The organism is Achromobacter pestifer (assembly GCF_013267355.1).
Taxonomy (GTDB): Bacteria; Pseudomonadota; Gammaproteobacteria; order Burkholderiales; family Burkholderiaceae_B; genus Achromobacter; species Achromobacter pestifer_A.
This window is the reverse complement of sequence record NZ_CP053985.1, coordinates 1806637-1918671: the sequence shown is the minus strand read 5'-3', so window position 1 is coordinate 1918671 and position 112035 is coordinate 1806637. Positions and strand designations below refer to the sequence as shown.

Here is a 112035-nt window from a genome sequence, read left to right as displayed (position 1 = left end):
GGCGATGGCGATCTTGTTGGGTTCGAACCCGACCACCGAGCCATTGCGGCGAATGATGTTGTAGCTGGCCCATTGCCCGCCATTGGCGTCGGCAGGGGAATCGGTTTGCGAGGGCGGCACGGCCGTAGGCCGGGTCACAGAGGCGATCGAAGTCTGCATGGAAGCTCCTGTGCGAAAAGCGCGTAGATAGCGACATGACGACGTCATGTCAGGTACGAAATCGGTTCTTTTGAGGGGGTCGTAACGCTAGGACGGCTTAGTCCAAAAGGCGTGGCCGACGGGAATCAGCGCTTAGGCGACCACAACATATAGTGTAGCACCCCTCGTTGGACACTAATTCTAGTGATCGAGTACGACAGGGACAAGAAAAAAATAAGACGAAGTTCACAAAAGGTTGTTACTAAATGCACTAGGCGCGCCCAGCAAGGCGCGCCCAGGAAGGTGCCGCTCGGAGCGAATGTTTATGCGGTTTTCCGCAGGGGCATATCGCGCGGGGCAGGCGCCGTATAGGTTTGCATCAAGCGGCCTAACTCCGTCCGATATTTTTCGACGTTTGCAGCCTTCACGTGGCCGAAGCCGCGGATGGTTTCTGCAAGGCCGGCGATTGTAGCCGCTTGGGCCAGCTTGTCGCGGGTCAACCCTGCCAGCAACTGGTCTATGGTCTGGCGGTACTCGCGCACCAGCGCCCGTTCCATCTTGCGTTCGGCGGTGTGGCCGAAGGGATCGAACCAGGTGCCACGCAGGCCCTTCAGGCGCGTCAGCATTTTCAGCGCGGTCATGGTGCGCGGGCCCAGCGTCATCTTGCGCGGCACGCCGGTGCGCGGATCCTTGCGGGCAAAGATGGGCGGGGCCATGTGGAAGCGCAGGCTGTAGTCGCCTTCGAACTGGCCCTGCAACTGCGCCTGGAAGGAGGCGCCGGTGTAGAGCCGCGCGACTTCGTATTCGTCCTTGTAGGCCATGAGCTTGAAGAGGCCGCGCGCGACCGCCAGCGCCAGGCGCGGGGTCTTGGCCTCGGGCGCCAGTTCGCGCTCGCGTGCCGCGACGGCCGCGACTACGTCCTGGAATTGGCGCGCGTAGGCCGCATCCTGGTAGGCGGTCAGGTCTTCGATGCGGCGGGCGACGGCGCGTTCGAACGATTCGGGCACGTGCAGCTGCACGACCTGGGCGCGCGGGCGCAGCGCGCCTTCCAGCGCGTCGGGCTGGTGTGCCGCCAGCCGGCCGCTGTCGAAGGCGGCCCGGTTGGCGGCCACCGCCACGCCGTTGAGTTCGATGGCGCGGTTGATGGCGGCCTGCGACAACGGCACGCCGCCGCGTTGCCAGGCATAGCCCAGCATGAACATATTGGACAGGATGCTGTCGCCGAACAGGGCCAGCGCGGCTTCGTGCGCGTCGATCGCGGCGGTGTTGGCGTCACCCGCCGCGTGGCGGATCTTGGCCAGCAGCGCTTCGGGCCGCATGGCGGCATCCGGGTTGCGGGTGAAGTCGGAGACCGGCGCCACGTAGCTGTTGACCGTGACCTGGGTGTGGCCGCGGCGCAGCGCGCCTAGCGAATCGGGCGCCACGGAAGCGACCGGGTCGCAAAGGATCGCGGCATCGGCCTGCTGCCAGTCCAGGCGCACCGGGCCTGCCGGCGCGCCGGCAGGCGCCAGGCGGATATGGCTGACCACCGTGCCGCCTTTCTGCGCCAGGCCGGTCAGGTCGAGCACCGCGGCGGACAGGCCTTCCAGATGCGCCGCCATCGATACGATGGCGCCGATGGTGATGACGCCGGTGCCGCCCATGCCGGCCACCAGCAGGCGGTAGGGATGGTCCAGCGCCGGCATGGCAGGCAGGGGCAATTGCGCGATCAGTTTCTGCAGGCGTTCCTGGTCGGCCTTGGGCGCCGCGCTCTTCTTGGGCTTGCCGCCCATGACGGAAACGAAGCTGGGGCAGAATCCTTCGGCGCAGGAATAGTCCTTGTTGCAGCTGGACTGGTCGATGGCGCGCTTGCGGCCATAGGGCGTTTCCAGCGGCACCACCGATAGGCAGTTCGATTGCACGCCGCAGTCGCCGCAGCCCTCGCAGACCGCGCTGTTGATCAGCATGCGGCGTGCCGGGTCCGGGAATTGGTTCTTCTTGCGGCGGCGGCGCTTTTCGGCGGCGCAGGTCTGGTCGTGGATCAGCACGGTCACGCCTGGGATCTCGCGCAGCTCGCGCTGCAGCGCGTCGAGTTCGCGGCGGTGGTGCACCTTGATGCCGGCGCCCAGGTCCATGCCCTGGTATTTTTCGGGTTCGTCCGTGGTGACGACGATGCGCGTCACGTTCTCGCCGCGCAACTGCTGGCAGATGCTGGGCACCGAGATCGGGCCGTCGATGGGCTGGCCGCCCGTCATGGCCGTGGCGTCGTTGAACAGGATCTTGTAGGTGATGTTGGCCTTGGCGGCCACGGCCTGGCGGATGGCGAGATAGCCGGAGTGGTAATAGGTGCCTTCTCCCATGTTCTGGAAGATGTGCGGCATCTTGGTGTAGCGCGACAGGCCGATCCAGTCGACGCCTTCGCCGCCCATCTGCGTCAGGCCGCCGGTGTCGCGGTCCATCCAGGCGGCCATGTAGTGGCAGCCCACGCCCGACAGGGCCTGGCTGCCTTCCGGCACCTTGGTCGAAGTGCTGTGCGGGCAGCCCGAACAGAAGTAGGGGCGGCGGCGCATGCCGTCGGCGTCGTTGGAAAGCGGCGCCTGGCAGGCGAACGCGGACAGGTCCGCGGCCAGCGGCAGGCCGGCAGAGCGGCTGAGCCAACTGGCCAGCGGCTGCGCCAGCAGGGACGGGCGCAACTGGCCGGCCGAGGGCACCAGCGCTTCGCCGTCGAAGCCTTTCTTGCCGATGACCGAGGGGCGGTCCGGCAGATTGAACAGCAGGTCCTTGATCTGGCTCTCAACCACCGCGCCCTTTTCCTCGATCACGAGGATATGCGACAGGCCGCGCGCGAACTCCAGCAGGCGTTCGCTATCCAGCGGCCAGGTCAGGCCGGGCTTGTAGATGCGCACCGGCGCGTTGGCGGTGACGGTGTCCACGCCCAGCCGCGACAGCGCTTCCATGGTGTCCAGGTGGGCCTTGCCGACCGTGACGATACCGACAGCGGCCTTGGGCGCCGGACAGGTCAGGCGGTCGATGCTGTGGCGGCGCGCGAACGCAGCCACGGCCTTCATGCGCAGGCTCATGCGCGTTTCGATCGCCAGCGACAGGAAGTCGCGTGCGGAATATTCCAGCGATTCGGGCGGCATGTCCGGGTCCGCCGGCATGTCGTAGCGCTGGGCGGGGGCGGGGACGAAGGAATGTCCGCACTCTATGGTTTCGGACACGGCCTTGAAGGCGACCCAGGTGCCCGAGTAGCGCGACAGGGCCCAGCCCCACAGCGCGAAGGTTTCGTATTCGTCGATGGAGGCGGGATGCACAATGGGCATCTGCCAGCCGATCAGCGAGGCCTCGCTGGAATGCGGGATGGAGGACGAGACGGCGGTGTGGTCGTCGCCCACCACCACCAGCACGCCGCCGTTGCGCGATGCGCCCGCGGCGTTGCCGTGATGCAGCGCGTCGCCGGCGCGGTCCACGCCCGGGCCTTTGCCGTACCACATGGCGTAGACGCCATCGACGTTGCGGTCGGCGCGCACGCCGGCCTGCTGGGTGCCCATGACGGCGGTGGCCGCCATGTCTTCATTGATGGCGGGCAGGAAGGTGATCTGGTTGGCGTCCAGCGCCTTCTGCGCCTTCCACATGGCCATGTCGACGCCGCCCAGCGGCGAGCCGCGGTAACCCGAGACGAAGCCGGCGGTGTTCAGGCCGCGTTCGCGGTCCATCCGGGCCTGGGTGAGCATGATGCGCACCAGCGACTGGGTACCGGTCAGGAAGATGCGGCCGGAGCTGCGGGTGAGGTTGTCGGCAAGCTGATACTCGAGGTCCAGCTGGGGTTCGGCGGCGGGGGTACCGTCCATGGTGAATACTCCTGGTTTCGGCACCATGATAGGTTCGCGAGCCATCAGGTTTATTGCGTTTTTGGATCGTGCTATCCCTATAATTCGCAATGAACGTTTCGTGTTCGATAAAAACCAGGAGACTAAGCGATGGACAAGACCGATATCGGCATCCTCAAGGCCTTGCAGGAGGACGGCCGGGCCTCGGCGCAGCAGCTGTCAGAGAAGGTCGGCCTGTCGGCCGCGCCGGTGTGGCGGCGGGTGAAGGCGATGGAGGCCAGCGGGGTGATCCAGGGCTATAGCGCCCAGGTGGACCGCAGCAAGGTGGGGTTGGGCTGCATGTTCGCGCAGATCAGCCTGGAGCGGCATTCCGCCAATACGGTCGAAAACTTCGAGCGCTCGGTGCGCGACGCGCCCGAGATCCTGGAGTGCTATGCGGTCACGGGGGACTCGGACTTCCTGCTGAAGATCCTGGTCGAAAGCCCGGAGGCCTACGACCGGTTCCTGCACCGTTTCCTGTTCAACATGCCCGGCATACGGCAGACGCGCACCATCGTCGCGCTGCGCGAAATCAAGCACGAACAGCGCCTGCCGCTGTAGGCGGGCGGGCCCTCTCTATATAGATATAGGGAGGGCGGCGGATTTATTGGGGTTGGATACCCGAAATCCGGATCCATTCCTTCCAGCGCGCGGTGTCTTCCTTCACGAAGGCATCGAAGCGCGCCACGTCCATCGATTCCGGCGTCAGGCCCAGGGCGCGCAGCTTCTTCGCGGTGGCTTCGTCCTTGACCGCCGCCTGCATGTGGGCGTTCATTTTTTCCACGATGTCTTGCGGCGTGCCCGCCGGGGCCGACAGGCCGAGCCAGCCGGCGACGACGAAATCCGGATAGTAAGTGGCCATGGTCGGCACGCTGGGCCAGGCCGCATGCGGCTGGGCGCCGGTGACGGCGATGGGGACCAGCCCCTTGCCGTCGATCTGGCCCATTGCAGTCAGGTAGTCGACGAAGGCGAAGTTGATCTGCTTGCCGCGCAGGTCGGTGATGATCTGCGTAATGTTCTTGTAGGCCGCGCCGGTGATCTCAATGCCGGCGCGCTGCTTCAGCAGTTCGGACGGCACTTGCGAGGACGAGCTGTAGTAGCCGAAGAAGACCTGTCCGGGATGCTGCTTGGCGTAGGCGACGAGGTCCGGCACCGTGCGGTACGGGCTGTCGGGCGACACCACGCCGACCGTGCCGAAGGTGCCCAGCATGCCGACCTGGCGGAAGTCCTTCTGCGCGTCGTAGGGCAGGCTCTTGTAGAGGAACTGGTTGGCGGAGTGGGTGGAGTTGGTGGACAGCAGGAAGGTGTAGCCGTCCGCCGCCGCGTTCTTGGCGGCGTTGGTGCCGACGATGCCGCCCGCGCCGGGCCGGTCTTCGACCACCACGGTCTGGCCGGTCTTCTCCCCCAGGTACTGCGCCAGGGTGCGCGCCGTGAGATCGGCCGCGCCGCCCGCGGCGGACGGCACGATGAGGGTCACGGGCTTCTCGGGCCAGCCGGCGGCGTGCGTAGCCGCGGCCAGCAGCAGGCCGGCGCCGATCAGGGCCGGACGGATATAGCGGGGTATGGACATGGTTGTCTCCTGATGGCGCGGTTGCGCGTCGTTGTCGTTGTTGTGGTGGGTTGTGCGGGGCGCTCAGCCGAACTGGCCGCGGTGCCAATCCAGAATGGCGGCGGCGCTGACTTGCCATTGGTCCGCGTACATCATGCAATGCGGCTGCCCGGCAAGCACCGCGTGTGAAAAGCCAAAGCGGCGCGCAATCGCCAGGTCCTGGCCAGGCGGGTGGCGGTCATGCGTGTCCAGCCCGGCTTCCAGGCACAGGCCGGGCGCGCCGATGGCGGCGGCGTCGACGGGCACGCGCAGCAGATAGCGGTCGTTGAGTACTTGCGGGCTTTCGGCGCACAGGCGGCGCGAGACCGCGCAGACGTCGCGGTCGGGCGAGGTCGCCAGAAAGCGCGCGCGGATTTCCACATCGTTCGGCGCGCGGCGCAGCGCGCCCTCGGGGACGGGCGGCAGCGCTTGCGCGCCGGGCAGGTCGCCGGGCGGCGACGGCGCCAGCAGGACCACGCCCGCCACCGTCCGTTGGCTGGCGGCCAACAGCGCGGGCAGTGCGCCCATGCTGTGGCCCACGACGACCGTGGGGTGCGCCAGCGCGTCCAGCGCGTTGACGACATCCTGGGCCAGATCCGCGATGGCGGCCGACAGGAACGCGTCGTCCTGGGGCAGGGCACCGTGGCCGCGCACGTCCAGCGCCGCGCAGGCCAGGCCGGCGCGGGCGAAATAGTCCAGATAGTGCGCATAGCACCAGGCGCCGTGATAGGCGCCCGGCACGAACAGCAGGCCGGGCCTGCCGTCTTGCGGGGCGGCGCCGAGGATCAGGCGGCCCTGGCCGGCGGGGCGGTCGGGCAGCCGATCGATCAGGCTGAAATCCAGCGGGTCGGTGCGGGCGGGCGGCGGGAAGAGCAAGGAGTCAGCATTCATGATGCGGCCATCTTAGGTGGGGCGATGCGATCAGAAAACTTTATTTTTCATATGATTGGATAAGTTTCACTAATCGAAGCCAGCCATGCGCCCCTTGCCCGAGATTTCCATCACGCATTACCGCCACTTCCTGCTGGTGGCCGAGCTGCGCAGTTTCCGCGCGGCCGCGGCCCGGGCCTTCCGCTCGCAGCCGGCCCTGTCGCTGTCGATCCGCGAAATGGAGCAGCGCCTGGGGCAGCCGCTGTTCGAACCGGGCAACCGCGGCACGCTCACGCGTTTCGGCCAGGACTGCCTGCCGCTGGCGCGCGAGCTGGTGCAGCACCATGACCGCGTGGCGGGCGCGCTGTCGGGGCTGGCGAGCAACGAGGCCGGCACCTTGACCATGGCCTCGGTCGCCACCGTGGCCACGCATTGGCTGCCGGAACTGGTGGCGGTGTACCGCGAGCGCTATCCGGCGGTGGCGCTGCGCCTGTTCGACGACAACTCGGAAGGCGTGGAGCGCATGGTGCTGGCGGGCGAGGCGGAGCTGGGCGTATGCAGCCCGGTGTCGCAGGACCGGCGGCTGTCGTTCGAGCCCTTGCTGCGCGACGCCTTCGGCCTGGTCTGCCATCGCGGCCATCCGCTGGCCAGGCGTAAGTCGGTGACCTGGCGCGAGATCGAGGACCTGCCCCTGGTCGGCACCATCGCCCATCGCCAGCTTGCCGGCTATCCGCAGGCGGCCTTCATGCTGGACCGGCAGGTCTTCGTGTCCAACATGATGTCGCTATTGGCCATGCTGGAGCGCGGCGTCGGCGTCACGGTGCTGGCGCGGCTGGGCGTGCCGCCGGACTCGCGCGGCCTGGCCTTCGTGCCGCTGTCCGGCCCGCGCATCGAGCGCGAACTGGGCATCACCCGGCTGGCCGGGCGCAGCCTGTCTCCGGCCGCCGCGCGCATGGAGGAAATGCTGCGTGCGAAGGCGGCGAAGCGCGGCCGCACTGTCGCTTGAAACCAACGCATTTTTGCGATTTACGGCCATAAAACAGGCCAATTCCGGGGCCTACTGTTGCGCAATTGCACGCGGCGCGGATCGCCGTTGATTCTTCGCAAACGCCTCTTTAGAGTGCGTGATGTTTGCTGCGCGAGGGACGTGCCGGGGTGATCGGCGCGGCGCGTCGACAGACGTGTTGAGGAAGTCATGAGCAGTGTGTATTTGCGTACGGCGGGCGTCGCCTGCGCCGTTCTGATCCTGGCCGGGTGCGCCGCCAGGAAACCCGCCGCCATCACCGAGGCCCAGCCCGCGGAACCGCCCAAGCCGGTGGCCTGCGTGCCCGCCAAGGCCGGCGATCCCATGGTAGGCACCTGGCTGTCGAACAGCCGCCCGCGCGACGTCAGCGGCGATCTGCAATCGCTGATCGTGCTGTCCGCCGATGGCACCATGGCCTTTGAATCCCTGCTGAAGATCGGCCGCAAGACGCGTCCCGCCTTGCGCGAGACCGGCTGCTGGAGCGTGGCGGACGGCATCTACACGATGCAGACCACCAAGTCCGCTGGCGAACTGGTGGACGCCAACGATCCGATCTACCTGAACCGCTATCGCGTCGAAAAGGTCGAGAAGGCCCGCCTGACGATGCGCGAGCTGAAAAACGGCGGCCAGGTCATGACCGCGCGCCGCATGCCCACGGGCTATCGTCTGCCTTATTGAGCGTTGCGCGGGGCGGACACTCCGCCCGGCGCCAAAGCCAAGTTGGCCGGGCTGCGGTAAGGTGCGGTCTTCACCCATCGCCCCGCAGCCGGTCATCCATGCCTGCCCTGTCCTCCGAAGCGCGCGCCATCGCGCTGCTTGCCCTGGCCGCCTTCGTCAGCGCCAGCGCCTTCCGCATCTGTGATCCCATGTTGCCGCAGCTCGCGGCGGAATTCGGCACCACCACGGGCCAGGCCGCGCGCGCCGTGACCGCCTTCGCCGTGGCCTACGGCGTGCTGCAGATGTTCTTCGGCCCCCTGGGCGACCGCTACGGCAAATATCGCGTGGTCAGCATCGCGACCTTTGCCTGCGCGCTGGGCAGCGCGGGCGCCGTGGCGGCCGGCTCGCTGGACATGCTGGTGTTCTGCCGCGTCCTGTCGGGCGCCGCGGGGGCGGGCATCGTGCCGTTGTCCATGGCCTGGATCGGCGACAACGTTCCTTATGAACGCCGCCAGGCGACCCTGGCGCGCTTCCTGACCGGCACCATCCTCGGCATGTCGGCGGGGCAGTTGGCCGGCGGCTTGTTCGCCGACACGGTGGGCTGGCGCTGGGCCTTTGCCGCACTGGTCTGCGGCTATCTGATAGTGGGCGTGCTGCTGTTGCTGGAAGTGCGGCGCCAGCAGGTCTCGGGCCTGGGCCGCGTGGATCCGGGCGCGGTCCGCCAGGGGTTCGTGGCGCAGGCGCGCTTGGTGCTGGGCACGCCCTGGGCCCGCATCGTGCTGGCGACGGTGTTTGTCGAAGGCCTGCTGGTCTTCGGTGCCCTGGCCTTCGCGCCTTCCTACCTGCATGAACGCTTCGATATCTCGCTGACCGCCGCGGGCGCGCTGGTGGCCGTCTATGCCGTGGGCGGCCTGATCTATACGGTGGTGGCCGGCCGCATCCTGAAGCGTCTGGGCGAACGCGGCCTGGCGATCGCCGGCGGGCTGGTCCTGGGCGTGGCGTTCCTGTCGTATCTGCTAGGGCCGGTCTGGATGTGGAGCCTGCTGGCCAGCGTGCTGGCGGGCTTCGGCTACTACCTGCTGCACGCCACGTTGCAGACCAATGCGACCCAGATGGTGCCCTCGGCGCGCGGCACGGCGGTGGCGTGGTTCGCGTCCTGCCTGTTCATGGGGCAGGCGGCTGGCGTGGCCTTGGCGGGCGCGGTGGTCGACGAGATCGGGCCGGGCGCGCTGTTCGGCGGCTCGGCCGCGCTGCTGCCGCTGCTGGGCGCGTTCTTTGCGCGCGCGTTGAAGGCGCGCGCGGCGATCCAGCAGGCCTGAGGGCACAGCCTAAAACACCGCGGGCCTTGCTCATCCAGGAATGAGCAAGGCCCGCGGTACTTTTGAGACGCGCGTTTAGATCGCGGCCAGGCGCTTGAGCACCGTCTGCTTGCCCAGCAGGGCCAGCACCGCGTCCACGGCCGGGGTCTGGGTCTGGCCGGTGACGGCAACACGCAGGGGGATGGCCAGTTGCGGCATCTTCATGCCGCGATCGGCCAGCACGGCCTTGATCAGGGCGGACAGGGCCTCGCGGGTCCAGTCCGCGTCCTGGGCGCGCTGGGCGAAGTCGGCCAGCGCTTCGCGCGCGGGGGCCGTCAGGTGCTGTTCGGCCAGTTCGGCGGGCGCGCCCTTGAACTCGGCGCAAAACAGCATGGCGCCGTCGGCCAGTTGCTCCAGCGTTTCGGCGCGGTCCTTCAACAGGCCCATGACGCCCGGCAGGTCGATCTTTTCCGGATGGCCGCCGCGATTCGCGATGCGCGGCGCCACGCGCTCGGCCAGTTCCGCGTTGTCCATCTGCTTGATGTAGTGGGCGTTGACCCAGTTCAGCTTCTTCGGATCCCACTGCGAGGCCGACTTGGACAGGTGCTTGGTATCGAACCACGACACCAGCTGGTCGCGCGAGAAGAGTTCGTCGTCGCCGTGGCTCCAGCCCAGGCGCGCCAGGTAGTTGACCATGGCTTCGGGCAGATAGCCCTCGTTGTCGTACTCCATGACGTTGACGGCGCCGTGGCGCTTGGACAGCTTTTCGCCGTCCGGGCCCAGGATCATGGGCACGTGGCCGTATTCGGGCAGCGTGGCGCCCAGCGCGCGCAGGATGTTGATCTGGCGCGGGGTGTTGTTGACGTGGTCATCGCCGCGCAGCACGTGGGTGATGCCCATGTCCCAGTCATCGACCACGACGCAGAAGTTGTAGGTGGGCGTGCCGTCCGGGCGCGCGATGATCAGGTCGTCCAGCTCGGTGTTGTCGAAGCTGATGGTGCCCTTGACCATGTCGTTCCAGGAAGTCGCGCCTTCCTGCGGGTTCTTGAAGCGCGCCACGGGCTTGCGGCCTTCCGGGATGGCCGGCAGGGTCTTGCCGGGCTCGGGGCGCCAGGTGCCGTCGTAGCGCGGCTTGTCGCCGCGGGCGCGGGCGGCTTCGCGCATGGCTTCCACTTCCTCGGGCGAGCTGTAGCAGTGGTAGGCGGTGCCGGCGGCCAGCATCTGCGCGACCACTTCGCGGTAGCGGTCCATGCGCTGCATCTGATAGAAGGGGCCTTCATCGGGCTGCATGCCCAGCCAGTCCATGCTGTCCAGGATGGCCTGCACCGCTTCCGGCGTGGAGCGTTCGACGTCCGTGTCTTCGATGCGCAGCACGAACGTGCCTTTGTGGTGGCGCGCGAAGGCCCAGGAGAACAGCGCGGTGCGGGCGCCGCCCAGGTGCAGGAAACCCGTGGGCGAAGGCGCGAAACGGGTACGAATGGGGGTAGAGGCGTTGGAAGTCATAGGTGGCAATGATAGCGGCTGCGGCGCCACAAATCGGCGTCAGGCTGGGCCCGCGTCAAACGTAGAGCGGGATTGTCTTGTTACGATGAGGGGTATTTTAGATTAGGGTGCGCCACCCCATGCTGCGACACGCTCTCGCCCCGATGTTCGAGCCCGCCTCGCTGGTGGTCGTCGCCGACCGGCCGCTGCCGGCGGCGGTCTCGCTGCCGCCCGCGCTCAAGGGCAAGACCACGGTAGTGGCCTGCGAGGTCGGCATCGCGCCGGAGCTGCCCGACAGGCTCGAAGGCCTGGCGCCGGGCGAACGGCCTGATCTGGCCCTGGTTTGCGTGTCGCCAGCAGTCCTGCCGGAAACGCTGCGCCGCCTGTCGCCGCTGGCGCCGCGCTCGGTGATCCTGCTGCCGCACGAATTGCCCGATCCCTATCCGCGCGGCACGCTGGCGCTATGCCGCGCCTGGGCCAAGGAAAACCGCTGCGAACTGCTGGGTCCGCGCTCCTTCGGCGCCCAGCGGCCGCACGCCGGCCTGAACCTGAGCCAACACCCGGTGCTGGCGCGCGCCGGCCGCGTGGCGCTGCTGGCGCAGTCGCGCTCCATCATGGCCGCGGTCATGGACTGGGCCGAGGACGTGCATATCGGCTTTTCCACCGCCGTGTCGCTGGGCGACGAGGCGGTGGTGGGCCTGTCCAAGGTGCTGGACTACCTGGCCAGCGATCCGCGCACGGACAGCATCGTGCTCTATCTGGAAGACGTGGGCCCGGCCCGCGAATTCATGAGCACCCTGCGCGCCGCGGCCTCGGTCAAGCCCGTGATCGTGCTCAAGGCCGGCCGCGCGGACACCGATAGCGCCGACGCCATCTTCGACGCCGCCTTGCGCCGCGCGGGCGCGGTCCGCGTGCGCTACTTCGTGCAGCTGTTCTCGGCGGTCAAGGTGCTGGGCTACACGCGCCGTCCCAAGGGCCGGCGGGTGGCGCTGATCTCCAACGGCAGCGGGCCTCCCCAGCTGGCCATGGACCTGATCGGCCCGGACGCCGCCGTGCTGCGCGCCGAACTCGCGCCCGCCACCCAGCGTGCGTTGGCGGCCATGCTGGAGCCGGACGCGGCCACCGTCAATCCGGTCATCACCTTCACGCCGCTGACGCCGGAACGCATCCGCGCCATGCTGGATGCGGTGCTGGACGATGCCGGCGTGGACGGCGTGCTGGTGCTGCTGGCGCCGGATGCGCTGGCGGACATGCCGGCGGTGGCGCGCGAGCTGGCGCAGATCGCGCCCAAGGCGAAAAAGCCGGTCGTCACCTGTTTCATGGGCGACGCCGGCATGCGGCCGCTGCGGCGCATGCTGGACGACGCGGGCACCTCGGCGTTCCGCACGCCCGAATCGGCCGCGGACGCCTTCGGCGTGCTGGCGACCCATCACTACAACCAGCAACTGCTGCTGCAGACGCAGCCGCCGGAGCCCGCCAGCCACGTGCCGGACCTGGCGGCCGCCCGCGAGATCCTGGCGCGCGTGCGCGCCGAATGCCGGCGTGAACTCAACACCTCCGAAATCCGCAGCCTGCTGGCCTTGTTCTATGTGCCGCTGCGCGATACGCCCATGGACGTGGCGGCCGCCGAACCGGAGTCCCGCCCCATGGCGATCCGGGTGCGGCGCGATCCGCAGTTCGGCCCCGTCATCCGCTTCGGCGCGGGCGGACCCGACGCCGTGCTGTCCCAGTCCGACCGCGGCGTCGACCTGCCGCCATTGAACGGCTTCCTGGCGCGCCAACTGATCGAGCGCAGCCGGCTGTGGCGCCGGGTGCTGGCGCCGCGCATCGGCCACATGGCCGCCGAGGCGTTGCAGCAGGCGGTGGTGCTGGTGTCCGAGCTGGTGTCGGAGCTACCCGATATCGAGTCCCTGGACATCGATCCGCTATACGCCGGCGAAACCCATCTGCGCGCCGGCGGGCTGCGCATGACGCTGACCGAGAAGCCGGGCTGCGAAACGCCGCAGACCGCGGGCTACCCGCATATGGCGATCCACCCGTATCCGGCCCGGCTGGTGCAGGTGCGCCGCTTCGCCGACGGCATACCTTGGGTGTTGCGCCCCATCCGTCCCGAGGACGGCGAGGCCTTGCAGGAGTTCATTCGCGGCCTGTCCGAACGTTCACGCTACATGCGCTTCGTGTCCATGATGCGCGAGCTGACGCCGCGCATGGTGTCGCGCTACACGCAGGTGGACTACCACCGCGAGCTGGCCCTGGTGGCCGCCACGGAGGTTCCCAACCCCGCCAACCGCGGCCATCCGCGAGAGGTGCTGGTGGGCTTCGCGCATTACCTGCGCAATCCTGACGGCAGGGGGGCGGAGTACGCCCTGGTGATCGGCGACGACTGGCAGCGCCGCGGCCTGGGCCGCCAGCTGATGACGGCGCTGATAGCCGCGGCGCGCGAGCAGGGGCTGGAATACATCGACGGCCTGGTGCTGTCGACCAACCGGCCCATGCTGTCGCTGATGACCAGCCTGGGCTTCACCAACGACGCGGATCCGGAAGACCCGACGATGCGCCGGGTCTGGCTGAACCTGTCCTGATACCCGGCCCGTTCAGGCGGTCTTCCTGGCCGCCTGGGCCGGCTTGAGCCGGGCGATCGACTCGTCCACCGACAGCACGTCGCCGAAGAACAGCATCCAGCCGTGCAGCGCGTGCTCGTGCTCGGCCGGCGTGACCGCGGCCAGCGCATCGTCCACCATGATGGTGCGGAAGTCGCGCATCATCGCGTCGCGCGCAGTGGATTCGCAGCACACGTTGGTGACCGTGCCGGCGATCAACAACGTGTCCACGCCACGCCCGCGCAACAGCGGCTCCAGCTCGGACGATCCCGGCGCCATCGCGCTGTAGAAGCGCTTGGTCACCCGCAGGTCGGCGTCGTGCGCGTGCAGGTCTTGATGCAACGCGTATCCGGGGGCGTCGCGGCGCAACGTTTCCAGGCGCCGGGCGCTGCGCTCCGGCGTCAGCATCACGCCGTGGTGGTGCGACCAGAACAAGTCGGCGTTATCAGAGGCGGTCTGCACCCAGACGATGGTGCCGCCGGCGGCGCGCACCGCGTCGCACAGGCGGTTGATGGGGGCGATGATCGCGCGCGCCGGCGCGCATTCGCCCTGATAGCCGGGCAGCGTGAAGTACTGCTGCATGTCCACCACCACCACCGCGAGGCGGGCGGCGGGCAGTTCATCATAGGGGTGCAGGCAGCCCTGGCGGGCGATCACGCGGTCCTGTACCCATTGCGGGAATTCCATGGCGGCTCCTTATCCGTAGCGCCGCGCGATGGCGGCTTCGATGCGGTAGACGATCAGGTACATCACGCTGGAGATCACGGCCAGGATGGCAATGGCCGTCATGACGATGTTCAGCTTGAACACCTGGCTGCCGTTCATGATGAGAAAGCCCAGGCCGGAATCCGCCGACTGGAACTCGCCCACGATGACCCCCACCAGCGCCAGGCCGATATTCATCTTCACGGCCGCGATCAGCGTGGGAACGCTGCCCGGCAGCACCACCTTGGTCAGCACCTGCCAGCGGCTGGCGCCAAAGGTGTGTGCCAGCTTGACCTTGTTCAGGTCTATGCCCCGGAAGCCCGCGTAGATCACCATGATGGTCACGAACACCGCGATCGCCACGGCCATGCCGTACACCGCGTAATCCGAACCCAGCCACAGATAGAAGATCGGCACGAAGGCGATCTTGGGCATGGCGTTGGCCACCACCAGGAAGGGGTCCAGCACCTTGTAGAGGAAGTCGGACCACCATAGCGCGGCGGCCACCACGATGCCGATCGCCATGCTCAGGCCGAAGCCCACCAGCGTGGCGCTCAGCGTGGTCATGATGTGCTTGCCCAGGTTGCCGTTGTTCCAGAGTTCGATGAAGGTCGGCCACAGCGCGCTGGGATAGCTGGTCAAGAGCGGGTTGAGGATGTGCATGCGCGGCAGGATTTCCCAGGCGCACAGAAAGACCACCAACAGCAGGGCTTGCGCGATGCGGATGTGCCTGCGGCGCGCGCGGTCGCGCCGCAGGTAGTTCAAGTACTTCTCGCTGGGTGCGCGCACGGCGCGCAGCGGAACGGTGTTGGCGACGGGCGCGTTCATGGGTCAACCCTCCACGTGGACATCGAGCTCGTCCCACAGCTGTTTGAAGTAGGTATTGAATTCCGGCCGCGAGCGCGCCTGGAACGGCGTCGGCCGAACCTGGCCATCGCCGTAGTGGATGCGGTACTGGCTCTTCAGGCGGCCGGGCCGGCGCGACAGCACGATCACGCGGTCCGTCATGGCGATGGCTTCGCCGATGTCGTGCGTGACCAGCACCACGGTCTTGCCTTCGCGGCGCAGGATGTCCACCACTTCATCGGAGATCGCCAGCCGGGTCTGCGAATCGAGCGCCGAGAAGGGCTCGTCCAGCAGGATCACGTCGGGCTCGGTGACCAGGGTGCGGGCCAGCGCGGCGCGCTGGCGCATGCCGCCCGACAACTGGCGCGGCGTGTGCGACAGGAACGCGCCCAGTCCGCATTTTTCCAGCAGATGCACGGCGCGCGCCTCGCTGCGCGCGTCGCGCCGGCCCTGGATCTCCGCGCCCAGCATGACGTTGTCCAGGATGGTGCGCCACTCGAACAGGTAGTCCTGCTGCAGCATGTAGCCGATGCGCGGATTGGGTTTGGTCACGGCCTGGCCGTCTATCATCACCGCACCGGAGGTGGGCGGGATCAGCCCGGCGATCAGGGACAGCAGCGTGCTCTTGCCGCAGCCGCTTTGTCCGATCAGGCTGACGAATTCGCCCGCCGCCAGCGTGAACGACACGTTAGCCAGCGCCTCGGTCTCGCCTTCCTGCGTGAAATAGGAAAGACAGACCTCGCGCAGTTCGATCTTCGCCGTGGCGGTTTCCGGCTTCAGGTTGTGGACGACGGCGCCCATCATTGGGCCTTCTTGGCGAAGTCGGCCACCACCACGTCTTCGTACTTCACGCGGGCGCTGTCCTTCATGACGGCGCTGGCGATCAGCATGTCCTGCAGCTGGTTCATGGCCTCGGCCGTCACCAGCGGCGTGGTCTTCCAGATCTGGTATTTCTTGTAGCGCTCGATGGCTTCGGTCACCGCGGCCTGGTCCATGCCGGGGAAATAGCTCATGATCTGCGGCGTCAGCGTGGCGGCGGGCGTGTCCTTCACGTATTTTTCGGCGCGGGCCACCACGTTGGTCCAGGCCTGGATGACCTTGGGGTTGTCGCGGATGTATTTGTCGGTGGCCGTGAACACGGTGTAGTCCACTTGGCCGACCTCATGGCCCACGGAAGCGACGATGTAGCCCTTGCCGTTGCGCACCAGTTCGCCGGCCTCGGGTTCAAGAAAGATGCCGTATTCGCCCTGGCCGGCCATCCACGCGCCAGCGCGCGCCGGGATGCCGATGTTGTTCAGCAGCTTCACGTCCTTTTGCGGGTCCACGCCATGCTTGCGCAGCGCCGTTTCCAGGAACACGATGGGATTGGACCCGGGCCGGAAGCCGATCACTTCCTTGCCCTTGAGCATGGACCAGTCGAACTTTTCCACCGGCTTGCGCGCCAGCAGGAAGAAGCCGTCGGTGGCGGTCAGTCCGGCGAAGATCTTGGGCTTGACCGGCGATTCGCTGTTGTGGACGTAGATGGAGGCCTCGGGGCCGATCAGCACGATGTCGGCGCTGCCGGACAGCAGGGCGGTCATGCCCTTGTCGGTGCCTTGCGAGGTCTTCATGGACACGTCCAGGCCGGCGTCCTTGAAGTAGCCCTGCGACAGGGCCACGTATTTGGGCACGTAAAGAATCGACCGCACCACTTCTTCGTAGCGGACCTTCACGGGGGGATTGAGGGCTTCGGCCTGGGCGGCCAGGGGGGCGAACAGCGCGAACAGCGCCGCAGCCGCCAGACGGGGCGATGGCAAGGATTTCACGGGACTTTCTCCTGCGTCTTGAATGCCACGCCGAAACCCGGCGCAACACGGCCAATGGGATGGATCGACAACAACAACAGGGAAGCCCGAACTGGTCGCCCGGGCCGGTAAGGCTTGGATCGAATACTATATTCAATACAAATAGGCGACAAGCTTTTTGCAGTTGGCGTTTTTCTCTATGGACGAGCGAAAGCCAGCCCACGAAAATTCCAGGCGGGGATACCAGTTGGTATACAAAATGAAATCGCAGGCCGCCAGGGCCTGCGAGTGACGGGGCAGGGCGCGCGGCGCCCCTGCGCCGGGATCAGGGCCGCCTTGCGCGGCCCCGCCTGGTCCTCAGATCAGGACCTGGTTCAGGAATTTCGAGATGTCAGCCACTTCCTCGGCGCAGACCGAGTGAGGCATCGGGTAGGTGTGCCATTGCACGTCGTAGCCCAGCCGTTGCAGTTCGGCCAACGAGGCCTGGGCGCGCGGCAGCGACACCACCGGGTCATATTGGCCGTGGGCCAGGAAGATGGGCGTGTCCTGATTGGCGCTGTTGCGTTCGGCCTCGGCCGTATCCAGCAGCGGCAGATAGCCCGACAAACCCATCATGCCCGCCAGCTTTTCCGGCAGGCGGATGCCCGTGTGCAGAGTCATGGCGCAGCCCTGCGAAAAGCCCGCCAGCACGATCTTGGCGGTCGGAATGCCGCGCGCGTTCTCGCGCGCGATCAGCTTGTGGATCGCGGCTTCCGAGGCGCGGATGCCGCGGGCGTCCTCGACGCGCACCAGGTCCATGACCAGGATGTCGTACCAGGAACGCATCGCCATGCCGTTATTTATCGTGACGCGCTGCACCGGCGCGTTCGGGAACACGAAGCGCACCGATGCGCCGGCCGGCAGGTCCAGCTCCGGCACGATGGGCGCGAAGTCGTTGCCGTCGGCGCCCAGGCCGTGCAGCCAGATCACGGCGTGCGTGGGATTGGGGGCGGTTTCGATCTCGATGCAATCGAGCAGGTCGGGAGCGTTCATGGACGGCGGACGGTGAAAATCAGAGGGTGAGGGTCTTCAGGGCCTGGAACAGCGCGCGGTAGTGCTTCTTTTGCGGCTCCTGGCCTTGCAGCAGGGCAGCGTTGCCCTGCCTTTCCTTGCGGGCGGCCCGGATCAGGGCGCGCATTTGCTGGGCATCCGCTTGCGGATTATTGAGCAGCAGCTTGGTCAGGGCGTCGTCGTCATCCAGCAGGCGGTCGCGCAGCGTCTCCAGCCGGTGCATGGCGGCGGTTTCCTCGCGCGATCCGTTTTCCCAGACGTCGAGCTGGGCGCGGATCTCGTCGGCCGGCGCGTCGCGCATCAGCTTGCCCACAAAGTGCACCTGGCGTCGCTTGCCCTCGCGCCCGGTGGTGCGCTGCGCGGTGCGGATCGCCTCATAGAGGCGCTCGGCCAGCGGCAGCTGCTTGAGGCGTTCGGGGGACAGTTCGATCAGCTGTTTGCCCAGGTCCAGCAAGGCGTGCATGTCGCGCTTGACCTGGGACTTGCTGGGACGGTCGTAACCGTTCTCGTCGTAACCGTCGTCGACGGATTCTTCTTCAGTATGGGAATTCATGGAAAACTGCGCAATGACAGACTTGGCTATGATAACCGTCTCTGCAAATTGGACTGCAATGGTTAAAACCTCCTCATCCTTGCCGCTGGCGGCGAATCACGCGCGTTTTTCCGAACTCGTCGAACAAACCCTCGCCTACGCGCGCCAGATCGGCGCCTCCGACGCCGCGGCGGAAGTCTCGGAAAGCCTGGGCCTGTCGGTCTCCGTGCGCAAGAACGACATCGAAACCGTCGAACAGACCCGCGACCGCTCGCTGGACCTGACGGTCTACGCCGGCCAGAGCCGCGGTTCCGCCTCCACCTCCGACTTTTCCGAAGCGGCCTTGCGCCAGACGGTCGAGGCCGCCTGGCACATCGCGCGCCATACCGCCGCCGATCCGGCTGCCGGTCTGCCCGACGCCGATCAACTGGCCACCGAATTCCCCGACCTGGACCTGCACCGCGCCTGGAGCGTGTCCACCGAAGAAGCGGCCGAACTGGCGCTGCGCGCCGAGCGCGCCGCCCGCGAAGTCGATCCGCGCATCACCAATACCGATGGCGCCACCGTGGGCACCTACGAAGGCCAATTCGTGATGGGCAACACGCGCGGCTTCCTCGGCGGCTACCCGTATTCGCGCCACAGCCTGTCGGTCGCGCCCATTGCCGGCCGCGGCAACGGCATGCAGCGCGACTACTGGTACACCTCCGAGCGCGATCCGGCCAAGCTGGCTTCGCCCGAGGCCGTCGGCCGCTACGCCGCCGAGCGCACGCTGTCGCGCCTGTCGGCCCGCCGCATCCGTACCGGCAAGTTTCCCGTCCTGTTCGAAGCGCCGCTGGCGCTGGGGCTGGTGGGTGCCTTGACCCAGGCCGCCAACGGCGGCGCGCTGTACCGCAAGGCCAGTTTCCTGCTGGACGCGCTGGGCAAGCCCATCTTCCCCGAACACATCAACCTGACCGAGGATCCGCACATCCGCGGCGCCATGGGCAGCTCGCCCTTCGACGACGAAGGCGTGCGCACGCGCCGCCGCAGCGTGGTGTCGGCCGGGGTGCTGGAAGGCTATTTCCTGTCGTCCTACACCGCCCGCAAGCTGGGCATGACCACCACCGGCAACGCCGGCGGCTCGCATAACCTGGTGTTCAGTTCCACGAAGACCCGCCGCGGCGACGATTTCGAAGCCATGCTCAAGAAGCTGGGCACGGGCTTTCTCGTCACCGAACTGATCGGCCAGGGCGTCAACTACGTCACCGGCGACTACTCGCGCGGCGCGTTCGGCTACTGGGTGGAAAACGGCCAGATCCAGCACGCGGTGCAGGAAATCACCATTGCCGGCAACCTGGCGGACATGTTCAAGCAGATCGTGGCGGTCGGCGCCGACACCATCTCGCGCGGCACCAAGACCACCGGCTCGATCCTGATCGAGCAGATGGCGATCGCCGGGACCTGATCCTGCGCACGGCCGCGGCCTGATGCGCCGCGGCCGTCTTGCGGATCCCCGCAGTCGTTCCGGTCTTTGCAATCCCTTACCTGACTAGTGTGGCAAGGCAGGCCAAACTCAGCGTGTAATATCCGGCGGGTATCGCTTGATGTCCCAGGTGTTGCTGTAAAGGAGCAAAGAGATGCAACGACGTTCGTTCTTGAAGCACGCCGGTCTCGGCGCTGTCGCCACCGGAGCCGCCGTCAGCGCGCCCGCGTTCGCGCAGGACATGCCGTCATTGAGCTGGCGCCTGTCGTCCGGTTTCCCCAGCACCCTGGATCTGCGCATCGGCGCCGGCGAAAGCTTCTGCAAGTTCGTCTCGGAAGCCACGGGCGGAAAGTTCAACATCCGCCACTTTCCCGAGGGCGAAATCGTGCCCGCCGCGGACCTGATGGAAGCGGTCTCCACCAAGAAGGTGGAATGCGGCCATGCCTCGTCCCGCGCCTACTACGCCAAGAACCCCGTCTTCTGCTTTGACGCCGCCGTGCCCTTCGGCCTGAACGCCAGGCAGATGAACGCCTGGATGAGCGAAGGCGGCGGCCTGAGGCTGACCCGCGAACTCTTCAAGCCTGAAAAAATCATCAACTTTCCCTTGGGCAATACCGGCGCCCAGATGGGCGGCTGGTTCACCAAGGAAATCAAGCGCGCCGGCGACCTGAAAGACCTGAAAATGCGCGTCGGCGGCCTGGCCGGCGACGTGCTGGCCAAGCTGGGCGTGGCGCCGCAGCAGGCCGATCTCGCCAAGCTGACCGAGGCCTTCGAGAAGGACGGCCTGCAGGCGGTGGCGGGCGCGGGCCCCTACGACGACAACAAGCTCGGGCTCAATAAGGTTGCTAAGTATTACTACGCACCCGGCTGGTGGGCACCGGGCGAACAGCTGTCGCTCTATATCAATGACGAGGCCTGGAACGCGTTGCCCAAGAACTACCAGGCCGTGGTGGACGCCGCCGCGCAGGCCGCGCATGCCGCCACCATCGCCCGCTACGACGCGCGCAATGCAGCCGCCCTGACCCAATTGACGGCAAGCGGCGCCCAAATCCGTACATTCCCGCGGTCCATCATGGATCTGGCGTTCGAGGCCACGCAGCAGCTCTACAAGGATTTGGCTGCCAAAGACGCCAGATTCAAGGCGATACATGATAGTTACATGGGTTTTCGCGACAGCGAAATGCCATGGTTCCGCCTGACTGAAAGCGCGTACGACCAATACTTGGGCGTAGCGTTATCGGCCAGAACGTAGGACACTTACGCCTGCCGAATAACATTCGGTGAACGTTAGGGTTTTTGCTAGTAACCACGCGTTTTTTACAAAAAAATGGGCGGTTTGTAGGCTTTTGTTGAATGGCGTTCGAGTAGCCGCCTGATACAAAGGAGTAATATCCCGGGTCTTGACGCGCAAACATGGCGCCTTTAGGCGGCATCCGACGTCAATCCGGCAGGATTACATCAGCCCGGATACCAATATTCCGAGACAGACTTTAAGGTGGTAACAACCATGCAATCCAAGACCAAGAAGCTGCTGGCCGCGCTGATCGCTGCCGGTATCGTCCCGGCTGCCCACGCGGCTGACATCAAGATCGGCGTGGCCGAAGCCCTGTCGGGCGGCGCCGCCCAGTACGGCGTGTCGATCCGCAATGGTTTCCAGCTGGCCGCTGATGAAATCAACGCCGCCGGTGGCATCAACGGCAACAAGATCGTGCTCGTGGTCGAGGACGAACAAGGCAAGAAAGAAGAAGCGATCAACGTCTTCAAGAAGCTGATCTTCAAGGACAACGTCCTGATGGTCTTCGGCCCGACGCTGTCGAACTCGGCCCAGGCCGCCGACCCGATCGCCCAGGCTGCCAAGACGGTCGCCTTCGGCACCTCCAATACCGCCGACGGCATCACCTCCATCGGCAACTACGTGTTCCGCAACTCGGTCACCGAAGCCGACGTGCTGCCGGCCACCATCTCCACCGTCAAGGCCAAGACCGGCCTGAAGAACGTGGCGGTGCTCTACGGCAACGACGACGTCTTCACCAAGAGCGGCTACGACAACTTCAAGAAGGCCCTGGAAGACCAGAAGATCCCGGTCACCACGACCGAAACGTTCGCCAAGGGCGACGTGGACTTCAAGGCCCAGCTGACCAAGATCAAGGGCACCAACCCCGACGCCATCGTGCTGTCCGCACTGCTGGCCGAAGGCGCACCGATCATGGTCCAGGCCCGCCAACTGGGCCTGAACGTGCCGGTCATCGGCGGCAACGGCATGAACTCGGTCAAGATTTTCGACCTGGCCCCCGGCGGCGCGTCGAACAATCTGTGGATCGGCAGCCCCTGGTCGATCGAGAACAAGGCCCCCGAGAACGTCAAGTTCATCGGCGCCTACAAGGCCAAGTTCAACGGCGCGCCCGACCAGTTCGCGGCCCAGTCGTATGACGCCATGTACATCGCCGCCCAGGCGCTGAAGAACGTCAAGCTCTCCGGCGATCTGCCCAAGGATCGCGCGGCCCTGCGCGATGCGCTGCCTTCGGTGACCTGGACCGGCGCCACCGGCCCGTTCAAGTTCCGCCAGGCCAACGACCGCGCCGGCAAGCCCGCCGGCTACGACGCCGACCAGGCCCCCATCGTCAGCGTGACGAAGGACGGCAAGTACGTCATCGAGAAGTAAGCGCTACGCATCCCCGCGCGGGGGGGATGCGCCTTGCGGACGGCGTGGCCGTCCGCAAGGCGCTTTTTATCGCAGGGCCCTCACCCTAGAAGAAGCGCCTCCCTGCCGGGAGGCTCAAGGCCATGCAGTGGGCACTGCATGGGGCCCTCACAGCTTTGGAAAGTCCCATCATGTTCGAACAACAATTCGTCAATGCCTTGTCGCTGGGCTGTGTGTATGCACTGTTCGCGCTGGGCTTCACGCTGATCTTCGGCGTGCTCGGGGTGATCAACCTGGCGCATGGCGCCGTCTTCATGGTTGGCGCCTACGCGGCACTGTTCGTCGTGCAGCAATTCAGCCTGCCCCTGTGGGCCGGGCTGATGGCCGCGTTCTTCGTCGCGGGCTTCACCGGGGTCATCATCGATTACCTGGTGCTCAAGCCGCTGCGCAAGCGCAACGCGCCCCACTTGATTCCCATGATCGCCACCATCGGCGTAGGCATCATCCTGAATAACGGCGCCCAGAGCATTTTCGGTGCCAGCAACCTGCGCTTCCCGCACGGCACCGTGCCCGAGGAAGTGATCGAGGTCGCCGGCCTGCACCTGACGGTGATCGAGCTGGGCATCATCTTCCTGTCTTTCGCGCTGATGGCCGTGCTGATGTACGTCATGCGCCGCACGCAATTCGGCCGCGCCCTGCGCGCCATCGCCGAATCGCCCAAGGCCGCCTGGCTGCTGGGCATCAACGTCGAAAAGCTGTTCGTCACCACCTCGTTCGCCGCGGCCGCCCTGGGCGGCGTGGCCGGCGTGCTGATCGGCCTGTACTCGAACGCGCTGTTCCCCCTGATGGGCCAGCCGATGCTGCACAAGGGCATCGCGGTCATCATCCTGGGCGGCATGGGCGACATCCGCGGCGCCATGCTGGGCGGCCTGTTCCTGGGTTTCGCCGAGGTGCTGTCGGTGGCCTACATCGGCTCCACCATGCGCGATGCGGTGGCTTTCGGCCTGCTGTTCCTGATCCTGCTGGTGCGCCCGCAAGGTCTGTTCGGCAAAGTGGTTCAACGCAAGGCTTAAAGAATGAGCGGATTCGAAAACTTCTGGGCCATCTACGGCAACTTGGTGCTCACGCTGGGCACCAACGCCTTGCTGGCTCTCTCCATCTGGCTGACCCTGGCTTGCGGCATGCTGGCCATGGCCAACGCAGCCTTCATGGGCATCGGGGCGTACGCCGCCGCGCTGCTCACCATGAACTACGACGCGCCGTTCTCGGTCGCCCTGGCCGGCGGCATGGCGGCGCCCGCGCTGGTGGCGGCGCTGATAGGTTTGCCGACCTTACGGCTGTCCGGGGTCTATCTCGCCATGGCCACGCTGGGCTTTGGCGAAGTGGTCCGCGTGACCATCCTCAACACCGAGTCCGTCACTGGCGGCGCGCTGGGCCTTAACGGCATCCCGCAGCTGACGCAGTGGTGGCATGTGGTGCTGGCGGTCGTCATCGTGCTGTTCGTGCTGTGGCGCGTGCGCGCCTCCAAGATCGGACGCTCGTTCGACGCCATCCGCGGCGACGAAACCGCGGCCGGCCTGATGGGCATCGACGTGCGCGCCAACAAAATGCTGGCCTTCGTGGCCGGCGCCATGATCGCGGGTCTGGCCGGCGCCCTGAACGCGCACCTGACCTTCTTCATCGGTCCCAATGAATACGGCTTCGACCGTGGCGTGGAAATCCTGACCATGGCCATCCTGGGCGGCATCGGCGGCCTGGCCGGTCCTGTGCTGGGCAGCTTCATCATTACCGTGTTGCCCGAGATGCTGCGCGGTTTTGCCGATCTGCGTCTGATCGCGAACGGAGTGATTCTGGTGGTGATTGTGTTGTTCCTGCCGCAAGGCATCTGGGATCCGGCGCGCTTCAAGCGCTGGATGCGCCAAGGACGCCAGGGAGGCAAGCGCCATGCTTGAGCTTTCTTCCGTCTCCAAGAGCTTCGGCGGCCTGCATGTGCTGCATGACGTCAGCCTGTCCGTGCCCGAGGGCGCCATCTTTGGCCTGATCGGCCCCAACGGCGCCGGCAAGACCACGGTGTTCAACCTCATCACCGGCCTGCTGCCGCCCAGCGGCGGCACCATCACGTTCAACGGCCAGAGCGTCCTGAACACGAAGCCGCACCGCATCACGCGCATGGGCATCGCCCGCACGTTCCAGAACATCCGTCTCTTCAAGGAGATGACGCTGCTGGAAAACGTGGTGGTGGGCGCCTACCGCCATATGAACTACGGCTTCCCCAGCCTGCTGCTGGGCCTGCCGGGCTACCGCGAGCACGAGCAGCGCGCCCGCGAGCGCGCGCACGAACTGCTCACCTGGATGCGCCTGGACCACAAGGCCAACGATCTAGCCGATAACCTGTCCTACGGCGAACAGCGCCGCCTGGAACTGGCGCGCGCGCTGGCCACCGAGCCCAAGCTGTTGCTGCTGGACGAGCCGGTTGCCGGCATGAACACCGGCGAACGCGCCGAGCTCATGCACGAGATCCTGGCGATCCGCGACCGCGGCTACACCATCCTCATGATCGAGCACGACATGCGTTTCGTCATGGGCCTGTGCGAGCGCATCGCGGTGCTGAACTTCGGCAAGATCATCGCTTGCGGCGGCCCCGAAGAGATCCGCAACAACGAACAGGTCATCGAAGCCTATCTGGGCCGCGAAGACGACGAAGACACCGAACAAGCGGGGGCCGCCAAATGAGTCGCCGGGCCGCTCCCAAGACGAATACCGTAGCGCATTGCGCGGAGGCTGCACAATGAGCGCCATGCTGGAAGTCCGCGGCCTCGAGGTCAATTACGGCCACATCGAGGCCGTCCGCGGCATCGACCTGGACCTGAACGCCAAGGAAATCACCGCCCTGGTCGGCGCCAACGGCGCTGGCAAATCGACCACGCTGCTGGCGTTGTCGGGCCTGTTGCCCAAGGCGCGCGGCAAGATCATCTTCGAAGGCGAGGACATCACCAACCTGCCGCCCCATCAGCTGGTGGCGCGCGGCATCGTCCAGGTGCCGGAAGGGCGGGCCATCCTCACCACCATGACCGTGCTCGAAAACCTGGAGCTGGGCGCCTACCGCCGCGGCCTCAAGAACGTCGACTCGGACCTGGAATACGTGTTCAACCTGTTCCCGCGCCTGAAGGAACGGATCACTGGCATCGCCGGCAACCTGTCCGGCGGCGAACAGCAGATGCTGGCCATCGGCCGGGCCTTGATGGCCAAGCCGCGCCTGCTGCTGCTGGACGAGCCATCCATGGGGCTGGCGCCCATCGTGGTGCAGGAGATCTTCCGCTCCCTGCGCGCGATCAACGCCGACGGCCTGACCCTGTTCCTGGTCGAGCAGAACGTGCGCCAGGCGCTGAAGATCGCGCAGCATGGTTATGTGCTGGAGAACGGCGCCATGGCGCTGACGGGCACGGGCCGTGAACTGCTGGGCCACCCCCGCGTGCTGGAAGCCTATCTGGGCGCCTGATCGGGGCGTGTGTCCCTGATATTGGCAGATGTGGCGGCGCCTCAGGGCGCCGTCGCCGCATTTCCCGAACGCGAATGAGTTGCCCACTTTTTGAGCAGCTGTGGTAGAATCGCAGGCTTTCCCTCATTTTGGCCAATGCACGGGCGGGTAATAACGCTTAGGCAAGACGCTGATATCGACTGAATCTGTCGAAAACCCTAGTGGTTTTTTCCGGGATTCGGTCCAGTTCAGGGAAAAAAACTGGCTGGATGGTCCAGCCAGGGAAATTTTTATTCTTAGGAACCATCATGAAGACCTTTGTGGCCAAGCCGCATGAAGTCCAACGTGACTGGTTTGTGATCGACGCCAAGGGCAAAGTCCTCGGTCGTGTGGCCAGCGAAGTCGCACGTCGTCTGCGTGGCAAGCACAAACCTGAATTCACGCCGCACGTTGATACGGGTGACTACATCGTCATCGTCAACGCTGCCGATATCGTTGTTACGGGCGCCAAGGCGAAGGACAAGAAGTACTTCCGCCACACGACGTACCCGGGCGGTATCCGTGAAACGAACTTCGAGAAGATGCAAGAGCGTTTTCCCGGCCGCGCCATCCAGAAGGCTGTCAAGGGCATGCTGCCCAAGGGTCCTCTGGGCTACGCCATGATCAAGAAACTGAAGGTGTACGCCGGTGCCGAGCACCCGCACACCGCCCAGCAGCCCAAGACGCTGGATATCTAAGGAAACGCCATGATCGGTAACTGGAATTACGGAACCGGCCGTCGCAAAACCTCGGTGGCTCGCGTTTTCATCAAGAAGGGCACGGGTAAGATCGTTGTCAACGGCAAGCCCGTCGACGACTTCTTCGCCCGCGAAACCGGCCGCATGATCGTGCGCCAGCCGCTGGAATTGACCAGCCACCTGGAAACGTTCGACATCAAGGTCAATGTGCACGGCGGCGGCGAAACCGGCCAGGCCGGCGCAATCCGTCACGGCATCACGCGTGCCCTGATCGATTACGACGCGACCCTGAAGCCCGCACTGTCGCAAGCTGGCTTTGTCACCCGCGATGCCCGCGAAGTCGAACGCAAGAAGGTCGGCTTCCGCAAGGCACGTCGGCGCAAGCAGTTCAGCAAGCGTTAATACGCTGCTCAAAAAAGCCCGCTTCGGCGGGCTTTTTTTCGCACCTTCAGTTCCAGCGCCGGACTTCGTTCGGCCGCTGTGCGTCCCGCGCGGAACTCCGCGCATTCCGCCCGGTCGGAAAGAAGGGCTGCGGTGCCATTTCGGGCTCTTAGCCGCAACACCCGCTTTCCCGAGCGATACAATCGATCCTCGTTCTACGAAGAGCACACATCATGGCCCAAGCATCGAACACCCGCATCAAGGTTGGTATCGTCGGCGGCACCGGTTACACCGGCGTCGAGCTGCTGCGCTTGCTGTCGCAGCATCCCAATGTGGAATTGACCGCCATCACGTCCCGCAAGGAAGACGGGCTGCCGGTGGCTGACATGTACCCGAACCTGCGCGGCCGCGTGAACCTCGCCTTCTCGGCGCCGGAAAAGGCCACGCTGACGGATTGCGACGTCGTGTTCTTCGCGACGCCCCACGGCGTGGCCATGGCCCAGGCCCAGGAACTCATCAATGCGGGCACCAAGGTCATTGACCTGGCCGCGGACTTCCGCCTGCAGGACATCCCCACCTTCGAACGCTGGTACAAGATTCCCCACACCTGCCCGGACATCCTGGCCGAGTCCCAGTATGGCCTGGTGGAGCTGAACCGCGAGGCCATCTCCAAGGCCCGCGTCATCGGCAACCCCGGCTGCTACCCCACCACCGTGCTGCTGGGCCTGGCCCCGCTGCTCGAAGGCGGCAAGAAGCTGATCGATGCCCAGACCCTGATCGCCGACTGCAAGTCGGGCGTGTCGGGCGCTGGCCGCAAGGCCGAAGTGGGCTCGCTCTTCTCCGAAGCCTCCGACAACTTCAAGGCCTACGGCGTGGCCGGCCACCGTCACCATCCTGAAATCGTCGCGCAGCTGGAAAAGATCGCTGGCGGCCAGGTCGGCCTGACCTTCGTGCCGCATCTGGTGCCGATGATCCGCGGCATGTTCTCCACCCTCTACGCGCGCATCCTGCCGGAAGCCCGCGACACGGACTTCCAGGCCCTGTTCGAACAGCGCTACGCCGACGAGCCCTTCGTCGACGTGATGCCTGCCGGCAGCCTGCCCGAAACCCGTTCGGTGCGCGCTTCCAACAACCTGCGCATCGCGCTCAGCCGTCCGGGCAATGGCGATCAGCTGATTGTCCTGGTGGTCCAGGACAACCTGGTCAAGGGCGCCGCCGGCCAGGCCGTGCAGAACATGAACCTGATGTTCGGCATCCCCGAATCGACCGGCCTGGACCAGGTCGCGATCCTGCCCTGATGTACGCAGGCTTGCAGCCATAAGGCCGCAAGCCGCCGCTCTTTATGCCCGCCGATTCCTCCACCACGCCCCAGTCTCGCCCCGCCGGCGGGTTGGCACGCGTACTCGTGGGCTTGCTGATCGGCGTGCTGCTGGGCGGCTCCGCCAGTTTTTTCTACGCCCGCAAGCTGTACCGGCCGCAGGACGCCGTGGTGATCAGCGCCCGGCAGGCCGAGGTCGCGGAAGAGGCCAGGCGTCAGCAGTCGACGCAGTTGCGCTACACGCAAGGGCAACTCGACACCGCCGATGGCGAACTCGTCATCGAACGCGCGGCGCGCCAGGAGCTGGAAACGCAGCTGCGCGCGGCTCAAGCCGAAGTCGGCAGGGTGCGCGATCAGCTGGCGTTCTATGAGCAGTTGTTGCCGCCGGGCCCCGAGGGTTCGGTGGATATCCGCGGCGTCGAGATCGACCGCAGCGGCGGCGGCCTGCGCTACAAGGTCCTGTTGATGCGCAGCGGCCGCAACGGCGCCTCCCCGTTCTCGGGCGCCTTGCGGTTCCAGGCCACCGGCATCCTGAAGGGCGAAACCGTGAAGGTGGATCTGGCGCCCATGCAGGTCAAGGCCGAGTCCGGCTCCGTCGCCATCCCTGGCGACAGCGCGCCGACCTCGCCGCTGGCCCTGCAGTTCGATCAATACCAGCGCAGCCAGGGCATCCTGGCGCTGCCGGAGGGATTTGTCCCCGAAAGCGTGACGGTCAGCGTCCTGGAGGGCGATACCGTCCGGGCGTCAAGAAGCGTCAAGCTCGAACTTTGAGTCTGCGCAAGCCCTGCGCTATAGTGACACTATGCGAGCGCCGTTGCCGCTCACCGAAATATGGCCGAACCGGCCAGGAGTGAACCATGAATGCAGTGACCGAAACCGTCGACCTGCAGGCCGCCCCGCCTGCTCCCCTGGTGTTTACCGACTCGGCTGCGGCCAAGGTGAAGGATCTGTTGGCCGAAGAAGGCAATCCTGAGCTGAAGCTGCGCGTTTTCGTGCAGGGTGGAGGCTGTTCGGGTTTCCAGTACGGCTTCACCTTCGACGAAGTCGTGAACGATGACGACACCGTGCTGGACAAGGCCGGCGTGCAACTGCTGGTCGACCCGATGAGCTTCCAGTACCTGGTCGGCGCAGAGATCGACTACAAGGAAGACCTGGAAGGCGCGCAGTTCGTCATCCGCAATCCCAACGCCAGCACCACCTGCGGCTGCGGTTCCTCGTTCTCGGTGTAATCATCCGGGCAGGAAAAGAAAAAGCCCTTCGGTTTGCCGAAGGGCTTTTTTGCATGGGCGCGCGGCTTTCAGGCGGGATAGAGCGCGCCCAGGATGCGCGGGCCGTGCGCGCCAGTGACGGCGGGCAGGCCTGCCGGCCTGCGCTGCACGAAGGCTTGCGCCAGCCAGGCGAACGCCAGGGCCTCGACTTCCTGCGCCGGCACGCCCAACGTATCCGTGGCGTACACGGGCCGTTGCAGGCAGTACGCCAGCTCGCGCATCAAGCCCGCGTTGCGCGCGCCGCCGCCACAGACGAAGACTTCCTGCGTGCCTGCTGCCGCGGCATCGACGGCGTTGGCCACCGTGCGCGCCGTCAGGCGCTGCAATGTGGCCTGCACGTCTTGCGGCTCGGGCTTGGGGCCGTCGAACGCGGCCAGGCGATCGTCCAGCCATTGCATGTTGAACAGGTCGCGTCCGGTGGACTTGGGCGGGGGCAGGGCGAACCAGGGCTCGCTGGCCAGGAGCTGCTCCAGCAGCGGCGCCAGGACCTGCCCCGTCGCGGCCCAGCGGCCGTCCGCGTCATACGGCAGGCCCAGGTGACGCTGGCACCAGCCGTCCAGCAGGACGTTGGCGGGGCCGGTATCGAAGCCGCGGGGCGCGTGTCCGGGTTCCAGCAGTGTCACGTTGGCGATGCCGCCCAGATTGAGGACGGCGCGGCCTTGCGGCGCGCCGAAAATGGCGGCATGGAAGGGCGGCACCAGCGGCGCGCCCTGGCCGCCCGCCGCCACGTCGCGGCTGCGGAAATCCGCCACCACGTCGATGCCAGCCAATTCCGCCAGCAGGGCGGGGGCATTGAGCTGCACGGTGTAGCCTAGATCGGGGCGGTGCCGGACAGTCTGGCCATGCGCACCGATGGCGGTCACATCGCCGGCTGGCACACCGGCTTGCTGGAGCAGGGCGGCCACGGCCTGAGCGTACAGGCGGGCGAGCCCGTTTGCAGCCAGCGCGGCGCGGGCCAGTTCGTCGTCGCCGGACTGGTTCAGGGCCAGCAGTTCGCGCCGCAGGTCCGCCGGCATCGGGAGGCTGGCGCTGGCGAGCACGGCCGGCGCCTGGCCGTCGGCCAGCCGTACCAGCACGCCGTCCACGCCGTCGACGCTGGTGCCCGACATTAGCCCGATAAAGAGCTGCGCGTTAGTGGTGGAAGGATTCACGGGGGCCTCGAAAAAGAAAAAGCGGCCGCGCAGCTGAAAGTGCGGGGCCGCTTTTGACGGGACGTGGGGCCGGCTTTAGCGGCTGGCCACGTTGGTCAGGGCGTCGGGCAGGGTCTGCTGGAATTCCGTCAGCAGCTGGATCTGCGCCTTGTACGGTCCCACGGCTTGGTTGAAGGCGCGGACTTCGGCGGGTTCCAGGCTGCGGGCGACCGGCAGGTCCACCGACAGCGGATCGATAGGCTGGTTGTCCACGCGGAATTCGTAGTGCAGGTGCGGGCCGGTGGCCCAGCCGGTGGCGCCGACATAGCCCAGCAGCTGGCCCTGCGAGATCTTCGAGCCCTTGGTGATGCCTTCGGCGATGCGGCTCTGGTGGGCGTACAGCGTCGTGTACTTGCCGTGGTGCTTGACGATGACGACGTTGCCGTAGCCGTTCTGCCAACCGGAGAATTCCACCGTGCCGTCGGCCGTGGAGTGGATCGGCGTGCCCGAGGGCGCGGCGTAGTCCACGCCCTTGTGTCCCGTCCAAGTCTTGTGGATGGGGTGCATGCGCATGCCGAACGTCGAGCTGATGCGGCTGAACTTCAGGGCGGTGCGCAGGAAGGCGCCGCGCAGGCTGGTGCCGTCGAAGTCGTAGTACGAGCCGCTCTTCTCGTCGGGGCTGAACCAGACGGCGTTGTAGGTCTTGTCGCCGTTGATGAATTCCAGAGCCAGCACGCGGCCAGCGCCCGCGTAGCGGCCGTCGTGCGAACGCACTTCGTAGACCACGCGGAACTGGTCGCCTTGGCGCAGGTCGCGCAAGAAGTCGATCTTGGCGCTGAGGATGTCGGCCATCTGCATGGTGACCGAGTCCGGGATGCCGGCGGCGTCGGTGGCGCCGAACAGCGACGAGCGGATCGTGCCCACGGCGACGCGGGTCTGGCGCTCGGTGCTTTCGGTGATTTCCTCGGCCTTGTAGCTGTCGCCCGCGGGCGCGACGTGCAGCATGCGCGTCACGACCTGGCCATCCGTCTCGTTGCCGGGGGTGTGGATGTAACGCAGCCAGATCAGGTTGCCGGCCTCGTCCGTCGCGGCCTGCACTGAGCGGCCCGGGTACAGCTTGTAGATGCTGCGGGCGCTGGCTTCGTGCGTCAGGAAGGTCTGCAGGCTGGGCACGTCCAGTTCCAGGCGCTGCAGCACCGCGGCCAGCGTGTCGCCGGCGCGGATCCGGGTTTCGCTGATGTAGGGGGCGGCGCTGGGGGTGCTGACTTCGACTTGCTCGGCGCTTAGCGGCAGGACGCTGCTGATGATGCGCGAAGGGGGGAGTTCGGTGCGGTCGGGTTGCTGCACCATGCCTAGGGCGGCGGCGCCTGCGAACAGACCAATGGCGGTGACGAGAATAGTGCGGCGGAAAAGTCCCGAGCGCTGGGGCTTGGGCTCAACGGGCGCAAACAGGGCAGCAACTTTGCGCTTGATGCTACTCGCCAGTTTGTGGAGGCCACGATTCATCGTGAAGATACCCTCTCAGGTGGCTTGAGCTCGCAGGGTGCGTGACACGAACGACCCTCGCGCGCACATATCTGGGGCAAGGGCTGTGGCGCGGGGCGCATCTTGTGAACAACGGGGTGTAAACCGGACCGCAACTGCGTATACATGGCAATTGCGTATGATTGGGCGGTATCCTAGCTGATTCGGCTAGAATTTTCGATAGTTTTCGTCACTTTTTACACCTTTTTATCGGCTGAAGCCGAGTTGGTCCCCCTGCCATGTCATCCTCAGAAGCCCCGATTACCCCTGAAGTCGAAGCAGACCTGCGTATAGCGAAGCGCGGCTGCGACGAGTTGCTGGTTGAGTCCGAATTCGCCCGCAAGCTTGCCAGGAGCCGCGCCACGGGCGTGCCGCTGCGCATCAAACTGGGGCTGGATCCGACTGCACCGGACATCCACCTGGGCCATACGGTGGTGCTGAACAAGATGCGCCAGCTGCAGGACATGGGGCACAACGTCATCTTCCTGATCGGCGACTTCACCTCCACCATCGGCGATCCCAGCGGCCGTAATAACACTCGTCCGCCGCTCACGCGCGAGCAGATCGAGTCCAACGCCAAGACCTATTACGCCCAGGCCAGCCTGGTGCTCGATCCGGCACGCACCGAGATCCGCTACAACTCCGAATGGTGCGATCCGCTGGGCGCGCGCGGCATGATCCAGCTCGCCTCGCGCTATACGGTCGCGCGCATGATGGAGCGCGAGGATTTCACCAAGCGCTTCAAGGGCGGCATCCCGATCTCGGTTCATGAATTCCTGTATCCGCTGATGCAGGGCTATGACTCGGTGGCGCTGAAGTCCGATCTGGAGCTGGGGGGCACCGATCAGAAGTTCAACCTGCTGGTCGGGCGCGAACTGCAAAAAGAGTATGGCCAGGAGCCGCAGTGCATCTTGACGATGCCGCTGCTGGTCGGGACGGATGGCGTAGAGAAGATGTCCAAGTCCAAGGGCAACTACATCGGCATTTCGGAGTCGCCCGATTCGATGTTCGGCAAGCTCATGTCGATTTCCGACACGCTGATGTGGCGCTACTTCGAGCTGCTGTCGTTCCGCACACTGGAAGACATCGCCGCGCTCAAGCAGGAGATCGACGGCGGCCGCAACCCGCGCGACGCCAAGGTCATGCTGGCCCAGGAAATCATCGCGCGCTTCCATTCCGCGAAGGCGGCCGACGAGGCGCTGGCCTCGTTTGAAGCCCGTTTCCGCGACGGCGCGATCCCCGATGACATGCCCGAGGTGAACATCGGCGGGGCGCCGGTGGGCATCCTGAAGCTGCTGCGCGAAGCCGGCCTGGTCGCGTCGGGCTCGGAAGCGCAGCGCAACGTGGAGCAGGGCGGCGTGCGCGTCAACGGCGATCGCGTGGAAGACAAATCGTTGCAATTGCCGGCGGGGACTTACGTCGTTCAGGTGGGCAAGCGCAAATTTGCGCGTGTTAACTTGAACCCATGATTGCGAAGTTTTGATACGCTGAGGGTACAGACAGGGGCAGTGGGGCCTTTGCGGCACATCAAGGAGCACGACATGAAACTTTCGAGTTTGTCCTTTTCCGATAACGAGTCGATTCCCGAACGCTACGCCTTCGGCAGGATCGATGCGCAATCGCACGTCGCGCTGGCAGACAACTTCAACCCGCAGTTTTCCTGGGACGACGTTCCGGCGGGCACGCAGTCGTTTGCCCTGATCTGCCACGATCCCGATGTGCCCTCCGAGCCCGACGACGTCAACCAGGAAGGCCGCGAGGTACCCGCCAGCCTGCCCCGCGTGGACTTCTTTCATTGGGTGCTGGTCGACCTGCCGGCCGACCTGCGCGACATCGAGGAAGGCACCTTTTCCAGCGGCATCACGCCGCGCGGCAAGGGCGGCCCGCTGGCGCCGATGGACGCGCGCCAGGGCATCAACTCGTACTCGTCATGGTTCGCCAATGACCACGACATGAGTGGCGACTACTTCGGCTATGACGGCCCGTGCCCGCCCTGGAACGACGCCATCGTGCACCGCTATGTATTTACCCTGTACGCGCTGGACGTGCCCACGCTGAATCTGCAGGGATCCTTCACTGGCGAGGACGCGCTGCGCGCCATCCAGAAGCACGTGCTGGCTCAGGCGTCGCTGACGGGCACCTATACGCTCAATCCGAAGCTGGCTCCCAAGCAGATCGGCGCCACCTCGGCCTGATCCGCCGCGCCACGGCAAGGCCGCAGTCTTGCGACTGCGGCCTTTTTCCATCTCCGAAAAGATTCAGCCCATTGCGCGCTTGAGCCGCAGCAGCGTCAATCCAAAAGTGATGAAGATGGCGCCGACCAGACGGTTGATCCAGGTCACGCTACTACTAGCGAGTAGGTTATGAGCGTGGCGCTTTGCATGAAAGTTTCTCAAGTCGGGTTGAGACGGGTTTTCCGGCCGCGGAGGATGGCGTGGTTTTCGCGCCCGTGCCTGGAATTTTGCCCGGGTTCCCGGCATTTTGAGCGCAATTGATTCTGCCCGCCGGGGTAAACTATCCATCATTCTCCGGGTTTACCCACCCGGGCGCAGTTTTCTCCTCTCTTACCGCCTCAGGAACCCCCCGTCATGTTTGACCGCAACCTCACCTTGTCCAAGGCTGACCCGGACGTTTGGGCCGCCATCCAGAAGGAAGACGTCCGCCAGGAACAGCACATCGAGCTGATCGCCTCGGAGAACTACGCCAGCCCGGCCGTCATGGAAGCCCAGGGTACGCAGCTCACCAACAAGTACGCCGAAGGCTATCCGGGCAAGCGCTACTACGGCGGTTGCGAATACGTGGACGTGGTCGAGCAGCTGGCCATCGACCGCCTGAAGCAGATCTTCGGCGCCGAAGCCGCCAACGTGCAGCCCAACTCGGGTTCGCAGGCCAACCAGGGCGTGTACATGGCCGTCCTGAAGCCGGGCGACAAGGTGCTGGGCATGAGCCTGGCCGAAGGCGGCCACCTGACGCACGGCGCGTCGGTCAATGCCTCGGGCAAGCTGTACAACTTCATCTCCTACGGCCTGGACGAAAACGAAGTCCTGAACTACGACCAGGTCGAGCAACTGGCCCGCGAGCACAAGCCCAAGCTGATCGTGGCTGGCGCCTCCGCCTATGCCCTGCACATCGACTTCGAGCGCATGGCCCGCATCGCCCGTGAAAACGGCGCGCTGTTCATGGTCGACATCGCCCACTACGCGGGTCTGGTCGCCGGCGGCGCCTACCCCAACCCGGTGCCGCACGCCGACTTCGTCACCTCGACCACGCACAAGTCGCTGCGCGGCCCGCGCGGCGGCGTCATCATGATGAAGGCCGAGCACGAGAAGATCATCAACTCGGCGATCTTCCCCGGCATCCAGGGCGGTCCGCTGATGCACGTCATCGCCGGCAAGGCCGTGGCCTTCAAGGAAGCGCTGGAGCCCGCCTTCAAGGACTACGCGCAGCAAGTGGTCAAGAACGCCAAGGTGCTGGCCGACACGCTGGTCAAGCGCGGCCTGCGCATCGTCTCCGGCCGCACCGAAAGCCACGTCATGCTGGTGGACCTGCGTTCCAAGGGCATCACGGGCAAGGAAGCGGAAGCGGTGCTGGGCCAAGCCCACATCACGGTGAACAAGAACGCGATCCCGAACGATCCGGAAAAGCCCTTCGTGACCAGCGGCATCCGCCTGGGCACGCCGGCCATGACCACGCGCGGCTTCACCGAAGCGGAAGCCGAGCTGACCGCCAACCTGATCGCCGACGTGCTGGACAATCCGCGCGACGAAGCCAACATTGCCGCCGTGCGTGCCCGCGTCAATGAACTGACCTCGCGCCTGCCGGTCTACGGTAAGAAGTAAGCGAGCATCCCTGCGGCGGGCTGCGGCCTGGCCGCAGCGGTCCACAAGGGACGGCCCCGCAAGGCGCCGTCCCTTTGCTTTCGGGGCGGCCGGCGCCGGCCTGGTAAAAAATACGGGGGCGGATTAGCCTGTATTGACGCTGGCGGCCGGGCGTCTCGTTACAATATGCTCAAATATTGCCCTTTCAGCGCCTTTAGGGATCACACATGCGGTGTCCATTTTGCGGCAATGCCGAAACGCAGGTCGTAGACAGCCGGGTCTCCGAAGAAGGCGACGCCATACGCCGTCGCCGTCGCTGCCTGTCCTGTGACAAGCGCTTCACCACCTATGAACGGGTGGAGTTGGCCATGCCTTCCATCGTGAAGCGCAATGGCAGCCGCAGCGATTACGATCCCGGCAAGCTGCGCGCCAGCTTGAGCCTGGCGTTGCGCAAGCGCCCCGTCAGCACGGAAGACGTGGACGCCGCGGTCGCACGCATCGAAGAGCAACTGCTGGCCAGCGGATTGCGCGAAGTGCCCAGCGAACATATCGGCGAGCTCGTCATGAACGAACTGCGCAAGCTCGACAAGGTGGCGTACGTGCGTTTCGCTTCGGTCTACAAGAGCTTCGAGGACATCGGCGAATTCGTCGAGGCCATCCGCGAGATGCAGGGTCCGTTGCTGCCGGGCAAGCTGCGCAAGGACTAGCGGTTCGGCTCAAGGTCCGGGGCCGGCTGGCGCCACGGAAGCAGGAAAACGACGGCGCTGCGGCGCCGTCATTGCATGGTGGGCGCCGAACGCGCGAGGCTGGGCGTAAGCGGCTGGAATTTGCGCCAGACACGGCGCATGTGCTGCGCCGACCCGAATCCCGACTTCTCGGCCACGCGCTCCAGGTCCAACCGGGTATCGCGCAGCAGGTCGCGCGCTAGCGCCACGCGTATCTGATAGAGGTAGTCCATCGGCGTGCAGCCCGCGTGTTCGCGGAACAGCCGGGTCAGATGGCGCGCGCTGGTGTGCGCCTGGTCCGCCAGCGATTGCGCCGACCAGGGCGCCGCCGGATCGCGGATGACCGCGTCCTGCACCCGGTGCACGCCCGGATGCAGGTGGCTGCGGTGGTCCAGCCAGGGCGACAGCGTGGAATCCGTGCCGGCGCGCCGCTGGTAGACCACCATGTCGCGCGCGGTTTCGCTGGCCACGCGTGGTCCGCAATGCCGCGACACCATGTGCAGCGCCAGGTCGATGCCGGCCGTGATGCCGGCGCTGCTGACCAGTTTGCCGTCCTCGACGAAGATGCGGTTGTCATGCAGCCGCGCGCTCGGGTCGATGCTCGCCAACTGTTCCAGGCAGGTATGGTGGGTGGTGCAGTCGCGCTGCCGCGTCAGCCCGGCGGCGGCGGCAAACAGGGCGCCGGCGCATACCGTCATCAGCGTGAAGCCGTCCGCGGGATGGCGGACGGCCAGCCAGTCGATGATGGCGCGCGAGTCGGGGTCGTCCAGACGCGTGGGTTTGCCCACCACGCCTGAAATGATGACCAGGGCTTCGGGCGGCAGACTGGCCGGCAGGGCCTGGATATGTGCCAGGTGCAGGCCGGGCAGGCCGCTTTCGACCTCCCGGGACGGGCCGCAGAAATGCTGTTCGAAGGCGCCCGGAGCCAGCTTGTTGGCCACGCGGAAGGCCTCCGCCGGGCCTGCGACGTCCAGCAGCACGATGCCCCGCGTCAGCACGAAATACACCGGAACCATGCGGCTCTCCGCCAGCGTCAGGCCGCCAGCGCGTCGGCCGCGCGCGCGATACGGGCAAAACGCCCTTGCAGCACCAGCTCGGTCCGGTCGCGGATCTCGGCCGGCGTGTAGTGCTGGCCGGACGGGCTTTGCATGGCGAAGGTCAGGGTGGCGTCGGTGGGGAACACCACCTTGTAGCCGGCGTCGCTGGCATGGCGCGAGGTGGTTTCGCAGCACTGTTCGGTGCGGATGCCGCTGACGATGATGCCTTCGATGCCGTGCTTCACCAGCCAGTCCTGCAGGCTGGCGCCGTCCGCGTCCTTGGCGTAGAGCGAGGAATGCACGGTCTTGTGGAACACGGCGGTGGGGGCGATGCGCAATTCCTTGAGCGTCTTGACGTGCCCGGAGGCCAGAGAAAAGGGGTTGGCGGGGTCGTCCGACACGCTGGTGTGGAATACCTGCAGCACCGGAATGTCGCGGGCCTGGGCCTCATCGATCAGGGACTGGATCCGTTCCACGAAGGCGGGGTACTCCGTTTCATCCCAAAACGGACGTTGCCGGAAAGAGTCTTGTACGTCGATGACGATCAGTGCTTGTTTCATGGACCACGCTCCTGGAGCGAGAATTGTAGAGGGTGTGATGCCATTTTTACTGCAATCCGATGCTGCGGCGAGCGCGGCGAAAGACGGCTGTCGGCCTAAAACGGACATGAGTGGCTGGCGCGGCCGAGCGCCACCGTCCGGCCGCCTGCCCGACCCGCGGCGGACATACAATCCTGGACATGATGATTCCCAGCGACAACGACGACATTCTCTGGATGCGGCGCGCCCTGGCGCTGGCGCAGACCGTCATGTACACCACCGCGCCCAACCCCAGGGTAGGCTGCGTGATCGTGCGCGACGGGCGCGTGCTGGGCGTAGGGGCGACGCAGCCTCCCGGCGGCCCGCACGCGGAAGTCTGCGCCCTGCGCGACGCCCAGGCGCGCGGCGAATCCGTGGCGGGCGCCACGCTCTACGTCACCTTGGAGCCTTGCAGCCATTTCGGCCGCACGCCGCCCTGCGTGGACGCCGTGCTCGCGGCCCGGCCGGCGCGGGTGGTGGTGGCCATAGGCGATCCCAATCCGCTGGTCAACGGCCAGGGGCTGGCGCGCCTGCGCGATGCCGGCATCGCGGTGACCACCGGCATCTGCCGCGCGGAGGCGCTGGCCATCAACGCAGGCTTCATCTCGCGCATGAGCCGCGGCCTGCCATGGGTCTGGATGAAGATGGCGGCCTCGCTGGACGGGCGCAGCGCGCTGCATAACGGCGTCTCGCAATGGATCACCGGGCCCGACGCCCGCGCCGACGGACACCGCTGGCGCGCCCGCGCCTGCGTCGTCCTGACCGGCATGGGTACCGTGCTGAAGGACGATCCGCAGCTCAACGCCAGGGGCGTGGATACGCCTCGCCAACCGCGCAAGGCAGTGGTGGACGGCCGTTTCGAGATCCCCGAGGACGCCCGGCTGTTCGATGGCGCCGAGGTCATCATTTTTACGGCCCACGATGATGCGGCCAAGGCCGGGCGTCTGCAGGCCCGGAACGCCCGCGTGGTGCTGCTGCCTGGCGAGGCGCCCGGCCGGGTCGACCTGCCGGCGATGATGCGCTGGCTGGCGCAGGAACAGTTCAACGAGGTCCACGTGGAAGCCGGTGCCGGCCTGAGCGGCGCGTTGGTCGCCGCCGGCTGCGTGGACGAATTGCTGCTGTACCTGGCGCCGGTGCTGCTGGGCGATGCGGCCGGCATGGTCCGCCTGCCCATGCTGGAGCATCTGGACGGTGCCCGGCGTTACGAATTCATCGAGACCGCGCCGGTGGGCGCGGATCTGCGCGTGCGCGCCAGGGTCGCCGATACCTGGGATCAGCTGACGCAGCGAGTGCAACTGCCGGAGCTGTCCTAGGCCCGGCGCCGATCTGTGCGCGCCGCGGTGTAGCGCCAGGCCAGGATTGCGGCGGCGCCGCCGGCCAGGGCCAGCAACGCGGCTGCCAGCAGCAGGCCGGGATGGCTGCGGCGCAGGCGTTCCCACGATTTCTCGGCCTGCGCGTAATGGAACCAGGCCGCCGCCTGGAAGTCGGGCGCGGCGCATTCGCGGCCGAAGGAGCCGCTGAACGGCACCTGCGCACCCTGTTCTATATAGCGGCGGTAGATCGCCGAGGCCAGTTCCGGGGCGTCATCGATGATGTAGCGGGCGCCCTGGCACAGCACGGCGGCGTAGGCTTGCGAGCGGTGCGGCAGCTCGTCGGCCGCGCGCAATGCGTGATTGGCCGCGATTTCGCGGTAGTGGAAGCGGGCATAGGGCCGCGCTTCGCTGGCGGCGTAGCGGCGGCGTTCCTCTTCGGTGACGAACGGGCCCGGCAGCGCGGCCGCGGCGCGCAAGGCCGGCGTGTCGGGCGTTTCGGGCGTGCTGGCATCGCCGTCGTACGCCTTCCAGCCTGGGATCGCGCTGCGCCCCGCGCCATAACTCGTGTTGCCGCCATAGACCGCGAAATCGGGCTCCTGTTCGTAGCCCATGATCTCCATCCCGTCGCGCCGCGCCAGCCGCGAGGCCTCGTACCAGGCTTCGGCCCGCGACGTGCGGCCCCAGGCGTGGCCGGCACGGCGCAAGGCCGCGCCGTATTCCGCGGCGAGCCGGCGGGTTTGCGGCAGCCGCATTTCCGATTTGCCGTCGACGCTTTCCAGCGTGGCGTAGCGGGCGTCCGAATCGGCCGGGAAATAGGGCAGCGCCTGCTCGATCGAACCGTCGCGCACCAGGCGGCGAGCCAGCAGCAGGCGCAGGCGGTCGGACGCGGTGATGGGATGCTGCCTTACCCATTCATAGAAATTCTGCAGGTCGCGCGGCGCGGATGCGGCAGGTGCCGGCGCGGCGGGCGCATGCCGGTCCACATAGGCCTTGAGTTCGGCGGTTGTCAGCACACGTTCGGCGACGTAGGCCGCGTCGTTCCAGTACGGGGTGGAGAGCCAGAAGCCCTGGGTCGAGTCGTCCGTCACGGTGGCGTTCAGCAGTTGATCCAGCGCCTCGACGTACTGGCCGCGCGACAGCGTCAGCACGCCTTGCTCGCCCAGCAGGCGCGCCGCGCCGGTAGCCTCCACGCTGCCGTCGGCGCGCGGAAACGCGCGGGCAGCCTGCGCATAGGCCTGGGCCGCCGCCAGCGTGTCGCCTTGCCGCAGCGCCAGCTTGGCGCGCACCCACCACGCCAGCGCCGTGTCCAGCCGCGCGGCCAGCGTTTGCGCCAGGTCGTAGCGGCCGATGCGGTAGGCCAGGGCAGCCACGCGGTCGGCGTCCGGCACCTGTTGCAGGTCCTGGGTTTCCAGCGCGGCAACCAGCGATTGCAGCGCCGGATTCGGCGTGACCTCGTGTCCCTGCGCGGCATCGGCAAGCCCGATCTGGCCGGTCGTGTCATAGGCGGCAAAGGGATCGCTGGCGCTGTCCGGCCTGCCGTCCACGATGTCGCCGACCCGAGCCAGCGCATAGGCCACCAGCAGGCGTTGCGCGACCGGATCGTCGATCAGCCGGCGCGTGCGCGCCGGATCTTCCAGGGCCCATTGCGCCAGCATGCGCAGCGATGCATTGCCGCTGCCGGACTCGCGCGCGGCCTGTTCGGCATAGAGGCGCAGCGCGTGCTGCAGCGAGGCCGCGGGGATGGCGTCCATGCAGGGTTCGGCGTTGACCAGCTCCATATAGCTGCATTGCCCTTGCGGCCCGGCCAGGAACAGACGCGCCTCCTGGCCGTAGCTGGCCACGGCCAGACCCAGCGGATCCGGCGCGCCGTCACGCGCCAGTTGCCGCACGCGGGCATAGGCTTGCGCCGCGGCCTGCCGCTGCGCCTCGGCGTCGCCAGCGGTCAGCTCTGCCTCGTCCCCGATTTCTGCCAGCATGTAGGCGGCCCAGACGCTGCGCGCCGTGGCCTGCTGCGGCGGCAGCTGGAGGATGGCGCGGTAGCGGGCGCGCGCCTGCTCCAGCAGACGGTCGGCATCCGGCCCGCGAGCGGCCTGCGTGTCGACCGCGGCGGCGGTGTAGAGCCGTACAGCTTCAGGCAAACCAGCGCCCACCGCATAGGCCCGGTCGCCGTCGGGTTGCGCGCGCATGGCGCGAGCCGTGGCCCGCTGCGCCGGCGTCAGCGCAGGATCGCGGTCTTCCGGCAAGGCGTTCTGCTGATAGCTGCCGTCTGGCAATTCGTAGGCTTCGCGCGCCTGCAGCCCATCGCTGGCCTGCACGAGGCGGGCTGCCTCATAGCCGAAAGAGTTGGCCGGCGTGGCGCGCAGCGTGGCCGCGCGATCGTCGAGCAGCTGGGCGGGGAACTCCGGCCCGCAGGCGATAACGATGCCCGCGCCGGCCAGGAGCAGCAGCGCCGCCAGCGGTTTACGGTTGTACTTGGAAGCTCGAGGGCCCGTTTTCACAGCGTATCCAGCCTATGTTGCGTTGGCCGCCGGCGCGCAGCAGGCCGTATTGGGAGCGGCGCAGGAAGGCGCCGGCGGAATCATGTTCGAGGGTATAGCCATTGATGCCGTCGGCCGCGCGGCAGGCGCCGTTCCAGCGGATCGCGAAGGGCAGGGCCGCGTCCGCATTGCCGCCGTTGGACAGTATCAGGTCCTGCGCGCCGCTGCCGCCCGCCGCGCGCGCCGTGACCGACAGCGCCGGCAGCAGGGGCTGGCGCGTCAGCACCGCGCGCCAGGTGGCCAGGCTCCAGGCGCGTTCGTCGCGCGCGGTGGGCAGGCGGAACCAGACGATGCCCGCCAATCCGCGCGGACGGGAGCGGTGGATCTCGTCGACGAAAGCCGCCATGGCTGCAGGCGTGGCCACCAGTTCGCTGGCGCGGCCGCCTGGCAGCAGGGCGGAACGCTCGCTTTCGACCGCGGCGATGCTGCCGTCGTCGTTCCAGCTCACGCGGCTGCCATAGGTCGCCAACGCCACGCGCCATGGCCGCTGGGTGCGGTCCGCGAAAGCCGCGAGCCAGGTGTTTGCGCGCTTGGCGTTGAACAGCCCTTGTTCGGGACTCAGCACGGCATGGACCTGCAACACGGCTTCATCGGGAATCCGCAGCAGCGCGTCGAGCCCGGATCCGTTCAGCCATGTGGGCAGCGCGGTTATCGACAAAGGCAGATCGGGTCCCAAGCCGCGCTTTACCTCCTCCAGAAAGGCCGCGTAGGCAGGCAATTTGGAGGTGGGGCAGTCGTAATCGATTTCGATGCCAGCCAAGGCGATGCCCGCGCTTTCCCATGCGCCGCGCGCGGTCTTGATCCGCGCAAGCACATCCGGCGCCGGCAGCGCATCGACGCGGCCGTCCAGGCGAAAAACCATGATGACGGGACGCCTGGCCGCCGCCAGGGCAGCCAGATCGGGCGCCGCAGTGAACCATCTGCCATCCGGGTTCATTTCCGCCATCAGCACGCGCCATGCCCGCACCGCGTCGGCGCTGTCGGCCAGCGCCTGGCTGACCGACGGCGTCCAGACTCGCTGCCAGACATAGGCATCGCCGGGCAGATCGGCCTGCTTGCCGCAAGCGGCCAGCAACAGCAGAAAGACGCCGCAAAGCGCCGCGGAACAGCGTTTGGCAAGGATGTTCATGCGGCTGGCCAGGATCGGAAAGACATGACGCGGCGACGGCGAGGGGCGGATGGAAAGAAACGCGATGGATGCGCGGCGCGTTTCGAATGCGTGATTCTATCGCCGCCGCAAGGGGTACTAGCACTCTGTGCTTGCGGCTGCCAATCGCGCATAGGTCCGTAATCCGCGGCCTGCGAGCAATCGCGATGCGCAGGCGCCATCGAATTGCAATCAAGTTTGCGCATGTCTGCGTGCTTGCCGTGCGCGTCCGTCGCATGAATTCAAAAGCGCGTGGCGCGACTATTTTTGGCATTGCGCTAAATGAATTGCCACAAAAACGTCAATTGGCTTTAGCATAGTCACATGACTTGGCGCCACGCACTGATGGACTACACCGTGCAATGCCACGCGCCCTCGTCACCACGGATCCTCGTGCTGCGTCATCGGTGCTTTTCACAACCGAACCAGCACGCTGCTGAACGAAGACGCAACGCGCCGTTCAGACCGTCCGCTGCCATCGCACAGCGGGCGCATCGGGTTTATAGCCCGCATCATAAAAATCCCTGGGACATCGCTCTTCCCTTCAAATCATTGCTGAGCATTTCATGTGCGGACGCATCTTGCACGCGCATACGGCGATATGCTGAAGTCGGACGAGTGAACTTATTCACTTAAGTTGCATTCCCTGACGGAACTTGTATCCGAAGAGTGCAGCCTAATTGGAAAGGGCCTGATCATGCCTTTGGTTGATGTGTGGCGAAAGCAACATACCATCCGGCCGACAGTGCTTATCGCGAGATTGTCTAGTAAAGCGCGAGCGCTGAGGCACAATGGGGGCAGGTAGGGACGTATTGGATTTTTCGCGTGTTGTAGGAGGTTTCCGTGCAAAACATCGTCGAAGGCTTCAAGTCGCAGTATGCAAGAGAGCAGGAATCGGAACTCTCTCTCGAGGAGTACCTCAACCTCGCCAAAAGCGATCCCATGGCGTACGCCAGCCCCGCAGAACGCATGCTGGCGGCGATCGGCGAACCCGAAATCGTGGATACGCGCAACGACCAACGTCTTTCCCGATTGTTTTCCAACCGGACCATCCGGCGCTATCCGGCGTTCCAGGAGTTCTACGGCATGGAGGACGTGATCGGGCAGATCGTCGCGTTCTTCAAGCACGCCGCTCAGGGGCTGGAAGAGCGCAAGCAAATCCTTTATCTGCTGGGCCCGGTGGGCGGCGGCAAGTCGTCCATCGCGGAGCGGCTCAAGTCGCTGATGGAGGCCTACCCCATCTACGCCTTGAAGGGTTCGCCGGTGAACGAATCGCCGCTCGGGCTGTTCCACCCGGAACGCTTCGGCGACACGCTTGAAAAGGAATACGGCATCCCGCGGCGCTACCTGAGCGGCATCATGTCGCCCTGGGCCGTGAAGCGCCTGAAGGAGTTCGACGGCGACATCTCGAAGTTCCGCGTCGTGCGACTGAACCCGTCGGTGCTGCGCCAGATCGCCATCGCCAAGACCGAGCCGGGCGACGAGAACAACCAGGACATTTCCTCGCTGGTGGGCAAGGTCGACATCCGCAAGCTCGACCGCCACTCGCAGGACGATCCGGACGCCTACAGCTACTCCGGCGGGCTGTGCCTGGCCAACCAGGGGCTGCTGGAATTCGTGGAGATGTTCAAGGCCCCGATCAAGATGCTGCACCCCTTGCTGACGGCCACCCAGGAAGGCAACTTCAAGGGCACCGAGGGCTTTTCCGCGATCCCGTTCAACGGCGCCATCCTGGCCCACTCGAACGAATCGGAATGGCAGACCTTCCGCAACAACAAGCACAACGAGGCGTTCCTCGACCGTATCTATATCGTCAAGGTGCCTTACTGCCTGCAGGTCTCGGAAGAGGTCCGCATCTACGAAAAGCTGCTGCACCACAGCTCGCTGTCCACGGCGCCGTGCGCGCCGGGAACGCTGGACATGATGGCGCAGTTCTCGGTCCTGACGCGCCTGAAGGAACCCGAGAACTCCAGCCTCTATTCGAAGCTGCGCGTCTACGACGGCGAAAGCCTGAAGGACGTGGACCCCAAGGCCAAGGCCCTGCAGGAATACAAGGACTATGCCGGTACCGACGAAGGCATGACCGGGGTGTCGACGCGTTTCGCGTACAAGATCCTGTCCAGCGTCTTCAACTACGACCAGACCGAAGTCGCCGCCAACCCGGTGCACCTGATGTACGTGCTCGAGCAGCGGATCGGCCGCGAGGATTATCCCGAGGAAATCCGCCGGCGCTATCTTGAATTCATCAAGGGCTACCTGGCGCCGCGTTATGCGGAATTCATCGGCAAGGAGATCCAGACCGCCTACCTGGAGTCGTACTCGGAATACGGCCAGAACATCTTCGACCGCTACGTGACCTTTGCCGACTGCTGGATCCAGGACGAGGAATTCCGCGACCCGGAAACCGGCGAAAGCTTCGACCGCAGCGCGCTCAACGACGAACTGGAAAAGATCGAGAAGCCGGCCGGCATCGCCAACCCGAAGGATTTCCGCAACGAGATCGTCAACTTCGTGCTGCGGGCGCGCGCCAACAACAACGGCCGCAACCCGACCTGGACCAGCTATGAAAAGCTGCGCGAAGTGATCGAAAAGAAGATGTTCTCGAACACGGAAGACCTGCTGCCGGTGATCTCGTTCAACGCCAAGGCGTCGGCCGAGGACAAGTCCAAGCATCAGAGCTTCGTCGATCGCATGGTTGAAAAGGGCTACACGGAAAAGCAGGTCAGGCTGCTGTGCGAGTGGTATCTCCGTGTGAGGAAGTCTTCCTGAGCGAGGTGAATCATGAATTCACTTATCGATCGCCGTCTTAACGGGCGCAATAAAAGCGCCGTCAACCGGGAGCGTTTTCTCCGGCGTTACAAGGACCAGATCCGCAAGGCGGTACACGGGATGATCCGCGACCGCTCCATCCAGGACATGGATCAGGGCGGCGAGATCAACCTGCCCGCCCGCGACATCTCCGAGCCGACCTTCCACCATGGCCAGGGCGGCGACCGCGAGATCGTGCACCCCGGCAACCGCGAGTTTGCCAAGGGCGATACCTTCGACCGGCCGCAGGGCGGGCAGGGGGAAGGCGGGTCCGAGCCGGGTGAAGGTGAATCGGTCGACCAGTTCACCTTCAGCCTGTCGCGGGCCGAGTTCCTGAACCTGTTCTTTGAAGACCTGGAACTGCCGCACATGGCGCGCACCCAGCTGGGCGAGGTCAGCCAGAAGAAATGGCAGCGCGCCGGCTACACGACCACGGGCTCGCCCAGCATGCTGAGCATCAGCCGTACGCTCAAGTCGTCGCTGGCGCGCCGCGTGTCGCTGGGCGTGAAGGCACGCGCCGATCTCGAGGATGCCGAGGAACGCCTGGCCAAGGCGCTGGAAGCTGGCGCTGCCGCCGACGAAATCAAGGCGCTGGAACAGGACGTCGAGGATTGCCGCGAGCGCCTGGCCCGCGTGCCCTTCCTGGACGACCTGGACCTGCGTTACCGCAACCGGGTGTCGGTGGCCATCCCCATGGCGCGCGCCGTCATGTTCTGCCTGATGGACGTGTCGGGCTCCATGGACGAGAACAAGAAGGACTTGGCCAAGCGCTTCTTCTCGCTCTTGTACCTGTTCCTGTCGCGCAAGTACGAGCACGTGGACCTGGTCTTCATCCGCCATACCGACAACGCCGAGGAAGTCGACGAGCACACCTTCTTCTACGATCCCAAGAGCGGCGGCACCATCGTGCTGTCGGCGCTGGAGCTGATGCGCGAGATCCTGGAGAAGCGCTATCCGCCGACCGCCTGGAACGTGTATGCGGCGCAAGCCAGCGACGGCGACTCGTTCGGCGCCGACGCGGGCAAGAGCGCGCGTTTCCTGGCCGAGCACCTGTTGCCCGCCACGCGCTACTTCGCCTACATCGAAGTGCCCGACTCGCAGGAGGCGCGCAAGAGCAGCCTGTGGGCGGAATATGAACAGAAACTGGAGCCGCATTTCGTCATGCGGCGCATCTGCGAACGCGGCGAGATCTTCCCCGTGTTCCATGACCTGTTCAAAAAGGAAACCGCATGAATGCCATCGTGGGAGCGCTCGTGGAACCGGAGGCCGCCGGCAGCGCCCGGCCGATCTCCCAGGGTTCTGAATGGACCTTCGAACTGATCCAGTCCTATGACGAGGCCATCTCCAAGATCGCCGCCGAATACGGGCTGGACACGTACCCGAACCAGATCGAGGTGATCACCTCGGAACAGATGCTGGACGCCTATGCGTCGGCCGGGCTGCCCATCGGCTATCCGCACTGGTCGTACGGCAAGGAATTCATCCGCAACGAGCAGTTCTACCGCCGCGGCATGCAGGGGCTGGCGTACGAGATCGTCATCAACTCCAATCCTTGCATCTCCTATCTCATGGAAGAGAACTCCATGACGATGCAGGCGCTGGTGATCGCCCACGCCTGTTACGGCCACAACTCGTTCTTCAAAGGCAATTATCTGTTCCGCCAATGGACCGACGCGGACGGCGTGCTGGACTACCTGGTCTTCGCGCGCAAGTACGTCATGTCCTGCGAAGACCGCTACGGCATCGACGCGGTGGAAGCCTTGCTCGACTCCTGCCACGCGCTCTCGCACCACGGCGTGGACCGCTACAAGCGTCCGACGCCCATTTCCTACAAGGAAGAGGCCGCACGCCAGGCCGAACGCCAGGAGCATGCCCGCCTGCAGTACAACGACCTGTGGCGTACCCTGCCGCGCCTGGAGACCGACAAGGACACCCACGTCGCAGCCTCGGTGTTCCCGCCGGAGCCCGAAGAGAATCTGCTCTACTTCATCGAGAAGTACTCGCCCAAGCTCGCGCCCTGGCAGAAGGAACTGGTGCGCATCGTCCGCAAGATCGCGCAGTACTTCTATCCGCAGACCCAGACCAAGGTCATGAACGAAGGCTGGGCCACGTTCTGGCACTACACCATCCTGAACCGGCTGCATGAAAAAGGGCTGGTCAACGACGGCTTCATGATGGAATTCCTGCAAAGCCACACCAACGTGGTCAGCCAGCGCGGCTTCGACGAACGCGGCTACGGCGGCATCAACCCCTACGCGCTGGGCTTTGCCATGATGTCCGACATCCGCCGCATCTGCGAGGCGCCCACGCCCGAGGACCGGCGCTGGTTCCCCGACATCGCCGGCGGCGACTGGCTGAAGACGCTGGACTTCGCCATGCGCAACTTCAAGGACGAGTCCTTCATCTCGCAGTACCTGTCGCCCCGCCTGATCCGCGAGTTCCGCCTCTTCGCGATCTCGGACCATCAGGCCAACCCCAAGCTGGAAGTCGCCGCCATCCACGACGACGAAGGCTACCGCGACATTCGCCGCCTGCTGGCCGCGCAGCACAACCGCGACAACATGGTGCCGGATATCCAGGTGGTCCGCTTCAACCGCGACTCCGACCGCTCGCTGGTGCTGCGCCACCTGAAGAGCCGCGGCCGCCCGCTGGCCGGCGATGACGCCGAACAGGTCATGAAGCATCTTGCGCGGCTGTGGGGTTTCAGGGTGCGGCTGGAAGAAACCGAGCCGGACGGCACCATCAGCTCCTATCGGGAACAGGATCCGCCGACATCGGCCTAGCGTGCCTGACGGGTAAGGAAGGGGGGCGATGTGTCGTCCCCTTTTCTTTGCCTGCTTGTCGGCCATATGCGAAATCTGCTAGAATCGCGGATTCGCAATTTCTGCAGCGGCTTGCCCGCAGCAAAAATCGCAGATAGGACAGGTGGCCGAGCGGTTGAAGGCGCACGCCTGGAAAGCGTGTATACGTCAAAAGCGTATCGGGGGTTCGAATCCCCCTCTGTCCGCCAAGAATGCATCTAAGCCCTTGATTTCGTTGAGAAATCGAGGGCTTTTTGTTTGCCGCTTACAAAACGACTATCAAAAATTTGCCGGTTGGCTCTGGAACATTCTGGATTTTGCTGGAAAATTAGCATAAAATAGGGACGTATCAAATAGTCTGTGCAAGTTCTTTGCCCTGACTCTTGCAAGGCTGACGTCGTTACGTCCTCAGCCCGCCTCAAGGGCCTCTCGCGCCCGTTCTCCCTTTCCCAAGAAACTTCCCCGAGCCCGATCTGTCGGCGTCGCCATGGCGCGCGTTCGCTCGTCCATACAAGGAATCATCCTATGAATCGCCAGAGCCGTTCATCGTTCTGTCTTGGCCGCATCGTCGCAACCAAAGGCGCGCTCGCCGCTTGCCAGAATTATTCCGTCTCGCCTTTGGATCTACTTCGGCGTCATGCTGCGGAAGATTGGGGCGACCTCTGCATCGAAGACTTGCAGGCGAATAGCCAAGCAATTAGAAGCGGGGAACGTTTGCTGTCTGCGTATCGACTTTCGCCACAGGAGCGGATTTGGATCATCACCGAGGCCGATCGAAGCGCGACAACGCTTCTCCTGCCCGAGGAGTACTGAACAGATGCCCAAGACTTCAGCAAAGCGGAGCAGGGTGACGGCTGCAAGAGATCGACCAGATGAAAGGCTGCAAAAAAACCTAAGCTATTGTGCTTTGAGCTCCGATTCGGCATGGTGGTTCGACGAAGAACATTTCGGGCAAGCTCATTTTCCCCAAGGCGTCTATGCAGGATCGTGCGGGATCTGCTGCCTGAGCTCTGTGCTTGCATTGCATGGCCTTGTGCCGCCGCGTTCGTTACGTGACATGGCCTATCGAACTCGTGGGCTGCCCGCGAGAATATGGCGGGCCCTGGGAGGCTCGTTCTTTACAGGGCTTGGCGCGAAAGAACTGATAGCGGCGTGCTCGGAGTTGGACCTTCCTCTTCAACTGCGTAGCTCGTTCGAGGCTGGCCCGCCGAAATGCGCGTCAGCGTTCGCGTTGGAACAACTGCTAGAGGGTAGGCTGACGATGATTCAGTTGGTGAGCACGAGTGGAGCCTTCATGAATCATTGGAGCCTCGGTGTTGGCATTGCGACGATTGGTGCAATGTCGGACATTCGGCTAACACAAATCCTGCTCATGGATTCAAGCGCCGAGGCCTCGAAGTTTGGCCATTACAACGCGTGGCTGACGACGATGCCGCGGTTGCGGCGAGGGATGAAGGCTCAGCATCCAAGATGGATCTATCGAGTGCCATCCTCTCACCGGGCTCAGGTAAGAATTGCCACGGCAGTGTCGTTCGAATACGTGGCCTCTTGACTCACTTGCTGCTATCAAGCGGCGCAAGCAATTCACCCATAGAGACGTTCAATGCAATGGCGATCCGCTCGATGTTGCAGATGGAGATATTGCGTTCGCCGCGTTCTACCGAACTGATGTAGTTCACATGTAAATCCGCCGCTTCAGCCACCTTTTCCTGGGTGAGCTTCTGCAGCAAGCGGATGCGTCGCATGTTGGCGGCGAACAGGTGTTGCGCCCCACACTTATACGTTGGGTTGACCATGCCGGCAGTGTTTCCGACTGGCCACCCCATTTCCACACACTTTGAGTTTAGTTTGGTGTAAATTCGCCATTCAACCAAACTCAAAGTGTGTAATTCAACCAACTGGAGATTTTATGAAGGCATCCCATGTCCTGATTGCCCAAGGCGTCGTCGTATTCGCTGGACTGATCGTAGCCCTCGAATGGTTTGATCGAATCCGCTGCCCGGAGATTCATGGTCAGGCTATGTGCGTCCTGTTTGACCATCAAGCCGACAAGGCCGCAGCGCTCAAGAAGGTACTCACGGAAATTCCAAAGGAGTTGAAATGAAGTCGTTCAGATACGCAGGGGCAGGAAAGCTCAACATGGTTGCTCTACTGCTCTGCATGATTCCGGCAGCAGCCGAGGCGACAACTTCGACGCACTGTTTGCCGGCAGAGCAGGTGATCTTCTCGTGTAGCGTGGGCAAGAAGGTTGTATCGATCTGCGCGAGCGATGCCCTTGGCCCGGCCTCGGGGACGGCCCAATACCGCTTCGGTGCTTTAGGGAAGATTGAGCTCAAGATCCCCGCTCAACCACAGCACCCCACGACGTTCAGCCGACTAGGCGTGATGCGTGGGCCGGCGTGGGTAGACACACACATACGGGTAGCTAACGGTGAATACGCCTATACCGTCTATGAAGGGGAGGGGAAGGGATGGCAGCGCGCCGGAGTGCTGGTATCTAAGCAGGATGGAACACTCGCGAATCTTTCTTGCGTTGCGCCAACGTCGGGCATATTCTCAGATGTTGTCTATTCCGACGCGCCCGCGTTTGCTGTTGATACGGACGATCAGATGGCCCGTTGGCTAGATGTGATAAATGCTACCCAAAATGCAGAAGATCCAAGCAGAAAGGCCCTGCCGGTCAGGGCTGCGCCTGTGGGGAGCATACGTTCGGGACGAGGCAAGGATTTTGTATTGGATGCCGATTTCAATCCTGGGATTATGCTGCCGGTCGCTGCATCGGCTGGATGCACTGTAGAGTCACCGCCGCGCTTTTCGTTACAGACGTCAGAGGGAACGGTACACGTAGACGAGTACAGGTTCCCCTACGGCTGCTTTGGGGACAAAAAGAACGATGCGACTCTTGGTGTTGGGTACGTAATCCCTCAGAATGGCTCGCCGCCGCTGGGCTTTCGTTATCGCAAAGGTGGGCGTGCTGAATTACTTCGATTCTTGGGAGCGCAATGAACATGGCAGTCAGACTCCAGCGTTCCTCGGAATAGATGGTCGTATTTGCTAGCGTGGAGCGGCTTCCTGGAGTGCTCCGATGATCTGTTCTTCGGCGAATCGCTTTTTTCATTGCCGTTCCTCAACGGCCTCCACATCGCTTTCGTACTAATCATGGGGAGCAGGACAGACCGCGCGCAAGCAGCATAGGCTGCCGACTGTCAAAGAGCGAAAGAACGGCTAGTACCAAACTTTCTACGTGACCTTCGTTTTCACGATCTGCGTCATGAAGCAGCATCGCGACTGGCCGACAAGCCGACTAATGTGCTCGAACTATCGGCTGTCACATGGCATCGCGACATAAGCATGCTCAAGCGGTACTACCTGTCGCCCAAGGGCAGAACACTTGGCGAAAAAGTTGGGTAACTTTTATGAACAGATCGAGCAAGCAGTGCCTACTATGCGTATTGAGGCTGCGACCGCTACTTCCTAAATAGCGCTTGCAGATGCTCTTCCATGAGTTGGGTCATCTCATTTTCCAAGATGTCTGCATCTGCGTATAACCGTGCAGCGCTTTCGGCAAGATCCGCAATCTGGTCTTCTTGGCCCTTTGCCAGCCTTACAACTTGCAGACTATTAACATCCTCCACCTCGATTTCCGGAATACTAGAACCGTAAGCCAACGCTTTCACGAGTGGGCGTCCGAGCGTAGGATGCGAAAGCGCGGTGTAGATATACCCAACCCGACTATTGAAGCCACTCTGAGGCCTCATCCGAATCACGTGATCGGAAATGATCTTCTCTTCGAGAAATTGATTGGCAATGGCCAGAGTCCCGTTCAGACCATAGGTCTGCCCCGAACGCGCAAGCAGAAGCCAGCCTTCTTTAACGCGCCCTTGCGCCACATCCCCAAAGTCAATGTCAGCAATTCGTTTGGGCAAATCGGGATTAACCTCAAAGAGGTCAGCACTGCCCACAAGCTCTATACCTTCTTCTGCAGGAATACGCTGAAAGCGCCCGGGCAACCAACAATCCAACCCAATATCGCTAATCTTTTCGGTCTTGAGCCCACTCTTTGTAAAGTGATCATAAAGTGAACGGACAACAGGGTTGTGAAAGACTCCTTCAAAACGTCGTCGTCCCGACATCAACGACGACGACGGTACACTGAAACCCGTTTGGCTTGAAAATCCCGGAGAAGGAGGAATACCAACATACCTTTCGAAAAGCGCCTCCGCCTCGAGAAACCGCTTATAAGCTTGGTTACGCTCATCCACGATTCGATCAGTAGTCTCGCCGAACTTTTCCGCTAATTTCTTATTCGGCTTGGGAATGGGCAAAGCATTTAGATGCGCTGGCTCCAGGTGCTTGATGATGTGGCCATATTGCGCAGATGTCATCATTGCTCGAGCCATGGGGGACCGTAGGAACGCGTAGACCCAACCACGATGCTCAGGATTGGCAACCTCAATCCTTAGCAAATCATGAGAAATCAGCACCCCCTTAACCGCGCAAGTGGCAAGCGTAGCCCTTCCCACCGAACCGGAACATGTGAGCACTATGGTTCCCGATTCGATAAAGCGATGCTTGGAACTATCAGTACGATCCAGCGACAAGAATTTTCGTGAGACCGGGCGCTGGTCAAAGACCTGAGTTGCTGCCAAGAATGGCGTGCCGAAATCCTCGCTAACAGTAATGCCCTTCAGGCGTGATGGCTGCCAAACACGAGCGAACGATCCAAGCCTCTCTTCAGGCGCAAGCGCTGCGAGAAGTGCAAGTCGGAACCCATAACCACCTGAGAGGTAGTTCTCGGCCTCCATACGGCGCTCTTTGCCCCAGATTGCGGAGACAGGCAAAGCGAGGCTCTTGGCCTTGTGCCAAGGCCATTGCTCTTGCTCTTCACGCGGCGCGCTTAGTCTTGCTCTGAGAGCCATTTGCGAAACTCCTGAGCGATTTGCAAGGTATTGTCGTCAACCACTTTTCGTTGAGTTTTCTGCCTCTTGTAGACAATTTGGCCGCTTTCATATTCCTTGAAGCTTTGCTCAATTTCCTCTACAACTTCATTGCCTTTCCGATCCCGGACATATGTTGTATTACCACGTTTGTCGTGACCGACGTGGTTGGCGACAGCCATAAAGACATGATAATCATTCATTCGACCCGCAGCTTCCTCCAGGGCAACTAGTTCATCAGTCTTGCGCTGAAGTATTAGCACGCTAGTCTGAATACTGACATTCGGTTGGAAAGTATCAGGATGCAAGTCGATCGAAGCCAATACGCGGGTATGTTTGAGAATCCACTGACGAACGTAGCCCAAGCCGGGCGAACCCAGAATTCCGTCAGGCAGCACCATGGCCACGCGCCCCACGCCCGGCTTGAGAAATCTAACGCAACGCTCGATGAAGAGAATCTCAGGCGGCTGAGACTTTTGGATTCCGCTATTCATCACCCAGATATCAGAATCCTCGTTATAGGTCCACGAATGGCCGAGGTCATATTTCTCGAGAATAGCGGGATCATCGACAGGGATCTTGGAGCCGAAAGGCGGATTGGTAAAGATCAGATCGACTTTGCCCATGAGAGGACGATCACGCAGATCGTCCTCCCACGTGGCCGGGCTGGCCAATGAATTTGCTTGGTATAAACCTCCAGCCCCATCATTGTTCATCACCATGTTCATTTTGGTGGCTTTGACAAGTTCAGGGTTAAAGTCAAGTCCCACAATGCATGAACCAGCGAACTTAGCGATCCGATTCACGACCTTTAGCTCCGCTCGCTTAAGGTCGCCCTTCCACTTCTCCGTTTCCGCAATGCGAATCTTCTCAACTACGTGATTCATCGCAGCAATCAGGAATCCTCCCGTACCGCAGGCGGGGTCTAACATCAACTGCCCCTCTGACGGATCAAGCATAGCCACCGCCATATTGCAGACGTTCCGGGGGGTGAAAAATTCCCCTCTATCACCCCGTAGGTTAGAGCCTACAATCTCTTCATAAGCATGACCCTTCACATCCACATCGCTCTCAAGAAGCGAATACATCTGAAGCTGGCTAACCAGATAGGCCAACACTGAAGGTTTCAGCTCAATGGCATCCTTAGGTGTAAAGATAGCCGGAAAATCGCCTTTCACTTCTTCAAAAAGGGCATCAAGACGCTTCTTTACCTTCAGTGGGCCGTTAATGCCCGCACGCTCATTGCCCGCAGCATAAAACTCTACAGCTTTGCTATTTCGCTCATCATGAATCTTGCAGAATATGAGCTTGAGGAGTTCCCAAAAAGCCTGTGGCTTTTGCAAACCTTGATTGCCCGCAATGTAGTTGTGGCAGCGACGGAAAGCGAAAAGCAGCGCGTCCGAAGAGGCGGGTTTAAGCTGATCAAACTCCGGACGCTCTGCCTCATCAGCTAGCTGGCCATAGCTTGGCAGGTCCGGAAGCTCTTCAAAACCGACCTTGCCTTTATTGTCGATCCTGCGATAGCAAAAGCGCTCAATCCCATTGGTCCACATTCCGTAGATCACGTTGGGACATGCCGACATGTAACTATGAAGCTGCCCGACCCCTTCTTTCCGGTCGTTTGACTTCACCCGTTGCTCTTTGCATTCGATGACGATGTACGCATTGGCTTGGTCGTGATTCTCGTCCGCGCCAAACACTATCAAATCCGCTCGGGGCTTCCGAGAACCGAGGCGCAGGGTGTATTCGACGGCGATATCTTTCTTGGGATATCCGTATTCACGAACGAGAGACTTTGCGATCTCCTGCCGCACGTATTCCTCGGGCGTCTCATCTCGCTGCGTATGCCCGTCGATAAAGTCCAGTACTTTGCCCTGCTGGACGATCACCGCAACAGGCTTTAGGAGCGAGACAGCTAACGTATCTGCCATGTTCAACGCCTTCAAAAAAGCTAACCTTCGCACACTTCTTAGGAAGTGGAGAATTCTTTGGAAAAAGCTTTCAAGTCTACCACCAGCAAGGTGTGCACAGAGAGCTTTCGTACGAGGGCCTCGTCAATGCCATCGCTGTCCCCCTTGAAGAACACGACCAGCCGGCGCAGACGCCACCGGTGATCCCGGCATTCGCTCCTCTGTATCAAAAGCGGAGCAGACGTCACTTCGACCATGGGCACGAAGCCACGGCCGTCCATTTGTAAGAAATTTGACAATGGAGCATGGGCTATGGCTCATCCAAAAGTCAGTTAAATCATTGATTTTTATAAGAATATGGATGGATCATCGTCCACATAGCGTACTTGTTTGCGCATGGATGCAGATGTCACAATTGATTATCAAGCACACGCGCTACGGGGAGGGCGGTGCGCAGCTTTGTCGCCATCGTAGGGCGGTCGGCGCGAATGGACAACTGGGCGCAGGAAGGGAGATCGCTTAGTTATGTCTGCGGAGGTGAAGCATTTCGTCGTTGCAGCTAATGGTGTGAGTGACTTTACCCACTTTGCGGCCAACGTTGTAGAGCGGGGCGCGCTGGGCTTGGTAGTGGCTGAGGATTTCCCGGGAGCGCTCGGGGACGAGATCGAGATGCGCGGACTGCGCGCTTTTTCGAGGGTTGATCTGCTGCGCATCGTGTCCTTGTGGGATCCGCTCAAGCAGCGTGCCGCTCTAAATGCGTTCCAATGGGTGGTAGTTCATAAGGAGCAGAACTCAGGATAGATCGATCGAATCCAGCACTTTCTTGACTCCGCTGGCTACGGGCCGAGTAGGAACCAGGCAACAGGTTCCCACGCTGAATAGCCCTAGGCGATGCGTGAGGACTACTCCGCTCGCCAGTTGCCGGAAAGAGGAAAGCCGCCAATACTAGTCGTGTGAGGGGCCGCATGGCAGGGGAGAGCATCCATGGTAAGCACCTGATATGTGTGCTGGCCGGAAGCGGATCAAGAGATCGCTCAGCGCAAGCTGTACGTCGCCAATCTACCTTGGCTCTGGAGTCGAGCGGCCCTCCGCCTAAGGCTCTCCACTCAGGGCGCTAGGAGCCGTAACTGTGCTAAATCGCTGAAAAAGGCCTTGTAAACATTGAAGATAACGAGCCGCAAGGCCTAGAAAGGTTGGCCATTCGCGGGTCACTTTTCTAGCGAGACGGTCTGAACAATGCGTTCAAACTCGGCTAGCATGCCCTGTTGGTGTCTTCCCAAGTACCGCCGAATGGTCTCGTTGCCCAGAAGCTTGGCAAGGAATCCTTTGGCAAGTACCAGATTCAGAACGTCTTGTCCGTATGACTGTTCAAACAGCTTGAACTGGCCGAAGACATTGCTCATTTCTCGCTCCATTTTGTCGGCTTGCTCGGGCGTAAGGCCAGCCAGTTTCTTCGGTTTCGTCTCGCCGACGAGCATCTCTTTCGGAGTCGCGGCGATCAGCGCTTGAGCGTAAGCAACAGTCATGTTGTTCGCGGCTACCATCAGCTCGACACATTCGATCTGTCGGGTGGGTCTCATCTTGCGCAGAACGGCCCCGAGATTCGCGGAGAAGTGTTGCTCCTTAAGGAGTTCTGCGGCCTCTTTGCAGACACCATCTAGCAAGTTCATTTTCTTCACGATCGACGTGATATCAACATTAAGTGCCTTTGCAAGGCGCTCCTTGGGCACGCCGCGATCGACTGCCCTTCGGATCATGAGATGTTCCTGGATAGACGACAGTCGATTTAGGCGATTGTTGTATGTGTAGTTTTCATCGTCTATCGCAACAAGGCATGGGGCGACGTTGACGCAGAGCCGTTGGAGGGCGAGCATCCGGATATGGCCATCCAAAAGGACGTGCATATCACCAGGGGGTACGGCCTTGCCAACCGTTAGAGGTTCGATCAATCCGATTTCTTCAATTGAGGAGAGAATTTGTTTGAACTTGCGTGTTTCGAGCATTCCGTCCTGGACCTTATGCGATGGCAGGATCCTTTCTAGAGGCAGGGTTATGGGTTCAGGGATGAAGCCAAGCATAGGTAGATTCATGTCACATGTCCTCCGGGCCAAACACGATCCGCAAGGTACTTGGGAAGCGTATCCAGATTCTCTGCCCGTAGTAGGGTTGTGAAGTGCTCATCGTTCAGAAGCTCGCGGAGAGCTTCGACTATGAAGAGCAGCCGTTGTTGAGAGAATTCTGCCTTTCTTATCATCAGCTTTTGACGCTCGACTTCGCGCTGATAGTTGCGGACTAGACTTGAGGACGTGACGGTGGTTTTCGATTGTGAACGTCCATGAGAAACCGTGCGGCCGAAGGTGCGACGCCGATCAATTATCCGTCTTGCTTGTATCAACTGATTGCCGCGAAGATGCCCTGATTCGTATGCATCTTGAAGCGCTGCTTGAATCGCTTTGTCGTCATTGCCGGCGCCCGCTATAGCAATAGCTGCATTGAGGGGTATTCGTCCGGTTTCGACGGCGGCAAGGAGCCGCTCTTCACCGTTTTTTAAGAGGTAGAGAATCCCCTGAATGTAGTCGGCACCAAGTCCGGTTTTCTGTGCAATCGCGCGCTTATCGTAGCCCTGGTCGTGAAGGCGTTCTATCCCCTTCAACAGCTCTAGCGGATGATATTTTCGGCGAGCGATGTTCTCTGCTAGGCTCATGATGAACGCATCCTCATCGTTCACGTCGACTACCAGAGCAGGGATAGTGGCCTCGCCCAGGCTTCTGAACGCCTTTAAGCGCCCCTCGCCACAGATCAGCAGATATCGCTGCCGTCCATCAGACGCGAAACGGGGTGTGACAGTGATCGGCTTTTTGAGGCCGATGTCCCGAATGTTCGTCAAAATTTCTTGGAAGACGCGGCCGTTGCGTTCTCGCGGGTTGAGGATGTCGATCTGGTCGACAGGAATCATTTGCAGGTCGGGCAAGGGTGGCGTCTTCATCATGCCGCCCTTCGCACGCGGCTGCGCTCAGCCATTCCGTAAAGATAATCCAGATCGTCAAACCGGTAGCTCTCAAATTCAATCCGGTTGTGGTCTGCAAGGTTGAGGGTTGGCCAGCACAGGTCCAAGCTTGGCAGTACATAATAATCTTGCGTCGACTGATTCGACTCATTAAGGCGTACGGCCACCGTGATGTCCGGAGCAAGGTTGGTGTCAAACCGAATCTTCCAACGTCTGTGGCCTGTCTCAAGCGTCTGGCAACGGGCCAAGACTATGGAGACTGTGAACTCGGCATTCACATCTAATAGGTCGGTCGCAGGATCGCGCCGGACAACTCCGCCCAGGGCGCAGATCATCTGCTCGGTATGGCTCACGATGCTTGGATGATACTGTCTAAGGAACTGATTGATCTCGAGATATTGATAGCTTCGATCAGGTGTGAAGCCGACGGCCTTGTATGCGCGAAGGAGGCTTCCAAATCGATGCGCGTAAGCTGCGGAAGACGGCATTCCTTCCGTTTCATCGATGATCAGACCCGTGAGATATCCGCGGCGTTGGTAGAGGCCGCGCAGCTTGTTAAGCAGCTCTTCATTGCTGTAGCGATGCGCGCGTGCACGAAGTATTCCTTGGGCGGTATAGAAGAGCTCGCTGGGCACGATGGACTCAAACGCCCTATCCTTGCGGATCCACATGTCTGGCTGGTTGACGATGCGGATTTTCTTAAGCTTGAACGATACGCGGTTGTAGACGTTGTTGCCGATGTACTTCTCGTTGCTTAGAACTTGACGAATAGATGCTCGAGTCCACTTTCGTCCTAGATCGGTCTGAATCCCTTCGAGATTCAGACGGGTGGCAATTTCTTGCTCGGAGGCTCCGTCATTGACAAACCATCTGTAAATTTGATTGACGGTGGCAACTGCTGTTGCTGATCCGGGCTTGAGGATTACCCTGTCGGTCTGGAGGCTCTTGTGCTCGCCACGCGCTAGTTCGCTTTTCACTGTTCCGACTTGGTCGATCAGCACGCGTGTCAGGCCGTACCCAGCAGGCCCACCCTGCCGAAAGCCGAGTTCGATGAGTCTACATTGACCGGCGAAAACTTTTGCAGAGAGTTCGCGGCTGTACTCGCCAGCCATGGCTCGCTTCACGCCTTTGACGATAGTAGACACAGGTGAGCCATCGTTTTCAAACTGCTCAGCACAGTACTCAACCTGGATACCTGCACGTCGGCAGACATATTCGTAGTACGCGCTCTCATCTGCGTCTTGAAATCTACCCCAACGGCTGACGTCATAGACGAGGATGATTTGGAAGTCAGCCTGGTGTGATTCAACGTCTTTGATGAGCTGCTGAAGCGCTTGTCTGCCGTCTATGCGCAATCCACTTTTGCCTTCGTCCGCGTAGGTCTTTACGATCTCAATGTGGCGCCGCTGTGCGTAGTCGCGGATTCTCATTGCTTGATTCTCAGTGGAGTACTTTTGATGATCGGTCGACATTCGGACATACTCTGCCGCGCGCAGTGTGACATGCGATGCAGGGGTACCAATGAGGGGATCTTCCGCTTCCATGAGATTGCGCGTTCAAGGCGATTGGGTTTCGATACTTTGGAGAAATTGCAGAAGGCGTTCGATGGGACGATTCGTGAGGTGCTTGTGGGCCTTCTGTAGTCTCATCTGCTTGGGGGCATAAGATGTAAGCCTTCCGTCAAGACAACGGTAAGGACTCGTTAGCGACCTGTCGATTACATCCTCTATTTGCAAGCATCTTTTTTGCAAGGGCAGTGGTCGCAGACGGGAACCAGTTCCACGATCCAACAGGCGCGATTTTCGAGAGGACGCGCAGCGACGATTCGGAGTTGGTATATGCCATCGAGCGGCGCTGACGTGTCCATCTTTGCAATTGTTGATGTGGACAGACGTGAGGGCTTTAATCGTTGGCGGTCACGGTTGCGCTCCGCATATGCAGGGTGGGTTTCGCGATAGTCCCTCCAGTAATCCGGATGACGCTCTTGCCATGCCCGTTGAGCGTCGCGCTGATTGGCTCGATATGCTGCATCGCTTTGCAGTTTGACTTGCTGCCACTGTCGCTTTCTGGCACGTTGGCATCCCTTGGAGGCGCAGTACGTCTGGTCAGGAACTTGGGGGCGAGCCTGAAACAACTCGCCGCAGTAGGCGCAACGTTTGGTTGTCATCGGCGTTTCTCCTAGTGCCACTCCGGAAGCTAGTTGGCGATGTTCTTAATTTGGCTTTCTTCCTAGCAGCTTAGCGGTAGCGGGTCTGGATGAGCACTGGCTCTTAAGTGCCAAGGCCGTTGGGACGGTAGTTCCCTTAACGCCACCACACAGGATGCACCCCGAGGGTTCCTCTTTCCCGTCGAAGCAAGACAAATGGAGGGCGAACGCCAACAAACAGTGGGGCGGCTGTGGCCCCGCTGTTTGCCGAGCCGGGCTATCGTCTACTGATCATGCTGCAGTTGGTTCGCCTTGAGTTGGCTTGGCTAGGCTTGGCGCGGCGCCCAACCTGCTTCCATGAGCCACTTGGGCGTTTTCACGACGCGGTCAGGATCAGACATGAGATCCACCAATCTCATGGTTCGTTGCTCACGATTAGGGCAGCGCAGGTCAAGGTGTTGCTTTTCTCGAAAGCTCTTGCGGAAACGCTGAGTTGATCGCTCCGTAAACAACAATCGCATCGGCGCACCGAGTTTGTGAAAAGCGAGGTAGCGTTTTTCTGCCGGTGACAGACCTTCGAGCTCCTCGGCGGTAAGGGACCCGGAGGTTACGTTCCAGATCGGCATGCGTGCAAAGTAACGGCAAAAGGCGTTCGTCATGCTTTGGCGTGTCCAGTCGGTCACCCGAGTCATGCACAGCTTTTGGAGCTCTGGACGGCGAAACCGAAGCTCCACCCGGAGCATGCCCACAGTTTGCTCGAGCATACGTTTGAGGATTGGATTGTCGTCCTTGCGGCGGTCATGCGTTGCTTGCAGTTCAGGCCCCTTCGCATACAGTGCGATCAGGTAATCCTTGCCGAGACGTGGATTCCAGTACAGGGTCGTTGCCTGCATGAACATGGAACGTTGACGGGCAGCGAATTGCTGGCCAAGTTGAACAAGTGCCGAATTGGCATCCTCGTCGCTCCCCAAGTTCAGATTCATTGCTAGATCAAGCCGATCCACCACTATTTGAGCTGCACTCCATTGGGCGAGTTGCGTTTCGGGAAGCGACAGCTTTTCGGCAACCTTCTTCAAAAAAAGATGGTGTGTGATCCATGGGAGGTTGATTCCCGTGAAGACATTTTGTCCATACAGAAAACCATATGCTGAGCCCTCAATTTGAAGCTCATTGCGTTGTTGGTCGTGTCGAACTTTGACTGTGTGTTGCCCGGCTTTGCCCTTTATGCACACGGCATAACTACCCATCTGTATTACTTCGCCATCAGGCGTAAGTCGCTGAGTGTACTGAGTACGTAGTTTTTCGCCGTGGTAGGGAACGCGTAGGATGACAGTATCAATGCCTATCGCTTCGGGAGATGAAATCTGGAGCTTCAATTCAGGATTCCTTGGATGCTTCTGTCGTGACTCTGGCCATTGGGTCGCTAGGGGTACGACAGAATGTGTATCTATATAAGGTAATGACTACCTCGCAAAGCGTTAGGCTGAGCGAGGCCCGCACGCCGGCAAATCGGCGGCGTGCAGTTTTCTTGCGTTCTAATCGGTGATGCGTCTTACGGTGCTACGAGATGCCGTGAACAGTAGCGATGCTGGGAGTGACGAACGGCGTTGGTAGGTGTGTGGAGCGCTGTTTTATGGCCTGAAGTGGCCTATCCGCGCTGGGCGGTGCGCTCAGACATCCACGACAGAATTTCGCGGCTGGACCAGCGGACGGCTTTCGGCCCGATCGGAATCGGTTTGGGGAATAGATCCCGCGCCATGAAGCTGTAGATCGATGAGCGACTGAGGCCGGTCATCTGTTCGACAGATTGTCGCCGCAAGAATGTCGTCCCGGCCTCTGCGTTTGCGGGAGAGCGCGTTGAGTCGGGAGACGCTTGGTTCAAAGGGAGCGACATTTATGTTCCTTAGAGTCGTGGTTGGAAAGCGCACGACTACTATAAGGAGACCAAAACGTCTCGTATAGATTGGCACATTACAGTACTGACGTGCTCCCCCTTATGTGCGCGTCAGGTTTTCGAGGGGAGTACGTTGCGGTTCAACGTGAGCCCTCCCCTCGCGTGATTTTATTGCCCGAATGTTGTTCATCTCAGATAAGGGCTAGAGTCAAATAGTCCTTGCTGGAAAGTCTTCGTGCTGTCTTAAAACGATCTTTCTCTCTCTGTACTTTGGTATGCGCATCCAGTTCCTTATCCTCGCTTGGGTAAACCGTTTTAAAGCGTTCAGCAGGATTCAGCCTGTCCTCCTTTGCTTGACCCCTTAAGTCTAGTATCCGGAGGTGCGCAATGAGATCTTCAGACTTGTTTATCTTCGGCTTGCGGGAAACCGGCTTTTCTAGTTTGTTTTTTTCGGCATATTTTCGCAGTCTTTCCTCTAGCTGCTTGTAGGCAAAGGTCATTCGCTTTTGAAGTAATTCGAGATCGTCGAGGCATGGAAGGATTTCTAAAAGAATTAGAGCTTGTCCTTTCTCCAGTGGAGGTATGTCAGAAAGATCCATGGGGTCTTCCTTTAGGTTGGCTCGAATACGAACGCCATCGAAGATTGGTTGGTTATCTCGCCCAGAACCATATTCCTCTTTCCAGTGTTTGAATTGAGTCAACCCGTAATTTCTGATTAATTTTTTCAGCTTGAGAATGCGATCCTCCCTCTCTTGAGGCAAGCTATCACAAGCCTTCTGGAATTCTTTATTCCTGCGTAGAAATTCCCAAGCCCAACGACTGGCTTCCCACGTTTCGTAGTCAACGTAGGCTGTCAGCTCCCTCCCGTTTGGAAGCTCAGAATGAGGAGCTGGAACTACAGACCATGTCCCCCTTAGCTTTCGCTTCGAGGACTTTTGCTTTTTGGGGGCAATGACTTCGTTCACCTAGGATTCCTTGGAAATGTGTTCATGTCTTGGTGTTTATAAGAATAAAGGTAAATAAAGTGCATTCGATTTGAAGCTTATTGGGTCAAGAGGAAGGTGGCCCAATCGTCCATGAGAGCCATTCGCTTCATGAATAGATCGCCACGAGCGTAGGCGGCCTCGGATTTGTCTTTAATGGTGTGCGCCAACGCAGCCTCGGCGATTTCTCGAGCGTGAGCAGTGGTTTCCCCCACCCAGTCCCGAAAGGTAGAGCGGAATCCATGCGCAGTGATGTCGCCGCGGTTCATCCGTTTCAGCAGCTGGAGGAACGCCATATTTGAAAGAGGGCGCCCCACCTTCTGCCCGACGAACACATAGTCATCACCGGTCGCGTGCTCCGTCCGCGCTTCATGCAGAAGCTCAAGCGTAGCTTTGGACAGAGGTACACGATGCTCTTTGCCCGCTTTCATGCGCTCAGCAGGAATTGTCCAAGTGCCAGCCGACAGATCGATCTCCTTCCATTGAGCCCCAATCGTTTCGTTGGTACGGGTCGCGGTCAGGATGAGGAAGGCCAAAGCCTTTTGCGAGTTGCTGGATTGGGCTCGCAGCGTTTGAAAGAACGCAGGAGCATCCTTGTACGGCAATGCAGGATGATGTTTGACGCGTTGCACTTTGGATCGCTTGGGCAGCAGATGATCCAGGTGTCCCTTCCAGCGTGCGGGATTCTCGCCAGTCCGATAGCCGCGAACGGTCGCCCAGTCCAGGATGGATTCGATCCGGCCGCGTACCCGCGTGGCGGTTTCTGTTTTCGTTTGCCAGATCGGCTCAAGTACCTTGAGTACGAGCGGGGTATCGATGAGGGAGACAGTTGCTGTACCGAAGACTGGGCTTGCGTATGTCCTCAGCGTGTTTGTCCACTGATCAGCATGTTTGGCATTCCGCCAGCCCGCCTGGTGGGCTGCGATATATGCGTCGGCGCATTGATCGAACGTGATCGAGTTGGCCGCAGAGAGCTTTTCCGCTATCTTGGCGGCGCTCTTGGCCTCCAGGGGATCGATCCCTTCGAGCAGTTGCTGACGGCAGGCGAGCGCCTTGGCGCGGGCCTCGGCAAGGCTGATCGTATGAAGAGGCCCTAGGCCCATCCCTCGGGCACGCCCGTTGCGCATATAGCGCAGTAGCCAGGACTTCACGCCAGCCGCTGTAATCTGCAAATAGAGGCCGCCGCCATCGCTATACAGCCCCGGCTTTTCCAGGCGGGCTGCCCCAATGGCCGTGAGCCTGTTGATTGATCGCGCCATTTATTCAACTCACAAATTGACTATCAAAATTATAACGGATTTGATAGGAATTCATTGGAATCCGGCGGACAGTATTTTCCGAAATATTGTTGTTTTTAAAGGAAAATTTTGTATTTCCTGGACTGTCTCGGAATTAATGTTGGCGGCCCCTCTGTCCGCCAAGAATACTTATGGATCGTCGCTTGGAACAAAGCGACGAGCACTCAAGCCCCACACGTGATGCACGGTGGGGCTTTTTCATGCCTATTTGTCAGACGGTTTCATCCGGGGGAAGTCGATAGCCCGGTGCTAAATTCGTTCGGATATCTCTCAGTCCTTCCCATGTGCGACGGCACCGGCATGTACTCGCTGCGGGAAGCTACTAGGCTAGTCCAAGCACAGTCTCGCGACCTCAATCGCTGGCTTTTCGGGTATCACTACCAAAAAGGCCGGGGCGAGAAAGCCGTACGTGCATTTTCCGCGCCGTTGTGGAAAACGCAGGTAGATTTGGCGACTTACGATGAACCCGTCATTGGCTTTCGCGATCTGCTGGAGGCGCGCTTTGTGCAGGCGTTCATCGCTCATGGTGTGCCCCTAGCCGTGATTCGTCGATACCTGGAGAACGCTCAGGCGATCTATGGCGTGGAGTATCCATTCACCACCCTGCAGTTCAAGACCGACGGCAAGACCATATTCGGGGATGCCATAAAGCAGGTCGAGAGCGAGGGGGCGATGGTCGGCCTGCGCAGCAGGCAGGGCGTCTTTAAAGACATCATTCACCCGTCTCTGTACGCTGGAATCGAATACAGCGGTTCCCAGGCAACGAGATGGTATCCGGCATCTCGGCGTGATCGAGTCGTACTCGACCCTTCCCGGCAGTTCGGCAGTCCAATCATTGAAGATACGGGTATGCCCACGGATGCGCTGTGCGCTTCTTTCCTGGCGGAAGGGGCAAGCGACCGCGCGTTGCACATCACGTCTGAGGCCTACAACGTGGCGCCGAGGTATGTCCGTTCCGCCGTCAAGTTCGAAGAGAGCTTGCGGCGGACCGCAAATTGAACTTTCTGTTCGACAATAATCTGCGGCCTGGTTGGGCGGGCATATTCTCTGCCGCGAGTAAACGCATATTTCTTGATGCCGAGCTTGGCCAGGTATGCCATCTACGCGAGAAATTCGCGGCGGATACCAAAGACGAAGAATGGCTGGCCGCGTTGGGTAACGCCGGACATTGGGCGATCGTATCTTGCGACAAATTTCGCAAGCAAAGCGGCGCCGAACGTCAGGTCATCCGGCAGCGCGGGCTATCTGTGTTCGTACTTCAGCGGAGGCGGCCTCACGGTGTTTGCTCCAGCAGGCCTGCCAGCGCCGCGACCGGCACCGGTTTGACTGGGGCCCGAGCGGTGAAGGCGCCCGCCGCGTCGACCTCCATTTTGCGCGTCGCGGCCACCATATGGGCGACGGTGTGCTGGCAATAGCGCCCCTGGCAGAATCCCATCCCCGTGCGGCAGGCTAGCTTGACGCTGTTTACGTCGCTGGCGTGCGGGTTGTCCGCCAGGAATGACTGCACGGCTCCGGCCGTGACTTCCTCGCAGCGGCAGACGGTGGTTTGCGGCGTGGCGAGTTTTGTCAGGGCGTCCAGCCTGGGTTCGAAGAATCGAAGCACGGCTTCGCTGAAGCGGCTTGCCTTGCGGCGCGCGTTGTCTTCCTGGCGCAAGGATGCCTGGATGGCTTGATCGGGTGCGCCGCCGCGCAGATCCAGCACGGCCTGCAAGGCGGCAATGCGCCCTTCGATGGCAGCCATTTCGGCGCCGCCTATCCCGGCAGGTTCTCCCGCCACGAAAACCCGCGGCCGGCTGGTTCGCATGCGTTCGTCGTGCGATACGATCCAGCCGCCTTGCCCTGGCCGCCATACGGTTGCGCAGCCGGCCTGGCGAGCCAGTTCAGTGGAGGCGAGCAGCCCGTAGCCAGTGACCAGAATGTCGGTCTGCAGCGCGCGTTCGGTGCCGGCAATGGGCTCCCATTCCGGCGTGGCGTTGCTCAGCACAACCTGCTCCACCGCCCCATTTCCCGAGGCACGCGTCAGCAGCGTGGCAAAGCGTATCGGGACCCGATGCCGCCGCAGGTTGCGCAGCGCGCTGGCCGCCTGCCGGAACAGGTCGAGGTGCCCGGGCAGCGCCCGCCAGGAGGACAGCAGCTCGGCCAGCGACGGCTTCGGACGCGCGATGGCAACTTCGGCGACCTCCGCGCCGGACTCGACCAGAAGGTCTGCGACCAGCAGCAACAGGGGGTGGGAGCCGGCCAGGACGAAGCGCCTCCCCGGCCGAAGAAACTGGCTCTTCATCAGGGTTTGCACGCCGCCGGCGGACATGACGCCCGGCAGGGTCCAGCCGGGGAAGGCCACGGGCAGGTCGTAGGCGCCGGTGGCGATCAACAGCGCGGCGCCGTCAATCATTGCCGCGTGGCTGCCGCAGTTGATGCCGACCCTTACGCCGGGGTGATCCGGCCTGCGGAACACGCCCCAGGCGGTGCTGCCGAAGCGCCATTGGATCTGCGTCGACTGTCGCGCCTGTTCAAGCAGCTTCCGGCCGAAGGGATAGCTTTTGAAGGCGCTGCTGGGCTCGCTCTGGAAGGTGCTGGGCGCCTGCCTGAAAATCTGGCCGCCGACGTCGTGTTGTTCGTCGATCACCACGACGCGCAGTCCGTGGTCAGCCGCGGTCAATGCCGCCGACAGGCCTGCGGGTCCAGCTCCCACAATGATGAGATCAAACTGCGTATCCGCCTGCTCGGCGGTGTTCTGGTTGGCACTATTCAACATTCGAAGGAACCTCGATGCACATGTCTTCCTTTACCAAGGTCATGCAGCTGCGTACCGACTGGCAGCCGTCGATGGTGACCAGGCATTCGAAGCAGACGCCCATGTTGCAGACCGGTGCGTGCGCCGCGTGGCCGTGGCTGCGGCGGAAGACCGAGACGCCGGCCGCCAGCAGGGCGGTGGCGACAGTCTCCCCGGGATAGGCCGAGGTCTCGCGGTCATTGATGTAGATGCGGATCCGGGCGGGTCTGGCGACCCGGTCCTGCAGTCGTGTGGCGTCAGGCAAAGGTCAGGCTCCCGAAGCGTTTGGGGTCGTAGGGAGAGGCGTCGAACGTCCGGGGCCGGCCGAGTATGTCGTCGGCCAGGATTTGCGCATAGGTGGGCCCCAGGGTGAAAGCCGATCCGCCTGTGGCGATGAAAAGGCCGGCGGCCTTGGGAACGGCGCCAATGAGCGGCAACTGGTCGGAAACCAGCGCGGTGGCGCCGGTCCAGACGCGCAGCACCGGCAGCTCCCCGACGGCAGGAATGACGGCCGTGGCGGCGTGCAGGTTGCCTGCCAGCGAGGGCAGCAGCAGTTCTGGCTGACGCTCGAGGTCGAGAATGCCGGCGCTCTGGGGCAGCGCGGCGGGCCAGCCGCCGCCGATGAGCACATTGCCTTCGGGCGTCTGCTTCATGGACAGGCGCCGCCCCGCATGCTGGATCAGGTGCTTGATGAACGGTTGGGTTCGCGCGGTGGCGGCCATGGTCAGGCCGACGGCGCTTACTGGCAGCGTCACGCCCGCCATTTGCGCGATCCGGCCCGACCATACGCCCGCGGCAAGCACCACGTTGTCGGCCTGGCAGGATACGCCGCCGTCCAGCGCGATGCGCCAGGTCCGTCCGTCGCGTTGCAGCGAGCGCACGCCAGTTGCGCTGCGGATGCGCGCGCCCAGGCGGGCGGCCGCCCGGGCATAGGCCAATGCGCTGCGCCTCGGATCAGCCTTGCCTTCGCCAGGGCAGAAAGCCGCCGCCAGGATGGCAGGGCTCAGGTAGGGCGCCCGGCTCCGCACCGCGTTGCGATCGAGCAGCTCGATCTGCAAGCCGGCGGCTTGCTCGAGCGCAACCTTCTGCTCCAGCCGTTCCACTTGCTCGCCGGTTTCGGCCACCATCAGCCCGCCATGCTGGACCACGCCGAGATCGTCCTGCAGTTCGGCGGCAAGGCCGCTCCAGGCGCGCTGGGCGTGCAGGTGCAGGGGAATGGCTTCGGCGGCCTTGCGCGCGCTTTCCAGGCCGTGCTCGATCATGCGGTACTCGAGCTGGAAATGGAGGCTGCCTGCGTTGCGGCCAGAGGCCTGGCTGTTGATCTGGCTTTTTTCGGCCAGCACTACGTCGACGCCGGCCTTGGCAAGGTAGTAGGCGATTGCGCAGCCCAGCAGGCCGCCGCCGATGACCAGCGTGGAGGCGCGAACGCAGGCGTTCGCATCCGCGGGTGTGGCAGGAGTCACGATTGTTCCAGCGGCACCGTCGCGATGCCCAGCCCTTCCAGCGTGGCGCGGACCTTGTCGACTTCGGCCTCGGTCAGATCCAGCAAGGGGCGGCGGACATATCCGGCGGGCACGCCGCGCAGCCGCAGCGCCGTCTTGAGTATGGCCTGGGCGCTGCCGAAATTGCCGGCGAAATCCTTGTTGAACCAGGCGCCCATGATGACCCGGTCGCGCTCGCCCAGCATGATGGCCGCCGCTTTGTCGCCGGCCGCTATGCGGCGCCAGAAGTCAGGGTGATCCGAGCCCAGCACGCCGCCGGCGCCCATGAGGCCGTCGGCCACGCCCAGCGCGGACAGGTCGGCGCCCAACGCCGAGGTGGGCATGTTGAAGTAGCGGACCTTGTGGCCCAATTGATACGCGCCCTTCAGGAACATGCCGAAGTCGGGCGTGGAGTTCTTGACCGCGACCACATGGTCGATATCGGCCAGCTCGTCCAGGAGATCCACGTCCATGTCGACGACGCAGCCGCGCGGCCAGTTGTAGATGCAGATGGGGATGTCGGTGGCGTCGGAGACGTCCTGGTAGAACTGAACGAGTTCCCTGCGGCTGGGCACGATGTAGGGGGGCGGCGTCAGGATGATGCCGTCCAGTCCCGCGCGTTGCGCGGCGCGCGCATGCTGGATGGCTTCCGCGGCGGTATAGGCATTGCAGCCGCCCAGGACGGTGATGCGGCGGTTGATCGCGCGGCTCGATTCCTGAAACAGCAACGCGCGCTCCGCTTCGTTCATGCTGAACCATTCGCCCGAGGTCCCGGCAAGAATCACGCCGTGCATGCGTTCCTGCACGTACCACTCGAGTTGTTGGGGCAGGGCTGTCCAGTCCAGGTCGCCATCGCGCTTGAAGGGCGTGGTGATGGCGGGGATGTACCCGGTCCAGTTGATGTCGTTACGGTTCATGCAGGGGTTCCTTGATCCAGTGCCGCGTCGGCTTCGATTTCGATGAGGAATTCAGGCAGGGCCAGCGCCTGAACGCCGATGAAGGTGTTGGCCCCGGGTATCGCGTCGCCATAGAAGGCGCTGATTTCCGCGCATATCGGTCCCAGGTTCTCCGGCCTGTGATTGACTACGTAGGTGCGCAGGCGCAGCACGTCAGCCGGCGTGGCCCCGGCGGCGGCCAGCACTTGCTTTAGGTTGTCCAGCGCCTGGCGTGCTTGCGCGACCACGTCGCCCGTGCCGATCAAGTTGCGATCCTTGTCCCATGCGACCTGGCCGGCCAGGTGCAGGCTGCGCGCGCCTCGCTGTTCAGTGGCATGCGAGAAGCCGAATGGCAGGCTCGCGTACAGGGAGTCCGGGTTGATGGCGATGCGTGTCATGATGGGTTGCTCCAGGAGTGTGCAAGAGAGACTGCCGCCTGTTCAGGCAGGCCGGGCATGGGCTGCAAGTTCGAAGATGTTCATCCAGGGGTCCAGAAAGCGCTGAAATTGCGAGCCCGACGTGGGCCCGTCGGAGAAGGCGATGCGTTCGAAGACCGTGCATCCGTTGTCGCGCAGCACTTGCGCTGCCGCGTCCAGATCCTGCACCTCGATGCTGAGGTGGTAGCTGCCTACCCGGTCACAGGAGGCGGGGCCGCCGCCATGGTCGGGGGTCTTCTCGTATTCGAAGATCTCGATCCTGGCGCCGCCGGGCAGTACAAGCATGGCGAGCTCGAGCCCGGCGCCCTTGACGCCCAGATGCGCCTCGGTCCAGTCGCGCCCATCCGCGGCGCCCGGCAGTTGCGTGGCATGGACCGGGCCAAGCCGGTACAGCACCCGCGCGCCGAAAACGCGCTCATAGAACGTGACCACCGGATCGAGTTTTTCGACGGTCCAGGACACGTGATCGATACGAGAAATTCCCAAGGGATTGTTCTGCACGGCGTTGCTCCATGAATGGCGGGACGAGCGCCGTCGCGCCGGGGCGCGGCGGCGTATGGAACCTGCGTAGTCGGAGCCCGGTCAGGGGCTGGGGGGGGTGATGGAAAGCAGGATTTCGGTCGTTGCGGTGGAGTCGTTGCGGTAGCGGTGCGCAAGCCTGGCGTCGAACGAGATGCTCTCGCCGCTGGCGACCAGGTAGTCCACGCCAGCGATCTGTGCGATCAGCTCGCCGTGGATGACGTAGACGCATTCGGTCGACGGGTGGCCGCGGGGTTCGTCCGCGGAAACCTGTCCGGGTTCGAGCACCGCCCGCAGCACTTCCAGATCGCCTTGGCCGGCGGTCAGCCGTTCATAGCTGACCTGTCCCGCTGGGGCGGTCAATTTCGTGCGATTGCCAGGACGGCTGATCCAGACCGAAGGCGCGCTGGGTTCCGCAAAGAGCGAAGTGATGGATTCGCCGAACACCGCGGCCAAGCGGCGGATGGTTTCGAGGCTGGGGTCGGTGACCGAGCGCTCCACCTGGCTCAGCAGGGTTGCGGAAACCCCAGCCTGGGCCGCCAGGTCGCGCAGCGACAGGTTGCGCGCCGTCCTCAGCTCTTTCAAGCGTTCACCAATCATGTTGCCTATTCCGTTTCTGCTGGATCTTGGTGTGCAATGGTAGTGCACATTTCTTGTTCGTCTGTATGGATTTAGTTTACAGCAAAGATAGCCTTGCCTCCTCGGAAATGGAAAATTGTAGAGTAGTGGTAAACACTAGTGCGCCTTTCAAGGTGGATGTGCGTAGAATTTCTGTGCAGTATGGCTATACAAAAAAGCCTCAGATCGTGCAGTTAAACTTTACGTGAGTCCACAATGGAAAATCTGGTTCAACCGGCTCGCCGCCCTGGGCGGCAGCTGCATCGATGGCTGCTCATCCTTCCCTTCATCTGGCAGGCGGCGCTCGCTCCGCTGGTGAACGAGGTGGCATACCGGCCGCTGGCCCTGCCGTTCCCGATGGCCTGGCAGATGGCTGGAATCGTGTTGGCCAGCATCGTGATCGGCCTGGTGTTCCGGCTGGACCGGCTTGCCGGCGTCGAGGACGAGGAAGCGGCTTTCTTGGCGGCGACCGTCGCGCAGAACGGGAGCCATCCATGACGCTGGGCATCGTATTCGTCATCCTGCTCGCGACGCTCGCCGGCGCGCTGGGCTACGGCCGTCGGGCCAAGCGCGGCAAGACCCTCGCGGAGTGGGCGGTCGGCGGCCGCAGCCTGGGGACGCTGATCTTCTGGTTCATGAACGCGGGAGAGGTCTACACCACCTTTGCGGTGCTGGGCATCTCGGGCTATGCATGGGCGCTGGGCGCGCCGGCCTATCTGGCGTTCTGCTCGGTGTCCTTGAGCTACGCGCTGGGGTACTGGCTGATGCCCAAGATCTGGCGCGCCGGGCGGGCCGGCGGCTTTGTCACGCAGGCCGACTACTTCGCCGCGCGCTATGGCGCGCCGTGGTTGGGCGTCTTGACAGGCGTGATAGGCATCGCCTCACTGGTCATTTATGTGCAGATCCAGCTCATCAGCCTCGGGCTGGTGGTGCAGCTCACGCTGGATGGCCGTGTTTCGACCGTGACCGCAACCCTGGCCGCGGCCGCGCTGATGATCGCGTTCGTGTTCGCGGCCGGCATGCGTTCGGCGGCGTTTGCCGCGGGCGTCAAGGACGTGTTGATGATCGTGGTCGTGGTGGTGCTCAGCGCCACGGTGGCGGGCACGGTCGGGGCCGCCTCGCTGCTTGATATTTTCGACATGGCTGAAGCCGCCTATCCGGGAATCGGCAAGTTTCCGGGTATCGATCCGGCTTCACCGACGACTTCAATCTGGCTCATGACTTCCGCGCTGAACATCGCGCTGGGCAACTGGGTCTTTCCGCATCTTTTCCAGATGTGTTATTCGGCGCACAGCGCAACCGTGATCCGGCGCAACGCCATCTGGCAACCGCTGTATTCGCTGGCCTACTTTTTCATCATCCTGCTGGGATTCGCGGCCTTGCTCGCCGGGACGCTGCCGCCAGGGAACAACCTGAACGCCGCGCTGCTGCAATTCGTCGCGACGTCCTATCCCTCGTGGGTGGTGGGGCTGGTGGCGGGCACGGGCTTCCTGCTGGCGCTGGTGCCCGGTTCGCTGCTGCTCCTGTCGGCGGGCACCATCTTCACGCGCAACATCGTGCAGCCGTTCTGGAAAGGAATGCCAGAGGCGATGTCATTGCGCCTGTCGCGTGCGTCGCTGATTTGCTTTGCCTTGATCGCGGCGTTCCTGTCCATCCATCAGGGCAGCTCGCTGGTGCGGATCCTGCTGAATGCCTATGCCGCGATAGGCATGCTGGCGCCGCCGGTGTTCCTCGGCTTCCTCTGGAAGCGCACCACTGCGGCAGGCGTGCTGGCCGGGCTGGTTGCGGGGTTCGTGGCGCTGCTTGCGCCGTTCGCATCGCAGTACTGGGAGGCCGTGGCGCCTGAATGGGAGCCTGGCCTCATTGCGATGGCGATCAATGCCGTTGCCGTGGTCGTGGTCAGCTTTCTGACCCCCGCTCCCAGGCCCGCCGCGATCGCGGTCGGCGTGTATCCCGGCGTGCTGTCGCCCTCGGCCTCCCTTCGCGACCAGAGACCCTAGCGCCGCACACAACCTCCATGAGGATGGAGGCTGCTTCCCCTCAACAAATCGATGCCTGCCCATCCGGCCGCCACGCAGCCGGGTGCGGCCCCGTGCGCTCCTGTCCATCTCCGTTTGAGAGCTATTCATGAAGAAGATCGGCTTGTCCTTGTCCCTGCTGGTTGTCGCCCCGCAGGCCTTTGCGGCCCAGAGCAGCGTCGAGCTGTACGGCATGCTTGACTCCGGCCTTACCTATGTCAGTGGCGGGGGCAAAGGCAGTTCCATCCACACCGACATTTGCGGTCCGCAGGGCTGCAACCGTTTCGGCTTGCGCGGCCGCGAGGATCTGGGCGATGGCGTGTCCACCGTGTTCGTCCTGGAGAATGGCTTCAATCTGCAGAACGGCAAGCTCGGCCAAGGCGGTTTGCTGTTCGGCCGCCAGGCCTATGTCGGCTTCTCCAGCGAACGCCATGGCGCTCTGACGCTCGGACGACAATACGATCCTCTGTCGGATACGGTCGGCATGTTCCCGTCCAGCAACAACTTCGCGACGGGCTATGGTTCGCACTTCGGCGACCTGAACAACCTGAATCAGTCGATCCGGATCAACAATGCCGTGAAGTACGTGAGCCCGAACGCCAACGGTCTGCGTTTGCACAGTATGTACAGCTTCGGCGGGAAGACGGGCGATTTTGCCGCGAACCGCTCCTGGGCATTGGCTGGCTCGTATGCGAACGGGCCTCTCGCGATGGCGGTGGGCTATCTGGACATTCATCCGCCCGCCACCCGCGCCAATGGCACAGGGGGCGTGTACGAATCCAACGGCAACTATGTTGGCGCGCTGGGTCAGTACGTGGGTTTGCAGGATGCCGATGCGATGAAGGTGCTCGGCGTCGGGGCGTCCTACCAGTTCGGTGCGGCAACCGTCGGCTTCACCTATGCGCGCACACTGCTCAGGAACAGCCAATACTTCGTGGTAAACGGATTTCCCGGCGCGGGCAATGGCGGCGACTTCACGATGGACAGCTATGAGGTGATGACGACCTATCGGTTCACGCCTGCGTTTTCCTTGGGCGTGGCGTACATCTACAACGCCGGCCGCGCGGACTACCAGAAACTGAAGCCGAAGTTCCATCAGGTCAATCTGGGCGCCAGCTACACCCTTTCGAAAAGGACCGAGCTCTACAGCGCGGTCATTCTGCAAAAGGCGGGCGGGGATGGTATCGCGCCCGTGCTGGGCGCGGGCGGCGCCGTCGTCGGACGCTCCGCGATCGCGGAGATCCCTGGGGCAGGGGCCGATTCGGGATCCAGCAGGCAAGCGCTGGTGACGATGGGCTTCAGCCACCGGTTCTGACGGTGGCTGACCGGGAGGCCAAACCGTCTTGCGGCGCCGCCCGGCATGTGCGGCCGGGCGGCGTCCAACGCCAGAACGCTTACGCGCCCACCGGCTTCCCATCAGTGCGCCGCACCACCACCGTCGCGGAGCGCGCATCGCCGCCGCCTGCGCGCACGGCGTTCCAGGCCTTGTCCGGATGCTGGATATTGATGAAGAACGTGGTCAGGTCCGGCGTGTAGGCGATGCCGGTGATTTCGCAGCCCAACGGGCCGACCAGGAAGCGCTTGGATTCGCCGGTCTTCTGGTCGATGTAGTACATCGAGTTGTTGCCGAAGAAGTCCGTGGTCGAGGCGCTGGTGCCGGCGTCGGTCTGGACCCACAGGCGGCCCTTGGGGTCGACGCGGATGCCGTCGGGGCTGGAGAACGTATCGCCGTTGACGTTGCCGGTCAGGTTGGCGGCCACGCCGTCAGTCTTGTCGCGGCCGGCCAGCAGCAGCAGATCCCACTCGAAGGTGGTGGCCAGGGGAGAATCGCCGCGCTCGTGCCAGCGGATGATGTGGCCGTGCGAGTTGCTGACGCGCGGGTTGGCGGCGCTGGTGCGCTTGCGGCTGCCGTTGTTGGTCAGCGTGCAATACAAGGTCTTGTCCACGCCCACCGTGATCCACTCGGGGCGGTCCATCAGCGTGGCGCCGGCGACGCGGGCCGCGGCCCCGGTGTTGACCAGCACGTCGGCCTGCGTGTTGAAGTTGACGAGCTTGCCGGTGATCACGGTGCCGCTGGCGACCTGGGTGAAGTTGCCGGGATCGGTGGCGCCGGCGGTCAGGTTGTTCTTGCCCACCGTCAGTTCGATCCAGTTGCCGCTGCCGTCGTCGTTGAAGCGCGCGGCGTAGAGCGTGCCTTCGTCCAGCAGGCCCATGTTGGCGGCGCGGTTGGCCGGGTCGTAGGGCTTGGTGGGCACGAACTTGTAGATGCAGCCCGGCGTGGTGTCGTCGCCCATGTAGAAGGCGACGCGGTTGTTGGCGTCCAGCATGAAGGCCGTGTTCTCGTGGCTGAAGCGGCCCATCGCGGTGCGCTTGACGGCGGTCGAGTCCGGGTTCTGCGGATCGATCTCCACCACCCAGCCGTAGCCCTGGTCGGCCGGCTTGCCGGCGTCGCCGGTCTTGTAGTGGTAGTTGTTGAGCGTTTCTTCGCAGGTCAGGTAGGTGCCCCAGGGCGTGTCGCCGCTGGAACAGTTGTTCAGCGTGCCGACGACGGTGTCGCCGACCACGGCCTTGGCCGGGCCGCTGACGTTGTAGACGGTGTTGCCGGTGTAGCGCTTGTTGTAGCGGGAGTCGGTCTTGACGGTCCATGCGCCGTTGGCGCCGCGGGCGATTTCGACGACGGACACGCCGACGTTGGACAGACGGGTCTTCACGCCTTCGACGCTCTGGTCCAGGGTCTCGTCGTCCAGCGCTTCGTGGTTCAGCACCAGCAGGCCGCCCTGGTTGGGGTCCACGCCGGGCAGGGCATAGAAGTGCATGCCGTCGTGCTGGCCGCCGGATTGGGTTTCCGTGGCGGGATAGGACTGCGGCACGCCAGCGTAGCCCACCGAGCCGATCATGCACTTGTCGCCGGCGGAGTAGAGCACCTCGGCCACGTAGCCCGCGGGCACGGTGACGGTGTCGGCGACGATCTTGTCGGCCAGCGGGGTGAACGTGACGGAGTAGTCCGGGCCGGGGGGCGGCTTGGTGCCGCCTTCGCCCGGTTCGTTGCCGGAGGTGTCGTCGTCGTCATCGTCGCTGCCGCCACAGGCGGTCAGCAGGGTCGATGCGCCGAACACGGACAACATTGACAGGCCGAAGCTGTTCTTCAGCAAAGTGCGACGCTGGGGATTCGCGGCGACGATCTCGTCGAACATTTGCCCGGGCACGGTGACTTCGCCCTGGGCTTCGCGATGGGGGGCGCGCAATTTATCAGTCAAGTAGGACATTCCAACCTCATAGTGTCGCGAACGGGTCGCTCAGTTATCTGTAAGCAAAACGCAAGCGAGATTAAAGGTCGGTCGTTACAAAGGGGTGACGATAGTGTGAAGTCCTTGCGCTGGCGTGGGTAGTCCGCCGCCTGGCCGAGTCGCGGTTTGAATTGCGGTAGAAGCGGCGGCCGAGGCGGCGGGGCGCGGCTTAGGCGCGCGGCCCGACGATGGACGTGACGTCCAGCACATACATCTGCCGCTCGCCTTCATGCACGGAGTCGATGCAGACCTGCGTGCCGTCGCGGCTCCAGCGCGGATGCAGGTCGCAGCGGTTTTCCTTGGACAGATGGGGATCGGCGTAGAAGCTGCCCAGCGAGTGGCGCAGGCCGGTCTGCATGTCGTAGAGGAACAGGATGCGTTCGTGCGTGGTCGAGTCCGGATAGGTGTCGCTCAGCAGCCAGCGCGTGTTCACCGGCGAGTAGGTCATGTGGCCGTTCTCCGTCAGCACGCCGTCGCCCACGACCTGGACCGCGCCGCCGGGCGCGTCGCGGTAGAGGTGATAGTGGATGCTACCCTCATGCGGACCCCACACGATGATGGTCTGGTCGTCGCGCCACAGCGGATGCGAGATCTGGTATTCGGATTTCTCGTAGTCGAAGGTGCCGACCGCGCTGGGGTCGAAGCCGTCGGCCAGTTGCGGCAGGGGATGGTCGGAGCATTCCAGCAGGCGCATGTCGCTGCCGTCGGCGTTCATGGTGATCAGCCGGTGCAGGAAGCAGGTCTCGTCCTTCACGCGCTCGGTCCAGCGGTGCAGGAACAGGATGCGGGACGACGAAGGATTGATCTCGATGTGGCTGACCCAGTGGATGGCGCGTTCCATCGAGTCGCGCGGATGGAAGTTGCGCAGGTCGGCGTAGCTGACCAGCAGGCGATGCGCGCCGCTCTCCAGATCCATGCTGTGGATGCCGTCGTCGGCCGGGGCGTAGTCCACGGGGCCGGGCGCGTGTTCGCTGTAGCCGATGGTCTCGTGCGTGATGTAGAGGCGGCGGTAGTCGACGCAGAGCGCATAGCGGCTGTTGGGCGCGGCGACGTAGATGGGCAGCGGCAGGTGGCGCGTCTGGCCGGTGGCGATGTTGTGGACGGCGGAACGCAAGCCCGGATAGAAGCCGCTGTCGTCGTCGCGGCGGCAGTTGTAGATCATCTGCGGCTCGGCCTCGCCGTCCAGCCATTGCAGCTGGCAACCCATCTGCCAGTTCCAGGCCGTGGTGCTGCCCACGGCGTGGTATCGGTCGCCGTCCTGCAGGTCGAAGTAGCCCACTTCGGCGCGCAGCGCGGGCGTGAGCCGCGCGTCCTTGAATGGCGTGCGGTTGGCCAGCAGATAGCGGCCGTCGCGGTGCCAGACGGTCTTGTTGTAGTAGCCGAAGAAATGGTGCTGCGGTGTGGCGCCCAGGCGGCGGCAGGGGATGGGCGTGGCGAGCATGCGGTTCATGGTTGGCGGAGCAAGGATAAGGTCGGAAAAAAAAGGGCGGCGCCAGCGCCGCCCCGGGCAGGCGTTCAGCCCGCGGTGATGTGTTCGGTCTCGATGACCTTGTTCCAACGGGCGCGTTCGCGTTCGACGAAGGCGCGCGCCTCGGCGGGGCTGTTGCCCACCGGGGTCATGCCCAGGCGCTCCAGGCCTTCGCGGAACGCCGGGTCGGCGTAGATGCGGCGTAGGTCGGCGCTGATCTTCTCGATCAGCGCGTCCGGCACGTCCTTGCTGGCGGCCAGCGTGGTCCAGGAGGTCACCGTCAGGCCGGGCAGGCCGGCCTCGGCGGCGGTGGGCACGTCGGGCAGGGCCGGCGAGCGGGTGGCGCCGGTGATGGCCAGCGCCTTCAGCTTCTTGGCCTGGATGTAGCCGATGGTGGTGGGCACGTTCTCGAACAGCAGCTGGATCTGGCCGCCCAGCAGGTCGTTGGTGGCGGCGGAGCTGCCGCGGTACGGGATATGCACGATGGGCGCCTGCGCGGCCATCTTGTAGAGCTCGCCGACCATGTGCACGGACGAGCCCACGCCGGCCGAGCCGAAGTGCAGGGTTTCCGGTTTTGCCTTGGCCAGGGCGGTGAGTTCGGCCAGGGTATTGGCTTCCAGCCCGGGGTTGGCCACCACCACGTGCGGCATCTCGGCCACGATGGTGATCAGCTTCAGATCGCGGGCGGGCTGGTAGTTGAGGTTCTTGTAGACCCCGTAGGTGGCATGCAGGCCGATGGAGCCGAGCAGCAGGGTGTAGCCGTCCGGCCCGGAGTCGGCGACGAACTTGCCGCCGATGTGGCCGCCGGCGCCGGGACGGTTTTCCACCACGACTGACTGGCCGTAGAGTTTGCCCAGATGTTCGGCCAGTAGCCGGCCCTGGATGTCGGAGCTGCCACCCGCGGTGAAGGGCACGATGATGCGCACGGGCCGGTCGGGATAGTTGGCTTGCGCGTGCGCGGCCAGCGGCAGCGTGGCGGCCGTCAGGCCCAGGCACAGCGTTTGCAGGAGTTGGCGCCAGGAGCGGCGGAGGTTCATGTGGTTTCCCCTGGAAGGTTGGGTCGTGCGGGGGCGCATCTGGCGGCGCCCTTGGGAAAACCAGTGTAGGAGCCGGCATGTATTTGAAAAAATTCTTTTTTCGACATAGGCTATGCAGGTTTGCTATACATTGCCGCGCTATGAGCCGACCCCTGAATTTCCGCCAGATCGAAGCCTTCCACGCGGTCATGCTGGCCGGCACCACCACGGGCGCGGCGCAGATGCTGCGCACCACCCAGCCCTCGGTCAGCCGGCTGCTGGCGCAGGTGCAGCAGGCCAGCGGCCTGAAGCTGTTCGACATGGAGCGCGGACGCTTGCGACCCACGCGCGAGGCCAAGGATCTGTTCGACACCGTACAGCGGCATTTCGTGGGCCTGGAACGCATCGAGGACCGCGTCGCGGCCATGCGGCGCAGCGGCAGCGGCGTGCTGCGGCTGGCCTGCACGCCGGCGCTGGGCCTGGGCGTGCTGCCTGCCGCGATCGAGACTTTCGCGCAGCGCTATCCCGAGGTCCACATCAACATGCAGACCGTGGGCAGCCAGTATCTGCGGGAAGGGCTGCTGCACGGCACCTACGACCTGGTGGTGACCACGGCGCCCATGGATGGCGCACAGCTGGAACTGCAGGGCTTGCATGACAGCGCGGCGGTCTGCGTGATGCGGCCGGACCATCCGCTGGCCGCGCAGCCATCGGTTGGCATCATGGACCTGGACGGGCGCCGCCTGCTGGTGCTGAACGCGGATGACGACGTCTATCTGCAGCTGCGCGGCGCCATGCAGGAACACCGGGCGCAGCCCGCCTCGGAGATCGAGACCACGTATTCGTCCACCATCTGCGCGCTGGCCGCCGCCGGCAGCGGCCTGGGCGTGGTCAATCCCTACATCGCGGCCGTATTCGCGGACCGCTTGGCGATACGGCCATTCACGCCGCGCCTGCCGGTCCGGGTCAGCATGGCCTATCCCGCGCAGACGGCGCCGTCGTCGGTGACGGAGGCCTTCGTGGAGATCCTGGCGCGCGGATTCCAGGCGCAGCCGGGCGCGGCCTGAGCGCGGCCCGGACCGCGCCCGGGCTCGCGTATCATCTCGCCATCGCGCGGGGCGCGGACTCAGCTCTTGCGGTTTTCGTAGGAAGTGTCCAGCACGTCATCTTCGGGGGTGATGATGCCGGGCTCGCCGGGTTCCGCGATGGCGCGTCCGCGCCGCGGCATGCCGGCGACCTCCTTGCTGTGGTCCGCCATCGGCAGGATTTCGGTGCCTTTGCGCGGGTCGATGGCGACGGTTTGTTCCGTTTCGGCGGTCTTGGCCGTCTGTGGATCGGGGGCGGTTTTCAACATGATGTCTGCTCCGCTTGCGGGCGTCCCGGGAGGGCGACGCGCCTGATTGCCACTTCCATCTTAGGACGGTGCGCGGGTCCGGGAGCATGAATGCCTGTCACGTTTGCAAGGGGCTGTTGCAGCAGCCCCAACCTTATAATTTCCAGCGCCTCGCGGTTTGCGGCAAAGCGCCCGGTTTCTCACTTTCCATACGCCTACCTTGACTGAATCCGTCGAACGCTCCGTCCATGCTGAACTCGTTGCCGTGCTGGTCGCCGTCACCAACGGCGAGCCGCGGGTGCTGACGACCGACGATGCGCGCGCCTTGCCGGCCGGTCCCTTCAAACTGTCGCACCGTTCGCTGCAGGCCGGTCTGCGCGCCTGGGTGGAGGAGCAGACCCATCATCCTCTGGGGTATGTGGAGCAGCTCTACACCTTCGCCGACGGCGACCGCTCCGATGAATCGGGCGCGCGCGTGATGTCGGTCAGCTACCTGGGCCTGACGCGCGAGGCCGGCGAAACCGGCGTGGCGCAAGTCGGCTGGCAGGACTGGTACCGCTATTTCCCCTGGGAAGACCAGCGCACGGGCACGCCCGCGCTGGTGGCAGAACTGATCGTGCCGCGCCTGGCCGCCTGGTGCGAAGACAGTTCGGATGCAGCGGTGCGCACGCGCCGCCGCCAGCGCGCCGCCATCACCTTCGGGCTGGACGGCTCGCCGTGGAACGAAGACATGGTGTTGCAGCGCTACGAACTGCTGTTCGAAGCCGGGCTGGTGCCCGAGGCGGCGCGGCGCGGGGGCAAGGGCGCGGTGGTGCCGGGCGAACCGATGCGCCACGACCACCGCCGCATCCTGGCCACGGGCATCGCGCGGCTGCGCGCCAAGATCAAATACCGGCCCGTGGTGTTCGAATTGATGCCCGCGCAGTTCACCTTGCTGCAATTGCAGCTGGCCGTGGAAGCGCTGGCCGGGCGCGGCCTGCACAAGCAGAATTTCCGCCGCCTCATCGAGCAGCAGGCGCTGGTCGAAGAGACCGGCGAAATGGCCACGGGCACGGCTGGCAGGCCGGCCAAGCTGTTCCGTTTTCGTCGCGATGTGCTGCTGGAGCGCGCTATCGCGGGGAGCAAGTTGCCGTTGTCGCGGGCCATGTGACGCTTGACAAGCTTTATGCTCGTCTCTAGCATAAGTGGTGCGCAATCCTCGCGCGCCTTTTTTTAACTGGTAAATACTCAAAATGAGCATTAAAGCCGAAGCGCCTCTGACCATTGCCCGACTGCCCGTTCCCCCTCTGCCGGAAGTCATGCTGGAGCCGTTGGTGCGCGCGGCCTTGCTCGAAGACCTGGGGCGCGCAGGCGACCTGACCACCGATGCCATCGTGCCCGCCGACGCCACGGCGCAGACCCGCCTGGTGGCGCGCCAGGAGGGCGTGCTGGCCGGGCTGGACCTCGCGCGCCTGGCGTTTCGCGCCATGGATCCGGCCATCAAGTTCGAGGTCGCGCTGCGCGACGGCAGCGAGCTGCAGCCGGGGACGGAAATCGCCCGCATCAGCGGCAACGCGCGCGCCATGCTGACGGCCGAGCGCGTGGCGCTGAATTTCCTGTGCCATCTGAGCGGCGTGGCCAGCGCCACCGCTTCCATCGCCCGCGCCATCGAAGGCTACGGCGCCCGCGTCACCTGCACCCGCAAGACCATGCCGGGCCTGCGTGCCGTGCAGAAGTACGCGGTGCGCGTGGGCGGCGGCAGCAATCATCGCCACGGCCTGGACGACGCGGTGCTGATCAAGGACAACCACATCGCGCTGGCGGGCGGGGTCGCCACGGCGGTCGAGCGGGCGCGCGCCGGCGTCGGCCACATGGTCAAGATCGAACTGGAAGTGGACACGCTGGAACAGCTGGAAACGGCCCTGTCCCTGGGCGTGGACGTGGTGTTGCTGGACAACATGAGCCTGGACGATCTGCGCCGCGCGGTGGCCATGGCGCGCGGCCGCGCCATTACTGAAGCCTCGGGCCGCATCACGCCCGAAACCGCCGCCGCGGTGGCGGCCACCGGGGTGGACCAGATCGCGGTGGGCTGGATCACCCACAGCGCCAAGGTGCTCGACATCGGCCTGGACGCTTGATCTTTCCGCCGGCCGCTGGCCGGCATTGCCCATGTCCGCGCGCGCATGCCGCGCAGGGACGCTTGCAAGCCCGCATCATGAATCGCCTGCTCAGCTCTGTTCTTGCATTTCTGGTTTTGCCCCTGGCCGCCTGCGGCAACTCGCCCTCGGGCGAAGCGCCCAAGGACGTTGCGTATCCCTCGCACCCGATCACCATCGTGGTGACGTTTCCGCCGGGCGGCGGCACCGACCTGCTGGCGCGCCGTATCGGCGCCAGCCTGCAGGAACAACTGGGCATGGCGGTGGTGGTGGAAAACCGTCCAGGGGCCAGCGGCAACATTGGCGCCCGCGTGGTGGCTGAAGCGCCGGCCGATGGCCATACGCTGCTGATGGTCAACAGTTCGTTTGCGATCAATCCGGGGGTCTACAGCAACCTGGGCTTCGCGCCCAAGCAGGATTTTGCGGCGGTCATCAACGTGGCCTTCGTGCCTTCGGTGTACGTGGTGCCAGCGGTTTCGTCCTGGCGCAGCCTGGACGATGCGCTGGCCGCCGCCACGCCGGACCGGCCGCTGCCCTTCGCGTCCTGCGGCAACGGCACGCCGCAGCACCTGGCCGGCGAAATGCTGGCGCGCGCCACGGGCGCGCCCTTGCAGCACGTGCCCTACAAGGGTTGCGGGCCGGCGCTCACCGACGTGACCGCGGGCCAGGTCGGGATGGGCGTGGTTACCGCGTCCAGCGCCGCGCCCCTGATCGCAGCCGGAAAATTGCGGGCCTTGGCGGTGACGTCGCCCGCGCGTTCGCCGCTGTTGCCGTCGGTGCCGACGGTGGCCGAGCAGGGCGTGCCCGGCTACGCGTTGGACCAATGGCATGGCTTGCTGGCGCCGGCGGCCACGCCGCCCGCGGTGGTGGCCAAGCTGAATGCGGCGGTGGCGAAAATCGTCCAGCGCCCCGATGTGCAGGCGGCGCTGCGCGAACAGGGCTTTACGCCCGCCAGCAGCACGCCGCGTGAATTCCAGGCCATGATCGATGCGGATATCGACCGCTACACCGCCTTGACGCAGGCGATCGGCCTGCGCGCCGACTGAGCGGGGCGCAGGCTGGCCTCAGGCCGCGGCGGCCCGGGCGTGCTGTTCCAGCTGTTCCTTCAGGCCCGGCTGCAGCTTGAGCTGGCGCGCCAGTTCGTCCAGATAGGCGCGCTCCATATAGCTTTCCTCGTCCACCACCAGCAGGCTGGCCAGGTACATCTCGGCCGCCATTTCCGGGGTCTGCGCGGCTTGCGCGATCACGGACGGATCCAGTGGGCGCGACAGCTCGGTCTCGAGCCAGCGGCGGTCCTGGGCGTCGGACGACAGCTTGGAGAGTTCGGTCTCGAGCAGGGCGCGTTCTTCCGGGCCGATGTGGCCGTCGGCCTTGGCCGCGCCGATCATGGCGGTCAGCACCGCCGTGCTGTGCTGCTCGGCCTGGGGCGCGGGCAGGCGGTCCAGCGTCTGCGGAGGAGCCGTGGGCGCGCCGGCCTGGCTGCGCTGCCAGTCGCCATAGGCGCGGTAGGCCAGGGCGCCCAGCGCTGCCATGCCGCCGTACATGGCGACCTTGCCGCCGATTTTGCGGGCCTTCTTGCTGCCCAGCAGCAGCCCGAGGGCGCCCGCGCCCAGCGCACCGCCGCCCAGGCCGGTCAGGAAGGACGAACCCTTGCCGCCCGTGGCGTTCTGCACGCGGTTGGTGGTGTCCGACAGCAGCCCTTGCCCGGACTGCAGCAGTTGATCGAGGAGTTGTCTGGCGCTCATGCGGCCCCCTTAAAGTTTGCTCAGGTATTGCGGATAGAGATATCCGACCGGCCTCGGGGCCAGAAGTTCAGCTTACAGTCAGTTGCTTGCGCCGGCCACGTCCTGGGAGCGCCTGCCAGGTGATACAACGTGGTCTGGGGCGGCCGCGGCGGCCGCCCGCCAGGACCCGTTACCAGGAGACAGGACCCATGAGCATCCGCGTGCGCCAGAATGCGCCCAACACGCTGCAATTCACCGCCACGGCCGAAGGCCACGATCTGCCGCTGGACATGCCCCAGCCTGCCGGCGCCGGCCCCGATCCGCACGACTACTTCGATACCGCGCTGGGCGGCTGCAAGGCCATGACCTTGATGGTCTACGCGCAGCGCAAGGGCCTGCCGCTGGAATCGGTGGGGGTGGAAGTGGTGCGCGATGCCGGCGAGGAGCGCAAGGGGATCTACCGCCTGACGGCCAAGCTGACGCTGAACGGCGAGCTGTCCGACGCGCAGATCGACGAACTGCTGGCAGTGGCCGAGAAGTGCCCGGTGCACAAGCTGATGACGGCGGTGGACGTGCAAGTGTCCACCGTGGTGGTGCAGGCGGCCTGAACAGGCCGGCTGCCGCGGCCGGGGCCAAGTGGCCCCGCCGCGCGCGGATTCAGTCTTCCATGCCCGGGACGATGGTCGAGAAACCGGCGTCCACGTGGGTGATCTCGCCCGTCACGCCCGCGGCCAGGTCCGACAGCATGAAGGCGGCGACGTTGCCCACGTCTTCGATGGTGACGTTGCGGCGCAGCGGCGCCTGGGCTTCCACGAACTTCAGGATGGCCGAAAAGTCCTTGATGCCGCTGGCGGCCAGCGTCTTGATGGGGCCGGCGGAAATGCCGTTGGCGCGGATGCCGCGCGGGCCCAGCGCGGTCGCCAGGTAGCGCACGCTGGCTTCCAGCGAGGCCTTGGCCAGGCCCATGGTGTTGTAGTTCGGGACCACGCGCTCGGCGCCCAGGTAGGTCAGCGTCAGCACGGAGCCATTGCGGCCTTCCATCAGGGGCAGGGCGGCCTTGGCCATGGCGGCGAAGCTGTAGGCCGAGATATCGTGCGCGATGCGAAAGCCTTCGCGCGACAGGCCGTCCAGGAAGTTCCCGGCGATGGCTTCGCGTGGCGCAAAGCCGATGGAGTGCACCAGGCCGTCCAGGCCGTCCCAGTGCTGGCCGAGCTCGGCGAAGGCGCCTTCGATCTGGCTGTCTTCGGCCACATCGCAAGGCAGCACGATATTGCTGCCGAATTCAGCGGCGAATTCGCCCACGCGGTCCTTGAAGCGGTCGCCCACGTAGGTGAACGCCAGTTCGGCGCCTTGCTGGTGACAGGCGCGCGCGATGCCGTAGGCGATGGATCGGTTGGAAAGCACCCCGGTGACCAGGATGCGCTTGCCGGCGAGAAAGCCCATATTTCTATCCTTTGATTTTTTCCCTCTGGAGACCGCCTATTTTAAGGAGTTTGCGCGGTTTCGCGATATGAAAATCCCTGAGGGCCGATCCGCCCGGATCGCGCCTCAGGCCGGCTTTCCGGGCGGCGGGAACAGGCGCACGAAGCTGGCGAGCAGCGGATCGCGCTGGTCGGCGCGCCAGACCAGCTCCAGATCGAATGTCAGGTCTATGCCGCCGATTTCCTTGAAGACCACGCTGGCCGGGCCATGCAGCCGGAACGACGCGGGAATGATGGCGCAGCCCAGTCCGGCCGACACCAGGCCCAGGATGGTGGGAAGGTCGGTCGCCACGGCGGCCGGGCGCGTCAGCGGAATGCCGGCGGCCTTCAGGATGCGGACCAGCGCGTCATAGTGCGAGGGCGACCCGGCGCGCGGAAACAGGATGAACCTCTGCCCAGCCAGGTCCTTGAGCGTGCGGATCCTGCCGACGCTGCGCGCCACCGCCGCCGGCATGGCCAGGACCATGCGGTCTTCATAGATCTTCATGCCTTCGATTTCACCGTCGAGCGGAGAGCGCCAGGCGACCACGCCCGCGTCCAGCTCGTGGCGCTTGATCGCATCCAGCTGCCAGGCCGATAGGCCGGATTCCAGCTGCACGTCGGTATCGGGCGAGGCGCGCGACAGGGCCGCGATCGCCTGCCCCAGGCCGGGCAGCCAGCTGTAGCCGGGCATGACGCCGATCTTCAGCGAGCCCGCCTTGCCGTTGGCCGCCAGCGCCACCTGCGCCCGCAGGGCTTCGGCACCCGCCAGCATCAGCTTCGCCTGAGCGAGCAGGGCCTCGCCGGCCCGCGTGAGCGCCACGCCGCGCGGCAGCCGCACCAGCAACTGCGCGCCGAACTGCGCTTCCAGCGCCATCATCTGGCGCGACAGGGCGGGCTGGGCGATATGCAAGGCCTTGGCCGCGCCCGCCACGCTGCCGGCCGCGCACACGGCCGCGAAATAGCGCAACTGCCTCAACTCCATGCCATGCCTCCCGGGCATACGTAATGCGCAACAAAAGTATTTGTTACTGCTGCGTTGAATACCTATATTTTCCACTTTATACCCATAACGTATACCCAAAAGGTCTATGACGAAACCGACATTCCGCGAGTCGCCGCCATTGCGTGACCGGCAGGTCTCGCATCTGCCGGCGCGCAACCCGCAGTGCGCGACGGCGTTCACCGACATCGATTTCGACGCGTCCGGACGCCAGGCGGGCTTCCTGCATATTCCGCAGTCGCCCCACGACGACGCCTGGGGCACGGTGCGCATACCCATGGCGGTGCTGGCGAACGGCGACGGCCCCACCGTCATCCTGGAAGGCGGCAACCATGGCGACGAGTACGAAGGCCAGATCGTGCTGGGCGAATTCATCCGCGACCTGCCTCTGGAGCGCATCCGCGGCCGGCTGATCGTCATGCCTGCGCTCAACGCGCCGGCTGCGGAAGCCGGCCTGCGCACCTCGCCGCTGGACGGCAAGAACCTGAACCGCACGTTTCCCGGCGACCATGCGGGCAGCATCACGGAACAGATCGCCGCCTACGTCAGCGACGAGCTGTTCTCGCGCGGCGACGCGTTCCTGAGCCTGCATTCGGGCGGTTCGTCCCTGGACATCATTCCCAGCGCCCTGGTCCAGCCTTCGCAGGATGCGGAGCAGACCCAGCGCAATATCGATGCCGTGATGGCCTTCGGCGCGCCATTCAACGTGCTGCTGGACACGTTGGGCGACACGCGCACCAGCGTCGCCACGGCGGTGGCGGCAGGACTCACCTGCGTCAGCACCGAGATGGCGGGGCGCGGCACCGTGACGGACAGCGCGCTCGCGCTATGCCGCGCCGGCGCGCAGCGCGTGCTGGCGCACTGGGGCGTGCTGGACCAGGCCTGTGCCCAGCCGCCCGCGGCGCAGCCTGCGGCTTTGTTCAAGGTCTCCGGGGCCAAGTCCTACGTCATCGCCTCGGAACGAGGCGTGTTCGAGGCCTATCATCGGCATGGAGAGGCGGTTGAGGCCGGCCAGCCCGCAGGGCGCATCCACCAGACCTTCGATCCGCGGCGCGCGCCGGTCGAACTGGTTTACGGAACCAGCGGCGTCGTCTTCGCCAAGCGGCATCCCGGCATCGTCGTGCCGGGCAACGTCTGCTGCGTGGTGGCCAGTGCGGCCTGAGGCCGCGACCCGATTCACTTTTTCAGAACACAGAACATGGCAATCCATATCGAAACCCCGGCGCTCGCATCCCGCGCCTTCTCCCTGCGCAGCGGCAAGGACGTGCGCCTGAAGATGGAGGCGCTGCAGCCCAGCGGCTCGTTCAAGGCCCGCGGCATAGGCCATGCCTGCCAGATCTACAAATCCCGCGGCGCCCGGCGCTTCATTTCCTCGTCGGGCGGCAACGCCGGCTATGCGGTGGCCTACGCCGGCCGCATGCTGGCCACGCCGGTGACGGTGGTGGTGCCGGCCACGACCTCGGAGCGCGCCAAGAGCCTGATCCGTTCCGAGGGCGCGGAAGTCATCGTGCATGGCGCCTCCTGGATGGAGGCCAACGCTCGCGCGCTGGAACTCATGACCGAGGCGGACGCGTTCCTGCATCCCTTCGACGACCCCTTGCTGTGGGAGGGCCACGCGACCATGATCGACGAGCTGGCCCGGCAGGGCGGCCGGCCGGATGCGGTCATCTGTTCGGTCGGCGGCGGCGGCCTGCTGTGCGGTGTGGTCGAGGGCTTGCGGCGCAATGGCTGGGCCGAGGTCCCGGTGATTGCGGCCGAGACGGCGGGCGCCGACTCCTATGCCCAGGCCCTGGGCGCGGGGGCGCCGGTGTTGTTGCCCGAGATCCGGTCCATTGCGACCTCATTGGGCGCGCGGCAGGTCTGCGACCGCGCCGTGGACTTGGCGAAGGAGCACCGCATCGAGAGCGTGGTGGTGTCGGACGCCGCCGCGGTGGCGGCCTGCGAGGACGTGCTGCTGGAGCACCGCATCCTGGTCGAGCCCGCCTGCGGCGCCTCGGTGGCGGCGCTGGACAGCGGTTCGGAATTCCTGAAGAACGCCCGCTCGGTGGCGGTCATCCTGTGCGGCGGCGTGGGCGTTACGGCAGGCCAGCTGGCGCAATGGAGCGCGCAGTTCGCGGGTGTTGGGCGTTAGGATACAGTTCGGGGGCTGTCTTCAAGGATAGACCCCCATGAAGCCTATCGAAATATTGGCCTCAGTTAGTCTGCCAGCCGTCTCCGGGCATGATGCGTTTCATGAATTCGTCAAAAGTGGGGACCGTAAACGCTGTGTCGCCATGTGTCGGGCTCCAGATCATGCCTTTGACAATCAGGGAGCCACGAACGGGACCGAAGGACGCAACGGGCCGCCCTAGCTGCTGCGCGATATCACCGGATCTATGAGGGCCCGGCCCTAAATCCGCCATGGCGCGTAAATACTTTTTTTCGGCCGGCGTAAGGCGATCGAATCGGACGCGAAAAAAGCCTTCATCCAATGCCGCGATAGCCTCGCGTGACGCATTCTCGACGTCCTCCGCAGTGATCGGGCTGGCATCTGCCACATCCCACGCGCATTTTCCCCACTCTTGCAGGAAGTACGGATACCCTTGAGTTACGGCAATGATCGCATCGATGGCTGCTGGCTCAATTTCGACGTTCTCGTTATTGGCCGGCACGTTGATGGCCAACGTTGCATCAGCCTTGCTTAACGCGCCAATCTCGGCAAAATTAAACAGTCGTTCCGCATAAGACTTTGCCTGGCCCATGCGACCGCGCAGCTGGGGTAGTCCCGCACCGATCAAGGTAACGGGCAACTGCTGTTGAGCGCATCGGTGTAGCGCCGAGATCAGCGCCGCAAGTTGCGCCTCTTCAACGTATTGGAGTTCATCAATGAAGAGGGCGACCACGGTATTCGCGGCTTGGGCAGCACGCCCAACTTGCTCAAGGAGTGCAGCAAGATCCTCTTCTAAGTCGCCGTTATCGGCAAGGCCGGGTTCTGGTTCGTAATCGAAGCCGACTTCGATGTCGGCAAACGATACTTTGAGCCTCTTTGCGAAGCCAGCCAGGCCCCTTAGACCCCTGATCGCGACATCCTTGGCGGCCTCCACTCTGCTCAAGCGCAACAGGGCCAGGCGGAGTTGGGGGGCCAGCAGTGCTGGCAACGACTTATTCTCCGGAGCTTCGATGCGGACGGTGTGCGTGCCTCTTTCTTCCGCATCCGAGCGCATCTTGTCCAAAAGAACGGTCTTTCCGACGCCACGAAGGCCGAGCAACAAGACGCTCTTGGCTTGTCTGCCCAGCTTTAGGCGTTCCAAACACACGCGCACTCCCTCGCGGATGTCGTCACGTCCCGCTAGCTCGGGAGGCGGGCTGCCCGCGCCAGGTGCATAGGGGTTCAGGACGGGGTTCATATGTACGGAAATTATAAAAATTATCGTAAACACATAATTTCACTAATTTCGCTATAAAACAAGCCTAAGGAGGGGCAGTGGGGTCGCGGCAAGCGAACCTCGCAACCTATTGCGGAGTCATCCCCGTGCGCAACTTATTGGGCCTGTGCTCGACGGCACGTGGTTTCACGGCCAATCGCGTAAGTAGCGTGCACAACTCTACAGAAATATCGCCCACAGAGAATGAAACACCCCAGAAGTCGGACATTAGTCCAACTTTTGGGGTGCTTCATGGCACGTCTTTTTTTGTTCCTGCCGCGATCAGCCGCGGGCGTTGGTGCCCGGCACGCGCAGCTGCGAGCCCACCTTCAGGGCGCTGCCCTTGATGTTGTTGAGCGCGCGCAGCGCGTCGACCGAGGTGCCGTATTGCTTGGCCAGCGAGAACAGCGTATCGCCCTGGCGCACCTTGTGGGTGCGGACATTGGGGCGGGCGCTGGCCACGCGCGCGGCCGGCGCCTGGGCGGCGCGGCCGCGCGGGGCGGCGGCCTTGTTGTCCGACGGCGCCGAGTCCAGCGCGCCCACCGGCGTGGCCAGCGAGGCCAGCTGCACGCCGCCCGTGCCGGGATCGCCAGGCACCAGCAGGGATTGGCCGGACGCGGATTTCTGGCGCGAACCGATGTCGTTGGTCTGGCGCAGCGTGGCTTCGCTCACGCCGAAACGCTTGGCGATCGAGGCGTAGGATTCGCCGCGGCGCGAGTGGTAGATCTTCCAGGCGCTGAGGTCGCCCTTGTAGTTGGTCAGGTTGGCGTTGAAGATCTCGACGCGGTCGGCCGGCAGCAGCAGGGTGGGGCCGTGGTCGCCGCGGATCACGGGGCGGTTGAACGAGGGGTTCAGCGCCTTGAATTCGTCCAGCGGCATTTCGGCCAGCTTGGCGGCGATTTCCAGGTCGATGTCGCTGTTCTTCTGCACCGTCACGAAGTAGGGCGTGTTGCCCACCGGCGGCAGGGCCACCGCATAGCGTTGCGGATCGGCGATGATGTTCTTGATGGCCTGCAGCTTGGGCACGTAGTTGCGGGTTTCGTCGGGCATGTTCAGGGACAGGTAGTCCGTGCCCTGGCCGGCCGCTTCGTTCTTGGCCATGGCACGCTGCACCGAGCCTTCGCCCCAGTTGTACGAGGCCAGCGCCAGGTACCAGTCGCCCTGCATTTCAAACAGCTTTTCCAGGTAGTCCAGCGCCGCGTTGGTCGAGGCGATGGGGTCGCGGCGCTCGTCGCGCCACCAGTCCTGCTTCAGGTTGAAGTGCTGGCCGGTGGCCGGCACGAACTGCCACAGGCCCGAAGCCTGGGCGCGCGACAGCGCGGTCGGGTTGTAGGCGCTTTCGACGAAGGGCAGCAGCGCCAGTTCGGTCGGCAGGCCGCGGCGGTTGATCTCGTCGACGATGAAATACAGGTACTTGCCGGCCCGTTCCGCCATGCGCTGCACTGCCTCGGGGTGGGACGCGTAATAGTCGGTCCACTGCTGCGAGAGGTCGGTGTTCAGGTTGGGGATGGCGAAACCGCGGCGGATGCGGTCCCAGGCGTCGGCGGGCGGGTTGGTCAGATCCACCGTCCGGGACGTGTCGCGGGCGATGTATCGCCCTTGGGAATTGGTGGTGAGGTTCTTGCTATCGGGGGCTTTGGTTCCTGCGCAACCGGCGAGGACTGCCAGCATGAGCGGCAGAAGGAGTCGGGATAGATTCATCAGGTTGTCACTTGAAATCGTTCTTCCATTCACGAAGGGAGGCAAAAACCTCTACCGGCGTAGCGTGGCTGTGGCCGGCCCAGCGCTCTGCGGCGTGGACGACCTCAACTTCTTGCGTGCGCAAAAACGGATTGGCCGCGCGTTCCTGCCCGATGGTGGACGGAAGCGTGGGAAGACCTTCTGCTCGTAATTGCTGGGCCTGCTGGTGCCACTGTTGCAGGCTGCGGTTGGCCGGATCGACTGCCAAGGCCCAGCGCAAGTTCGCTAGAGTGTACTCGTGTGCGCAAAAAACCTGTGTATCTGGCGGTAAAACAGCAAATTTCCCTAAAGAATCATGCATTTGCGCCGGAGTGCCTTCGAAAAGACGGCCGCAACCGCCCGCAAACAGGGTGTCGCCACAGAACAGAACCGGCTCCAGGCCGGCCGCGCGGCCGAAGTAGGCGATGTGGCCGGCCGTGTGTCCGGGCACATCCAGCACGGCCAGGTCCAGATCCAGTTCCGGGATCGCCACGCGGTCGCCCTGCGCCAGACGCACGTCGCAGCGCGGCAGTTGTTCCTGCGCGGGGCCGTATACGGTAATGCCCTCGATGCGGGACAATTCCGGAACACCGCCCACATGGTCGCCGTGATGGTGCGTGAGTAGAATGGCGCGCAGTCTCAAGCCGTTCTGGGCCAGCCATTGCAGCACCGGGCCGGCATCGCCGGGGTCCACCACGGCGGCTTCGCCGCCGCGGACGATGGCCCAGATGTAGTTGTCGTTGAAGGCGGGTAGAGGCAAGACCGCGGCGTTGCGATCGCGGCCGCCTGTGGGGGCGGTCAAGGCTTGCATGGGATTCGAAGGAATAGAACGTGGCAGAAGATACTCCGCCGATTGTAGAACTGGCCGAATGGTTCCAGACGCCGCCGGGACAATACGTCCTGGCCTGGGAGCGGGCGCAGTTCGACGCGGCTGTCGCGGACGTGTTCGGATATTACGCCTGGCAGGTGGGCCTGGCGGACATGAATCTGCTGCGCGCCAACCGCATGCCCTTCAAAGGCTATGTGGGCACCGAGACCCCGTCCGCCGAGAGCGCGGCCGGTTGGCAGTCGCGGGTGGTGCTGGCCGAGCCGGAGGCCCTGCCGTTCGAATCCCAGAGCGTGGATCTGCTGATCCTGCCGCATGCCTTCGAGTGCGCGCAAGAGCCGCATAACGTGCTGCGCGAGGTCGAACGCGTGCTGGTGCCGGAAGGGCGGGTGGTGATCTCGGGCTTCAATCCCTGGAGCATGTGGGGGGCGCGCACCCGCATGCCCGGCATGGAGCCCTGGCTGCCGCAGCCGCCATCGTCCCAGGTGTCCTTGCCGCGCCTGAAGGACTGGTTCAAGCTGCTGTCGCTGGAGGTCGAGGCCAGCCAGTTCGGCTGCTACGCGCCGGCCTGCCGCAGCGAAAAATGGCTGCAGCGCTGGTCCTTCCTGGAGTCGGCGGGCGCCCGCTGGTGGAGCGTGGGCGGCGCGGTCTATCTGGTGTCTGCCGTCAAGCGGGTGGCCGGCATGCGTATCATTGGGCCGGCCTGGAAGAAGGCCAAGCCCAAGCGCGCCCGCGCCGCGTCGGTGGTGGTCAACCGCCATGTGGACGACGGCTCTTGAAGGCATGGCCCCGCGCCGCGGGGCCAAATTATTTAGCAAGGAATACCAGGCAGCACCATGCAGGACGAAAAAGCGAACGAGCAGAAAGTGGAAATGTGGACCGACGGCGCCTGCAAGGGCAATCCCGGTCCGGGCGGCTGGGGCGTGCTGATGCGCGCCGGCGGCCACGAAAAGACGCTGCACGGCGGCGAACTCCAGACCACCAACAACCGGATGGAACTGCTGGCGGTCATCCAGGGCCTGCGCGCGCTCAAGCGCCCATGCACGGTCACCATTCATACGGACTCCCAGTACGTGATGAAGGGCATGACCGAATGGCTGGCCAACTGGAAGCGGCGCGGCTGGATGACGGCCGACAAGAAGCCGGTCAAGAACGTCGAACTGTGGCAGCTGCTGGACGAACAGGTGCAGCGCCATACGGTGTCCTGGCGCTGGGTCCGCGGACACGCGGGCGATCCCGGCAACGAACGGGCCGACCAATTGGCCAATCTGGGCGTGGAATCGGCCAAGCGGGGCTGACGGCATCGGGATATACCCTCAAATCCGCCCTTTGGGGCGGATTTAGTTCTTTCATCCGGCTTCAGGATTGTTCCAGTATGTAAATCCGGGTGCTAAAGTGCCAACCCTCATTCCAGTTCCTGCGGCGCAGTCCGCGTGGGGGCACGCCAGGCCCGCGCCGCAATACCGCCACATTCGCGCATGAAAAAAGCAGTACTGCTCGCCGCCGTAGCGGCAGGGTTGGCCGCGGGGGCCGCGCTCGGCGTTTTTGTGCCGCGCTGGCTCGCGTTCGGAACCGTCAGTCCGCAACCCGGCGCCGTTGAAGCGCCCTTGGTCACGCGCGCCGCGCCTGTCCGGGTCGAAGTGGCCGTCGTCAAGGAAATTCCTTTCGCGCGCGGCATTTCGGCCGTGGGCAGCCTGCGCTCCGACGAGTCCGTGGTGCTGCGGCCCGAGGTCGCGGGCCGCATCCAGTCCATCGATTTCAAGGAAGGCCAGCCGGTCAAGCGCGGCGACGTGCTGATCCGCCTGGACGATTCCGTGCCGCGCGCCGAGCTGGCCCAGGCGCGCGCCAACCTGACCCTGGCCCAAAGCCACTACCGGCGTTCGGTGGAGCTGCAGGGCAAGGGCTTCGTCAGCCAGCAGGCCCGTGACGAATCCGCCAGCACGCTGAAGGTGCAGGAAGCCGCCGTGGCGCTGGCGCAGGCGCGGCTGGACAAGATGACGATCTCGGCGCCGTTCGGCGGCATTGCGGGCTTGCGCAGCGTGTCCGTGGGCGACTACGTCAACCAGGGCCAGGACCTGGCCCCGTTGGAGGCGATCGATCCGCTCAAGGTGGACTTCCGCGTGCCCGAGATGTACTTGAGCAAAGTGGGCGTGGGCCAGCCGCTGACGCTGCGCATGGATGCGCTGCCGGGCCAGGAGCGCCCGGGCGTGGTCTATGCGGTCAGCCCCCTGGTCGACGCGGGCGGGCGTTCCATCCTGTTGCGCGCCACGGTCGCCAACAAGGACGCGGTGCTGCGGCCAGGCATGTTCGCCCGCGTGCAATTGCAGTTCAGCCAGGACAAGGCGCTGGTCGCGCCGGAAGCCGCGCTGTCGCCCTCGGGCGCGACCCAATATGTCTACCGGATCCAGGACGGCGTGGCGCAGCGGCGCGAGGTCACCATCGGCGAGCGCCGCGAGGGCCGCGTCGAGATCCTGACCGGGGTGGCGGCGGGCGACCAACTGGTGGTGTCGGGCTTGCAACGGGTGACGGACGGCGCCGCGGTGACCGTTCTGGGCCACGGCGCGTGACGCCGGCCTTTTTCCATTTTTGGCGGTAGCGCAATGCGTATCTCGGAAACCTGCATCAAGCGGCCGGTGTTCGCATCGGTCCTGTCGCTGATCATCGTGCTGATCGGCCTGATTTCGTATTCGCGCCTGACCGTGCGCGAATATCCAAAGATCGACGAGCCCATTGTTTCGGTGGACACCACCTACAAGGGCGCCTCGCCCGAGGTGATCGAATCGCAGGTGACCAAGCCGCTGGAAGACCAGTTGGCCGGCATCGAGGGCGTGGACGTGATGACCTCGCGCAGCCGCTCGGAACGCAGCCTGATCAACATCAAGTTCAACCTGTCGCGCAATCCGGACGCCGCCGCCGCGGAAGTCCGCGACAAGGTCTCGCGCGCGCGCCGCTTCCTGCCCGACGAGATCGACGAGCCCATCATCGGCAAGGTCGAGGCGGATTCCCAGCCCATCATCTACATCGCGGTCGAGTCCGGTTCGTACTCCGCGATCCAGACCTCGGACTACATCAACCGCTACATCAAGACCCGCCTGTCGGTGCTGCCCGGCGCGGCCGAGGTGCGCGTCTTCGGCGAACGCCTGCCGTCCATGCGCATCTACGTGGACCGCGACAAGCTCGCCGCCTACGGCCTGACCGTGCAGGACGTGGAAGCCGCGCTGCGCAGCCAAAACGTGGAGATCCCGGCCGGCCGCATCGAATCGCGCGCACGCGAGTTCTCGGTGGTGTCTTCCACCGACCTGCAGACGCCGGCGCAGTTCGAGAACGTGATCGTCGCCAACGTCAAAGGCTATCCGGTCCGCCTGCGCGACGTGTCCAACGTGGAGATTGCCGCCGCCAGCGACCGCGTGCTGTCGCGCTTCAACGGCAAGCCCGCCATCAATATCGGCGTGACGCGGCAGTCCACCGCCAACCCGCTGGAACTGTCCAAGGCCGCGCGCGAGGAAGTGGCGCGCCTGAACGAGAACCTGCCGGCCGGCATGAAGCTGAACATCGCCTACGACTCGTCGGTGTTCATCGAACGTTCCATCGATTCCGTGTTCCACACCATCGGCGAAGCCATCGTGCTGGTGGTGCTGGTGATCTTCTTCTTCCTGCGCAACCTGCGCGCCAGCATCATCCCCATCGTCACCATTCCGGTGTCGCTGGTGGGTGCCTGCGCGCTGATGTACCTGTTCGGCTTTTCCATCAACACGCTGACCCTGCTGGCCATGGTGCTGGCCATCGGCCTGGTGGTGGACGACGCGATCGTGGTGCTGGAGAACATCTTCCGCCACATCGAAGAAGGCATGCCGCGCAAGGAGGCCGCGCTGCGCGGATCGCGCGAGATCGGCTTCGCGGTGGTCGCGATGACCATGACCCTGGTCACCGTGTACGCGCCGCTGGCCTTCGCCACCGGCCGCACCGGACGGCTGTTCATCGAATTCGCGCTGGCGCTGGCCGGGGCGGTGCTGGTGTCGGGCTTCGTGGCGCTGACGCTCACCCCCATGATGTGTTCGGTGCTGCTGCGCCACGAGAGCAGCCATAGCCGTTGGTACAACCTGATCGAAGGCTGGCTCAACGCCATGAGCAACGGCTACCGGCGCGCGCTGGGGGCGTCGCTGCGCCACCGCTGGCTGGTGGTGGTGATAGGCGTGGCGGTCGCGGCGGCCAGCGGCGTGCTGTTCAAGGTGGTCAAGAGCGAATTGGCGCCCATCGAGGACCGCGGCGTGGTGTTCGGCATCGTCAGCTCGCCGGAAGGGGCGACGCTGAACTACACGCTGGAAAGCATGCTGGGCATCGAAAAGTTCTACTCCGACATTCCCGAGGCCAGCGGTAGCCAGGTGACCGTGGGCTTTCCGACCGTGACGGACGGCACCGCCATCCTGCGCCTCAAGCCCTGGGAAGAACGCAGCCGCAAGCAGCAGGCCATCACGCAGCAGCTGCAGCCGCAGTTCGCTTCGCTGCCCGGGGTGCGCGCATTCCCGACCAACCCGCCGTCGCTGGGCCAGTCGGCGCGTTCCAAGCCGGTGGAATTCATCATCATGAGCCAGGCGTCCTACGCCGAGCTGTCGCGCCTGACCGAGGTCTTCCTGACCGAGCTGCGCAAGTATCCCGGCCTGATCAACCTGGACACCGACCTGCGCCTGAACACGCCGGAACTGCGAGTGCGGGTGGACCGCGACAAGATGGCCGACGTGGGGGCCAACGTGGACACCGTGGGCCGCACCCTGGAGTCCATGCTGGGCGGCCGCCAGGTCACCCGCTACAAGGACGAAGGCGAGCAGTACGACGTGATCGTGCAGGTGACCCCGCGCGACCGCGCCAACCCCACCGACATCTCCGGCATCTACGTGCGGGCGCGCGACGGCAGCATGGTGCAGCTGGACAACCTGCTGGGCGTGCACGAGGGCGTGTCGCCGCAGTCGTTGAATCACTTCAACCGCCTGCGCGCCGTGAAGATCGACGGCGCCGTGGCGCCGGGCTACGCGCTGGGCGAGGTCCTGGCGCACATGCACCAGGTGGCGCGCGATGTGCTGCCCAATACCATCGTGACCGACCTGGACGGCCAGTCGCGCGAGTTCCGCGATTCCTCCGGCAGCATCTACCTGGTCTTCGCCATGGCGCTGGCCTTCATCTACCTGGTGCTGGCCGCCCAGTTCGAAAGCTGGCGCAATCCCTTCATCATCATGCTGTCGGTGCCGCTGTCCATGACCGGCGCGCTGCTGGCGTTGTGGCTGACCGGGGGCACACTGTCCATCTACAGCCAGATCGGCCTGATCACGCTGGTGGGGCTGATCACCAAGCACGGCATCCTGATCGTCGAATTCACCAACCAGCTGCGCGACGAGGGCAAGGAATTGTTCGAAGCCGTGGTCGAGGCCAGCGTGCTGCGCCTGCGGCCCATCCTGATGACGACCGGCGCCATGGTGCTGGGCACCGTGCCGCTGGCGCTGTCCACCGGCGCGGGGGCGGAATCGCGCCAGCAGATCGGCTGGGTTCTGGTGGGCGGGCTGATGCTGGGTACACTACTGACCTTGTTCGTCGTGCCGGTGGCCTATACCTTGATCGCCACGGCACGCAAGAAACCCGGCCAGGCCGGCAGCGCAGCGCATCACCCGGACCCCGCTCCGGCGCCGCACGCGCAGCCCGCCTCGCCCGCCCAAGCGTCGGAATAAGTTATGCGCCAGATCATCTTTGACACTGAAACCACCGGACTGGACCCTGCCCAGGGCCATCGCATCGTCGAGATCGGCTGCGTGGAAATGGTCAACCGGATGAGCACCGGCAACAACCTGCACATCTACCTGAACCCCGACCGCGATAGCGACCCCGAGGCCTTGGCGGTGCACGGCCTGACCACGGAATTCCTGTCCGACAAGCCGCGCTTCGCCGATGTCGCGGACGAATTCGTCAAGTTCATCCAGGGCGCCGAGCTGATCGCGCACAACGCGGCGTTCGACGTCAAATTCTTCAACGCCGAACTCGCCAAGGCCGGGCGCGGCCCGATCACCGAGTACTGCGAGACGGTCACCGACTCGCTGCTGCACGCGCGTTCGCTGTTCCCCGGCAAGCGCAATTCGCTGGACGCGCTGTGCGACCGCTTTGGCATCTCCAACGCCCACCGCACGCTGCACGGCGCATTGCTGGACTCGCAGCTCCTGGCGGAAGTCTGGCTGGCCATGACCCGCGGCCAGGACGCGCTGCTGATCGACGTGGACGATGGCGCCGGCGCTGGCGGCAATGGCGCCGAGCTGGCTCGCTTCGACGCGTCGGGCCTGCCCGTGATCAAGGCCAGCGAAGCGGAACTGGCCGAGCATGAAACCTATCTCGCGGCCCTGGACAAGTCCGTGGGCGGGGAGTGCACCTGGCGCAAGATCGACGCGCCGGTGGCGGCCGTCTAAAGTTTTTTCGAGGCGACTTGCACACGTTCAAAAAAACGTGCTAATATTTCGCCTCTTTCGGGGTGGTTAGCTCAGTGGTAGAGCACTGCCTTCACACGGCAGGGGTCACTGGTTCGAACCCAGTACTACCCACCAAATTTGTGTGAACAATCAGGGGTTTAGCTTAGCGGCTAAACCCCTGATTGTTTTGGTACTCAAAAAGTACTCAATATCTTTCAGCCCACAGTTTCGAGCATTTTCTTCTGCATTTGCTCGAATTGCACCAAGCTTTGCGTCAGACCATCCTGAGAAAGCTGCCGATACGCTTGTTCGTCTATGTCGAGGTCCAGATCTTTTCGAAGCGCCAGTAGGACATCATCGGATCGTTCGGCTATCACTGGGAAGTCTGCGGCCACTACGGCCATCAAGCGAGCTGACTCTTTATACGCCTCAGACGTGAGCTGCTGCTGAAGCTCATGATGCTTCTCCCACTCGGCACACGCAATATCGAACTGTTGCTTCAAGCGCTTGCTGAGGTCGGGGTCGAACTGACCACCAACATTATGCTGTCGTAGTAGTTCGGTGTACTGGCTCTGCCGAGCTAGCGCTGCGGCCGCATGATCCCGATGGGTCGCCGCTACCGCCAAGGCGACCGTCATTCGGTTGCGTTCAATTGTGAGCTTAGCCTGCAAGTCAAATAGAGATAGGAGGAAGGCCTTGGCCGCGCCCAGCGCCGGGGCTGATGCAGACACATTAAGAGCTGCAAAGTCTGCACCGACATCCCGCATTAGGTCCTGGAACTTGGACGGGTCGGTGTTAGGCTCCGCCAAGCTAATCACGTGTTGCAGAAGCCGCGCGCTGGAGCCGGACGCACGCATGTAGGTCTCGGTTCGCAGTTGTGACTGTTTGGCCCACTTTTGTTGTTTCTCTGAATGCGCCAAAGACTTCTCTTGGGTCTTCAAGGCATGACGATTCGCGAGCCATGCGCCAATCAAAGTACCGGCCACGCCGAGTACTGCAGCAAAGTGCTTGTCCAAGAGATCCAAGCCTTTCTCTGCCGCAGACATGGCGGCTATAGCCCATTGAGTTGTGTCCATTTCGCCTTTTTTCTACATGTTTATGCCAAAGGAGTTGAGAGGCCGGCTTAGGCTGGGCATGTCTTTATTGATGCTCCCCTATTACCAACTGCAGGGGTGCTAGTAAGCATATGTTAAAAGACCTCTTTTCAGGGAGAGGACATGCGGAAACTGTTGTTGGTTGGTTTTTTTTCGGCGTTGCTCGCGGGCTGCTCTTCAGTGGCGGTCAATCCTGAGTCTGGAAAGCCAGTGCCGATGGCGAACGTTGTCGATAAGGACTTGCTCATTGGCGGAGCGGACAAAGGACAGGTCGTAGTTGCCCGAGACGATGCCTTCGTTGGCGGAGGGGTCGACACCCGAGTCTACGTGAACGGCAAACGAATCGCGAACGTGCCGAATGCCACCGTACTACGCTTCTATCTTCCTGCTGGCGAACACAAGGTCGGTGTGCAGATATACGGGTTGGATAACTCGGATGTGCCGGTGCGCTACGAGAAAATCAGTATTGCCGCGGCTGGGGTATATCGCTATCGCCTGATCTTCAACGGTGCGACTTGGGAATTGATGAATCTAGACTGAGGGCACTGAGGCATGCCTCCCATGTTTCCAACAGTGGATGTGGATTGTTAGGGGAGCATTGACCTTTCCTGCCATGCAAGCCATTGCGCTGAACCGTCCCTTTCATTACCCTTCTCTTGATTTGACGCAAGCGGACTCTCATCGATTGAGCCGCGTCGCATGCGAGCCTGATTATCATTGATAACAATGGCTTTGGCCCGTGGGGCCAGGCATAGGCGAACTGGAGAAGGTCATGTCCGAACACACCAACATCATGTTGATCATCATAGGCACGGGCGTGGCGCTCATGCTGATCGGCTTCGGGCTGCGCGACCGCAATATCGGCATGGGGCTGATGGGCATAGGCCTGATCACGGCCCTGGGCACGATCATCTACAAGGCCTACATCACGTTCTATTGACGGGCAGCCAAGGCCCGCGGGGGCCTCAGCCCTTCTGCGCATTGCGCGCCACGCGCGCCAGCAGGCTGTCCAGCTGATTGGCGAAAGCCTTGCGGTCGGCCTGGCTGAACGATGCCGGGCCGCCGGTATCCACGCCGCTGGCTCGCAGCTCTTCCATCATGTCCCGCAGCGCCAGCCGTTCCCGGATGGTTTCCGGCGAGTAGCGCTCGCCGCGCGGGTTCAGGGCCATCGCGCCTTTTTCCAGGACTTCCGCGGCCAGCGGGATGTCGCCGGTGATCACCAGGTCGCCCGCAGCCGCGCGCTCGACGATGTGGGCGTCGGCCACGTCGAAGCCGCGCGGCACCTGCACGGCGCGGATCAGCGGCGAGGGTGGGGTGTAAAGCATCTGGTTGGCCACCAGCGTCAGCGGCACCTGCCAGCGCTGGGCGGCGCGGAACAGGATGTCCTTGATGACCGCGGGGCAGGCGTCCGCATCGACCCAGATGTGCATGCGCTTACTTGTCCAGCGCGTTTTGCAGCACTTCGGCCACGATGTCGTTGGTGGACACGCCGCGTTCGGCCGCCAGGGCGCGCAGCTTGTCGGCGTGGGCCTGCGACAACTTCAGCGGGAACGGCACCAAGCCGGCGGCCTGGTCCAGTTTGCGCTGTTCGCGGCGGTCGGGCGCTTGCGAGGCGGTGCCGAAACGGTCCGGCGTGGCGGATTGTTTGAGTTGGCCAGCCAGCTTCAGGGCCTGGGTTTTCTGCAGATCGAATTTATTCATGGGAATTCCTGGTAAGGAGCGCAATCATAAGCGCAACCGGCTTCAGTGCGGTTTGGCCTGCTCAAGCTTGGCCAGCCCTTCCTGGGCGCCGTCGTGCAGCGGCACGGTCAGCCCGCGCCGGGCGGTGGCCAGCCCCACCTGGGCGCCCTGGGCCGATCCGGCGGCCAGCAGGTCCTGCCCGGTCACGTAGACCGCGCGCACGATCACCAGGGCCTCGTCGCGGGTCAGGTCGGCGGTGGTGAGCAGCAGCGCCGCCATGCCCACGGTGGGTATCGGCTCCCGCTGGTTGGGGTAGGTGCCGGCGGCGATGTCCAGCGGCATCAGGGCGGTGTCCGCCGCCGTCAGCGTCTTGATGGCGGCGGGGTCCAGCGGCAGCAGCTTCAGGCGCGCCTGGGTCAGGGCATCGCGCAAGGGCGTCGCGGGCACGCCGATGACCTGGGCGGCGGCGTCGACCGCGCCGGAGTTCAAGGCCGGTAGGGACTCGGTGAACGGCGTGTCGACCACGGTGTAGTCGCGGCCGGCCTGCAGGCCGTGGGCGGCCAGCACCGTTTCCAGCGTGGCGCGCACCGCCGAGCCTTCCGGCCCGAGGGCGATGGTTTTGCCCTTGAGGTCGCGCACGCCGCGCAGCGCGGCATCGTCGCGCACCACGATGTGGACCAGTTCCGGATACAGGCTGCCCAGCGCGCGCAGGCCGGTGAACGGGCCTTGTGCGGCGAACGGCCCCTTGCCGTCGTAAGCCAGCCGTGCCGTGTCGGCCTGGGCCAGCCCGACCACCGCGTCGCCGCTGCGCAGCAGCGCGATGTTCTCGGCGCCGCCGCCCGTGATCAGCGGCGAGACCCGGATCTGCTGCTTGCGCGCCACGTCGCTCAGGGCGCGCGCGAACGCCACGTATTCGCCGCGGTCCGGGCCGCCGGCCAGCGGGTAGCCCTGTTGCATGCGGGCCAGCCGGCCGTTGATGCGCGCCACCGAGCGCTCCAGTTCCTGCTGCACCACGTGCTGCGCGGTGCTGGAGGCACTGTAGGAAACCGAATGGGTGATCTGGTCCAGCGTGTCCAGCAGTTGGCGCGTGACAGGCGGCGGCGCGCCGGTGTCCAGGTTGGGCGCCTCTGCCGCTTTGAAACCGGCAGGCGTGACGAGCTTCCAGCCGTCGCCCTCCTGGCGGTAGATGGCGCTGGCATGCGCGACGATGCGGTCGCCGGCCTGGTTGCCGCCGGATTTCACGCCGCTGATGCTGCGCGGGCCTGCGCCCAGCAGCGTGACCAGAGCGGCGGCGCCAGGCTGGTCCCAGGCGCCCAGCGTGATGTTGCGCGCCAGATCCAGTTCGACGTCGTAATAGACCACGCGGCGGGTTTCGCCCGGCGGGGCGCTGCTGTCCGAGGCCGAGCCCATGCGCTTGAGCTCGGCGATGCGGAACAGGTCCGCGCCATAGGCGGTCGCCAGGCTGCGTTCGACGTCGACGCGCAGCACGTCGGTATCCGGCGCGCGGCCGCAGGCCGCCAGCACCAGGCAGAGGCTCAGAATGATGAGGCGTTTGAACATGGTCACATCCCTCCCACGAACGGCAAGGAGATCAGCGAGGTCAGCACGATCACGTTGAGGATGTCGACCAGGAAGGCGCCGGTGACCGGCACGACGATGAACGCTTCCGGCGCCGGGCCGTGGCGCCGCGTCAGCGCCTGCATGTTGGCGATGGCGGTGGCGGTGGCGCCCAGCGCGAAGCCGCAGAACGCGGCCGACATGATGGCCGCCTCGTAGTCGCGCTTGAGCATGCGGAACACCACCCAGGCGGCGTACAGGGCGCACACCAGGGTCTGCACCGCCAGCATCAGCGCCAGCGGGCCCGCCAGGCGCGCCACGCTGGACAGGTCCAGCGTCATCATGGTCATGCCAAGGAACAGCGACAGGGAGATGGTGCCGATGATCTCGGTGGCGCGGTCATCCAGCTTCAGGCCCAGCTTTTCGCCGCCGTTGCGGATCAGCACGCCCGTGGCCAGGCACCACAGGAAATTGGGCAGGCTGACGGGCGCGTCCTCGACCAGCGCGGCCAGGTAGCCGCCCACCACCAGGCAGACCAGCGCGGCGGCCAGGGACACGATGTAGGAGCCGGCGGTGGACGCCGGCGCGTTTTCCATGAGGTCCGCAGGCTCATGGCCGTCGCCGGGCACGTGGTCCAGGCTGCCGGCCAGCTTGTGGCGCCGCATGAGCCATTCGGCCACCGGCCCGCCCACCACGCCGCCCAGCACCAGCCCCAGGGTGGCGGCGGTCATCGCCAGCGCCATCACGTCCTGGATGTTGTTGAAGTCGGCGAAGCGCGTGGCATAGGCCGCGCCCGTGCCATGCCCGCCCACCAGCGTGATGGTGCCGCCCAAGAGGCCCATCAGCGGATGCATGTCCAGCAGCCAGGCCATGCCCAGTCCCACGGCGTTCTGCAGGATCAGGAAGGGGATCAGGGCCAGCAGGAAAGCAATCAATCGAGGGCCGCCCTTGGCCAGCAGCTTGAGGTTGGCGGTCAGGCCGATGCTGCCGAAGAACAGCAGCAGCAAGGTCGGCTTGATGCTGGTTTCCAGCGAGACGGATACGCCGCCCCAGGTGGACAGCAGATAGGCCAGCACGGCGAACAGCAGGCCGCCCACGATGGGGTCGGGAATGCTGTAGCGGGCGAGGACCCCGATCCGGGTGGTGAGCACGCGTCCGATGACCAGGACGAGGCAGCATGCCAGCAGTGATTGAACGGGCGTAAGCGAGATCATAGGTACCTTTGCGCCCTGTCAGGGCACGGTGAACTTTCTGGCTGTTTGAACCCTGCCGCCTCACACGGACTGAGGCTTATGTTACGTCCGCTGCGACAGCGGTGTACATGGGGCAGGGGAGGCGGCGCGCGGCGCGGGGCCGGGCGGGCGGTAGGCCGTGGCGGCAGGCGTCCGCGGCCGGGGCGGCTAGAGCGGAAATGCGCGCGACATGTATTGCGCGCGCGGCCCGTAGCCGGCCAGTTTTTCGGCCAGGCCGGCGCTGTCTGCGCTGACCGGTAGATAGCCGTGGCGCTGCCAATAGCCCACGGCGGATTCCAGGGACACCAGGCTGGCGCGGCGCAATCCGCCTGCGTGCGCCTTGGCTGCGGCGGCGCGCAGCAGCGCCTGGCCTACGCCCAGTCCCTGCGCCGACGGCGCTACCGCGCAGTCATGCAGGAACCAGTGGTCGGCGCCGGCCGGCAGCGCCGGCAGCGCGACGTCGAGCGCGGGCGGCAGGCCCGCATCCCAGGGATAGGAAATCAGGTAACCCAGCAGCCCGTCGCGGCTGGCCTGTGCGACCCAGCAGTGCGAGGGGGCGAGCGCCAGGCGGTTCTGGAAGAAATCGGCGCTTTCCAGCAGGAAACCGGGGTAGGCCAGCGTCTGGAGGGCCAGGATGGCGTCCACGTCGCTGGCCAGCATGGACCGGACTTGATATTGCATGACAACCTGCGAAAACAAAAACTCGGGCGCATTTTACCGATGCGGGCGCGGCTCCCGGCTTTACAGGCCTTCACAAATAGGGGACACAGGTTCACGGGACTTTATTGTTTTCAAGGATCGGCTCCCTAGAATTCGCCCTGGATGACCGGTACTGCAATCGCGCCGCATTTTATGAAAATTCAACGACCGGCTACGCATACTGCACGCCATAGTCCTGCATTCCGAGTCTAGAGCCATGCATATCCAATTCCGGTCCGAATCCTCCGCTCCGCAAGTGTTGACCAAATCGTTTCCCCTGGAAGCGGTATGGCCGGCGGCCGAGGCGCCCGTACCGTATGACACCTGCGTGACTTGCGTCATCCCGTGCCTGAACGAATGCGAGAACCTGCGGGTGCTGCTGCCCTTGCTGCGCAATCGCCTGGAAGCGTTGTGCACCAGTTGGGAAATCATCGTGGCCGATGACGGCAGCACCGACGGCACGGAAGCGCTGATGGCCGAATGGGCCGAGCACGACGGCTTTCGCTATGTGCAGCTGTCGCGCAACTTCGGCAAGGAAGCCGCGATCAGCGCCGGCCTGGAAGCCGCTACCGGCAATGCGGTGATCTGCCTGGATGCCGATCTGCAGCATCCCCCCGCGCTGATCGAGCAGATGCTGGCGCGCTGGGCCGCGGGCGCCGAAATGGTCTACGCCGTGCGCGAGACCCGCCATGACGAATCCTGGGCCAAGCGCGCTGGCGCGCGCTGGTTCTATAAGCTGCTGAGCGGCGCTCGCGGCGTGGACGTGCCTGCGCACGCCGGCGATTTCCGCCTGATGGACCGCAGCGTGGTGGACGCGCTGATTGCGCTGCCCGAACGCACCCGTTTCATGAAAGGCCTGTATGCCTGGGTCGGCTTCAAGGGCGAGGCCCTGGCCTATACCCCCGACGAGCGCATGCATGGCGACAGCCGCTTTGGCAGCATGCGTCTTGTGCGGCTGGCGCTGGACGGCCTGACCGCGTTCACCACCTGGCCGCTGCGCCTGGTCAGCCTGGTCGGCGTGGCGTTCGCCATGCTGGCGCTGGCCTATGCGGTCTATCTGGTCGGCGAATACCTGTTTTTCGGCAACGAGGTCTCCGGTTGGACGACGATCGTGACGGCGGTGCTGTTCTTTGCCGGCGTGAACCTGATTTCGCTGGGCGTGGTGGGGGAGTACGTGTCCCGGATCTTCGATGAAGTGAAGGGGCGGCCCCTGTTCGTCGTGCGCCGCCGCCAGGGCCGGACTTCCCGGCCGGACAAAGGCCTGGGCTGACATGTCCGCCACGACTTTCTGGCGGCGTTCAGACTGGACCCCGCCGGCAGGACGCTTCCTGCTCGCGATAGGTGCGTGGCTTGCCTTCCTGGCCTGGATCAGGCCCCTGACCCTGCCCGATGAAGGGCGCTATGCCGGCGTGGCCTGGGACATGCTGCGCAGCGGCTCGCATGCGGTGCCCTTGCTGGACGGCATGCCGTACTTCCACAAGCCGCCGCTCTATTACTGGCTGACCGAGCTGTCCTTCTCGGTGTTCGGCGTGCATCCCTGGGCGGCGCGGGTGCCTTCCTGGCTCGCGGCGTGGGGCGCCGTGGCGGTCCTGTACTGCTTTGTGCGGCGCTACCGCGATACCGCGACCGCCGCGCTGACGGTGCTGGTCCTCGCCACCATGCCGTTTTTCTATGGCGGTGCGCAGTTCGCGAATCTGGACATGCTGGTTGCCGGCTTGATCACGCTGTGCGTGCTGGCCGCCGTGGACACGGTGTTGCGCGCCGAGCGCGGGCAGGCCTGGCGCGCGATGTCGGTGGCGGCCGGTGTGCTGGCGGCGTTGGCGGTACTGGCCAAGGGCCTGATCGGTCTGGCGCTGCCGGGCGCCATCCTGCTGATCTGGCTGCTGTGGGAGCGGCGCTGGCGCGGCCTGGCCGCGCTGTGCTGGCCGCCCGCGCTGCTGGCGTTCATCGCCGTGGCGGCGCCGTGGTTCGTGCTGATGCAGCTGCGCTATCCCGGCTTTTACGATTACTTCTTCGTCTATCAGCATTTCCAGCGATTCGCGGCCAGCGGCTTCAATAATGCGCAGCCGTTCTGGTTCTATTTGCCGGTGATTGTCGGGCTCAGCCTGCCCTGGTCGCTGTGGGGCGGCGGCATACTGCGCCAGGCGTTCTGGGAAGGCCCCACGCGCAGCCTGCGGCGCCTGGCCTTGGTGTGGTTTGCCGTCGTGCTCGTGTTTTTTTCGCTGCCGAGTTCCAAGCTCGTGGGCTATGTCCTGCCGGCGCTGGCGCCGCTGGCTTTCCTGCTGGCTGAAGTGATCCAGGGGGCCAGGCGCGCCGATGCCGAAGGCGCCACGCGCCTGGTGCGCCTGAGCGCGGCCCTGGCGGCGGGCATCTGCGTCATCGCGGTGGGCATCGCGGCCAACAACGCGCGCGGCAGCGCCGGGCCGCTGGCCAAGGTGGTGCGGGAACAGGCGCGGCCGGACGATACGTTCGTTTCGCTGCACACCTATCCCTTCGATCTGGCGCTTTACGCAAGGGCGGCGCGTCCTGCGTGGGTGGTGGACGACTGGCGCAACCCCGAGGTCCCCGTGCGCGACAACTGGCGCAAAGAACTGTACGACGCCGCCCAGTTCGATCCCGAGACGGGGGACGAGGTATTGCTCAGCCCCGCGGAGTTCACCGCGCGTCTGTGCCAGGCGGCGCAAGGGGCGCGTTTCTGGGTGTGGGGCACCGCCGCCGACAACCCGGTCTATCCGCCGCTGGAGGGGCTGGCGCCCGTGGTCAGCAGCGTGAAGTACGTGATGTGGCGCGTCGACGTGGACGCGGCCTTCAGGCAGCGGGTTTGTGGCGGAATGCCCAGAACCGGCTGACGATGAAGGTCGCCACGGCGAGCCCGAGCAGGATCAGCGCGAGCAGGATGTCGTAGCGGATGGCAGTGCTGTGCAGCAGCCACGCGTAAGCGGCTTCGTTGATGAGAAAGCCTATGGCTGACACAAAGAAGAAACGCCGCGCTGCTACCGTCCAGGGAGTTTTGGAATGTCGGAATGTAAGCCGGTAATGGCCGGTGAAGGACACCGCGAAGGCGACCAGCCAGCCCGCCAGGTTGGCGGCCAGGGGCGGGATGCGGAAGAATTCGACGCAACCCACGGCGACAGCCCAGTGGGTGGCTGCGGCGGCGCATCCGACAGCAATGAAGGTGCTTACTTGTTGCAGCAGGGCGCGCATGAAAGCCGTAGGGATAGGGAAGTCAAAGGTATAGCGATGAGCAAACGTATTGTGGTCTGCGGTGATGATTTTGGCATGAATGCCGACATCGATGAAGGCATGATCGCGCTGGCCGGCATGGGCCGCCTGAGCGCGGTCAGCTGCCTGACGCTGGGACCTTCGTTCGCGGCGAACGCGGGGCGGCTGGCGTCGCTGAACGTGGATATCGGCCTGCATGTGAACTTCACCGAAGCGCTCATGCCCGGCGCCGACCCCATGCCCACCCTGAGCCGGCTGATTCTCAATGCCTACACGGGCAGGCTGGACGGCGATTGGGTCGAGGCGCAGCTGGAGCGCCAGTTCGACGCCTTCGAGGCGGCCTTCGGCCGCGCGCCGGATTACGTCGACGGCCATCAGCACGTGCATCAGCTGCCCGGCATCCGCGAGCGCCTGCTGCAGTTGCTCAAGCGTCGTTACGGAGCCCATATGCCGTGGCTGCGCCAGACGGCGCCTGGCATGCAGTTCGGCATTCCCCTGAAGGAAGCCATCAAGGCGCGCGTCATCGGCGCGCTGGGCTCGGCGGCGCTGGCGCGCCAGGCGCGCATGGACGGCATGCGCACCAACCGCCGGCTGCTGGGCGTCTACGGCTTCGCGGGCGGCAAGCGCCGCTACGCGGACCTGCTGCAGAACTGGCTGTTCAACGCGCGCGACTGCGACCTGCTCATGTGCCATCCGGCGATGGGCAGCCAGGACGGCTGCGCCATGTCGCGCCAGCGCCGCGCGGAATTCGACGTGCTGGCCAGCCCCAAGCTGGGCGACTGGCTCAACGTCAACGGCGTGCACATCTCGCGCTTGCCGGCCACGGCGCGCTGATCGGCTGCAAGGCCGGTGCGGCGCGGGCCGGATCTAGCCGCCCGTCAGGCTCTGCAGCAGCCAGGCGCCCGCCGGCCCCAGCGCGCGGCGCCGCGACCAGACCGCGTCGACGCGGATGTGGCGCGGCCAGCCAGGCGCCTTCAGCTCAACCAGTTGGTCTTGGCCGAAGCGCTGGAACATCCAGCGCGGCAGTTCGGTCCAGCCAAACCCCAGGGTGGCCATGTCCATCAGCATCAGATACCCGGGCGCCGACCAGGTCGCGTACGCGGGCTCGGTCTCCTTGTCGCCCAGCTCATACGTGCTCAGGCGCAGCGCGCGTTCGGATTTCAGCTGGTCCTCGGTGACCCGGGGCAGCTTGGCCAGCGGGTGCTTGCGGCTCACGCACAGGACGATTTCCGAAAGCTCCGCCAGGGCGGCGTGCGCGACGTCGGGCGGATAGTTCTCCTGGGCGGCCATCAGCCCCAGATGCGCGCGGCCTTGCTGTACCAGCGCCACCACATCCTCGTACTCCGCGATCAGGCATTCGAAGCGCAGCGTCGGATAGCGCTGGTCGATCTGGCTGAGCATGTTTTCGAAGGTCTCGGACTGGAACGTGTCGGACAGCACCACCGTCAGCCGGGGCTCCAGGCCTTCGGACAGTTGGCTGGCGCTGCGATTCAGTCTGTCGTTGGCGGCCAGCACCTGCAAGGCCTGGCCCAGCAGCACGCGGCCCGCCTCGGTCAGGACCGGCTGGCGCTGGCTGCGGTCGAACAGCGTCACATTCAGGTCCACTTCCAGGTTGGCGACGGTTTCGCTGACGGTCGACTGGCTTTTCCCGAGCTTGCGGGCGGCGGCGGAAAACGTGCCTTCGGAGGCGACCTGGGCGAACGCCGCCAGGGATTCCAGGGAATGGCGCATGGGTCAGGGGCTCCGGTGTTATCGGTTTTTCCGATGAAAACCATCTTTATGGTAACGGAAATATCGTCGAAAATCCGTACCACTGAGTATCAACCGACCGCAGGTGGGTCATGACGCAAGCCAAGAAATCCATTAAAGAACGTTTCCTTCACGCCTTTCTGTTCGAAATCATCGCCATCGGCTTGTCCGCCCCGGCGGCTGCCTGGGCCATGGGCAAGTCCCTGTTCGAAATGGGTGTGCTGACCGCGGTGATCGCCTGGATCGCGCTGGTCTGGAACATGATCTACAACGCGGGCTTTGACCGCATCGAGAACCGCATGGGCTGGACCCGCACGCTGCGGCTGCGCGTGGTGCACGCGTTCGGCTTCGAGCTGGGCCTGATCCTGATCGTGATCCCGCTGGCGGCCTGGTGGCTGAACATCGGCCTGTGGCAGGCCTTTGTGCTGGATATCGCGCTGGTGCTGTTCTACCTGCCCTACGCCTTCCTCTACAACCTGGCCTATGACCGTTCGCGGCCGCGGGTCCTGCAGTGGCTGGCCCGCCGCAAGGGGCAGGCCGCGCCGGCCGTCACGCGTCAATCACCTTGCGCGTGAACATTTCCAGGTAGTCCATCAGCGAGTCCGCGCCCTTGATGGCCGCGGACTCGTTGCCGGTGGCGATGCCTTCAGCCATCAGCATGTGGCGGCGCGCGCCCTCGGCGATGTCGCCCTCGTGCTGGTAGGCGTACCAGAAGCGGCGGCACTGGATGATCAGCGGCGCCACCGCGTTCACCGCCGACGCATTGCGGCAGGCCTGGTGGCAGACGTGGTCCAGCATCTGGTCGGCATGCATGTAGTCGTCGAGATTGCCGCCTTCCGCCGCGCGGATCATCTGCGCGGCGCAATCCACGATCTGGCTGCGTTGAGCAGGGGTGGCGCGGCG

General features: G+C 64.0%; 105 protein-coding genes, 2 tRNA genes and 1 pseudogene (2 of these 108 cut by a window edge). 55 read left to right on the top strand and 53 right to left on the bottom strand.

What is annotated here, in order from left to right; genetic code table 11:
* Both FOC84_RS09330 and FOC84_RS09325 read right to left on the bottom strand, forming a co-directional pair.
* A protein-coding gene (locus FOC84_RS09330; RefSeq protein WP_173144169.1) for a ribonucleoside-diphosphate reductase subunit alpha crosses the window boundary here: on the bottom strand, positions 1–159 show its 5' portion. Its footprint begins 2772 nt before the window's first position; 159 of the gene's 2931 nt are visible here — the first part of the coding sequence; its start codon is at positions 157–159; its stop codon lies off the left edge, out of view.
* Between the two features lie 302 nt (positions 160–461).
* Positions 462–3968, bottom strand: coding sequence for an indolepyruvate ferredoxin oxidoreductase family protein (locus tag FOC84_RS09325; protein ID WP_173144168.1), 3507 nt, complete (start codon positions 3966–3968; stop codon positions 462–464).
* Between the two features lie 129 nt (positions 3969–4097).
* On the opposite strand from FOC84_RS09325, the gene FOC84_RS09320 reads away from it, so the two are divergent.
* Positions 4098–4547, top strand: coding sequence for an Lrp/AsnC family transcriptional regulator (locus FOC84_RS09320; protein WP_008159001.1), 450 nt, complete (start codon positions 4098–4100; stop codon positions 4545–4547).
* A 43-nt stretch (positions 4548–4590) separates the two neighbouring features.
* On the opposite strand, the gene FOC84_RS09315 is transcribed toward FOC84_RS09320, so the two are convergent.
* Both FOC84_RS09315 and FOC84_RS09310 read right to left on the bottom strand, forming a co-directional pair.
* Positions 4591–5556: a Bug family tripartite tricarboxylate transporter substrate binding protein gene (locus FOC84_RS09315; protein ID WP_173144167.1), complete on the bottom strand. Its 966-nt coding sequence runs from the start codon at positions 5554–5556 to the stop codon at positions 4591–4593.
* Positions 5557–5619: 63 nt separating this feature from the next.
* Positions 5620–6465, bottom strand: a complete 846-nt coding sequence (locus tag FOC84_RS09310; protein ID WP_173144166.1) for an alpha/beta hydrolase — start codon at positions 6463–6465, stop codon at positions 5620–5622.
* An 85-nt stretch (positions 6466–6550) separates the two neighbouring features.
* Between FOC84_RS09310 and FOC84_RS09305 the strand changes: the two genes are divergently transcribed.
* The 3 genes from FOC84_RS09305 to FOC84_RS09295 all read left to right on the top strand — a co-directional run bounded on the left by FOC84_RS09305 (position 6551) and on the right by FOC84_RS09295 (position 9444).
* Positions 6551–7450, top strand: a complete 900-nt coding sequence (locus tag FOC84_RS09305) for a LysR family transcriptional regulator (protein WP_088138264.1) — start codon at positions 6551–6553, stop codon at positions 7448–7450.
* 189 nt (positions 7451–7639) lie between these two features.
* Positions 7640–8146 (top strand): hypothetical protein, encoded by a 507-nt coding sequence (locus tag FOC84_RS09300; protein WP_173144165.1) that lies wholly within the window; start codon positions 7640–7642, stop codon positions 8144–8146.
* A gap of 98 nt (positions 8147–8244) precedes the next feature.
* On the top strand, positions 8245–9444 hold the full coding sequence (locus FOC84_RS09295) for an MFS transporter (RefSeq protein WP_173144164.1): 1200 nt from the start codon (positions 8245–8247) through the stop codon (positions 9442–9444).
* A gap of 75 nt (positions 9445–9519) precedes the next feature.
* On the opposite strand, the gene gltX is transcribed toward FOC84_RS09295, so the two are convergent.
* Positions 9520–10926, bottom strand: a complete 1407-nt coding sequence (gltX, locus tag FOC84_RS09290; protein ID WP_173144163.1) for a glutamate--tRNA ligase — start codon at positions 10924–10926, stop codon at positions 9520–9522.
* 119 nt (positions 10927–11045) lie between these two features.
* Between gltX and FOC84_RS09285 the strand changes: the two genes are divergently transcribed.
* The gene (locus FOC84_RS09285) at positions 11046–13487 is read left to right on the top strand and encodes a bifunctional acetate--CoA ligase family protein/GNAT family N-acetyltransferase (protein ID WP_173144162.1); all 2442 of its coding nucleotides are present in this window, start codon (positions 11046–11048) and stop codon (positions 13485–13487) included.
* 12 nt (positions 13488–13499) lie between these two features.
* On the opposite strand, the gene FOC84_RS09280 is transcribed toward FOC84_RS09285, so the two are convergent.
* From FOC84_RS09280 to yjgA, 6 genes are all read right to left on the bottom strand, one after another.
* On the bottom strand, positions 13500–14192 hold the full coding sequence (locus FOC84_RS09280) for an isochorismatase family cysteine hydrolase (protein ID WP_173144161.1): 693 nt from the start codon (positions 14190–14192) through the stop codon (positions 13500–13502).
* Between the two features lie 9 nt (positions 14193–14201).
* Complete coding sequence (locus FOC84_RS09275) at positions 14202–15038, bottom strand: ABC transporter permease (RefSeq protein WP_173144160.1); 837 nt, start codon at positions 15036–15038, stop codon at positions 14202–14204.
* A gap of 3 nt (positions 15039–15041) precedes the next feature.
* Positions 15042–15857 carry an ABC transporter ATP-binding protein gene (locus tag FOC84_RS09270; protein ID WP_173150036.1) on the bottom strand — a complete coding sequence of 272 codons (816 nt, stop codon included), beginning with the start codon at positions 15855–15857 and terminating at the stop codon, positions 15042–15044.
* On the bottom strand, positions 15857–16861 hold the full coding sequence (locus tag FOC84_RS09265) for an ABC transporter substrate-binding protein (protein ID WP_173144159.1): 1005 nt from the start codon (positions 16859–16861) through the stop codon (positions 15857–15859). Before FOC84_RS09265 ends, FOC84_RS09270 begins: the two co-directional genes overlap by 1 nt.
* Before the next feature lie 336 nt (positions 16862–17197).
* Positions 17198–17872 carry an alpha/beta hydrolase gene (locus FOC84_RS09260; RefSeq protein ID WP_173144158.1) on the bottom strand — a complete coding sequence of 225 codons (675 nt, stop codon included), beginning with the start codon at positions 17870–17872 and terminating at the stop codon, positions 17198–17200.
* Between the two features lie 19 nt (positions 17873–17891).
* The gene (gene yjgA, locus FOC84_RS09255) at positions 17892–18443 is read right to left on the bottom strand and encodes a ribosome biogenesis factor YjgA (RefSeq protein WP_173144157.1); all 552 of its coding nucleotides are present in this window, start codon (positions 18441–18443) and stop codon (positions 17892–17894) included.
* A 58-nt stretch (positions 18444–18501) separates the two neighbouring features.
* Here yjgA and pmbA point away from each other — a divergent pair, with 58 nt between their 5' ends.
* The 12 genes from pmbA (at position 18502) to erpA (ending at position 29668) form a co-directional block, all read left to right on the top strand.
* A complete protein-coding gene (pmbA, locus tag FOC84_RS09250) occupies positions 18502–19866 on the top strand; it encodes a metalloprotease PmbA (protein WP_173144156.1) in 1365 nt (454 codons plus the stop codon).
* Positions 19867–20038: 172 nt separating this feature from the next.
* Positions 20039–21136 (top strand): TRAP transporter substrate-binding protein, encoded by a 1098-nt coding sequence (locus tag FOC84_RS09245; RefSeq protein WP_173144155.1) that lies wholly within the window; start codon positions 20039–20041, stop codon positions 21134–21136.
* A 255-nt stretch (positions 21137–21391) separates the two neighbouring features.
* Positions 21392–22546, top strand: coding sequence for an ABC transporter substrate-binding protein (locus FOC84_RS09240; RefSeq protein WP_173144154.1), 1155 nt, complete (start codon positions 21392–21394; stop codon positions 22544–22546).
* Between the two features lie 170 nt (positions 22547–22716).
* Entirely contained in the window at positions 22717–23598 is an 882-nt protein-coding gene (locus FOC84_RS09235) for a branched-chain amino acid ABC transporter permease (protein ID WP_041652165.1), read from the top strand.
* A gap of 3 nt (positions 23599–23601) precedes the next feature.
* Positions 23602–24477 (top strand): branched-chain amino acid ABC transporter permease, encoded by an 876-nt coding sequence (locus FOC84_RS09230; protein ID WP_173144153.1) that lies wholly within the window; start codon positions 23602–23604, stop codon positions 24475–24477.
* Positions 24470–25258, top strand: coding sequence for an ABC transporter ATP-binding protein (locus FOC84_RS09225; RefSeq protein WP_173144152.1), 789 nt, complete (start codon positions 24470–24472; stop codon positions 25256–25258). Before FOC84_RS09230 ends, FOC84_RS09225 begins: the two co-directional genes overlap by 8 nt.
* A gap of 55 nt (positions 25259–25313) precedes the next feature.
* The gene (locus tag FOC84_RS09220) at positions 25314–26024 is read left to right on the top strand and encodes an ABC transporter ATP-binding protein (RefSeq protein WP_173144151.1); all 711 of its coding nucleotides are present in this window, start codon (positions 25314–25316) and stop codon (positions 26022–26024) included.
* A 287-nt stretch (positions 26025–26311) separates the two neighbouring features.
* Positions 26312–26740 (top strand): 50S ribosomal protein L13, encoded by a 429-nt coding sequence (rplM, locus tag FOC84_RS09215; RefSeq protein ID WP_013391412.1) that lies wholly within the window; start codon positions 26312–26314, stop codon positions 26738–26740.
* Between the two features lie 9 nt (positions 26741–26749).
* On the top strand, positions 26750–27142 hold the full coding sequence (gene rpsI, locus FOC84_RS09210; RefSeq protein WP_173144150.1) for a 30S ribosomal protein S9: 393 nt from the start codon (positions 26750–26752) through the stop codon (positions 27140–27142).
* A 212-nt stretch (positions 27143–27354) separates the two neighbouring features.
* Positions 27355–28419, top strand: a complete 1065-nt coding sequence (gene argC, locus FOC84_RS09205) for an N-acetyl-gamma-glutamyl-phosphate reductase (RefSeq protein ID WP_173144149.1) — start codon at positions 27355–27357, stop codon at positions 28417–28419.
* A 44-nt stretch (positions 28420–28463) separates the two neighbouring features.
* The gene (locus FOC84_RS09200; protein ID WP_173144148.1) at positions 28464–29210 is read left to right on the top strand and encodes a DUF6776 family protein; all 747 of its coding nucleotides are present in this window, start codon (positions 28464–28466) and stop codon (positions 29208–29210) included.
* Between the two features lie 86 nt (positions 29211–29296).
* Positions 29297–29668 carry an iron-sulfur cluster insertion protein ErpA gene (erpA, locus tag FOC84_RS09195; RefSeq protein ID WP_013391415.1) on the top strand — a complete coding sequence of 124 codons (372 nt, stop codon included), beginning with the start codon at positions 29297–29299 and terminating at the stop codon, positions 29666–29668.
* A 68-nt stretch (positions 29669–29736) separates the two neighbouring features.
* Here the strand turns inward: erpA and FOC84_RS09190 are convergent, their stop codons facing one another.
* A complete protein-coding gene (locus FOC84_RS09190) occupies positions 29737–30816 on the bottom strand; it encodes an anhydro-N-acetylmuramic acid kinase (protein WP_173150035.1) in 1080 nt (359 codons plus the stop codon).
* 117 nt (positions 30817–30933) lie between these two features.
* Positions 30934–32343, bottom strand: coding sequence for a M23 family metallopeptidase (locus tag FOC84_RS09185; RefSeq protein WP_173144147.1), 1410 nt, complete (start codon positions 32341–32343; stop codon positions 30934–30936).
* A 257-nt stretch (positions 32344–32600) separates the two neighbouring features.
* Here FOC84_RS09185 and tyrS point away from each other — a divergent pair, with 257 nt between their 5' ends.
* From tyrS to nrdR, 4 genes are all read left to right on the top strand, one after another.
* Positions 32601–33830 (top strand): tyrosine--tRNA ligase, encoded by a 1230-nt coding sequence (tyrS, locus tag FOC84_RS09180; protein ID WP_173144146.1) that lies wholly within the window; start codon positions 32601–32603, stop codon positions 33828–33830.
* Between the two features lie 72 nt (positions 33831–33902).
* Positions 33903–34556, top strand: coding sequence for a YbhB/YbcL family Raf kinase inhibitor-like protein (locus tag FOC84_RS09175; protein ID WP_013391419.1), 654 nt, complete (start codon positions 33903–33905; stop codon positions 34554–34556).
* Positions 34557–34949: 393 nt separating this feature from the next.
* Complete coding sequence (gene glyA / locus FOC84_RS09170; RefSeq protein WP_173144145.1) at positions 34950–36200, top strand: serine hydroxymethyltransferase; 1251 nt, start codon at positions 34950–34952, stop codon at positions 36198–36200.
* Between the two features lie 206 nt (positions 36201–36406).
* A complete protein-coding gene (gene nrdR, locus FOC84_RS09165; RefSeq protein ID WP_013391422.1) occupies positions 36407–36886 on the top strand; it encodes a transcriptional regulator NrdR in 480 nt (159 codons plus the stop codon).
* A gap of 68 nt (positions 36887–36954) precedes the next feature.
* On the opposite strand, the gene FOC84_RS09160 is transcribed toward nrdR, so the two are convergent.
* Both FOC84_RS09160 and FOC84_RS09155 read right to left on the bottom strand, forming a co-directional pair.
* Positions 36955–37920 (bottom strand): GlxA family transcriptional regulator, encoded by a 966-nt coding sequence (locus FOC84_RS09160; protein ID WP_173144144.1) that lies wholly within the window; start codon positions 37918–37920, stop codon positions 36955–36957.
* A gap of 17 nt (positions 37921–37937) precedes the next feature.
* On the bottom strand, positions 37938–38501 hold the full coding sequence (locus FOC84_RS09155) for a cysteine hydrolase family protein (protein ID WP_173144143.1): 564 nt from the start codon (positions 38499–38501) through the stop codon (positions 37938–37940).
* A 215-nt stretch (positions 38502–38716) separates the two neighbouring features.
* On the opposite strand from FOC84_RS09155, the gene ribD reads away from it, so the two are divergent.
* A complete protein-coding gene (gene ribD, locus FOC84_RS09150) occupies positions 38717–39832 on the top strand; it encodes a bifunctional diaminohydroxyphosphoribosylaminopyrimidine deaminase/5-amino-6-(5-phosphoribosylamino)uracil reductase RibD (protein ID WP_173150033.1) in 1116 nt (371 codons plus the stop codon).
* Here ribD and FOC84_RS09145 read toward each other — a convergent pair.
* Positions 39829–42330: a hypothetical protein gene (locus FOC84_RS09145; protein WP_173144142.1), complete on the bottom strand. Its 2502-nt coding sequence runs from the start codon at positions 42328–42330 to the stop codon at positions 39829–39831. The two genes, ribD and FOC84_RS09145, sit on opposite strands and share 4 nt — an antisense overlap.
* A complete protein-coding gene (locus tag FOC84_RS09140) occupies positions 42293–43498 on the bottom strand; it encodes a DUF3142 domain-containing protein (protein ID WP_173144141.1) in 1206 nt (401 codons plus the stop codon). Before FOC84_RS09140 ends, FOC84_RS09145 begins: the two co-directional genes overlap by 38 nt.
* Before the next feature lie 870 nt (positions 43499–44368).
* On the opposite strand from FOC84_RS09140, the gene FOC84_RS09135 reads away from it, so the two are divergent.
* The 5 genes from FOC84_RS09135 to FOC84_RS09115 all read left to right on the top strand — a co-directional run bounded on the left by FOC84_RS09135 (position 44369) and on the right by FOC84_RS09115 (position 49938).
* Positions 44369–46285 (top strand): PrkA family serine protein kinase, encoded by a 1917-nt coding sequence (locus FOC84_RS09135; RefSeq protein ID WP_438800879.1) that lies wholly within the window; start codon positions 44369–44371, stop codon positions 46283–46285.
* 12 nt (positions 46286–46297) lie between these two features.
* Positions 46298–47557 (top strand): YeaH/YhbH family protein, encoded by a 1260-nt coding sequence (locus tag FOC84_RS09130; protein ID WP_173144139.1) that lies wholly within the window; start codon positions 46298–46300, stop codon positions 47555–47557.
* Positions 47554–49107 carry a SpoVR family protein gene (locus tag FOC84_RS09125; protein WP_173144138.1) on the top strand — a complete coding sequence of 518 codons (1554 nt, stop codon included), beginning with the start codon at positions 47554–47556 and terminating at the stop codon, positions 49105–49107. Before FOC84_RS09130 ends, FOC84_RS09125 begins: the two co-directional genes overlap by 4 nt.
* Positions 49108–49243: 136 nt before the next feature.
* A tRNA-Ser gene (locus tag FOC84_RS09120) sits at positions 49244–49334 on the top strand.
* 316 nt (positions 49335–49650) lie between these two features.
* Complete coding sequence (locus FOC84_RS09115; RefSeq protein WP_173144137.1) at positions 49651–49938, top strand: hypothetical protein; 288 nt, start codon at positions 49651–49653, stop codon at positions 49936–49938.
* A 740-nt stretch (positions 49939–50678) separates the two neighbouring features.
* Here the strand turns inward: FOC84_RS09115 and FOC84_RS09110 are convergent.
* On the bottom strand, positions 50679–50921 hold the full coding sequence (locus tag FOC84_RS09110; protein WP_173144136.1) for a helix-turn-helix domain-containing protein: 243 nt from the start codon (positions 50919–50921) through the stop codon (positions 50679–50681).
* A 113-nt stretch (positions 50922–51034) separates the two neighbouring features.
* On the opposite strand from FOC84_RS09110, the gene FOC84_RS09105 reads away from it, so the two are divergent.
* The 3 genes from FOC84_RS09105 to FOC84_RS33550 all read left to right on the top strand — a co-directional run bounded on the left by FOC84_RS09105 (position 51035) and on the right by FOC84_RS33550 (position 52536).
* On the top strand, positions 51035–51229 hold the full coding sequence (locus tag FOC84_RS09105; protein WP_173144135.1) for a hypothetical protein: 195 nt from the start codon (positions 51035–51037) through the stop codon (positions 51227–51229).
* Positions 51226–52131: a hypothetical protein gene (locus FOC84_RS09100; RefSeq protein WP_173144134.1), complete on the top strand. Its 906-nt coding sequence runs from the start codon at positions 51226–51228 to the stop codon at positions 52129–52131. The genes FOC84_RS09105 and FOC84_RS09100 overlap by 4 nt, the downstream gene beginning before the upstream one ends.
* 258 nt (positions 52132–52389) lie before the next feature.
* Complete coding sequence (locus tag FOC84_RS33550) at positions 52390–52536, top strand: hypothetical protein (RefSeq protein ID WP_173150032.1); 147 nt, start codon at positions 52390–52392, stop codon at positions 52534–52536.
* A 56-nt stretch (positions 52537–52592) separates the two neighbouring features.
* On the opposite strand, the gene FOC84_RS09090 is transcribed toward FOC84_RS33550, so the two are convergent.
* Together FOC84_RS09090 and FOC84_RS09085 are read right to left on the bottom strand one after the other, a co-directional pair.
* Positions 52593–54044: a hypothetical protein gene (locus tag FOC84_RS09090; RefSeq protein WP_173144133.1), complete on the bottom strand. Its 1452-nt coding sequence runs from the start codon at positions 54042–54044 to the stop codon at positions 52593–52595.
* Positions 54023–55993 (bottom strand): N-6 DNA methylase, encoded by a 1971-nt coding sequence (locus FOC84_RS09085; RefSeq protein ID WP_173144132.1) that lies wholly within the window; start codon positions 55991–55993, stop codon positions 54023–54025. Before FOC84_RS09085 ends, FOC84_RS09090 begins: the two co-directional genes overlap by 22 nt.
* A gap of 504 nt (positions 55994–56497) precedes the next feature.
* Here FOC84_RS09085 and FOC84_RS09080 point away from each other — a divergent pair.
* Positions 56498–56773, top strand: coding sequence for a hypothetical protein (locus FOC84_RS09080; RefSeq protein ID WP_173144131.1), 276 nt, complete (start codon positions 56498–56500; stop codon positions 56771–56773).
* 407 nt (positions 56774–57180) lie between these two features.
* On the opposite strand, the gene FOC84_RS09075 is transcribed toward FOC84_RS09080, so the two are convergent.
* From FOC84_RS09075 to FOC84_RS09045, 7 genes are all read right to left on the bottom strand, one after another.
* A complete protein-coding gene (locus tag FOC84_RS09075) occupies positions 57181–58062 on the bottom strand; it encodes a plasmid partitioning protein RepB C-terminal domain-containing protein (RefSeq protein ID WP_173144130.1) in 882 nt (293 codons plus the stop codon).
* On the bottom strand, positions 58059–58961 hold the full coding sequence (locus FOC84_RS09070) for a plasmid partitioning protein RepB C-terminal domain-containing protein (RefSeq protein ID WP_254241939.1): 903 nt from the start codon (positions 58959–58961) through the stop codon (positions 58059–58061). The genes FOC84_RS09075 and FOC84_RS09070 overlap by 4 nt, the downstream gene beginning before the upstream one ends.
* On the bottom strand, positions 58958–60523 hold the full coding sequence (locus FOC84_RS09065) for a recombinase family protein (protein WP_254241938.1): 1566 nt from the start codon (positions 60521–60523) through the stop codon (positions 58958–58960). The genes FOC84_RS09070 and FOC84_RS09065 overlap by 4 nt, the downstream gene beginning before the upstream one ends.
* A gap of 928 nt (positions 60524–61451) precedes the next feature.
* Entirely contained in the window at positions 61452–62501 is a 1050-nt protein-coding gene (locus FOC84_RS09060; RefSeq protein WP_173144129.1) for a phage/plasmid replication protein, II/X family, read from the bottom strand.
* A gap of 272 nt (positions 62502–62773) precedes the next feature.
* Entirely contained in the window at positions 62774–62920 is a 147-nt protein-coding gene (locus FOC84_RS33370; protein ID WP_254242006.1) for a helix-turn-helix transcriptional regulator, read from the bottom strand.
* Positions 62921–63210: 290 nt separating this feature from the next.
* Complete coding sequence (locus FOC84_RS09050) at positions 63211–63984, bottom strand: transcriptional regulator domain-containing protein (RefSeq protein WP_173144127.1); 774 nt, start codon at positions 63982–63984, stop codon at positions 63211–63213.
* Positions 63985–64061: 77 nt separating this feature from the next.
* Entirely contained in the window at positions 64062–65261 is a 1200-nt protein-coding gene (locus tag FOC84_RS09045) for a tyrosine-type recombinase/integrase (RefSeq protein WP_173144126.1), read from the bottom strand.
* Positions 65262–65582: 321 nt separating this feature from the next.
* On the opposite strand from FOC84_RS09045, the gene FOC84_RS09040 reads away from it, so the two are divergent.
* Positions 65583–66299: a DUF433 domain-containing protein gene (locus tag FOC84_RS09040; RefSeq protein WP_173144125.1), complete on the top strand. Its 717-nt coding sequence runs from the start codon at positions 65583–65585 to the stop codon at positions 66297–66299.
* Positions 66296–66502, top strand: a pseudogene (locus tag FOC84_RS33545) (hypothetical protein); the annotation flags it as partial. The gene FOC84_RS09040 and the pseudogene FOC84_RS33545, both read left to right, overlap by 4 nt.
* Positions 66503–66573: 71 nt before the next feature.
* Here the strand turns inward: FOC84_RS33545 and FOC84_RS09035 are convergent.
* The 7 genes from FOC84_RS09035 to FOC84_RS09005 form a co-directional block, all read right to left on the bottom strand.
* Entirely contained in the window at positions 66574–68055 is a 1482-nt protein-coding gene (locus tag FOC84_RS09035) for an FAD-dependent oxidoreductase (RefSeq protein WP_173144124.1), read from the bottom strand.
* Positions 68045–68338, bottom strand: a complete 294-nt coding sequence (locus tag FOC84_RS09030; RefSeq protein ID WP_173144123.1) for a (2Fe-2S)-binding protein — start codon at positions 68336–68338, stop codon at positions 68045–68047. Before FOC84_RS09030 ends, FOC84_RS09035 begins: the two co-directional genes overlap by 11 nt.
* Complete coding sequence (locus FOC84_RS09025) at positions 68331–69536, bottom strand: NAD(P)/FAD-dependent oxidoreductase (RefSeq protein ID WP_173144122.1); 1206 nt, start codon at positions 69534–69536, stop codon at positions 68331–68333. The genes FOC84_RS09030 and FOC84_RS09025 overlap by 8 nt, the downstream gene beginning before the upstream one ends.
* On the bottom strand, positions 69533–70471 hold the full coding sequence (locus tag FOC84_RS09020; RefSeq protein ID WP_173144121.1) for a dihydrodipicolinate synthase family protein: 939 nt from the start codon (positions 70469–70471) through the stop codon (positions 69533–69535). The genes FOC84_RS09025 and FOC84_RS09020 overlap by 4 nt, the downstream gene beginning before the upstream one ends.
* Positions 70468–70887, bottom strand: a complete 420-nt coding sequence (locus FOC84_RS09015) for a RidA family protein (RefSeq protein ID WP_173144120.1) — start codon at positions 70885–70887, stop codon at positions 70468–70470. The genes FOC84_RS09020 and FOC84_RS09015 overlap by 4 nt, the downstream gene beginning before the upstream one ends.
* A 42-nt stretch (positions 70888–70929) precedes the next feature.
* A complete protein-coding gene (locus FOC84_RS09010; RefSeq protein WP_173144119.1) occupies positions 70930–71427 on the bottom strand; it encodes a VOC family protein in 498 nt (165 codons plus the stop codon).
* Between the two features lie 81 nt (positions 71428–71508).
* On the bottom strand, positions 71509–72045 hold the full coding sequence (locus tag FOC84_RS09005; protein WP_173144118.1) for a helix-turn-helix domain-containing protein: 537 nt from the start codon (positions 72043–72045) through the stop codon (positions 71509–71511).
* Between the two features lie 234 nt (positions 72046–72279).
* Here FOC84_RS09005 and FOC84_RS09000 point away from each other — a divergent pair, with 234 nt between their 5' ends.
* The 3 genes from FOC84_RS09000 to FOC84_RS08990 all read left to right on the top strand — a co-directional run bounded on the left by FOC84_RS09000 (position 72280) and on the right by FOC84_RS08990 (position 75396).
* Positions 72280–72561, top strand: coding sequence for a DUF3311 domain-containing protein (locus tag FOC84_RS09000; protein ID WP_173144117.1), 282 nt, complete (start codon positions 72280–72282; stop codon positions 72559–72561).
* On the top strand, positions 72558–74063 hold the full coding sequence (locus FOC84_RS08995; protein ID WP_173144116.1) for a sodium:solute symporter family protein: 1506 nt from the start codon (positions 72558–72560) through the stop codon (positions 74061–74063). Before FOC84_RS09000 ends, FOC84_RS08995 begins: the two co-directional genes overlap by 4 nt.
* 127 nt (positions 74064–74190) lie before the next feature.
* The gene (locus FOC84_RS08990; protein ID WP_173144115.1) at positions 74191–75396 is read left to right on the top strand and encodes a porin; all 1206 of its coding nucleotides are present in this window, start codon (positions 74191–74193) and stop codon (positions 75394–75396) included.
* A 79-nt stretch (positions 75397–75475) separates the two neighbouring features.
* On the opposite strand, the gene FOC84_RS08985 is transcribed toward FOC84_RS08990, so the two are convergent.
* The 3 genes from FOC84_RS08985 to FOC84_RS08975 form a co-directional block, all read right to left on the bottom strand.
* Positions 75476–77347 (bottom strand): PhoX family protein, encoded by a 1872-nt coding sequence (locus tag FOC84_RS08985; protein WP_173144114.1) that lies wholly within the window; start codon positions 77345–77347, stop codon positions 75476–75478.
* 190 nt (positions 77348–77537) lie between these two features.
* Positions 77538–78818, bottom strand: coding sequence for a hypothetical protein (locus FOC84_RS08980; protein WP_173144113.1), 1281 nt, complete (start codon positions 78816–78818; stop codon positions 77538–77540).
* A 65-nt stretch (positions 78819–78883) separates the two neighbouring features.
* Positions 78884–79873, bottom strand: coding sequence for a Bug family tripartite tricarboxylate transporter substrate binding protein (locus FOC84_RS08975; RefSeq protein ID WP_088138306.1), 990 nt, complete (start codon positions 79871–79873; stop codon positions 78884–78886).
* Positions 79874–80013: 140 nt separating this feature from the next.
* Here FOC84_RS08975 and FOC84_RS08970 point away from each other — a divergent pair, with 140 nt between their 5' ends.
* On the top strand, positions 80014–80919 hold the full coding sequence (locus FOC84_RS08970) for a LysR substrate-binding domain-containing protein (protein WP_173144112.1): 906 nt from the start codon (positions 80014–80016) through the stop codon (positions 80917–80919).
* Between the two features lie 59 nt (positions 80920–80978).
* On the opposite strand, the gene FOC84_RS08965 is transcribed toward FOC84_RS08970, so the two are convergent.
* On the bottom strand, positions 80979–81206 hold the full coding sequence (locus FOC84_RS08965) for a hypothetical protein (protein ID WP_173144111.1): 228 nt from the start codon (positions 81204–81206) through the stop codon (positions 80979–80981).
* A 199-nt stretch (positions 81207–81405) separates the two neighbouring features.
* Between FOC84_RS08965 and FOC84_RS08960 the strand changes: the two genes are divergently transcribed.
* From FOC84_RS08960 to FOC84_RS08950, 3 genes are all read left to right on the top strand, one after another.
* Positions 81406–82335: an NUDIX hydrolase gene (locus tag FOC84_RS08960; protein WP_173144110.1), complete on the top strand. Its 930-nt coding sequence runs from the start codon at positions 81406–81408 to the stop codon at positions 82333–82335.
* An 82-nt stretch (positions 82336–82417) separates the two neighbouring features.
* The gene (gene nadC / locus FOC84_RS08955) at positions 82418–83302 is read left to right on the top strand and encodes a carboxylating nicotinate-nucleotide diphosphorylase (protein WP_173144109.1); all 885 of its coding nucleotides are present in this window, start codon (positions 82418–82420) and stop codon (positions 83300–83302) included.
* A 77-nt stretch (positions 83303–83379) separates the two neighbouring features.
* The gene (locus FOC84_RS08950; RefSeq protein ID WP_173144108.1) at positions 83380–84366 is read left to right on the top strand and encodes a tripartite tricarboxylate transporter substrate binding protein; all 987 of its coding nucleotides are present in this window, start codon (positions 83380–83382) and stop codon (positions 84364–84366) included.
* An 18-nt stretch (positions 84367–84384) separates the two neighbouring features.
* On the opposite strand, the gene FOC84_RS08945 is transcribed toward FOC84_RS08950, so the two are convergent.
* Entirely contained in the window at positions 84385–85065 is a 681-nt protein-coding gene (locus FOC84_RS08945; RefSeq protein ID WP_173144107.1) for a tellurite resistance TerB family protein, read from the bottom strand.
* A 188-nt stretch (positions 85066–85253) separates the two neighbouring features.
* Here FOC84_RS08945 and FOC84_RS08940 point away from each other — a divergent pair, with 188 nt between their 5' ends.
* Positions 85254–85652: an OsmC family protein gene (locus tag FOC84_RS08940; RefSeq protein ID WP_173144106.1), complete on the top strand. Its 399-nt coding sequence runs from the start codon at positions 85254–85256 to the stop codon at positions 85650–85652.
* Between the two features lie 49 nt (positions 85653–85701).
* On the opposite strand, the gene fabI is transcribed toward FOC84_RS08940, so the two are convergent.
* Together fabI and FOC84_RS08930 are read right to left on the bottom strand one after the other, a co-directional pair.
* A complete protein-coding gene (fabI, locus tag FOC84_RS08935; protein ID WP_173144105.1) occupies positions 85702–86487 on the bottom strand; it encodes an enoyl-ACP reductase FabI in 786 nt (261 codons plus the stop codon).
* Between the two features lie 105 nt (positions 86488–86592).
* A complete protein-coding gene (locus FOC84_RS08930; protein ID WP_173144104.1) occupies positions 86593–87489 on the bottom strand; it encodes a LysR family transcriptional regulator in 897 nt (298 codons plus the stop codon).
* A 106-nt stretch (positions 87490–87595) separates the two neighbouring features.
* Here FOC84_RS08930 and FOC84_RS08925 point away from each other — a divergent pair, with 106 nt between their 5' ends.
* Entirely contained in the window at positions 87596–88669 is a 1074-nt protein-coding gene (locus FOC84_RS08925; RefSeq protein WP_173144103.1) for a succinylglutamate desuccinylase/aspartoacylase family protein, read from the top strand.
* Positions 88670–88705: 36 nt separating this feature from the next.
* Entirely contained in the window at positions 88706–89638 is a 933-nt protein-coding gene (locus FOC84_RS08920) for a pyridoxal-phosphate dependent enzyme (protein ID WP_173144102.1), read from the top strand.
* Positions 89639–89699: 61 nt separating this feature from the next.
* Here the strand turns inward: FOC84_RS08920 and FOC84_RS08915 are convergent, their stop codons facing one another.
* From FOC84_RS08915 to gloB, 3 genes are all read right to left on the bottom strand, one after another.
* On the bottom strand, positions 89700–90893 hold the full coding sequence (locus tag FOC84_RS08915) for an ATP-binding protein (protein WP_173144101.1): 1194 nt from the start codon (positions 90891–90893) through the stop codon (positions 89700–89702).
* A 300-nt stretch (positions 90894–91193) separates the two neighbouring features.
* Positions 91194–92612, bottom strand: coding sequence for a transglycosylase SLT domain-containing protein (locus tag FOC84_RS08910; RefSeq protein ID WP_173144100.1), 1419 nt, complete (start codon positions 92610–92612; stop codon positions 91194–91196).
* 7 nt (positions 92613–92619) lie between these two features.
* Positions 92620–93441, bottom strand: coding sequence for a hydroxyacylglutathione hydrolase (gene gloB, locus FOC84_RS08905; RefSeq protein ID WP_173144099.1), 822 nt, complete (start codon positions 93439–93441; stop codon positions 92620–92622).
* A gap of 20 nt (positions 93442–93461) precedes the next feature.
* On the opposite strand from gloB, the gene FOC84_RS08900 reads away from it, so the two are divergent.
* From FOC84_RS08900 to FOC84_RS08875, 6 genes are all read left to right on the top strand, one after another.
* Positions 93462–94235 carry a class I SAM-dependent methyltransferase gene (locus FOC84_RS08900; RefSeq protein WP_173144098.1) on the top strand — a complete coding sequence of 258 codons (774 nt, stop codon included), beginning with the start codon at positions 93462–93464 and terminating at the stop codon, positions 94233–94235.
* A 57-nt stretch (positions 94236–94292) separates the two neighbouring features.
* Complete coding sequence (gene rnhA, locus FOC84_RS08895; RefSeq protein WP_173144097.1) at positions 94293–94754, top strand: ribonuclease HI; 462 nt, start codon at positions 94293–94295, stop codon at positions 94752–94754.
* A 180-nt stretch (positions 94755–94934) separates the two neighbouring features.
* A complete protein-coding gene (locus FOC84_RS08890) occupies positions 94935–96023 on the top strand; it encodes an efflux RND transporter periplasmic adaptor subunit (protein WP_173144096.1) in 1089 nt (362 codons plus the stop codon).
* 33 nt (positions 96024–96056) lie between these two features.
* The gene (locus tag FOC84_RS08885) at positions 96057–99173 is read left to right on the top strand and encodes an efflux RND transporter permease subunit (protein WP_173144095.1); all 3117 of its coding nucleotides are present in this window, start codon (positions 96057–96059) and stop codon (positions 99171–99173) included.
* A gap of 3 nt (positions 99174–99176) precedes the next feature.
* Complete coding sequence (dnaQ, locus tag FOC84_RS08880; protein WP_173144094.1) at positions 99177–99899, top strand: DNA polymerase III subunit epsilon; 723 nt, start codon at positions 99177–99179, stop codon at positions 99897–99899.
* Between the two features lie 60 nt (positions 99900–99959).
* Positions 99960–100034, top strand: a tRNA-Val gene (locus FOC84_RS08875).
* Between the two features lie 80 nt (positions 100035–100114).
* On the opposite strand, the gene FOC84_RS08870 is transcribed toward FOC84_RS08875, so the two are convergent.
* Positions 100115–100975, bottom strand: coding sequence for a hypothetical protein (locus FOC84_RS08870; RefSeq protein WP_173144093.1), 861 nt, complete (start codon positions 100973–100975; stop codon positions 100115–100117).
* A 141-nt stretch (positions 100976–101116) separates the two neighbouring features.
* On the opposite strand from FOC84_RS08870, the gene FOC84_RS08865 reads away from it, so the two are divergent.
* Together FOC84_RS08865 and FOC84_RS08860 are read left to right on the top strand one after the other, a co-directional pair.
* On the top strand, positions 101117–101533 hold the full coding sequence (locus FOC84_RS08865; protein WP_173144092.1) for a hypothetical protein: 417 nt from the start codon (positions 101117–101119) through the stop codon (positions 101531–101533).
* 232 nt (positions 101534–101765) lie between these two features.
* On the top strand, positions 101766–101933 hold the full coding sequence (locus tag FOC84_RS08860; protein WP_173144091.1) for a hypothetical protein: 168 nt from the start codon (positions 101766–101768) through the stop codon (positions 101931–101933).
* Positions 101934–101958: 25 nt separating this feature from the next.
* Here the strand turns inward: FOC84_RS08860 and FOC84_RS08855 are convergent, their stop codons facing one another.
* The 5 genes from FOC84_RS08855 to FOC84_RS08835 form a co-directional block, all read right to left on the bottom strand.
* On the bottom strand, positions 101959–102423 hold the full coding sequence (locus FOC84_RS08855; RefSeq protein WP_173144090.1) for a YaiI/YqxD family protein: 465 nt from the start codon (positions 102421–102423) through the stop codon (positions 101959–101961).
* A 4-nt stretch (positions 102424–102427) separates the two neighbouring features.
* On the bottom strand, positions 102428–102694 hold the full coding sequence (locus tag FOC84_RS08850) for a hypothetical protein (RefSeq protein WP_173144089.1): 267 nt from the start codon (positions 102692–102694) through the stop codon (positions 102428–102430).
* A 42-nt stretch (positions 102695–102736) separates the two neighbouring features.
* Entirely contained in the window at positions 102737–104239 is a 1503-nt protein-coding gene (locus FOC84_RS08845; RefSeq protein WP_173144088.1) for a TAXI family TRAP transporter solute-binding subunit, read from the bottom strand.
* Positions 104236–105444, bottom strand: a complete 1209-nt coding sequence (gene gltS / locus FOC84_RS08840) for a sodium/glutamate symporter (RefSeq protein WP_173144087.1) — start codon at positions 105442–105444, stop codon at positions 104236–104238. Before gltS ends, FOC84_RS08845 begins: the two co-directional genes overlap by 4 nt.
* A 186-nt stretch (positions 105445–105630) precedes the next feature.
* Positions 105631–106122 (bottom strand): GNAT family N-acetyltransferase, encoded by a 492-nt coding sequence (locus FOC84_RS08835; RefSeq protein WP_173150026.1) that lies wholly within the window; start codon positions 106120–106122, stop codon positions 105631–105633.
* 256 nt (positions 106123–106378) lie between these two features.
* Between FOC84_RS08835 and FOC84_RS08830 the strand changes: the two genes are divergently transcribed.
* Positions 106379–107431 (top strand): glycosyltransferase family 2 protein, encoded by a 1053-nt coding sequence (locus FOC84_RS08830; RefSeq protein WP_173144086.1) that lies wholly within the window; start codon positions 106379–106381, stop codon positions 107429–107431.
* Position 107432: 1 nt separating this feature from the next.
* Positions 107433–109010 carry a glycosyltransferase family 39 protein gene (locus FOC84_RS08825; RefSeq protein ID WP_173144085.1) on the top strand — a complete coding sequence of 526 codons (1578 nt, stop codon included), beginning with the start codon at positions 107433–107435 and terminating at the stop codon, positions 109008–109010.
* Here FOC84_RS08825 and FOC84_RS08820 read toward each other — a convergent pair.
* Entirely contained in the window at positions 108970–109365 is a 396-nt protein-coding gene (locus FOC84_RS08820; RefSeq protein WP_173144084.1) for a GtrA family protein, read from the bottom strand. The two genes, FOC84_RS08825 and FOC84_RS08820, sit on opposite strands and share 41 nt — an antisense overlap.
* Positions 109366–109401: 36 nt before the next feature.
* Between FOC84_RS08820 and FOC84_RS08815 the strand changes: the two genes are divergently transcribed.
* Positions 109402–110217 (top strand): ChbG/HpnK family deacetylase, encoded by an 816-nt coding sequence (locus tag FOC84_RS08815; protein WP_173144083.1) that lies wholly within the window; start codon positions 109402–109404, stop codon positions 110215–110217.
* A gap of 33 nt (positions 110218–110250) precedes the next feature.
* On the opposite strand, the gene FOC84_RS08810 is transcribed toward FOC84_RS08815, so the two are convergent.
* Entirely contained in the window at positions 110251–111114 is an 864-nt protein-coding gene (locus tag FOC84_RS08810; RefSeq protein ID WP_173144082.1) for a LysR family transcriptional regulator, read from the bottom strand.
* A gap of 110 nt (positions 111115–111224) precedes the next feature.
* Between FOC84_RS08810 and FOC84_RS08805 the strand changes: the two genes are divergently transcribed.
* A complete protein-coding gene (locus tag FOC84_RS08805) occupies positions 111225–111707 on the top strand; it encodes a multidrug/biocide efflux PACE transporter (protein WP_173144081.1) in 483 nt (160 codons plus the stop codon).
* Here FOC84_RS08805 and FOC84_RS08800 read toward each other — a convergent pair.
* Positions 111682–112035, bottom strand: partial view of a GntR family transcriptional regulator gene (locus FOC84_RS08800; protein ID WP_173144080.1) — the 3' portion only. Its footprint extends 297 nt past the window's final position; only the last 354 of its 651 coding nucleotides appear in the window; the start codon falls outside the window, past its right edge; it ends in the stop codon at positions 111682–111684. The two genes, FOC84_RS08805 and FOC84_RS08800, sit on opposite strands and share 26 nt — an antisense overlap.

Excerpts from the sequence above, each read along its gene's own strand:
- FOC84_RS09325 (WP_173144168.1), bottom strand. The coding sequence starts at position 3,968 with ATGGACGGTACCCCCGCCGCCGAACCCCAGCTGGACCTCGAGTATCAG.
- FOC84_RS09320 (WP_008159001.1), top strand. The coding sequence starts at position 4,098 with ATGGACAAGACCGATATCGGCATCCTCAAGGCCTTGCAGGAGGACGGC.
- FOC84_RS09315 (WP_173144167.1), bottom strand. The coding sequence starts at position 5,556 with ATGTCCATACCCCGCTATATCCGTCCGGCCCTGATCGGCGCCGGCCTG.
- FOC84_RS09310 (WP_173144166.1), bottom strand. The coding sequence starts at position 6,465 with ATGAATGCTGACTCCTTGCTCTTCCCGCCGCCCGCCCGCACCGACCCG.
- FOC84_RS09305 (WP_088138264.1), top strand. The coding sequence starts at position 6,551 with ATGCGCCCCTTGCCCGAGATTTCCATCACGCATTACCGCCACTTCCTG.
- FOC84_RS09300 (WP_173144165.1), top strand. The coding sequence starts at position 7,640 with ATGAGCAGTGTGTATTTGCGTACGGCGGGCGTCGCCTGCGCCGTTCTG.
- FOC84_RS09295 (WP_173144164.1), top strand. The coding sequence starts at position 8,245 with ATGCCTGCCCTGTCCTCCGAAGCGCGCGCCATCGCGCTGCTTGCCCTG.
- gltX (WP_173144163.1), bottom strand. The coding sequence starts at position 10,926 with ATGACTTCCAACGCCTCTACCCCCATTCGTACCCGTTTCGCGCCTTCG.
- FOC84_RS09285 (WP_173144162.1), top strand. The coding sequence starts at position 11,046 with ATGCTGCGACACGCTCTCGCCCCGATGTTCGAGCCCGCCTCGCTGGTG.
- FOC84_RS09280 (WP_173144161.1), bottom strand. The coding sequence starts at position 14,192 with ATGGAATTCCCGCAATGGGTACAGGACCGCGTGATCGCCCGCCAGGGC.
- FOC84_RS09275 (WP_173144160.1), bottom strand. The coding sequence starts at position 15,038 with ATGAACGCGCCCGTCGCCAACACCGTTCCGCTGCGCGCCGTGCGCGCA.
- FOC84_RS09270 (WP_173150036.1), bottom strand. The coding sequence starts at position 15,857 with ATGGGCGCCGTCGTCCACAACCTGAAGCCGGAAACCGCCACGGCGAAG.
- FOC84_RS09260 (WP_173144158.1), bottom strand. The coding sequence starts at position 17,872 with ATGAACGCTCCCGACCTGCTCGATTGCATCGAGATCGAAACCGCCCCC.
- yjgA (WP_173144157.1), bottom strand. The coding sequence starts at position 18,443 with ATGAATTCCCATACTGAAGAAGAATCCGTCGACGACGGTTACGACGAG.
- pmbA (WP_173144156.1), top strand. The coding sequence starts at position 18,502 with ATGGTTAAAACCTCCTCATCCTTGCCGCTGGCGGCGAATCACGCGCGT.
- FOC84_RS09245 (WP_173144155.1), top strand. The coding sequence starts at position 20,039 with ATGCAACGACGTTCGTTCTTGAAGCACGCCGGTCTCGGCGCTGTCGCC.
- FOC84_RS09240 (WP_173144154.1), top strand. The coding sequence starts at position 21,392 with ATGCAATCCAAGACCAAGAAGCTGCTGGCCGCGCTGATCGCTGCCGGT.
- FOC84_RS09235 (WP_041652165.1), top strand. The coding sequence starts at position 22,717 with ATGTTCGAACAACAATTCGTCAATGCCTTGTCGCTGGGCTGTGTGTAT.
- FOC84_RS09230 (WP_173144153.1), top strand. The coding sequence starts at position 23,602 with ATGAGCGGATTCGAAAACTTCTGGGCCATCTACGGCAACTTGGTGCTC.
- FOC84_RS09225 (WP_173144152.1), top strand. The coding sequence starts at position 24,470 with ATGCTTGAGCTTTCTTCCGTCTCCAAGAGCTTCGGCGGCCTGCATGTG.
- FOC84_RS09220 (WP_173144151.1), top strand. The coding sequence starts at position 25,314 with ATGAGCGCCATGCTGGAAGTCCGCGGCCTCGAGGTCAATTACGGCCAC.
- rplM (WP_013391412.1), top strand. The coding sequence starts at position 26,312 with ATGAAGACCTTTGTGGCCAAGCCGCATGAAGTCCAACGTGACTGGTTT.
- rpsI (WP_173144150.1), top strand. The coding sequence starts at position 26,750 with ATGATCGGTAACTGGAATTACGGAACCGGCCGTCGCAAAACCTCGGTG.
- argC (WP_173144149.1), top strand. The coding sequence starts at position 27,355 with ATGGCCCAAGCATCGAACACCCGCATCAAGGTTGGTATCGTCGGCGGC.
- FOC84_RS09200 (WP_173144148.1), top strand. The coding sequence starts at position 28,464 with ATGCCCGCCGATTCCTCCACCACGCCCCAGTCTCGCCCCGCCGGCGGG.
- erpA (WP_013391415.1), top strand. The coding sequence starts at position 29,297 with ATGAATGCAGTGACCGAAACCGTCGACCTGCAGGCCGCCCCGCCTGCT.
- FOC84_RS09190 (WP_173150035.1), bottom strand. The coding sequence starts at position 30,816 with ATGTCGGGCACCAGCGTCGACGGCGTGGACGGCGTGCTGGTACGGCTG.
- FOC84_RS09185 (WP_173144147.1), bottom strand. The coding sequence starts at position 32,343 with ATGAATCGTGGCCTCCACAAACTGGCGAGTAGCATCAAGCGCAAAGTT.
- tyrS (WP_173144146.1), top strand. The coding sequence starts at position 32,601 with ATGTCATCCTCAGAAGCCCCGATTACCCCTGAAGTCGAAGCAGACCTG.
- FOC84_RS09175 (WP_013391419.1), top strand. The coding sequence starts at position 33,903 with ATGAAACTTTCGAGTTTGTCCTTTTCCGATAACGAGTCGATTCCCGAA.
- glyA (WP_173144145.1), top strand. The coding sequence starts at position 34,950 with ATGTTTGACCGCAACCTCACCTTGTCCAAGGCTGACCCGGACGTTTGG.
- nrdR (WP_013391422.1), top strand. The coding sequence starts at position 36,407 with ATGCGGTGTCCATTTTGCGGCAATGCCGAAACGCAGGTCGTAGACAGC.
- FOC84_RS09160 (WP_173144144.1), bottom strand. The coding sequence starts at position 37,920 with ATGGTTCCGGTGTATTTCGTGCTGACGCGGGGCATCGTGCTGCTGGAC.
- FOC84_RS09155 (WP_173144143.1), bottom strand. The coding sequence starts at position 38,501 with ATGAAACAAGCACTGATCGTCATCGACGTACAAGACTCTTTCCGGCAA.
- ribD (WP_173150033.1), top strand. The coding sequence starts at position 38,717 with ATGCGGCGCGCCCTGGCGCTGGCGCAGACCGTCATGTACACCACCGCG.
- FOC84_RS09140 (WP_173144141.1), bottom strand. The coding sequence starts at position 43,498 with ATGAACATCCTTGCCAAACGCTGTTCCGCGGCGCTTTGCGGCGTCTTT.
- FOC84_RS09130 (WP_173144139.1), top strand. The coding sequence starts at position 46,298 with ATGAATTCACTTATCGATCGCCGTCTTAACGGGCGCAATAAAAGCGCC.
- FOC84_RS09125 (WP_173144138.1), top strand. The coding sequence starts at position 47,554 with ATGAATGCCATCGTGGGAGCGCTCGTGGAACCGGAGGCCGCCGGCAGC.
- FOC84_RS09115 (WP_173144137.1), top strand. The coding sequence starts at position 49,651 with ATGAATCGCCAGAGCCGTTCATCGTTCTGTCTTGGCCGCATCGTCGCA.
- FOC84_RS09110 (WP_173144136.1), bottom strand. The coding sequence starts at position 50,921 with ATGGTCAACCCAACGTATAAGTGTGGGGCGCAACACCTGTTCGCCGCC.
- FOC84_RS09105 (WP_173144135.1), top strand. The coding sequence starts at position 51,035 with ATGAAGGCATCCCATGTCCTGATTGCCCAAGGCGTCGTCGTATTCGCT.
- FOC84_RS09100 (WP_173144134.1), top strand. The coding sequence starts at position 51,226 with ATGAAGTCGTTCAGATACGCAGGGGCAGGAAAGCTCAACATGGTTGCT.
- FOC84_RS09090 (WP_173144133.1), bottom strand. The coding sequence starts at position 54,044 with ATGGCTCTCAGAGCAAGACTAAGCGCGCCGCGTGAAGAGCAAGAGCAA.
- FOC84_RS09085 (WP_173144132.1), bottom strand. The coding sequence starts at position 55,993 with ATGGCAGATACGTTAGCTGTCTCGCTCCTAAAGCCTGTTGCGGTGATC.
- FOC84_RS09080 (WP_173144131.1), top strand. The coding sequence starts at position 56,498 with ATGTCTGCGGAGGTGAAGCATTTCGTCGTTGCAGCTAATGGTGTGAGT.
- FOC84_RS09075 (WP_173144130.1), bottom strand. The coding sequence starts at position 58,062 with ATGAATCTACCTATGCTTGGCTTCATCCCTGAACCCATAACCCTGCCT.
- FOC84_RS09070 (WP_254241939.1), bottom strand. The coding sequence starts at position 58,961 with ATGATGAAGACGCCACCCTTGCCCGACCTGCAAATGATTCCTGTCGAC.
- FOC84_RS09065 (WP_254241938.1), bottom strand. The coding sequence starts at position 60,523 with ATGGAAGCGGAAGATCCCCTCATTGGTACCCCTGCATCGCATGTCACA.
- FOC84_RS33370 (WP_254242006.1), bottom strand. The coding sequence starts at position 62,920 with ATGACCGGCCTCAGTCGCTCATCGATCTACAGCTTCATGGCGCGGGAT.
- FOC84_RS09045 (WP_173144126.1), bottom strand. The coding sequence starts at position 65,261 with ATGGCGCGATCAATCAACAGGCTCACGGCCATTGGGGCAGCCCGCCTG.
- FOC84_RS09040 (WP_173144125.1), top strand. The coding sequence starts at position 65,583 with ATGTGCGACGGCACCGGCATGTACTCGCTGCGGGAAGCTACTAGGCTA.
- FOC84_RS09035 (WP_173144124.1), bottom strand. The coding sequence starts at position 68,055 with ATGTTGAATAGTGCCAACCAGAACACCGCCGAGCAGGCGGATACGCAG.
- FOC84_RS09020 (WP_173144121.1), bottom strand. The coding sequence starts at position 70,471 with ATGAACCGTAACGACATCAACTGGACCGGGTACATCCCCGCCATCACC.
- FOC84_RS09015 (WP_173144120.1), bottom strand. The coding sequence starts at position 70,887 with ATGACACGCATCGCCATCAACCCGGACTCCCTGTACGCGAGCCTGCCA.
- FOC84_RS09005 (WP_173144118.1), bottom strand. The coding sequence starts at position 72,045 with ATGATTGGTGAACGCTTGAAAGAGCTGAGGACGGCGCGCAACCTGTCG.
- FOC84_RS09000 (WP_173144117.1), top strand. The coding sequence starts at position 72,280 with ATGGAAAATCTGGTTCAACCGGCTCGCCGCCCTGGGCGGCAGCTGCAT.
- FOC84_RS08995 (WP_173144116.1), top strand. The coding sequence starts at position 72,558 with ATGACGCTGGGCATCGTATTCGTCATCCTGCTCGCGACGCTCGCCGGC.
- FOC84_RS08990 (WP_173144115.1), top strand. The coding sequence starts at position 74,191 with ATGAAGAAGATCGGCTTGTCCTTGTCCCTGCTGGTTGTCGCCCCGCAG.
- FOC84_RS08985 (WP_173144114.1), bottom strand. The coding sequence starts at position 77,347 with ATGTCCTACTTGACTGATAAATTGCGCGCCCCCCATCGCGAAGCCCAG.
- FOC84_RS08980 (WP_173144113.1), bottom strand. The coding sequence starts at position 78,818 with ATGAACCGCATGCTCGCCACGCCCATCCCCTGCCGCCGCCTGGGCGCC.
- FOC84_RS08975 (WP_088138306.1), bottom strand. The coding sequence starts at position 79,873 with ATGAACCTCCGCCGCTCCTGGCGCCAACTCCTGCAAACGCTGTGCCTG.
- FOC84_RS08970 (WP_173144112.1), top strand. The coding sequence starts at position 80,014 with ATGAGCCGACCCCTGAATTTCCGCCAGATCGAAGCCTTCCACGCGGTC.
- FOC84_RS08965 (WP_173144111.1), bottom strand. The coding sequence starts at position 81,206 with ATGTTGAAAACCGCCCCCGATCCACAGACGGCCAAGACCGCCGAAACG.
- nadC (WP_173144109.1), top strand. The coding sequence starts at position 82,418 with ATGAGCATTAAAGCCGAAGCGCCTCTGACCATTGCCCGACTGCCCGTT.
- FOC84_RS08950 (WP_173144108.1), top strand. The coding sequence starts at position 83,380 with ATGAATCGCCTGCTCAGCTCTGTTCTTGCATTTCTGGTTTTGCCCCTG.
- FOC84_RS08945 (WP_173144107.1), bottom strand. The coding sequence starts at position 85,065 with ATGAGCGCCAGACAACTCCTCGATCAACTGCTGCAGTCCGGGCAAGGG.
- FOC84_RS08940 (WP_173144106.1), top strand. The coding sequence starts at position 85,254 with ATGAGCATCCGCGTGCGCCAGAATGCGCCCAACACGCTGCAATTCACC.
- fabI (WP_173144105.1), bottom strand. The coding sequence starts at position 86,487 with ATGGGCTTTCTCGCCGGCAAGCGCATCCTGGTCACCGGGGTGCTTTCC.
- FOC84_RS08930 (WP_173144104.1), bottom strand. The coding sequence starts at position 87,489 with ATGGAGTTGAGGCAGTTGCGCTATTTCGCGGCCGTGTGCGCGGCCGGC.
- FOC84_RS08925 (WP_173144103.1), top strand. The coding sequence starts at position 87,596 with ATGACGAAACCGACATTCCGCGAGTCGCCGCCATTGCGTGACCGGCAG.
- FOC84_RS08920 (WP_173144102.1), top strand. The coding sequence starts at position 88,706 with ATGGCAATCCATATCGAAACCCCGGCGCTCGCATCCCGCGCCTTCTCC.
- FOC84_RS08915 (WP_173144101.1), bottom strand. The coding sequence starts at position 90,893 with ATGAACCCCGTCCTGAACCCCTATGCACCTGGCGCGGGCAGCCCGCCT.
- FOC84_RS08910 (WP_173144100.1), bottom strand. The coding sequence starts at position 92,612 with ATGAATCTATCCCGACTCCTTCTGCCGCTCATGCTGGCAGTCCTCGCC.
- gloB (WP_173144099.1), bottom strand. The coding sequence starts at position 93,441 with ATGCAAGCCTTGACCGCCCCCACAGGCGGCCGCGATCGCAACGCCGCG.
- rnhA (WP_173144097.1), top strand. The coding sequence starts at position 94,293 with ATGCAGGACGAAAAAGCGAACGAGCAGAAAGTGGAAATGTGGACCGAC.
- FOC84_RS08890 (WP_173144096.1), top strand. The coding sequence starts at position 94,935 with ATGAAAAAAGCAGTACTGCTCGCCGCCGTAGCGGCAGGGTTGGCCGCG.
- FOC84_RS08885 (WP_173144095.1), top strand. The coding sequence starts at position 96,057 with ATGCGTATCTCGGAAACCTGCATCAAGCGGCCGGTGTTCGCATCGGTC.
- dnaQ (WP_173144094.1), top strand. The coding sequence starts at position 99,177 with ATGCGCCAGATCATCTTTGACACTGAAACCACCGGACTGGACCCTGCC.
- FOC84_RS08870 (WP_173144093.1), bottom strand. The coding sequence starts at position 100,975 with ATGGACACAACTCAATGGGCTATAGCCGCCATGTCTGCGGCAGAGAAA.
- FOC84_RS08865 (WP_173144092.1), top strand. The coding sequence starts at position 101,117 with ATGCGGAAACTGTTGTTGGTTGGTTTTTTTTCGGCGTTGCTCGCGGGC.
- FOC84_RS08860 (WP_173144091.1), top strand. The coding sequence starts at position 101,766 with ATGTCCGAACACACCAACATCATGTTGATCATCATAGGCACGGGCGTG.
- FOC84_RS08855 (WP_173144090.1), bottom strand. The coding sequence starts at position 102,423 with ATGCACATCTGGGTCGATGCGGACGCCTGCCCCGCGGTCATCAAGGAC.
- FOC84_RS08850 (WP_173144089.1), bottom strand. The coding sequence starts at position 102,694 with ATGAATAAATTCGATCTGCAGAAAACCCAGGCCCTGAAGCTGGCTGGC.
- gltS (WP_173144087.1), bottom strand. The coding sequence starts at position 105,444 with ATGATCTCGCTTACGCCCGTTCAATCACTGCTGGCATGCTGCCTCGTC.
- FOC84_RS08835 (WP_173150026.1), bottom strand. The coding sequence starts at position 106,122 with ATGCTGGCCAGCGACGTGGACGCCATCCTGGCCCTCCAGACGCTGGCC.
- FOC84_RS08830 (WP_173144086.1), top strand. The coding sequence starts at position 106,379 with ATGCATATCCAATTCCGGTCCGAATCCTCCGCTCCGCAAGTGTTGACC.
- FOC84_RS08825 (WP_173144085.1), top strand. The coding sequence starts at position 107,433 with ATGTCCGCCACGACTTTCTGGCGGCGTTCAGACTGGACCCCGCCGGCA.
- FOC84_RS08820 (WP_173144084.1), bottom strand. The coding sequence starts at position 109,365 with ATGCGCGCCCTGCTGCAACAAGTAAGCACCTTCATTGCTGTCGGATGC.
- FOC84_RS08815 (WP_173144083.1), top strand. The coding sequence starts at position 109,402 with ATGAGCAAACGTATTGTGGTCTGCGGTGATGATTTTGGCATGAATGCC.
- FOC84_RS08810 (WP_173144082.1), bottom strand. The coding sequence starts at position 111,114 with ATGCGCCATTCCCTGGAATCCCTGGCGGCGTTCGCCCAGGTCGCCTCC.
- FOC84_RS08805 (WP_173144081.1), top strand. The coding sequence starts at position 111,225 with ATGACGCAAGCCAAGAAATCCATTAAAGAACGTTTCCTTCACGCCTTT.